Source organism: Paramicrobacterium fandaimingii (assembly GCF_011751745.2).
GTDB classification, from domain to species: domain Bacteria; phylum Actinomycetota; class Actinomycetes; order Actinomycetales; family Microbacteriaceae; genus Paramicrobacterium; species Paramicrobacterium fandaimingii.
In genome coordinates this window covers 853,333-967,088 of record NZ_CP061170.1, presented here as the reverse complement: position 1 = coordinate 967,088, position 113,756 = coordinate 853,333, and the positions used below count along the sequence as shown (strand labels likewise).

The 113,756-nt window shown below is 64.2% G+C and carries 116 protein-coding genes and 2 pseudogenes (2 of these 118 only partly in view); 54 read left to right on the top strand and 64 right to left on the bottom strand.

What is annotated here, in order from left to right:
- The 5 genes in view from HCR84_RS04695 to nagA are tightly spaced (each overlapping or abutting the next) and all read left to right on the top strand, a layout consistent with a single transcriptional unit that may run on beyond the window.
- Window positions 1-629, top strand: partial view of an ROK family protein gene (locus HCR84_RS04695; RefSeq protein ID WP_166984034.1) — the 3' portion only. The gene continues 307 nt to the left of window position 1, outside the view; 629 of the gene's 936 nt are visible here — the last part of the coding sequence; its start codon lies beyond the left edge, outside the window; its stop codon occupies window positions 627-629.
- Window positions 626-1,546, top strand: a complete 921-nt coding sequence (locus HCR84_RS04690; protein WP_166984035.1) for a 1-phosphofructokinase family hexose kinase — start codon at window positions 626-628, stop codon at window positions 1,544-1,546. The genes HCR84_RS04695 and HCR84_RS04690 overlap by 4 nt, the downstream gene beginning before the upstream one ends.
- Complete coding sequence (locus tag HCR84_RS04685) at window positions 1,543-2,394, top strand: class II fructose-bisphosphate aldolase (protein ID WP_166984036.1); 852 nt, start codon at window positions 1,543-1,545, stop codon at window positions 2,392-2,394. Before HCR84_RS04690 ends, HCR84_RS04685 begins: the two co-directional genes overlap by 4 nt.
- Window positions 2,391-3,179 (top strand): DeoR/GlpR family DNA-binding transcription regulator, encoded by a 789-nt coding sequence (locus HCR84_RS04680; RefSeq protein ID WP_166984037.1) that lies wholly within the window; start codon window positions 2,391-2,393, stop codon window positions 3,177-3,179. The genes HCR84_RS04685 and HCR84_RS04680 overlap by 4 nt, the downstream gene beginning before the upstream one ends.
- Window positions 3,176-4,339 (top strand): N-acetylglucosamine-6-phosphate deacetylase, encoded by a 1,164-nt coding sequence (gene nagA, locus HCR84_RS04675; protein WP_166984038.1) that lies wholly within the window; start codon window positions 3,176-3,178, stop codon window positions 4,337-4,339. The genes HCR84_RS04680 and nagA overlap by 4 nt, the downstream gene beginning before the upstream one ends.
- Before the next feature lie 291 nt (window positions 4,340-4,630).
- Here nagA and mnhG read toward each other — a convergent pair whose 3' ends face one another.
- Genes mnhG through HCR84_RS04645 form a run of 6 tightly spaced genes read right to left on the bottom strand, consistent with a single transcriptional unit; the run spans window position 4,631 to window position 10,799 of the window.
- Window positions 4,631-4,999 (bottom strand): monovalent cation/H(+) antiporter subunit G, encoded by a 369-nt coding sequence (gene mnhG / locus HCR84_RS04670; protein ID WP_166984039.1) that lies wholly within the window; start codon window positions 4,997-4,999, stop codon window positions 4,631-4,633.
- Entirely contained in the window at window positions 4,996-5,259 is a 264-nt protein-coding gene (locus HCR84_RS04665) for an MrpF/PhaF family protein (RefSeq protein WP_166984162.1), read from the bottom strand. The genes mnhG and HCR84_RS04665 overlap by 4 nt, the downstream gene beginning before the upstream one ends.
- A 5-nt stretch (window positions 5,260-5,264) precedes the next feature.
- A complete protein-coding gene (locus tag HCR84_RS04660) occupies window positions 5,265-5,867 on the bottom strand; it encodes a Na+/H+ antiporter subunit E (RefSeq protein ID WP_166984040.1) in 603 nt (200 codons plus the stop codon).
- The gene (locus tag HCR84_RS04655; RefSeq protein WP_244972567.1) at window positions 5,864-7,429 is read right to left on the bottom strand and encodes a Na+/H+ antiporter subunit D; all 1,566 of its coding nucleotides are present in this window, start codon (window positions 7,427-7,429) and stop codon (window positions 5,864-5,866) included. Before HCR84_RS04655 ends, HCR84_RS04660 begins: the two co-directional genes overlap by 4 nt.
- Window positions 7,426-7,902, bottom strand: a complete 477-nt coding sequence (locus tag HCR84_RS04650) for a sodium:proton antiporter (protein ID WP_166984041.1) — start codon at window positions 7,900-7,902, stop codon at window positions 7,426-7,428. The genes HCR84_RS04655 and HCR84_RS04650 overlap by 4 nt, the downstream gene beginning before the upstream one ends.
- On the bottom strand, window positions 7,899-10,799 hold the full coding sequence (locus HCR84_RS04645; protein ID WP_166984042.1) for a Na+/H+ antiporter subunit A: 2,901 nt from the start codon (window positions 10,797-10,799) through the stop codon (window positions 7,899-7,901). Before HCR84_RS04645 ends, HCR84_RS04650 begins: the two co-directional genes overlap by 4 nt.
- Before the next feature lie 514 nt (window positions 10,800-11,313).
- On the opposite strand from HCR84_RS04645, the gene HCR84_RS04640 reads away from it, so the two are divergent.
- On the top strand, window positions 11,314-13,422 hold the full coding sequence (locus tag HCR84_RS04640; RefSeq protein WP_166984043.1) for a sigma-70 family RNA polymerase sigma factor: 2,109 nt from the start codon (window positions 11,314-11,316) through the stop codon (window positions 13,420-13,422).
- A gap of 76 nt (window positions 13,423-13,498) precedes the next feature.
- Here HCR84_RS04640 and HCR84_RS04635 read toward each other — a convergent pair whose 3' ends face one another.
- Window positions 13,499-14,731, bottom strand: coding sequence for an MFS transporter (locus HCR84_RS04635; protein WP_166984044.1), 1,233 nt, complete (start codon window positions 14,729-14,731; stop codon window positions 13,499-13,501).
- A 225-nt stretch (window positions 14,732-14,956) separates the two neighbouring features.
- On the opposite strand from HCR84_RS04635, the gene HCR84_RS04630 reads away from it, so the two are divergent.
- Entirely contained in the window at window positions 14,957-16,642 is a 1,686-nt protein-coding gene (locus HCR84_RS04630) for a sodium-dependent transporter (protein WP_195706690.1), read from the top strand.
- Window positions 16,639-16,752, top strand: a complete 114-nt coding sequence (locus HCR84_RS04625; protein WP_166984045.1) for a methionine/alanine import family NSS transporter small subunit — start codon at window positions 16,639-16,641, stop codon at window positions 16,750-16,752. Before HCR84_RS04630 ends, HCR84_RS04625 begins: the two co-directional genes overlap by 4 nt.
- A 59-nt stretch (window positions 16,753-16,811) precedes the next feature.
- Here HCR84_RS04625 and HCR84_RS04620 read toward each other — a convergent pair whose 3' ends face one another.
- Window positions 16,812-18,062, bottom strand: coding sequence for an MFS transporter (locus HCR84_RS04620; protein WP_166984046.1), 1,251 nt, complete (start codon window positions 18,060-18,062; stop codon window positions 16,812-16,814).
- A 69-nt stretch (window positions 18,063-18,131) separates the two neighbouring features.
- Here HCR84_RS04620 and HCR84_RS04615 point away from each other — a divergent pair, with 69 nt between their 5' ends.
- The 5 genes from HCR84_RS04615 to HCR84_RS04595 all read left to right on the top strand — a co-directional run bounded on the left by HCR84_RS04615 (window position 18,132) and on the right by HCR84_RS04595 (window position 21,387).
- On the top strand, window positions 18,132-18,506 hold the full coding sequence (locus HCR84_RS04615) for a MerR family transcriptional regulator (RefSeq protein WP_166984047.1): 375 nt from the start codon (window positions 18,132-18,134) through the stop codon (window positions 18,504-18,506).
- A gap of 78 nt (window positions 18,507-18,584) precedes the next feature.
- A complete protein-coding gene (purU, locus tag HCR84_RS04610) occupies window positions 18,585-19,445 on the top strand; it encodes a formyltetrahydrofolate deformylase (RefSeq protein ID WP_166984165.1) in 861 nt (286 codons plus the stop codon).
- A gap of 14 nt (window positions 19,446-19,459) precedes the next feature.
- On the top strand, window positions 19,460-20,626 hold the full coding sequence (locus HCR84_RS04605) for a MalY/PatB family protein (protein WP_244972566.1): 1,167 nt from the start codon (window positions 19,460-19,462) through the stop codon (window positions 20,624-20,626).
- A 102-nt stretch (window positions 20,627-20,728) separates the two neighbouring features.
- Window positions 20,729-20,959 carry a CopG family transcriptional regulator gene (locus HCR84_RS04600; RefSeq protein WP_166984049.1) on the top strand — a complete coding sequence of 77 codons (231 nt, stop codon included), beginning with the start codon at window positions 20,729-20,731 and terminating at the stop codon, window positions 20,957-20,959.
- Window positions 20,956-21,387 (top strand): TA system VapC family ribonuclease toxin, encoded by a 432-nt coding sequence (locus HCR84_RS04595; RefSeq protein ID WP_166984050.1) that lies wholly within the window; start codon window positions 20,956-20,958, stop codon window positions 21,385-21,387. The genes HCR84_RS04600 and HCR84_RS04595 overlap by 4 nt, the downstream gene beginning before the upstream one ends.
- Window positions 21,388-21,462: 75 nt before the next feature.
- Here HCR84_RS04595 and HCR84_RS17860 read toward each other — a convergent pair.
- A pseudogene (locus HCR84_RS17860) lies at window positions 21,463-21,513 on the bottom strand (hypothetical protein); the annotation flags it as partial.
- 195 nt (window positions 21,514-21,708) lie between these two features.
- Here HCR84_RS17860 and HCR84_RS04585 point away from each other — a divergent pair.
- Both HCR84_RS04585 and HCR84_RS04580 read left to right on the top strand, forming a co-directional pair.
- Window positions 21,709-21,954, top strand: a complete 246-nt coding sequence (locus HCR84_RS04585) for a hypothetical protein (RefSeq protein ID WP_166984051.1) — start codon at window positions 21,709-21,711, stop codon at window positions 21,952-21,954.
- Window positions 21,951-22,373 carry a TA system VapC family ribonuclease toxin gene (locus HCR84_RS04580; protein ID WP_166984052.1) on the top strand — a complete coding sequence of 141 codons (423 nt, stop codon included), beginning with the start codon at window positions 21,951-21,953 and terminating at the stop codon, window positions 22,371-22,373. Before HCR84_RS04585 ends, HCR84_RS04580 begins: the two co-directional genes overlap by 4 nt.
- On the opposite strand, the gene rhuM is transcribed toward HCR84_RS04580, so the two are convergent.
- The 3 genes from rhuM to HCR84_RS04565 all read right to left on the bottom strand — a co-directional run bounded on the left by rhuM (window position 22,366) and on the right by HCR84_RS04565 (window position 23,840).
- A complete protein-coding gene (gene rhuM, locus HCR84_RS04575; RefSeq protein WP_166984053.1) occupies window positions 22,366-22,818 on the bottom strand; it encodes a RhuM family protein in 453 nt (150 codons plus the stop codon). The genes HCR84_RS04580 and rhuM overlap by 8 nt on opposite strands.
- A 39-nt stretch (window positions 22,819-22,857) precedes the next feature.
- Window positions 22,858-23,004, bottom strand: coding sequence for a hypothetical protein (locus HCR84_RS04570; protein WP_166984054.1), 147 nt, complete (start codon window positions 23,002-23,004; stop codon window positions 22,858-22,860).
- 143 nt (window positions 23,005-23,147) lie between these two features.
- On the bottom strand, window positions 23,148-23,840 hold the full coding sequence (locus HCR84_RS04565; protein WP_166984055.1) for a winged helix-turn-helix transcriptional regulator: 693 nt from the start codon (window positions 23,838-23,840) through the stop codon (window positions 23,148-23,150).
- A gap of 96 nt (window positions 23,841-23,936) precedes the next feature.
- On the opposite strand from HCR84_RS04565, the gene HCR84_RS04560 reads away from it, so the two are divergent.
- Complete coding sequence (locus tag HCR84_RS04560; RefSeq protein WP_166984056.1) at window positions 23,937-24,581, top strand: maleylpyruvate isomerase family mycothiol-dependent enzyme; 645 nt, start codon at window positions 23,937-23,939, stop codon at window positions 24,579-24,581.
- A 16-nt stretch (window positions 24,582-24,597) separates the two neighbouring features.
- Window positions 24,598-25,233: a maleylpyruvate isomerase family mycothiol-dependent enzyme gene (locus HCR84_RS04555; protein ID WP_166984057.1), complete on the top strand. Its 636-nt coding sequence runs from the start codon at window positions 24,598-24,600 to the stop codon at window positions 25,231-25,233.
- Here HCR84_RS04555 and HCR84_RS04550 read toward each other — a convergent pair.
- Window positions 25,230-25,805 carry a TetR family transcriptional regulator gene (locus HCR84_RS04550; RefSeq protein WP_166984058.1) on the bottom strand — a complete coding sequence of 192 codons (576 nt, stop codon included), beginning with the start codon at window positions 25,803-25,805 and terminating at the stop codon, window positions 25,230-25,232. The two genes, HCR84_RS04555 and HCR84_RS04550, sit on opposite strands and share 4 nt — an antisense overlap.
- Before the next feature lie 125 nt (window positions 25,806-25,930).
- Between HCR84_RS04550 and HCR84_RS04545 the strand changes: the two genes are divergently transcribed.
- The 9 genes from HCR84_RS04545 (at window position 25,931) to tatA (ending at window position 35,253) form a co-directional block, all read left to right on the top strand.
- Window positions 25,931-26,965: a saccharopine dehydrogenase NADP-binding domain-containing protein gene (locus HCR84_RS04545; protein WP_166984059.1), complete on the top strand. Its 1,035-nt coding sequence runs from the start codon at window positions 25,931-25,933 to the stop codon at window positions 26,963-26,965.
- A gap of 26 nt (window positions 26,966-26,991) precedes the next feature.
- Entirely contained in the window at window positions 26,992-30,072 is a 3,081-nt protein-coding gene (locus HCR84_RS04540; protein WP_166984060.1) for an adenosylhomocysteinase, read from the top strand.
- Window positions 30,073-30,077: 5 nt separating this feature from the next.
- Window positions 30,078-30,500: a cupin domain-containing protein gene (locus HCR84_RS04535; protein WP_218043614.1), complete on the top strand. Its 423-nt coding sequence runs from the start codon at window positions 30,078-30,080 to the stop codon at window positions 30,498-30,500.
- Window positions 30,501-30,605: 105 nt separating this feature from the next.
- Window positions 30,606-31,451 (top strand): ABC transporter substrate-binding protein, encoded by an 846-nt coding sequence (locus HCR84_RS04530; RefSeq protein ID WP_244972564.1) that lies wholly within the window; start codon window positions 30,606-30,608, stop codon window positions 31,449-31,451.
- 17 nt (window positions 31,452-31,468) lie between these two features.
- Window positions 31,469-32,353, top strand: a complete 885-nt coding sequence (locus HCR84_RS04525) for an amino acid ABC transporter permease (RefSeq protein WP_166984063.1) — start codon at window positions 31,469-31,471, stop codon at window positions 32,351-32,353.
- Window positions 32,350-33,114, top strand: a complete 765-nt coding sequence (locus HCR84_RS04520; protein ID WP_166984064.1) for an amino acid ABC transporter ATP-binding protein — start codon at window positions 32,350-32,352, stop codon at window positions 33,112-33,114. The genes HCR84_RS04525 and HCR84_RS04520 overlap by 4 nt, the downstream gene beginning before the upstream one ends.
- A gap of 42 nt (window positions 33,115-33,156) precedes the next feature.
- A complete protein-coding gene (locus tag HCR84_RS04515; RefSeq protein ID WP_166984065.1) occupies window positions 33,157-33,519 on the top strand; it encodes a YrdB family protein in 363 nt (120 codons plus the stop codon).
- Window positions 33,512-34,867, top strand: a complete 1,356-nt coding sequence (locus tag HCR84_RS04510) for an FAD-binding oxidoreductase (protein WP_166984066.1) — start codon at window positions 33,512-33,514, stop codon at window positions 34,865-34,867. Before HCR84_RS04515 ends, HCR84_RS04510 begins: the two co-directional genes overlap by 8 nt.
- Window positions 34,868-34,986: 119 nt before the next feature.
- Window positions 34,987-35,253: a twin-arginine translocase TatA/TatE family subunit gene (gene tatA, locus HCR84_RS04505; RefSeq protein ID WP_166984067.1), complete on the top strand. Its 267-nt coding sequence runs from the start codon at window positions 34,987-34,989 to the stop codon at window positions 35,251-35,253.
- Between the two features lie 200 nt (window positions 35,254-35,453).
- Here tatA and HCR84_RS04500 read toward each other — a convergent pair whose 3' ends face one another.
- Entirely contained in the window at window positions 35,454-36,233 is a 780-nt protein-coding gene (locus tag HCR84_RS04500) for a glucosamine-6-phosphate deaminase (protein WP_166984068.1), read from the bottom strand.
- 102 nt (window positions 36,234-36,335) lie between these two features.
- Window positions 36,336-37,805, bottom strand: coding sequence for a beta-N-acetylhexosaminidase (gene nagZ / locus HCR84_RS04495; RefSeq protein ID WP_166984069.1), 1,470 nt, complete (start codon window positions 37,803-37,805; stop codon window positions 36,336-36,338).
- Between the two features lie 77 nt (window positions 37,806-37,882).
- Here nagZ and HCR84_RS04490 point away from each other — a divergent pair, with 77 nt between their 5' ends.
- From HCR84_RS04490 to HCR84_RS04480, 3 genes are read left to right on the top strand one after another with little or no spacing between them, the layout of a single operon-like run.
- Entirely contained in the window at window positions 37,883-38,305 is a 423-nt protein-coding gene (locus HCR84_RS04490) for a hypothetical protein (RefSeq protein ID WP_166984070.1), read from the top strand.
- A 42-nt stretch (window positions 38,306-38,347) separates the two neighbouring features.
- Window positions 38,348-38,800, top strand: a complete 453-nt coding sequence (locus HCR84_RS04485) for a GNAT family N-acetyltransferase (RefSeq protein ID WP_166984071.1) — start codon at window positions 38,348-38,350, stop codon at window positions 38,798-38,800.
- Window positions 38,801-38,812: 12 nt separating this feature from the next.
- Window positions 38,813-39,106 (top strand): MGMT family protein, encoded by a 294-nt coding sequence (locus tag HCR84_RS04480; RefSeq protein ID WP_166984072.1) that lies wholly within the window; start codon window positions 38,813-38,815, stop codon window positions 39,104-39,106.
- An 8-nt stretch (window positions 39,107-39,114) separates the two neighbouring features.
- Here HCR84_RS04480 and HCR84_RS04475 read toward each other — a convergent pair whose 3' ends face one another.
- The 10 genes from HCR84_RS04475 to sucC all read right to left on the bottom strand — a co-directional run bounded on the left by HCR84_RS04475 (window position 39,115) and on the right by sucC (window position 53,727).
- The gene (locus tag HCR84_RS04475) at window positions 39,115-41,691 is read right to left on the bottom strand and encodes a polysaccharide lyase family 8 super-sandwich domain-containing protein (RefSeq protein WP_166984073.1); all 2,577 of its coding nucleotides are present in this window, start codon (window positions 41,689-41,691) and stop codon (window positions 39,115-39,117) included.
- Between the two features lie 95 nt (window positions 41,692-41,786).
- Window positions 41,787-42,845, bottom strand: coding sequence for a tellurite resistance/C4-dicarboxylate transporter family protein (locus tag HCR84_RS04470; RefSeq protein ID WP_244972563.1), 1,059 nt, complete (start codon window positions 42,843-42,845; stop codon window positions 41,787-41,789).
- A gap of 25 nt (window positions 42,846-42,870) precedes the next feature.
- Window positions 42,871-44,688 carry an ABC transporter ATP-binding protein gene (locus tag HCR84_RS04465; RefSeq protein ID WP_166984074.1) on the bottom strand — a complete coding sequence of 606 codons (1,818 nt, stop codon included), beginning with the start codon at window positions 44,686-44,688 and terminating at the stop codon, window positions 42,871-42,873.
- Window positions 44,685-46,505 (bottom strand): ABC transporter ATP-binding protein, encoded by a 1,821-nt coding sequence (locus tag HCR84_RS04460; protein WP_166984075.1) that lies wholly within the window; start codon window positions 46,503-46,505, stop codon window positions 44,685-44,687. The genes HCR84_RS04465 and HCR84_RS04460 overlap by 4 nt, the downstream gene beginning before the upstream one ends.
- Window positions 46,506-46,814: 309 nt before the next feature.
- On the bottom strand, window positions 46,815-48,020 hold the full coding sequence (locus HCR84_RS04455) for a dimethylarginine dimethylaminohydrolase family protein (RefSeq protein WP_166984076.1): 1,206 nt from the start codon (window positions 48,018-48,020) through the stop codon (window positions 46,815-46,817).
- Between the two features lie 74 nt (window positions 48,021-48,094).
- Entirely contained in the window at window positions 48,095-49,687 is a 1,593-nt protein-coding gene (gene purH / locus HCR84_RS04450) for a bifunctional phosphoribosylaminoimidazolecarboxamide formyltransferase/IMP cyclohydrolase (RefSeq protein WP_166984077.1), read from the bottom strand.
- Window positions 49,688-49,708: 21 nt separating this feature from the next.
- A complete protein-coding gene (gene purN / locus HCR84_RS04445; RefSeq protein WP_166984078.1) occupies window positions 49,709-50,290 on the bottom strand; it encodes a phosphoribosylglycinamide formyltransferase in 582 nt (193 codons plus the stop codon).
- A 9-nt stretch (window positions 50,291-50,299) separates the two neighbouring features.
- A complete protein-coding gene (locus tag HCR84_RS04440) occupies window positions 50,300-51,562 on the bottom strand; it encodes a cell division protein PerM (RefSeq protein WP_166984079.1) in 1,263 nt (420 codons plus the stop codon).
- A gap of 82 nt (window positions 51,563-51,644) precedes the next feature.
- The gene (gene sucD, locus HCR84_RS04435; RefSeq protein WP_166984080.1) at window positions 51,645-52,532 is read right to left on the bottom strand and encodes a succinate--CoA ligase subunit alpha; all 888 of its coding nucleotides are present in this window, start codon (window positions 52,530-52,532) and stop codon (window positions 51,645-51,647) included.
- A 28-nt stretch (window positions 52,533-52,560) separates the two neighbouring features.
- Window positions 52,561-53,727, bottom strand: coding sequence for an ADP-forming succinate--CoA ligase subunit beta (sucC, locus tag HCR84_RS04430; protein ID WP_166984081.1), 1,167 nt, complete (start codon window positions 53,725-53,727; stop codon window positions 52,561-52,563).
- A gap of 166 nt (window positions 53,728-53,893) precedes the next feature.
- On the opposite strand from sucC, the gene HCR84_RS04425 reads away from it, so the two are divergent.
- Window positions 53,894-54,685, top strand: a complete 792-nt coding sequence (locus HCR84_RS04425; protein ID WP_166984082.1) for an oxygenase MpaB family protein — start codon at window positions 53,894-53,896, stop codon at window positions 54,683-54,685.
- On the opposite strand, the gene HCR84_RS04420 is transcribed toward HCR84_RS04425, so the two are convergent.
- On the bottom strand, window positions 54,686-55,576 hold the full coding sequence (locus tag HCR84_RS04420; RefSeq protein ID WP_208322116.1) for a cyclase family protein: 891 nt from the start codon (window positions 55,574-55,576) through the stop codon (window positions 54,686-54,688).
- A gap of 70 nt (window positions 55,577-55,646) precedes the next feature.
- Between HCR84_RS04420 and HCR84_RS04415 the strand changes: the two genes are divergently transcribed.
- Window positions 55,647-56,096, top strand: coding sequence for a MarR family winged helix-turn-helix transcriptional regulator (locus HCR84_RS04415; protein WP_166984083.1), 450 nt, complete (start codon window positions 55,647-55,649; stop codon window positions 56,094-56,096).
- 319 nt (window positions 56,097-56,415) lie between these two features.
- Here HCR84_RS04415 and HCR84_RS04410 read toward each other — a convergent pair.
- Window positions 56,416-56,997, bottom strand: a pseudogene (locus HCR84_RS04410) (recombinase family protein).
- A gap of 367 nt (window positions 56,998-57,364) precedes the next feature.
- Between HCR84_RS04410 and HCR84_RS04405 the strand changes: the two are divergent.
- Complete coding sequence (locus tag HCR84_RS04405) at window positions 57,365-57,832, top strand: GNAT family N-acetyltransferase (protein ID WP_166984084.1); 468 nt, start codon at window positions 57,365-57,367, stop codon at window positions 57,830-57,832.
- 198 nt (window positions 57,833-58,030) lie between these two features.
- On the opposite strand, the gene HCR84_RS04400 is transcribed toward HCR84_RS04405, so the two are convergent.
- The 7 genes from HCR84_RS04400 to HCR84_RS04370 form a co-directional block, all read right to left on the bottom strand.
- Window positions 58,031-58,540, bottom strand: a complete 510-nt coding sequence (locus HCR84_RS04400) for a hypothetical protein (RefSeq protein ID WP_166984085.1) — start codon at window positions 58,538-58,540, stop codon at window positions 58,031-58,033.
- Between the two features lie 131 nt (window positions 58,541-58,671).
- Window positions 58,672-59,181, bottom strand: coding sequence for a GrpB family protein (locus HCR84_RS04395; protein WP_166984086.1), 510 nt, complete (start codon window positions 59,179-59,181; stop codon window positions 58,672-58,674).
- A gap of 89 nt (window positions 59,182-59,270) precedes the next feature.
- Window positions 59,271-59,867, bottom strand: coding sequence for a hypothetical protein (locus tag HCR84_RS04390; protein ID WP_166984087.1), 597 nt, complete (start codon window positions 59,865-59,867; stop codon window positions 59,271-59,273).
- 359 nt (window positions 59,868-60,226) lie between these two features.
- Window positions 60,227-60,700, bottom strand: coding sequence for a GNAT family N-acetyltransferase (locus HCR84_RS04385; protein ID WP_166984088.1), 474 nt, complete (start codon window positions 60,698-60,700; stop codon window positions 60,227-60,229).
- 447 nt (window positions 60,701-61,147) lie between these two features.
- On the bottom strand, window positions 61,148-61,465 hold the full coding sequence (locus tag HCR84_RS04380) for a DMT family transporter (RefSeq protein WP_166984089.1): 318 nt from the start codon (window positions 61,463-61,465) through the stop codon (window positions 61,148-61,150).
- A complete protein-coding gene (locus HCR84_RS04375) occupies window positions 61,465-61,818 on the bottom strand; it encodes a DMT family transporter (protein WP_166984090.1) in 354 nt (117 codons plus the stop codon). The genes HCR84_RS04380 and HCR84_RS04375 overlap by 1 nt, the downstream gene beginning before the upstream one ends.
- Window positions 61,815-62,342 carry a TetR/AcrR family transcriptional regulator gene (locus HCR84_RS04370; RefSeq protein ID WP_166984091.1) on the bottom strand — a complete coding sequence of 176 codons (528 nt, stop codon included), beginning with the start codon at window positions 62,340-62,342 and terminating at the stop codon, window positions 61,815-61,817. Before HCR84_RS04370 ends, HCR84_RS04375 begins: the two co-directional genes overlap by 4 nt.
- 401 nt (window positions 62,343-62,743) lie before the next feature.
- Between HCR84_RS04370 and HCR84_RS04365 the strand changes: the two genes are divergently transcribed.
- Together HCR84_RS04365 and HCR84_RS04360 are read left to right on the top strand one after the other, a co-directional pair.
- A complete protein-coding gene (locus tag HCR84_RS04365) occupies window positions 62,744-62,995 on the top strand; it encodes a type II toxin-antitoxin system Phd/YefM family antitoxin (RefSeq protein WP_166984092.1) in 252 nt (83 codons plus the stop codon).
- Entirely contained in the window at window positions 62,992-63,252 is a 261-nt protein-coding gene (locus HCR84_RS04360) for a Txe/YoeB family addiction module toxin (RefSeq protein WP_166984093.1), read from the top strand. Before HCR84_RS04365 ends, HCR84_RS04360 begins: the two co-directional genes overlap by 4 nt.
- A 212-nt stretch (window positions 63,253-63,464) precedes the next feature.
- Here HCR84_RS04360 and HCR84_RS04355 read toward each other — a convergent pair whose 3' ends face one another.
- Window positions 63,465-63,767 (bottom strand): hypothetical protein, encoded by a 303-nt coding sequence (locus HCR84_RS04355; RefSeq protein ID WP_166984094.1) that lies wholly within the window; start codon window positions 63,765-63,767, stop codon window positions 63,465-63,467.
- Window positions 63,768-63,950: 183 nt separating this feature from the next.
- On the opposite strand from HCR84_RS04355, the gene HCR84_RS04350 reads away from it, so the two are divergent.
- The 3 genes from HCR84_RS04350 (at window position 63,951) to HCR84_RS04340 (ending at window position 65,606) form a co-directional block, all read left to right on the top strand.
- Complete coding sequence (locus tag HCR84_RS04350) at window positions 63,951-64,880, top strand: CPBP family intramembrane glutamic endopeptidase (protein WP_166984095.1); 930 nt, start codon at window positions 63,951-63,953, stop codon at window positions 64,878-64,880.
- 239 nt (window positions 64,881-65,119) lie between these two features.
- A complete protein-coding gene (relB, locus tag HCR84_RS04345) occupies window positions 65,120-65,350 on the top strand; it encodes a type II toxin-antitoxin system RelB family antitoxin (protein ID WP_166984096.1) in 231 nt (76 codons plus the stop codon).
- A complete protein-coding gene (locus HCR84_RS04340) occupies window positions 65,334-65,606 on the top strand; it encodes a type II toxin-antitoxin system RelE family toxin (protein ID WP_166984097.1) in 273 nt (90 codons plus the stop codon). The genes relB and HCR84_RS04340 overlap by 17 nt, the downstream gene beginning before the upstream one ends.
- 428 nt (window positions 65,607-66,034) lie before the next feature.
- Here HCR84_RS04340 and HCR84_RS04335 read toward each other — a convergent pair whose 3' ends face one another.
- Genes HCR84_RS04335 through HCR84_RS04325 form a run of 3 tightly spaced genes read right to left on the bottom strand, consistent with a single transcriptional unit; the run spans window position 66,035 to window position 70,511 of the window.
- Window positions 66,035-67,093, bottom strand: a complete 1,059-nt coding sequence (locus tag HCR84_RS04335) for an FUSC family protein (RefSeq protein ID WP_166984098.1) — start codon at window positions 67,091-67,093, stop codon at window positions 66,035-66,037.
- Window position 67,094: 1 nt separating this feature from the next.
- Entirely contained in the window at window positions 67,095-69,494 is a 2,400-nt protein-coding gene (locus HCR84_RS04330) for an ATP-dependent helicase (RefSeq protein ID WP_166984099.1), read from the bottom strand.
- A gap of 12 nt (window positions 69,495-69,506) precedes the next feature.
- Window positions 69,507-70,511, bottom strand: a complete 1,005-nt coding sequence (locus HCR84_RS04325) for a glycerophosphodiester phosphodiesterase family protein (protein ID WP_166984100.1) — start codon at window positions 70,509-70,511, stop codon at window positions 69,507-69,509.
- A gap of 136 nt (window positions 70,512-70,647) precedes the next feature.
- Between HCR84_RS04325 and HCR84_RS04320 the strand changes: the two genes are divergently transcribed.
- The 4 genes from HCR84_RS04320 (at window position 70,648) to hrpB (ending at window position 74,843) form a co-directional block, all read left to right on the top strand.
- Window positions 70,648-71,451, top strand: coding sequence for a Bax inhibitor-1/YccA family protein (locus HCR84_RS04320; protein WP_166984101.1), 804 nt, complete (start codon window positions 70,648-70,650; stop codon window positions 71,449-71,451).
- 133 nt (window positions 71,452-71,584) lie between these two features.
- Window positions 71,585-71,830, top strand: coding sequence for a FitA-like ribbon-helix-helix domain-containing protein (locus HCR84_RS04315; RefSeq protein ID WP_166984102.1), 246 nt, complete (start codon window positions 71,585-71,587; stop codon window positions 71,828-71,830).
- A complete protein-coding gene (locus HCR84_RS04310; protein ID WP_166984103.1) occupies window positions 71,827-72,246 on the top strand; it encodes a type II toxin-antitoxin system VapC family toxin in 420 nt (139 codons plus the stop codon). Before HCR84_RS04315 ends, HCR84_RS04310 begins: the two co-directional genes overlap by 4 nt.
- A gap of 11 nt (window positions 72,247-72,257) precedes the next feature.
- Window positions 72,258-74,843 (top strand): ATP-dependent helicase HrpB, encoded by a 2,586-nt coding sequence (gene hrpB / locus HCR84_RS04305; RefSeq protein ID WP_166984104.1) that lies wholly within the window; start codon window positions 72,258-72,260, stop codon window positions 74,841-74,843.
- An 80-nt stretch (window positions 74,844-74,923) separates the two neighbouring features.
- Here the strand turns inward: hrpB and HCR84_RS04300 are convergent, their stop codons facing one another.
- Window positions 74,924-75,565 carry an FBP domain-containing protein gene (locus HCR84_RS04300; protein ID WP_166984105.1) on the bottom strand — a complete coding sequence of 214 codons (642 nt, stop codon included), beginning with the start codon at window positions 75,563-75,565 and terminating at the stop codon, window positions 74,924-74,926.
- A 197-nt stretch (window positions 75,566-75,762) separates the two neighbouring features.
- On the opposite strand from HCR84_RS04300, the gene HCR84_RS04295 reads away from it, so the two are divergent.
- Window positions 75,763-76,161 carry a hypothetical protein gene (locus tag HCR84_RS04295; protein WP_166984106.1) on the top strand — a complete coding sequence of 133 codons (399 nt, stop codon included), beginning with the start codon at window positions 75,763-75,765 and terminating at the stop codon, window positions 76,159-76,161.
- A gap of 41 nt (window positions 76,162-76,202) precedes the next feature.
- Here the strand turns inward: HCR84_RS04295 and guaA are convergent, their stop codons facing one another.
- The 8 genes from guaA to HCR84_RS04255 form a co-directional block, all read right to left on the bottom strand.
- A complete protein-coding gene (guaA, locus tag HCR84_RS04290) occupies window positions 76,203-77,786 on the bottom strand; it encodes a glutamine-hydrolyzing GMP synthase (RefSeq protein WP_166984168.1) in 1,584 nt (527 codons plus the stop codon).
- On the bottom strand, window positions 77,782-78,237 hold the full coding sequence (locus HCR84_RS04285) for a DUF3817 domain-containing protein (protein ID WP_166984107.1): 456 nt from the start codon (window positions 78,235-78,237) through the stop codon (window positions 77,782-77,784). Before HCR84_RS04285 ends, guaA begins: the two co-directional genes overlap by 5 nt.
- 4 nt (window positions 78,238-78,241) lie before the next feature.
- Window positions 78,242-79,069 carry an SURF1 family cytochrome oxidase biogenesis protein gene (locus HCR84_RS04280; protein ID WP_166984108.1) on the bottom strand — a complete coding sequence of 276 codons (828 nt, stop codon included), beginning with the start codon at window positions 79,067-79,069 and terminating at the stop codon, window positions 78,242-78,244.
- Window positions 79,070-79,114: 45 nt separating this feature from the next.
- Window positions 79,115-80,110 carry an NAD-dependent epimerase/dehydratase family protein gene (locus HCR84_RS04275; RefSeq protein WP_166984169.1) on the bottom strand — a complete coding sequence of 332 codons (996 nt, stop codon included), beginning with the start codon at window positions 80,108-80,110 and terminating at the stop codon, window positions 79,115-79,117.
- Entirely contained in the window at window positions 80,107-82,761 is a 2,655-nt protein-coding gene (locus HCR84_RS04270; RefSeq protein WP_244972562.1) for an alpha/beta fold hydrolase, read from the bottom strand. The genes HCR84_RS04275 and HCR84_RS04270 overlap by 4 nt, the downstream gene beginning before the upstream one ends.
- Window positions 82,758-83,780 (bottom strand): 3-oxoacyl-ACP synthase III, encoded by a 1,023-nt coding sequence (locus HCR84_RS04265; protein ID WP_166984109.1) that lies wholly within the window; start codon window positions 83,778-83,780, stop codon window positions 82,758-82,760. Before HCR84_RS04265 ends, HCR84_RS04270 begins: the two co-directional genes overlap by 4 nt.
- 145 nt (window positions 83,781-83,925) lie before the next feature.
- Window positions 83,926-85,653 (bottom strand): glycerol-3-phosphate dehydrogenase/oxidase, encoded by a 1,728-nt coding sequence (locus HCR84_RS04260; RefSeq protein WP_166984110.1) that lies wholly within the window; start codon window positions 85,651-85,653, stop codon window positions 83,926-83,928.
- A gap of 53 nt (window positions 85,654-85,706) precedes the next feature.
- Window positions 85,707-86,831, bottom strand: coding sequence for a GuaB3 family IMP dehydrogenase-related protein (locus HCR84_RS04255; RefSeq protein WP_166984111.1), 1,125 nt, complete (start codon window positions 86,829-86,831; stop codon window positions 85,707-85,709).
- A gap of 205 nt (window positions 86,832-87,036) precedes the next feature.
- Between HCR84_RS04255 and HCR84_RS04250 the strand changes: the two genes are divergently transcribed.
- The 8 genes from HCR84_RS04250 (at window position 87,037) to HCR84_RS04215 (ending at window position 94,212) form a co-directional block, all read left to right on the top strand.
- Entirely contained in the window at window positions 87,037-88,254 is a 1,218-nt protein-coding gene (locus HCR84_RS04250) for an ROK family transcriptional regulator (RefSeq protein ID WP_166984112.1), read from the top strand.
- 99 nt (window positions 88,255-88,353) lie between these two features.
- A complete protein-coding gene (locus tag HCR84_RS04245; RefSeq protein WP_166984113.1) occupies window positions 88,354-89,274 on the top strand; it encodes a BadF/BadG/BcrA/BcrD ATPase family protein in 921 nt (306 codons plus the stop codon).
- Between the two features lie 60 nt (window positions 89,275-89,334).
- The gene (locus HCR84_RS04240; protein ID WP_166984114.1) at window positions 89,335-90,642 is read left to right on the top strand and encodes an extracellular solute-binding protein; all 1,308 of its coding nucleotides are present in this window, start codon (window positions 89,335-89,337) and stop codon (window positions 90,640-90,642) included.
- Between the two features lie 8 nt (window positions 90,643-90,650).
- On the top strand, window positions 90,651-91,577 hold the full coding sequence (locus tag HCR84_RS04235) for a carbohydrate ABC transporter permease (RefSeq protein ID WP_166984115.1): 927 nt from the start codon (window positions 90,651-90,653) through the stop codon (window positions 91,575-91,577).
- Window positions 91,574-92,422 (top strand): carbohydrate ABC transporter permease, encoded by an 849-nt coding sequence (locus tag HCR84_RS04230; protein ID WP_166984116.1) that lies wholly within the window; start codon window positions 91,574-91,576, stop codon window positions 92,420-92,422. Before HCR84_RS04235 ends, HCR84_RS04230 begins: the two co-directional genes overlap by 4 nt.
- A 48-nt stretch (window positions 92,423-92,470) precedes the next feature.
- A complete protein-coding gene (locus HCR84_RS04225) occupies window positions 92,471-93,499 on the top strand; it encodes an SIS domain-containing protein (protein ID WP_166984117.1) in 1,029 nt (342 codons plus the stop codon).
- Window positions 93,500-93,547: 48 nt separating this feature from the next.
- The gene (locus HCR84_RS04220) at window positions 93,548-93,802 is read left to right on the top strand and encodes a type II toxin-antitoxin system Phd/YefM family antitoxin (protein ID WP_166984118.1); all 255 of its coding nucleotides are present in this window, start codon (window positions 93,548-93,550) and stop codon (window positions 93,800-93,802) included.
- Window positions 93,799-94,212, top strand: coding sequence for a type II toxin-antitoxin system VapC family toxin (locus HCR84_RS04215; protein ID WP_235940781.1), 414 nt, complete (start codon window positions 93,799-93,801; stop codon window positions 94,210-94,212). Before HCR84_RS04220 ends, HCR84_RS04215 begins: the two co-directional genes overlap by 4 nt.
- Window positions 94,213-94,224: 12 nt before the next feature.
- Here HCR84_RS04215 and guaB read toward each other — a convergent pair whose 3' ends face one another.
- From guaB to groES, 4 genes are all read right to left on the bottom strand, one after another.
- On the bottom strand, window positions 94,225-95,727 hold the full coding sequence (guaB, locus tag HCR84_RS04210; protein WP_166984119.1) for an IMP dehydrogenase: 1,503 nt from the start codon (window positions 95,725-95,727) through the stop codon (window positions 94,225-94,227).
- A gap of 115 nt (window positions 95,728-95,842) precedes the next feature.
- Window positions 95,843-96,766, bottom strand: a complete 924-nt coding sequence (gene rarD, locus HCR84_RS04205; RefSeq protein ID WP_166984120.1) for an EamA family transporter RarD — start codon at window positions 96,764-96,766, stop codon at window positions 95,843-95,845.
- Window positions 96,763-97,398, bottom strand: coding sequence for an HAD family hydrolase (locus HCR84_RS04200; protein ID WP_166984121.1), 636 nt, complete (start codon window positions 97,396-97,398; stop codon window positions 96,763-96,765). Before HCR84_RS04200 ends, rarD begins: the two co-directional genes overlap by 4 nt.
- Window positions 97,399-97,475: 77 nt before the next feature.
- A complete protein-coding gene (groES, locus tag HCR84_RS04195; RefSeq protein ID WP_268920956.1) occupies window positions 97,476-97,790 on the bottom strand; it encodes a co-chaperone GroES in 315 nt (104 codons plus the stop codon).
- Window positions 97,791-97,931: 141 nt separating this feature from the next.
- Here groES and HCR84_RS04190 point away from each other — a divergent pair, with 141 nt between their 5' ends.
- A complete protein-coding gene (locus HCR84_RS04190; RefSeq protein WP_166984123.1) occupies window positions 97,932-99,119 on the top strand; it encodes a THUMP-like domain-containing protein in 1,188 nt (395 codons plus the stop codon).
- A gap of 4 nt (window positions 99,120-99,123) precedes the next feature.
- On the opposite strand, the gene HCR84_RS17605 is transcribed toward HCR84_RS04190, so the two are convergent.
- From HCR84_RS17605 to glsA, 11 genes are read right to left on the bottom strand one after another with little or no spacing between them, the layout of a single operon-like run.
- Complete coding sequence (locus tag HCR84_RS17605; protein ID WP_166984124.1) at window positions 99,124-99,597, bottom strand: DUF4190 domain-containing protein; 474 nt, start codon at window positions 99,595-99,597, stop codon at window positions 99,124-99,126.
- Window positions 99,598-99,625: 28 nt separating this feature from the next.
- Complete coding sequence (locus HCR84_RS04180) at window positions 99,626-100,396, bottom strand: DUF4190 domain-containing protein (protein ID WP_166984125.1); 771 nt, start codon at window positions 100,394-100,396, stop codon at window positions 99,626-99,628.
- A gap of 33 nt (window positions 100,397-100,429) precedes the next feature.
- Entirely contained in the window at window positions 100,430-101,488 is a 1,059-nt protein-coding gene (gene tsaD, locus HCR84_RS04175; RefSeq protein WP_166984126.1) for a tRNA (adenosine(37)-N6)-threonylcarbamoyltransferase complex transferase subunit TsaD, read from the bottom strand.
- A complete protein-coding gene (gene rimI, locus HCR84_RS04170) occupies window positions 101,485-101,949 on the bottom strand; it encodes a ribosomal protein S18-alanine N-acetyltransferase (RefSeq protein WP_338040129.1) in 465 nt (154 codons plus the stop codon). Before rimI ends, tsaD begins: the two co-directional genes overlap by 4 nt.
- Entirely contained in the window at window positions 101,946-102,563 is a 618-nt protein-coding gene (gene tsaB, locus HCR84_RS04165) for a tRNA (adenosine(37)-N6)-threonylcarbamoyltransferase complex dimerization subunit type 1 TsaB (protein ID WP_166984127.1), read from the bottom strand. Before tsaB ends, rimI begins: the two co-directional genes overlap by 4 nt.
- A gap of 9 nt (window positions 102,564-102,572) precedes the next feature.
- Window positions 102,573-103,136 carry a tRNA (adenosine(37)-N6)-threonylcarbamoyltransferase complex ATPase subunit type 1 TsaE gene (tsaE, locus tag HCR84_RS04160; protein ID WP_166984128.1) on the bottom strand — a complete coding sequence of 188 codons (564 nt, stop codon included), beginning with the start codon at window positions 103,134-103,136 and terminating at the stop codon, window positions 102,573-102,575.
- Window positions 103,133-104,251 carry an alanine racemase gene (gene alr, locus HCR84_RS04155; protein ID WP_166984129.1) on the bottom strand — a complete coding sequence of 373 codons (1,119 nt, stop codon included), beginning with the start codon at window positions 104,249-104,251 and terminating at the stop codon, window positions 103,133-103,135. Before alr ends, tsaE begins: the two co-directional genes overlap by 4 nt.
- Window positions 104,248-104,634 (bottom strand): holo-ACP synthase, encoded by a 387-nt coding sequence (locus HCR84_RS04150; protein WP_166984130.1) that lies wholly within the window; start codon window positions 104,632-104,634, stop codon window positions 104,248-104,250. The genes alr and HCR84_RS04150 overlap by 4 nt, the downstream gene beginning before the upstream one ends.
- 25 nt (window positions 104,635-104,659) lie before the next feature.
- On the bottom strand, window positions 104,660-106,510 hold the full coding sequence (gene glmS, locus HCR84_RS04145) for a glutamine--fructose-6-phosphate transaminase (isomerizing) (RefSeq protein ID WP_166984131.1): 1,851 nt from the start codon (window positions 106,508-106,510) through the stop codon (window positions 104,660-104,662).
- 53 nt (window positions 106,511-106,563) lie between these two features.
- The gene (locus tag HCR84_RS04140; protein WP_166984132.1) at window positions 106,564-108,192 is read right to left on the bottom strand and encodes an MFS transporter; all 1,629 of its coding nucleotides are present in this window, start codon (window positions 108,190-108,192) and stop codon (window positions 106,564-106,566) included.
- Window positions 108,182-109,192: a glutaminase A gene (gene glsA / locus HCR84_RS04135; protein WP_166984133.1), complete on the bottom strand. Its 1,011-nt coding sequence runs from the start codon at window positions 109,190-109,192 to the stop codon at window positions 108,182-108,184. Before glsA ends, HCR84_RS04140 begins: the two co-directional genes overlap by 11 nt.
- A gap of 157 nt (window positions 109,193-109,349) precedes the next feature.
- Between glsA and coaA the strand changes: the two genes are divergently transcribed.
- From coaA to HCR84_RS04120, 3 genes are all read left to right on the top strand, one after another.
- Complete coding sequence (coaA, locus tag HCR84_RS04130) at window positions 109,350-110,306, top strand: type I pantothenate kinase (protein ID WP_166984134.1); 957 nt, start codon at window positions 109,350-109,352, stop codon at window positions 110,304-110,306.
- 47 nt (window positions 110,307-110,353) lie between these two features.
- On the top strand, window positions 110,354-110,689 hold the full coding sequence (locus HCR84_RS04125) for a TIGR02611 family protein (protein WP_166984135.1): 336 nt from the start codon (window positions 110,354-110,356) through the stop codon (window positions 110,687-110,689).
- Window positions 110,690-110,761: 72 nt separating this feature from the next.
- Entirely contained in the window at window positions 110,762-112,246 is a 1,485-nt protein-coding gene (locus HCR84_RS04120) for an alanine/glycine:cation symporter family protein (protein WP_166984136.1), read from the top strand.
- A gap of 91 nt (window positions 112,247-112,337) precedes the next feature.
- Here HCR84_RS04120 and glmM read toward each other — a convergent pair whose 3' ends face one another.
- Together glmM and rpsI are read right to left on the bottom strand one after the other, a co-directional pair.
- Entirely contained in the window at window positions 112,338-113,702 is a 1,365-nt protein-coding gene (glmM, locus tag HCR84_RS04115; RefSeq protein WP_166984137.1) for a phosphoglucosamine mutase, read from the bottom strand.
- 21 nt (window positions 113,703-113,723) lie between these two features.
- Window positions 113,724-113,756: the 3' portion of a 30S ribosomal protein S9 gene (gene rpsI / locus HCR84_RS04110; RefSeq protein ID WP_166984138.1), read on the bottom strand. 453 nt of this gene lie beyond the right edge of the window; the window shows 33 of its 486 coding nt (coding positions 454-486); the start codon falls outside the window, past its right edge; its stop codon occupies window positions 113,724-113,726.

Below are 113,756 nucleotides of genomic sequence, written 5' to 3'. Positions count from 1 at the left end.
GAGAACTCACCGAGCAGGCATTCGGTCTTCCCTCCTCGTTCACGCACGACGTTCGCGCCGCGGGCGAAGCCGAGTACCGCCTCGGGCCCGCCTCCAAATACCGCAACGCGCTCGTCGTCACCATCGGAACGGGAATTGCTGCCGCCATCTTCATCGACGGCAAGCCCTACGGGGGCGAAGGCTACGCAGGCGAGCTCGGCCACTCGGTGATTGCGCCGGGCGGCGAGCCGTGCGCGTGCGGGGGTCGAGGCTGCCTCGAGGCGATCGCGTCGGCCGCGGCGATCACCCGCCGATACAACAGGCTCACCTCCGCTCCCGTTCCCGGAGCGCGCGAGGTTCTCGAGCGCGCACGTGCGGGCGATGCGGATGCCGAGGCAATCTGGATCACGGCGCTCGACGCGCTGGGGCTCGGCCTGTCGCACGCGACGGCGCTGCTCGCCCCCGAGGTGATCGTGCTCGGAGGAGGGCTTGCGCAGGCCGGCGATGCGCTGTTCGACCCCGTGCGCGAACGGCTCTACTCGCACCTCACGTTCCACCGCCGGCCCGAGCTGATGCACGCAAGCATCGGGCAGAACGCCGGCCTCGTCGGAGCCGCACTGCGCGCCAGGGCAGTTCTGGAGGCACAATGATCATCACCGTCACGCCCAACCCCGCGCTCGATTCGACGATCACGCTCGATCGACTGACGCCCGGGGCGACCCACCGCGTCGCCCCCGCCGAGCTTCGTGCGGGCGGCAAGGGCGTAAACGTTGCGCGTGTGCTGTGCGAGCAGAATGAGGATGCCGTCGCCATCGCTCCGGTGAGCGCGACGGAGGCCGCGTTCAGTGCCGACCTGCACGACGTGCCGCACTCGCTTGTCGGCACGCCGTGGCCGCTGCGCCGCTCAACGGCGATCGTCGAGACGGCAAGCGGCGTGACGACAATCCTGAATGAGTCGGGCAATCCGCAGCCGCTCACCGTATGGACGGAGCTGCACGACGTCGTCACGTCGCGGCTTCCCCGCGCACGATGCCTCGTGGTCTCGGGAAGCTGCCCTCCCGAGACTCCCGAGTCGCTGACCGCAGAACTCATCGCCGAAGCACGCAATGCCGGTGTCGCGACGATCGCCGATGCGACGGGTGCGCAGCTCATCGGTGCGGCGCGTGCGGGCGCACAGCTGCTGAAGCCCAATCGCGACGAACTGCGCGACACGACGGGCGAGACCGACCCCGTCGCAGGTGCTCGAGCCCTGCAGAGCCTCGGAGCCGGAACCATCGTCGTCTCACTCGGTGAAGAGGGCATGCTCGCGGTGCCACGCGGCGACGCGCCCCTTCGCCACGCGCGCCTCGACCGCGTTCTGCGGGGCAATCCGACGGGAGCGGGAGACGCCGCCGTGGCCTCTCTTGCCGCGCACGTCGCCGCTGGTGAGTTCGACGTCGACACGCTTCTGCGACGCGCCGTCGCCTGGTCGGCTGCGGCCGTGCTCATGCCGCTTGCTGGCAGCATCCATCACTCTCATTCCGATCTTGCCCGTGACGTGACGATCAGCACCCTGGAGACATCATGACCCTCACCTGGACGCGCAGCATCATCGACGACGCCGTGCATTCGCGCACCGGCGTTGCCGCCTTCAACGTGATCCACCTCGAGACGGCCGAGGGGCTCGTCGCCGCAGCCGAACGTTCGACGTTGCCCGTCATTCTGCAGATCTCGCAGAACTGCGTCGCGTATCACGGCGCACTTGCTCCGATCGCGCGCGCGTGCCTGGCTCTCGCCGAGCAGTCGAGCGCGAGCGTCGCGTTGCACCTCGACCACGCCGAGAGCGAAGAGCTCACGCGCGAGGCCGTCGATCTGGGATTCGGCTCGGTGATGTACGACGGCGCCACGCTGCCCTATGGCGAGAACGTCGCGGCAACCGCGCGCACCGTGCAATACGCGCATGCCGCTGGAGTATTTGTGGAGGCCGAACTCGGCGAGGTCGGCGGAAAAGACGGCGCGCACGCCCCGGGCGTTCGCACAGACCCGGGCGAGGCACTGAGCTTCGTCACCGAGACCGGCGTCGACGCCCTCGCTGTCGCCGTCGGCTCCTCGCACGCGATGACCGAGCGGGTCGCCGCTCTCGACCTCGACCTCATCACCCGACTGCACGCAGCCCTCGACGTGCCCCTCGTTCTGCACGGGTCGTCTGGGGTCGCCGACGACGTGCTCACGCTCGCCGTGCGCGCTGGAATGACGAAGATCAACGTATCGACGCACCTCAATGGCGTGTTCACGGGGGCGGTGCGCGCGTTTCTCACCGCCAATCCCTCGGTCGTCGACTCGCGCAAGTACCTCGCACCGGCTCGCGACGCGTTGTCGGCTGAGGCGGAGCGACTGCAGCGGCTCTTCGCGTTCACCCCGGAGACGACCTCGTGAATCGCTCCGACCGCCTCATGGCCGTGCTCGACCTGCTTGCCGAGAATGGCCAGATCGAGGTTGACGACGTCGTTGAGGCCCTCGAGGTCTCCCCCGCAACGGTGCGCCGCGATCTCGACACGCTCGCCGAGCAGAACCTGCTCACGCGCACGCGCGGCGGCGCGGTCGGCCACTCGGTCTCGTACGATCTTCCTCTTCGGTACAAGCGCGGGCAGCGCGCCGATGAGAAGGCGGCGATCGCGCGCGTCGCAAGCGAGCTCGTGACGCCCGGCTCCGTCGTCGGGCTGTGCGGCGGAACAACGTCGACCGCGGTCGCGAGCGAGCTTGCCGCACGCGGCGATCTGCACGATCCTCAGGGCGACGCCGGCCTCACCGTCGTCACCAATGCCATAAACATCGCCTCTCAGCTTGCGCTCCGCCCGCACATCAAGGTCGTCGTCTCGGGCGGCGTCGTCCACGCGCGCTCCTACGAGCTCACCGGCCCCTACGCCGATGAGATGCTCAGCAAGCTCAGCATCGACATGGCGTTCATCGGCGTCAACGGCATCGACGTCGAGCAGGGCGCGACGGTGCACGACGAAGGCGAGGCCCGCGTCAACCAGCTGATGGCCGAGCGTGCGAAACACGCGGTCATCGTGGCAGACTCGCAGAAGATCGGCCGTCGTGCATTTGCGTCGGTCGCGCCGCTTGACGCTTTCGACATGCTCATCACCGATGCCGGAGCAGACAGCGACACCATCGCCGCCTTCACAGAACGCGGAATCGACGTGAGGATCGCCGAATGACCGTCATCATTCACTCAGCCCGCCTGGTCACAGACGGCACGATCACCGCTGACGCTTGGGTGCAGATGACGGATGCTGTCGTGACAGCGACCGGAACCGGTGATTCCTGGCGCGACAGCGATGCCGCTCACAGCGCTCAGCTCGTCAACGCCGCAGGCGACTGGCTGACGCCGGGCTTCATCGACATCCATGGGCACGGCGGAGGCGCCGCAGCCTACGACGACGGCGTCGACGCGATCGCAACGGCGGTTGCGGTGCACCGGGCGCACGGGACGACGCGGTCTGTGCTGTCTCTCGTGACAGCATCCGTCGCCGATCTTGCACAGCGGGCACGCATGATCGCGGAGCTGACGGCATCCGACCCGCTCATTCTGGGCTCCCACCTCGAAGGCCCGTTTCTCGACGTCGCGCGAAAGGGGGCGCACACGGCAGAGCTGCTGATCGCCCCGACCCCCGCCGACATCGACACGCTGATCGCGGCCGCCGACGGGACGCTGCGGCAGATCACTCTCGCGCCAGAGCTCGACGGAGGGCTCGACGCCGTACGCGCGTTCGTCGATGCCGGAGTGCGCGTCGCGGTCGGGCACACATCTGCGAACGACGACGAAACCCGCGCCGCGTTCGACGCGGGGGCAACGCTGCTCACGCACGCGTTCAACGCGATGAACGGCATACACCACCGCGCGCCTGGCCCCGTTATCGCTGCGCTCGGCCGCGACGACGTCACCCTCGAGGTGATCAACGACGGCACGCACGTGCACCCCGATGTCGTGCGGATGCTGTGTGGCGAAGCCCCGGGGCGGGTCGCACTGATCACCGACGCAATGGCTGCGGCCGGCGCCGCCGACGGCGCGTACACGCTGGGCGGGCTCGATGTCACGGTGCGCGATGGCGTCGCCCGGCTCGACGACGGCAGTGCAACGGGCGGCTCGATCGCTGGGTCGACGCTGCTGCTCGACGAGGCGCTGCGTCGCGCAGTCACCGATGTGCGGCTGCCGATGGAGCAGGCGGTGGATGCCGTCACGGGCGCACCTGCGCGTGCGCTCGGCCTCGAGAATACGCTCGGCAGTCTGCGCCCTGGGTTCTCGGCAGATGCCGTGCTGCTCGGCGCCGAGCTCGATGTGCGCGGGGTGTGGGCCGCGGGGGCGCGGCTGCGCTGACAGCATCCTGGGTCTTCGGCGTTCCTAGCGTGCTGCGCTTCTCCTCGCCAGTCCTGTCCCCGACAGCCTCGCGCGCCGGTCGCGTTCACGCATTCGGAGTCTTGGACGTTGCGACGGTGTGTCGCGACGCAACACGCAGCCCGCGAGTGAAGATCTCCGAATACGTGAACACGCGCGTTCATAATTCGGAGATCCGGCCGACGGCATGAGCACCAACCCCGGAATCACGCGGGTCGCTGCCGACCGAACTCGCACATCTCCGACGCAGGTGCACACAGTCAACGTGAAGCGCTACTCTTCGGTCTCTTGGCTGCGCTCCGCCTGCTCGATACGCGTCGCGAGGTCGTCGCGGATCAGCGATTCGGTGTGCACGCTGCCCGCACGGTAGCCCGCTCTGCCGACCATGTGCGCAGAGATCGGCGCGGTGATCCCCTGAAAGAAGATGATCGCGATCGCGAGAGTGATCGTCACGACGGCGGGCGTGTTGAGGGCGATGTCGGCCATCATCACGATGAGACCGAGAATCTGCGGCTTGGTCGCGGCGTGCAGCCTCGACAGCACGTCGGGCATGCGCAGCAGACCAACGCCCGCCGCGAGGCACATCACCGCGGCGATGAGCACGAGAACGATCGTGATCCAATCGCGAACATCACCGGTCATGTGTCATCCCTCCGCCCCATAAATCTCGCGACGCTCACCGAGCCGACGAAGGCGAATGCCGCGAGCACCAGCAGAAGCGGAAGAGACGTCGTGTGGTGGTTGATCGCCATCTCGGCACCGAGGCCGCACATCACGGTGACGAGCAGCACGTCACTCGCGACGACGCGGTCGAGCAGCGTCGGGCCCGTGATCAGCCGGTAGAGCGCTGCCAGCGCGCCGAGCGTGAACAGCACGACGGCGATGCCGATGAGAACATTCATGATCGTCACGTGGCATCACCGCCTCGATCGATGGTGACGGATGCCGCGGACCCGGCACGCACCCGCGTGACGTCGGCCTTCGTGCCCAACGCAAGGGCGATGCGCTTCTCTGTGCGAATGACCTCGTCTTCGAAGGCAGCGACCGCTGCATCCGTGCGCACATTGATGACGTGCACATAGAGGACGGAGTCTTCGCGGTCGACATCGAGCACGATCGACCCGGGAACAATCGATATCGACTCGGCCGTCCACGTCATGATCAGGTCGGAGCGCGTGCGCAGCGGAATCGCCACGATGGCGTTCGACGGCACGTATCGCGGCTTCAGCACAAGCCACGCGATGTCGATCGACGCGTGCGCAATGTCGTAGAGCAGACGGGCGAAGAAGATGACCGTGTACCAAGGATTCACTCGAATGCTCATGTCGACGGCGGGCAGATAGAATACGATCGACACGGCGAGAGAGAGAATGACTCCGGTGATGAGCGAGAGCCAGGTGAACTGACCCCACAGCAGCATCCAGATCACCACGAGGCCGACAGAGAGAACGACGAGTCCGCCGGCAGACGAACTCTCTTCCGGGGGCTTGACTTCTGGTGCGTCGCTCATCGCTCCCCCTCCCCGAAGACGGCGCTCACATAGTTGTCTGGGTTGCTGAGATTCTCTGCTGCCCTGTCTGTGTAGCCGAACAGCGGTCCGGCCAGCAGGGTGAGCGCGACAGTCACCGCCACGAGTCCGGTTGTCGCTCCGAGCATGAGCTTCGAAATGCTCTTCGTCATGACCGAGCCCGAGTCGTCTGGGCTCTCGCGCAGCGATGCGAGCAGAGGCGACGAATAGCCGGTCACCTCGTTGCGGCTGCGCCAGAAGCCCATATTCCACACCCGCACGAGGGCGTACAGCGTGAGCAGCGACGTCGCGGCTCCCGCGCCGATGAGCACGTAGATGAGCCAATCCGCCTGTTCAAGACCGGCCTGAAACAGGCTCACCTTGCCGAGGAAGCCCGAGAATGGAGGGATGCCGCCGAGGTTCATGGCGCCGATGAAGAACAGAACCGCCACCATGGGCGACGCCTTCAGCACTCCTCCGAGCCGCGAGATCGACGTCGATCCGCCCACGCGTTCCACGAGCCCCGCCGCCAGAAACAGCGTCGTCTGCACGGCGATGTGGTGCACGATGTAGTAGATCGTCGCCGAGAGCGCGTGCACCCCGCCGATCGCGATGCCGAAGATCATGTAGCCGATGTGGCTCACGAGCGTGAATGACAGGAGCCTCTTGATGTCGGCCTGCGCGAGCGCACCGAGAATGCCGATGAGCAGCGTGAAGAACGCCACGACCATGAGCGGAACGCGCAGCGGAACATCGACGAACAGCACATTGTCTGTGCGGATGATCGCGTAGACGCCCACCTTCGTCAGCAGGCCGGCAAACACCGCAGTGACGGGGGCGGGAGCCGTCGGGTATGAATCGGGAAGCCAGAACGACAGCGGAAACACTGCTGCCTTGATGCAGAACGCCATGAGCAGCGCGACGCAGAGGATCGTCTGGATGTCCATGGGCAGGTCACGGATGCGCTCGGAGATGAGAGCGATGGTCACCGTGCCCGTTGCGCCGTAGATGAGCGCGATCGCGGCGAGGAAGATGATCGACGAGACGAGGCTCACGACGATGTACGTCACGCCGGCCCGGATGCGGGAACCCGTGCCGCCGAGGGTGAGAAGCACGTAGCTTGCCGAGAGCAGCATCTCGAATGCCACGTAGAGGTTGAAGAGGTCACCGGCGACGAAGGCGTCGAACACTCCAGCCGCGAGCACGAGGTATGTGGGGTGGAAGATCGAGATCGGGGTCTCTTCATCGTTCTGGTCGGCGATGCCCTGGCCGATCGAGAAGATGAGAACGCCGAGAAGCATGAGCGCCGAGATCAGCAGCATGATCGCCGAGAGTCGGTCGGCGACGAGCACGATTCCCCACGGAGCATCCCACCCGCCGACCTGCACGACGGCAGTGCCGTTCGTATCGACGTCGAACATGAGCGCGAGGCTCAGCACGGTGACGAGCACGAGACTTGCCGTGCTCACGATCACCTGGAGTCGTGAGCGTCGGCCAAGCGCAAGGGTGACCGCCGCTCCAAGCAGCGGAATGGCCACGACGAGCGGCAGAAGCGAGGCGATCATCGGTCCTCCCTCGTCGTGTCGTTTTCGTCGGCGACGTGCTCATCGCTGGCGTCGAGAATGTCTTGGATCGCCTGGTCGTCAACATCGACAGCGTCGAATGCGGAGTCTGTGCTCTCTTCGGTGTCTGTGGCGTGCTCATCGGGCACGGTGTCGCCGCGATCCCCGAGTCGGGCAAGCCACCACGAGCGGTAGATGAGCGCGAGCAGAAACGCGGTGATGCCGAAGTTGATGACGATGGCCGTGAGCATGAGCACCTGCGGCAGCGGGTCGACCATGGGAGCATCCGCTGTTGACCCGTCAACGATGGGCGCCGATCCGCTGGGACCGCTCATGATGAAGATGAGGATGTTCGTGGCGTTTCCCACGAGCAGAAAGCCGATCAGCACGCGCGTCAGGCTGCGCTCGAGCATCACGTAGACGCCCGCCGCATACATCACCGCCATGACGATGACGAGGGTGAGGGATGCTGTCATGCCGCACCTCCTCGTGTGCCGACGGTGACCTCGGCGTCGTCGAGCTGGCGATCGACCTCGCCGCCGAGGCTGCGCAGAATATCGAGAATGAGCCCGACGACGACAAGGTAGACGCCGATGTCGAAGATCGTGGATGTTCCGATGGACAGATGGCCGAGCACCGCGATGTCTGTCTCGAGGTAGGCGGAGGTGAGCGCGTCAGCGCCGAAGAAGAGCGAGCCGACAGCCGATCCGACGGCAAGCAGAATGCCGGCGCCGAGAATCTTTCCCGCGTCGACGGTTACCGCTTCGGCAAGCTCAAAGCGGCCTCCGGCAAGGTAGCGCGCGATGAGCGCGAGTCCGGCCAGCAGGCCTCCGGCGAAGCCACCGCCCGGCTCATTGTGCCCCACGAAAAGAAGATAGATCGACACGATGATGGCGGGGTGGAACAGCAGTCGAACCACAACCTCGAGCAGAATCGACCGGTGGTGAAGCGACAGCGTTCGGCCGGCGAAGATCCAGGTGTGCCGAGTTTCCGTGTCGCCGTGCGCGGGGGCGAGCGGGTCGTGAACGACGTTGCGGCGCCGCGACGATCGGCGCATGGCACGAGCTCCTTCGAGTCTCGGCATCGCCCCCATGCGCCCAGAGACGAAGAGCAGACTCGCGATTCCGGTAGCCACGACGACGAGCACAGAGATCTCGCCCATGGTGTCCCACGCGCGAATGTCGACGAGCATCACATTCACGATGTTGCGTCCGTGCCCCTCGTTCACGGCGAGGTCGGGCAGCTGCTCAGAAATGCTCTCTGCCTGGCGCGCTGCGAGCGCGACGACGCCGACGATCCCCATCGTCAGGCCGACGAGCCCTCCGACCAGCATGCGGCGCTTCTTCTGCTCTGGCTTGTTGTGCTGGGCGATCTTCACCGGAAGACGCCGGAGCACGAGCACGAAGATCACGATCGTCGCCATCTCGACGAGCCCCTGCGTGATCGCAAGGTCGGGCGCCCCGTGCAGTGCGAACAAGGCGACGAGTCCGTACCCGGTGATGCCGACGAGCAGCACGGCCGTCATGCGCTTCTCGACGACGGCCGCCATGATCGCAGCGATCACCATGACGAGCCCGATGACTGGCTGCGCGGGGTAATCGAAGAGGCGGATGCCGTCTGGCCAGGTTCTGTTCACAGACAGCGTGTAGACGATGCCGGCGACGAACACCACGAGAATCGTCGTCAGGTACTGCGAGAGCCCTCCGCGCTGGGCGAAGATCGTGCTGCGCGCCGCGAGCCGGTCGACGAAGCTGACGATCGACCAATACCCGCGCGACGCCTCGATCCAGTCGGGAACCGTGTCTTGCAGGCGTGCGACGAGCGTGCGCCAGGAGAACAGCACGAGGCCGAGGGCAAGCACGCCCGCCGAGATCGCGAGCGCAGCCTCAAACCCGTGCCAGAGCGCGAGGCTCGCGTGCCCGTCGTCTGAGAAGCTCTCGGCGTAGACGCCGAGCGGAGCCCCCAGCACGCCGGGAACGACCCCGAGCGCAACCGTGCCGATGGTGAGCACGATCGGCGAGACGAGCAGCCCGGACCCCTCCGCGCGCAGCGGCGTCGGCTCGCACTTCTCACGGCGGGCGAATGCGCCCCAGAAGAATCTGGCCGTGTAGGCGACGGTGAGAACAGAGCCGACGGCCGTTCCGATGAGGGCAACCCAGCCCCAGGTGCTTCCGGCGAGGCCGGCGTCGATGAACGACGTGAAGACGGCTTCCTTTGCGACGAACCCGAAGAGCGGTGGCACTCCCGCCATCGACAGGCAGGCGATCGCCGAGATGATCATGAGCACGGGTGCTCGCCGGCCGATTCCCGACAGCTTGCGCCAATCTCGCGTTCCCGCGCGGTGGTCGATGATGCCGACAACGAGAAACAGCGTCGCTTTGTAGAGCGCGTGTGCGAGCAGAAGCACGACGGCGGCGAGCCCGGCGTCGTGCGTTCCGAATCCGGCGATCACGATCAGAAACCCGAGTTGGCTGACCGTGCCGTAGGCGAGCACCAGCTTGAGGTCATACTGACGCAGAGATCTCCACGCCCCAACGAGCATGGCGGCCAGTCCCAGAACAACGAGCGTCGGCATCCACCCCGGCGAGTCGGCGTAGCCTGGCGCGAATCGGGCAACGAGGTAGATGCCCGCCTTCACCATCGCAGCGGCGTGCAGGTAGGCGCTCACGGGCGTCGGTGCCGCCATTGCGGCGGGCAGCCAGAAGTGGAAGGGAACGATAGCCGATTTCGACAGCGCGCCAATCAGAATCAAGATGACGGCTGTCGCAACGGCTGCGCCTTCTGGTGGATGAGCCACCATCGCGGCAATCGACGTGGTTCCCGACGCGACCACCATCATCACCACGCCGATGAGCATGATGAGCCCGCCGAACGTCGTGACCAGAAGCGCCTGCAGCGCAGCACCGCGGGACTCCTTGCGCCCCGTGTAGTGACCGATCAGCAGGTACGACAGGATGCTGGTGATCTCCCAGAACATGAACATCACGACGATGTCGTCGGTGATCACGAGTCCGTACATCGTTCCGGCAAAGGCAAGCATGATGCCGGCAAACCGCCCGAGGCCCGGCTCATCTGCCCGAAAATAGTGCGCGCAATAGAGCAGCACGAGAGCTCCGACGCCGGTGACGACGAGCGAAAGCAGCCAGGCGAGAGCGTCGACGCGGAACGACAGTTCGATGCCGAGCGAGGGAATCCACGGGTACGACTCGAGGGCCTCCTCGCCGGCAACGATCATCGGCGTCTGCGTCAGAGTCACGACGAACGCTGCAAGGGGAACCAGCGCGATGACGAAGAACACGCGGGTGGAGAGCCAGCGGGTGAGTTTTGGCGTGACAATTGACAGCACCAAGAATGCAGTCAAGAGCACAGCCATGCGCGTCTCCGAATTGTCGGGGGCGATTTCTCCTTATTCTATAGAGTTCGCTCCGACCGCTCCTGTGAGAAACGACGCCAATCGCGAAGATTCCCACCATGGAATATCTTCACGGCCCGCGGGGTTGGGCCGACACCACACGCAGTGCGACGGAGCGCGGTCACCCCCATTTGGTACCGCGCCCCGCCGCATCCGACCTCGCTGGCGTGCTCCCGAAGTCGGACCCCGGTGAGGTTCAGGTTACCCACCAGGTATCCGTTGTGCTCGCTGGGCGAGACACCCGGGCCACCGCTAGGGACGATGGCGTCCACTGCCGCTGCTCCGAAGAGCCGCTGCACTGTCCTTCACCTGAGAGATGACGAAGAGCGGGAATTATGACGCGACTTTCCCAATTCTTTTTGTGGCTTTTCTCACCGCGGTCGTCGAGAATGGCCGACGGCGTCATAAATTGGCGTCGACAACGTCTCTTAACTGCCAGCCATTATTCGCAACCGATCCTGGAGTAACCGATCCCATGCCTCGCGCCACGCAAAGCGACGCGTCTGACGCGACTCTGCTTACGCGCACACGCGATGGAGATGAGTCGGCATATGCGGAGCTGTGGTTTCGGCATTCGGCTGCGGCACTGACGGTTGCCCGATCGATCACCTCGAGCCTCGACCATGACGACCTCGTGCAAGAGGCGTTCGTTCGCGTCTTCACGGCGGTGCGCAAGGGCGGCGGGCCGAAAGGCGCGTTTCGCCCCTACCTCTTCACGACGCTGCGCAATACGGCAGCGGAGTGGGGTCGCAAGAAACGTGAGACATCGCTGGACACCCTTGAGGCGTTTGAGGATCCGTCGACGAGCGAAGCGGCGACCGAGGCGGCACTCGACCGGGGACTGACGGCGACGGCGTACCGCAGCCTGCCGACCCGGTGGCAGGAAGTGCTCTGGTACTCCGAGGTCGAGCAGATGACGCCAGCCGAGATCGGCCCCTTGCTCGGCATGAAGGCGAACGGCGTCGCCGCTCTGACCTATCGGGCGCGCGAAGGACTGCGTCAGGCGTGGATTCAGGCGCACATCAACTCAGCTGCCGAGGGCTCTGAGTGCCGGTGGACCCTCGAACGCATGGGCTCCTACGCGCGCTCCGCGTTGGGAAAGCGCGACGCTGTGCGGTTCGACAACCATCTCGACGAGTGTGCCAAGTGCACAATCGTCGTCGCCGAGGCGAAGGCCGTCGGCTCGCGCATCGCTCTTGTGCTTCTGCCTCTGACAATCGGCGCGACGGGGGCCAGCGCTTATCTGGCCTGGCTGCAGTCAGGGCAGACCGCGGCGGTCATGGCGATGCCGGCCGGCGTTGCCGCGGGTGTCGGTGCTCCGGCAGCGGTCGGCGCCGGAGCTGCTGCGGGGAGCGGCAGCGCGGGTGGCGGGAGCGGCAGCGCCGGCCCGGGGGCGGGCTCCTCGGCATCCGGGCTCTCTGGAGGGGCTATCGCTGTGGGCGGCACCGTTATCGCCGGTGTGCTGGCAGCGGCGGTTGCTGCGGCCGTCATCTTCATTCCGGCTCTCTTGCCCGGCAACGAGTCAAACCCGACGTCGCCGCCTCAGGCAGCATCCCAGCCGCCGGCGATCGATGACCCAGACGAGGATGCCGCACCGAACGACGATGCGACAGAGGATGCACCGCCCTCGGAGGGCCCTCCGGCGGAGGATTACTCTCCGGTCGTTCCTCCCGCGGATGACCCACCCGCGGAGGAACCGCCTGCGGAGGAACCGCCGGCCGACGATCCGCCCGCGGATGAGCCCCCCGCGGACGATCCCCCCGCAGGCGACTCGGACGAGAGCGGTCCGCCGAACGATGTCGACAACGAGACGATCGTGCCGGATGCTCCGCCCGCGGCGCCGACCGATATCTGGGTCGAGCCGAGCGATGGCACGTCAGATCCGGTGATCTCGGGGAAGGCGGAGCCGGGAAGCACGATCACCGCCACCGCTGAGCCTGCGGGAACGGCGTCGACGGCGTCGGCAGGGGCGGCAACACCGTCGCTGAGCTCGGCATCGACGTCACTCGCTTCCCCGAGCGCAATTCCGGCGAGTCTCGTCTCCCCCGCTGCTGCAGCCGAACCGAGTTCATTCCCCGGGTCGTTCACAACGGAGGCCGATGGTGACGGAAAGTGGACGCTGACCATGGACGGCTTGGAGCCAGGTGACTACACGGTCACGGTCACGGCGACCCTCAATGGCCGCACCTCGGCTCCGTCAGATCCCGTGAGGGTGACGCAAGCTGAGTCCGACGGCGAACCGCTGCCTCCGATTAGCGACATAAGCTTCACCGTCGGCTGGGCCGAAGATGAAGAGTGCGAATTCGACGACAGCCTGCTGAGGGCGTGCCTGGAGATTAGTTCCATGAAAGTCGAGGGTCCCGTTGACACGACCCTCACAGTTGCAATCGGCGGTTATGAATTCACCGGTCTGGTCGACGCTGAAGGCCAAGTCACATTTGGTGAAGAGGGACTGTTCGTTCCCGTGAGCATCGAGAATTGGAACAAGACGACGCTCACTGTCAGTTACGGTGTCCCGGATGGCGACACCAGCATCACTGTCAAGCTGACCCGTTGGCTGCACGGGCCACCAGAAGCGTCCTGACGGTCTGATGTTCGTCGGTCAAAGATGGTGGGTATGGCACCGCTTAGGCACCAATTGTGACCGATGAGATATGGGGTCAGCTTGAGCGATCACGGCGGCGGCCGCGCAGCACCACCGCCAGCACAATGACGAGGCCCACCAGCGTGAGCGCCACGTTGACCAGCGGCAGCGCCTGCACCCCGAGCCACGGCAGCAGCATCGCACCGAGGAACGCTCCCCCGCTGATGCCCACGTTGAACGCCGTCGTGTAGATCGCGCTCGCAGCGTCGCGAAAACGCTCGCTCGCCGTCTGCAGCATCCGCGTCTGAAGCAGCGGAGGCACCATGCCGAATGACAGGCCCCACAGGGCGAGCGCCACCATCGAGCCCCAGAATCCCCCGATGGTGAAGGCAAGGGCAAGAACGGATGCCGCGACGACGGCGAGCCCGATCACGAGGCCGAGCCGCGTGCGACGTGCGAAGACGGTGCCGGTGAGCACGAGGCCGATCGCGCCGGCGCCGCCGTACACGAAGAGCGCGATGCTGATGAACGACGACGGCACACCGACCGGTCCGATGAGGAACGGCGTGACGTAGGTGTAAAACGCGTAGTTGCCGATCATGATGATGGCAACGGTGATGCAGATCACGAGCACCGGCATCACGGTGGAATCGCGGCGACGTGGCGCGCCAGCATCCTGTTTCGACTGCACGTCGCGCGACACGGGCGCAAGCCAGATCAGCACGGCGAACGCGCCGAGGATCAGGCCGATGGAAATGGCGACGAATGCCCAGCGCCAGCCGACAGCCTGCCCGAGCGCGGTCGAGAGAGGGACGCCGAGAACCAGGGCGAGAGTGCCGCCCGCGAGCGTCAGCGACACCGCGCGGCTGAGGTTCTCGCGCGAGACGAGGCGTGCCGCATACGCCGGAACGAGCGACCAGAAGAGGCCGTGCGCGAGTCCGCCCACGATGCGGGCGACGATGACGAGCGCGTAGGTGGGAGCAAGACCCGTTGCCAAGTTGGCGAGTCCGAGCACGACGAGCACGGCGACGATGAGCGACTTGCGCGGCAGACGAACGGTGAGTGCGGTCAGCGGTGCGCTCGTGATGACGACGGTGAAGGCGAAGATCGAGACGAGCAGACCGATCTGCGCCTCGGTGACGCTCAGCGCCGAGCTCATCTCGGGCAGGAGACCCGTCGGCGTGACTTCGCTGGTGATCGCGAGGAAGACGCCGGCGGAGAGCAAGATGAGCCCGAGCCACGGGAACGGCCGGTGATCGGTGTGGATGCTCGCGGAGCGCGGAGCAATGGGAATCGGAGAGGTGGTCATCGGAAGAATCCAACAACGGCGTTCACTCGGGGATGCTTGTGCCCCTGAGTTCGACTTCGCGCCGATGTGCGCGCCCAGGGCTCGACGGGAAACGTGAACCGTCAAATATTCTACGACACGGGCCGATCGCCGACAATTTTCGGCATTCGAACGTCGAATGCTGTGATTTCGCCGAGAATCACGGCATTATGGTGACACTGCATCACTCGAACAACGAGGTGGAAAGTGAAAGCTCAATCTTCAGGCCTGGGTCTGCGGACCCGAGAGACCTTCTCAGGCCGCAATGCCTTCATCTTCGCGGCGATCGGATCCGCCGTCGGTTTGGGCAATATCTGGCGGTTCCCGTACGTCGCGTATGACAACGGCGGTGGCGCGTTCATCGTGCCCTACCTGATCGCGCTCGTCACGGCGGGAATCCCGCTGCTGTTTCTCGACTACGCGATCGGGCACAAGTTCCGTGGCTCCCCGCCAATGGCGTTCCGCAGACTTCACAAGAAAGCGGAGATGTTCGGCTGGTGGCAGGTGGCCATCTGCTTCGTCATCGCCGTGTACTACGCCGTGATCATCGCGTGGGCGGCCTGCTACACCTGGTTCTCGGTCACGAAAGCGTGGGGAGACGACCCGGCCGGCTTCCTCATGGGCGAGTTTCTGCACGTGTCCGATGAGGTGAACGTGCAGTTCTCCTTCGTGCCCGGCGTGCTGATTCCTCTCGTGCTCGTCTGGGTCGCGGCGATCGCCATTCTCGCGTTCGGGGTTCAGAAGGGCATCGCCCGATCGGCGATGATCTTCATTCCGCTGCTGTTCGTGATGTTCATCATTCTCGTCGTGCAGTCGCTCTTCCTTCCTGGCGCTCTCACCGGACTTGAGGCGCTGTTCACTCCGGACTGGAGTCGGATGGCCGACAGCGGCGTCTGGATTGCCGCATACGGACAGATCTTCTTCTCTCTCTCCGTCGCGTTCGGCATCATGCTGACCTACTCGTCGTATCTCAAGAAGAAGACCGACCTCACCGGCAGCGGTTTCGTCGTCGGCTTCACAAACAGCGGGTTCGAGATTCTTGCGGGCATTGGCGTCTTCGCCGCGCTCGGTTTCATCGCCGTTCAGAATGGCCAGGCTGTCGATGAAGTGGCAACATCCGGAATCGGACTTGCATTCATCGGGTTCCCCGCGATCATCTCGCAGGCTCCTGCTGGTGCTCTTCTCGGCGTACTGTTCTTCGCGTCGCTGGTTTTCGCCGGCTTCACGTCGATGGTCAGCATCCTCGAAGTCGTGATCTCGTCTGTCAAAGACAAGCTCGGGCTTTCACGTGTGGGCGCGACGCTCGGCGTCGGCATTCCGATGGCGATCATTTCGATTCTGCTGTTCCCCACGACGACGGGGCTCAACCTTCTCGATGTCACTGATGCGTTCGTCAACAGCTTCGGCATCGTCGCCGTCGCCCTTGTCGTGGTGATCTTCCTCACGGCGGGGTTCACCGCGCTGCCAAAGCTGCGGGATCACCTCAACAAGACATCGTCTGTGAAGATGGGGCGCACGTGGATGATGTTCGTCGGTGGCATCACGCCGATCATCCTCGGCTACATTCTGATCGACTCGCTTCAGACCCGCATTGCCGAAGGCTACGGCGACATGCCCACGTGGTTCGTCGGTGTCTTCGGTTGGGGAATGGCCATCGCGCTCATCGTGGTCGCCTATCTGCTGTCGAAGCTGCCCTGGTCGTCGAAGTCGGCACTGCACGATCCCGATATCGATGGCGAACCCGTTGATCCGCCAATTCTCGACCCTGAGATCGATGCGGCCGAGATGGCACGACACGACACTGAGACGGGCGAGTTCGCCGCTGCCAATGCACACGAAGAGACCGAGCCGACGATGAAGAGATCGCCTCGCAGACGAAAGGACAAGTCATGAACGCTTCAGCAATCATCATGATGTGCGTCGCGATTCTGACGGTGTGGGGCGGCATGGTCGTCTCGATCGTTCACCTGATGCGGCATCCGGAGGAAAAAGACGACGAGTGAGTTCTCAGCAAAGCGGGCGCTGCGTGGCATGAGCTGCGCAGCGCCCGCTCGCGTTTCGGTCACGCCCGTGAGCGTACGCGCGCGGCCAGCTTTTGCGCGAGAAGAATGAGAACAACGGATGCTGCCGATGTCACCGCCGCGACACCGGCATTCGTCGTCGCTCCCGCTGAGCTCTCGATCACTCCCCCGAGCCAAGACCCTGCGGCGATACCTCCGTTGAACGAGACGACAAGGGCCGCGCTTGCGGTAGCGCGCAGCCGCGGCGATGCGGTGCGCATCACGGCGGTCTGCACGAGAGGCGACATCGCTCCCATGGCAACGCCCCACACGAAAACACCGGCAACCACAAGCCACGGAACACTGGGCGCGAGGGCCAGTGCCGCCACGGCAAACGCCATTCCCGCGAACGTGGCGGGAAGCGCGATCGTCGGCCATCGGTCGACAGTCAGGCCGCTCACAATGATGCCGAGGAAGCCTGCGGCGCCAAAGAGCGCAAGCATCGGTCCGGTCCACGCCCCATCGAAGTCCGCCGCGTTGGCCAGGTACGGCGTGATGTACGAGAAGAGCGCGAAGTGCCCGAACGCGAAGATCAGCGCGGCGGCGAGCAGGGCGACGACCGGAGCACGCGTCGCGTCTCTCGCCACGCGTACTTTGACCCCCTGCGTGTCACGTGCGGGGGCGGATGCTTCGGGAACCACGCGCGGCAGAAACCTCACGACCACCAGCGCGAGTGCAGCGACAATCACAGCGACGCCGACGAATGCGGTACGCCAATCTCCGGCGAGGGCGAGAGCTGCGCCGAGCGGAAGCCCAAGCGCGAGAGCGACAGTGACGCCGCCTGTGACAATAGCGAGTCCGCGCCCGAGGTGTCGGGGGTCAAGGATCGCCGTGGCGTACACGATCACGACTGACCACAACAGACCGTGCGCGGCAGCCGTGACAATGCGAGAGAGCAGGGCGATCTCATATGTCGGCGCGATGGCCGTGACGGCGCTTCCGACGGCGAACACAGCGAGCGACCCGGCGACCACGAGACGTCTGTCAACGTTGCGCGTGAGGCGCGCAAGCGGAATGCTGGCCACGATCACCGTGAGTGCCCAGGCCGAGAGAAGCAAACCGATCTGAAGATTGTCGGCGCCGAGAGATGCGGCCATCTGCGGCATGATGGCTGCGGGCAACGATTCGGCCGTCACCGTGACGGCGAGCACGAGCGACAGAATGCCGGTCGCGGCGAAGGGGAAACCCCCGGTTGATGAGGACGGTCTCGCGACAGGTAACTCGGCTGTTTTCGCGGCTGTTGTTTCTGACATGCCCCGAGCGTAAACTCTGACACTAATGTCAATGTCAAGCATGGAGACTCAATCAGAAATGGAGGCACTGTGAAAATCGGCGAGCTCTCCGAGCGCACCGGTATCCCCACCCGCATGCTGCGCTATTACGAGCAGCAAGAACTCATCACCCCGGTGCGTTCAGAGAACGGCTACCGCTCGTACTCCGAAGACGACGTCGGCCGCGCACGTCAGATTCGCGGCCTCGTACAGTCAGGTCTCACAACGCGATTAGCGAAGGTGGTGCTCGAGACACAGGCAGCGTGCGTATCGGATGCCCGCGTCAGCTGTTCCGCCGAGCTTGCCCAGCTGCTTGCCGACGAGCTCAGTGCCCTCGAGTGCCGAATCTCCTCACTGTCGAAGAGTCGCGACACCGTGCGCGAGTTCCTCACGCGTGCGGAGCGCGACGATCTGGTGGAGACGTGACAGTTCGCTGATCAGTCGCTCACCCATTCCACGAGCGCGACTGGTTAGTCTTGTGAGGTGACAAATGCCTCTGGTTCGCTGACCGACGATTCGCCCAACCACTGGGTTCTCACATTCGTGTGCGCCGACAAGCCCGGCATCGTGCACGACGTCAGCGGCGCGATCGTCGCAGCCCACGGCAACATCACCGAGAGCCAGCAGTTCGCGAGCGTCGACACCGATCGCTTCTTCATGCGGCTTCAGGTGCAGTCGTCGGCCTCGCGCGACGACTTCGAGGCGGCGCTTGAGCCTGTTGCCGAGAAGTTCGGCATGACGTGGAACCTCGACAACGTGGGGCGCCCTGTGCGCACCCTCATTCTCGCCACGAAGGCGGGCCACTGCGTCAACGATCTGCTGTTTCGCCAGAGGGCCGATCAGCTGCCCATCGAGATTCCGCTCATTCTCGCGAACCACCCCAACCTGGGCTCCCTCGCCGAGTTCTACGGCGTGCCGTTCGAATCGCTGCCCATCGTCGACACAGCGTCGAAGGCGGCGTTCGAGAAGCGAGTACTGGATGCTGTCGATGAGCTCGACATCGAGCTCATCGTTCTCGCGCGCTACATGCAGATCATCTCGCCCGAGCTGTGCGCCGCTCTCGAAGGTCGCGCCATCAACATCCACCATTCGTTCCTGCCCGGCTTCAAAGGCGCCAATCCGTACAAGCAGGCGCATGCGCGGGGCGTGAAGCTCATCGGAGCAACGGCGCACTTCGTGACGAGCGATCTCGACGAGGGGCCGATCATCGAACAGAACGTCGTGCGCGTCGACCATGCGCAGTCGCCGCAGCAGCTCGTCGCGATCGGACAAGACGAAGAGAGCCGCACACTCACGCAGGCCGTGAAATGGTTCGCCGAGAAACGCGTGCTCCTCGACGGCGCACGCACCATCATTTTCAAGTAGTACCGGAGGCCGCTGTGACATTCGCCGAACGCATCGATGCACTGACCATCAACGATCTGCGGGCATCGGGCGCAACCAAGTGGGTCGCTCCCGGCATCGACATCGGCGCGTTCATCGCCGAAATGGACTTCGGGGTGGCCGCGCCCATCCAGTCGGCGCTGCGCGACTCGGTCGACGCTCAGGTCTTCGGCTACCTCCCGGCGTCGATGCTGCGCGACGTGCAGCAGGCGACCGCCGCCACTCTCGCGTCCCGCGGCTACCCGGTCTCGCCTGACCACGTGATTGCCGTTCCCGACGTGCTGCGCGCTCTCGAGCTGACGCTCACGCGACTCACGAGTTCCGGCGGCAAAGTGATCGTGCCGACGCCGTCATACATGCCCTTCCTCTTCGTTCCGCCGCGCATCGGCCGCGACGTCATCGAGGTGCCCATGATCGACGACGCCGGCACCTGGCGCTTCGACATCGATGCGCTGCGGACCGCGTTCGCCGCCGGCGGCGAGATTCTTCTGCTCTGCCAGCCGTTCAATCCGCTCGGCCGGGTCTTCACCGCCGATGAGCTGGCGGCGGTGAGCGCCGTCGTCGATGAGGTGGGCGGGCACGTCTTCGCCGACGAGATCTGGGCACCGCTCACGCTTCCGGGCGCCAAGCACGTGTCGTATGCAACGGTGACGGATGCTGCAGCGCAGCACACGGTCACGGCAACGTCCGCTGCAAAGGGGTGGAACCTCCCCGGTCTCAAGTGCGCGCAGCTCATTGTGGCTGGCGACGAAGATCGGGAGCGCTTCGACGACGCAGACTGGATCTCACACGGCGCCTCCACGATGGGCGCGGCAGCGACGATCGCGGCCTACACCGAGGGCGAACCGTGGCTCACCGATGTTGTTGACTACCTCGACGGCAACCGTGCCGAATTGCTCGATCTCGTTTCCGAGCATCTGCCCGGCGTCACCATGAGCCACCCGGAGGGAACGTATGTCGGGTGGCTCGACTTCACGGCTCTCGGCATCGAGAACCCCGGCGCGTTCTTCGCTGAGAATGCCGGTGTCGGCGTCACAGACGGCCGCGGCTGCGGTGCAGCCGGGGTGGGCAGTGCCCGCTTTATCTTCGCGACCCCGCGCCCCATCATGCGCGACGCGATCACGCGCATGGGTCAGGCCCTGCGTAACCACGACCTCGCCTAACGGCATCTGACTGCCCGCTTCGCATCCGGGCACTCGCCGCGCTTGAGGAGCTCACTTACGATCCGTAACCATATAACCATATCCGCGGGTATGCTTAGCAATATGAAGACGACGATGAACCTGCCCGATGCGCTCATGACAGAGCTCAAGAAGCGTGCTTCCGAAGAGCACCGCACCGTTACCAGCATCGTCGAAGAATCGCTGCGGCGGCACCTCGAGACGGATCGTTCGCCACAGCATCGCTGCGCGCTTCCCACCTGGAATAGTGGCGGATACCGAGTCGACATCGATGACAAGGATGCCGTGTGGGATGTCTTGGATGACGTTCGATGATCTTGCCCGACGTTAACGTTCTCATCTACGCGTTCGACGAGGAGTCACCTCGCCACAGCGAATACGCACAATGGCTCGAGCGCGCCGTGAACGACCCCGAAGATATTGCGCTCTTCGACCCGGTGCTTTCAGGATTCGTGAGAATCGTCACTCACCCGCGCGTCTTCACGCACCCCGCACCGACACCTGTCGCGCTGTCATTTGTGACGGCTCTCGTGAATTCTCATTCCGCCCGCTGGCTTCGCAGCTCGCCAGAGATGTGGAACGCCTTGAGCTCCTTCGTCGATGACGATGACAAGATCAAGGGAAACATGGTTCCCGATGCGTTGATCGCGGCCGCTGCCGTCGTGCATGGCGCCAAGATCGCCACGGCGGATCGCGGGTTCTCGCGCTTTCCCGGGGTGATCTCCTTCGACCCTGCACGGTAGTCGCCCCGCGGTTCGGAGTCCAGCGACCCCGATCGGAGCCGCCCACATGATCATCATCATGAGCTTGAAGACAACAGCCTGAATTTGATGGATGCCGTTGAGGACGGGTTCTCCCGCTTTGCCCATGGACCGCAGCGCGAAGCTTGGCGCTCTCGGCGACGAAGCTCAGCGACCGCCACGATCTGTCTCGTGTCACTACGCGGCGCCGTCTCGAATACCTTGTCGAGATGAAGCAGGCGGCCACGCCACCTCGCCGCGGAATGCCGGGCCGTCCAGAATACGAGTACCGCTGGCTCTCGTCGCTAATGCTAATATGTTTTTATGCGCACAACGGTTGATCTCCCCGATGATCTGCTTCGCGCTCTCAAGGTGAGAGCGGCACAGCGAGGCGAGACGCTCAAGGTTGTGCTGACGCGCGCGATCTCCCGCGAAATCGCTGGCAGCACGAACACACATACGCGAGTGACTCTGCCGCTTGTCGCCGCGGGGGCGACACCAACGGTGAACGTCACATCGGACGATATCGCAGCGGCCCTGGCATCTGACGACGAACAGTACGCCAAGTGAAACTTCTGGATGTCGGCGTGTGGCTCGCGGCCGCCTGGGGCCGCCATATCGCACATCCAACCGTGCAGTCGTGGTTTGATCAGCAGGACTCCGAACTCGTCTTCTGTCGAGTCACCGAGATGGGCTTTCTCCGATTGCTGTCGAATCCGAGCATCATGCGCGAGGACACCCTTACGCGAGCCGACAGCTGGTCAGTCCTCGATCGCCTTCGCGCTGACGAACGAGTGATACACCTCGAGGAACCTACGAACCTCGAATCTGTATGGCGGACCCTTTCCGCCCGGGGCGACACAAGCCACAAGCTGTGGACGGACGACTACCTGGCCGCATTCGCTCAGGCTCGCGGCCTCTCAGTTGTGACCCTTGACCGCGCATTTGCCGGGCGCCATCAGTCCCTCGAGGTCGAGCTGCTCAGTTGACAGCAGCGCTCACCCGCACAGCCCCGTGCACATAGGTTTCGGATGCTACGCGGTTTCGAGCATCTTGATAATCAGCGCCACCATCAGCTCTCGTGACGACCTGCCCCAGCTCGACGTACCGGCGCAAGACGTCGGTGGCCCAACGACGAAAATGAACACCCTCTGATGACTTAACCCGATAGCCGACTGAAAGAACGGCATCGAGATTGTAGTGCTCGGTTTCGTAGGACTTGCCGTCTGAAGCAGGTGTCGCAAATTTTGCGACACCTGACATCTTCGATAGCTCCTCGTTCCGCGCGTTTGCGATGTGTTTACCAATGGTCTTCACGTCGCGTCCAAATAGGGCTGCCATCTGCTGGCGGGTCAGCCAGACAGTATCGTCGCCTGCGCGCACTTCAAGAATAATTTCGCCTGACGCTGATTCGTACAGTTCAATCGCGTTCATAGCATCATTCTTCCTTGGACCGCTGACAATGCCCGAAGCTCATCGAGACGTATACTCCAGCGGCATGCCAATCTGAGTTGTTTCAAGCCCGATCTCGTCTGTGACAGGCTCGCTGAACGGCACAAGCATCGACAACACGTCGTCGGCAATAAGCGAGGATGCTGCCGCCGAGACGGAAGCCGACACGGCGACCGAGCCGAAGTCCGACGAGGCAGAGCCCGAAGAAGCGGCAGAACCGGCCCAAGCTGTGACTCCTCACATCCCACCAGTTCGACGATTCTGCGAATCTGCAGTTGCGCGACGTTGTGCGGCGATGACGCTGTAGCGCATCAGGCGTCTTCAGCACGCCCGTTCAGATTGGTCGCCCTCACGAGGGCGTCGACGGCGAATGCGCTATCGACGACACTGATGCTCGGCACGTCGCGAAAGTTTGCCCCTCCCAGGATGCAGGCCTTCCAACCGGCCGTCGTGGCGTACACGTCCGCGTCGGCCGGGCCCGGAGTGGGCGCCTTCTCGACAGTTGCGCCGTGTTGAGTGACCTCTGCCGAGTACGCGACAGGTTCGGCTTCGTCGACCCGCGAGTCAGACAAATACAGGTTGACCCGCACCGGCGAAGCGAGAGTCGCGTCGCCTCGGGCGTGCGCGCGCATCGCGAGAACCAGAGTGTCGGGGCTCATGTCGGCATCCCAGGGAAGCGTCGGCGACGCGACGGCCCACATCGACAGCGCCGTATTGACCGACTCCAGCTGATGCCCCCAGTCAGTGAGCTCGTAGACATCGACTTTGGCTGGCGCTGGCAGCGCGTGACGTGTCAGGATTCCGCGCGCCTCGAGGTCACGCAGACGACGCGAGAGCACGGCCGGACTGATCCCGAGAATGTCGTTCTGAAGCTCGATGAACCTCTTGGGCCCGAGAAGAAGCTCGCGCACCACGATCAATGTCCATCGTTCACCGATGAGATCAAGCGCGTGAGCAGCCGCGCACCCGTCGTTATACGAACTATAGGAACGCCTCCCACCCATAGACCCCATCGTACTCCCTTTTACTACTTGACTCGTAGCTCATACTACTCTTACTATAGCCCTGACTACTAAATGAGAAGCGAAAGGATGCTCGCGATGGCGCTCTCCACATCTGAGGTATGGACGCTCGTGCATACCGAACGCCAGCGCCTGATCGCCGATCTCGCACCGCTCTCACTCGCAGAGTGGGAGACTCCGTCGCTGTGCCGAGGCTGGAGCGTCCATGATGTGCTCGCCCATCTGGTCGATACGGCGACAACAGGGAAGCGCGCATTTGTCTGGAGCATGGTGCGCGCACGGGGCGACTTCGACCGCGCAAACGACAACGGCGTGAGTCGCTTCAAACGCGACGACCCGCAGCAGACCTTGGCAGCCTTCCGCCAGGCAGAGCACCTGCAAAAAACACCACCGGCACACCGCGCAACGCGGCTCGTCGAAGCAATCGTTCATGGGGAAGACATTCGCCGCCCACTCGGGATTCCGGGCGAATACCCCAGCGTCGGGGTGCATGAGGCGCTCGCCTATCAACTTCGCACACCGGCATCGTTCGGCGGGGGTCGGGAGATCGCGGAAGGATGCCGCCTGGTCGACGCCGCTACCGGCGACGCGTGGGGCGATGGCCCCGATGTGACGGGCGAAGCCGTCGATCTCCTCCTCGCTGCGTCGGGCCGCGCGATCGACCCCGAGCTTCTGACCGGGCCGGGCGCCCACCTGTTGGTCGAACGAGCTCTCCGCCGGTGAGTATCGTGAGGACGACGTGACGCGAACCGCAGACGAGTACTGGGAGCTCATCCACGCCGAGCGCGCCCGTGTTGCACTCATGCTTGACGGCCTGACCGCCCAGCAATGGCACGCCGACTCACTGTGCGGCGAGTGGACGGTGCAGCAGGTCGTCGCCCACCTCACCGCTGCCGCGAATACCGGACGGTGGGCGTGGCTGCGCAGCATCCTTTTCGCTGGTTTCAACCCCGACAGGCACAATGCCCGCCGCCTCGCCGAGCACCTCGGCCGCACTGTGGACGAGACCCGTGAGAACTTTCGTCGCTCGGTGACACTCACCATCGCGCCGACGCGAGACTACCCCGCGTGGCTCGGCGAGGTCATCGTGCACGGTCAAGACATCGCGCGTCCGCTCGGCATCACTTTCACACCCGACCCTGACGCGGTGCGCGAGGTTGCGACGTACTTCGCGGCCAAAGACTTTGCGGTCAACAGCCATCGGATGGTCAAGGGGCTCACGTTGGAGGCCAGCGACACCGACTTCGCTGCGGGCAGCGGGCCACTCGTGCGGGGACCGCTGCTGAGCCTGGTGATGGTCATGGCCGGCCGCAGTGAATTTCTCACGGATGTTGACGACGACGGTGTCGCGGAGCTTCGGCGCCGGATCGGCTAGACGGCGATGTCGGAGATCAGGGCAGAGCGCAGAGTCTCGAGCGTGTCGGCGATGATGTCTGCAAGCGGGGTGTCGTCGTCGCGGCCGAGCCATTCCTGCACCGAGACATAGAGCAGTGTGACGCCGGTCTCGGCGAGCAGCGCCGCCTGCCGGGCGGGCACGCCGCGCGCAATCAGCGCCTCACGCGCGACCGCCCCTACCGTTTCGCGCTTCTGCAGATCGCGCTCGCGTAGCCCCGCGTCGGAGTTCACGATCTCCCGACGCAGCCGCACCTCGTCGCGCCGACCCTCGAAACGCTGCTCGGCGAATATGCGCAGAGTGCTCATGATGAGCTCAAGCGGTTCGGTGTCGGGCAGGGAATCAGCGAGCACCTGCGCGGTCTCCGCTCGCACCTCTTCGCTGCCGAAGACCACCTCGCGCTTGTCGGCGAAGTACCGGTGAAAGGTTCGCGTGCTCAATCCTGCGCGCGCTGTGATCTCGGGCACCGTCGTCGCCGCGAATCCGCGCTCGGCGAAGAGCTCGAACGCCGCCTTCTCCAGCCTCCGATGCGCGCCGGGTTCCCATCTGCTCACGGTTCCAGCCTAGCCGATGACACGTCATGTCATCACGGTGTAGGGTGATGACATGGCGTGTCATCACGATGCGCTCAACGAGAAGCACACAGACGTGAAGCGCATAGACGAGATGGGAACAGCGCATGAGCAACGACGTATGGATACTCGGTGGCACAGGCCGCAGCGCACAGAAAATCGCCGCCGAGTTGCGGCAACGCCACATTGAACCGGTGCTGGTCGGTCGCAATGCCGAGCGGCTCGCTGCGGCAGCGGGCGAGAGCGGCAGAACTGTCGTCTCGGCGTCGATCGACGAGATCGTCGACGAGGTGCGGCGGCAGCGTCCGCAGATCGTGATCAACACCATCGCTCCGTTTGCCGACACTGCGGCTGCGCTGATCGCGACCGGCGTTCACTACATTGACATCGCCAACGACAGAGCCGCCTTCTCTTCGCTATTTGAGCGAGACGCCGAGCTCGCGTCTGCGGGGCAGACCGCGGTGACGGGGGCCGGGTTCGGCGTCACGGCATCCGAAAGCATCCTCGTCAAACTGCTCGAAGGCCGCCCCGCACCCACTCGCGTTCGCGTCGATATGGTTCCCTCGATGGAGACCGAAGCAGGGAAGGTCGGGGAATCGCTCGCCGCTTCACTGATCGGCGGTCTCGCTTACCGCGATCGAGCCGCCGGGCGACTGGGAAGCCGCAGGATGCGACTCACCCTTCCGGATGGCACAGACGTTCTGACCGCGAGCATGCCCCTTGGCGATGGTTCGGCTGCGGCGCGCACCAGCGGAGCACCGGTTGTGATCGGCGCATCGAGCATGGCCCCGACCGGAGCGTTTCGATTCGTGATGCCCGTAGCGACGGCGCTCTTGTCGATTCGACCCCTCGCCGCATTCGCCCAACGGTTACTCGCGCGGATGTCGGTGCCCGCCGCCCCGCGACCCCGAGAATATTCGTGGGGTCACGCCCATGTGGAGTGGTCGGACGGCACGGTTCGTGACGGGTGGCTGCGGGTCGACGACGCGTCAACGTTCACCGGAATTGTGCCAGCCGAGATCGCGCGCCGCCTGCTCGATGGGGCGGGGCGGGGCGGCGCGTTCACGCCAGCAGCGCTTTTCGGGTCGTCGCTGGCAGAGGCCTGCGGTGCGCAGTATGTGCCGGGCTTCGTTGCAGCGTAGCGACTGCCACACAATACAATGAGCGAGTGCCGCTCCCCGACGATTCTGCCCCCTCGCCCTCAGCCGAGCACCGGGAACAGGCAGCATCGATTCTCGCGGCGTTCAACCGCATCACGAACCGTCTGGTCGCCGGCACGCGGTTTGCCATTATCGGAAATCAGGATGCCGCGGCGTCGCTGCGGGCGATCGTGCAGGGCATGGGCGGCCACATCGTCGCCATCGACGAGTGCGATGTGCTCATTCTTCTCGATGTGCTGACCGATGCTGAGAGGGCTACGGTGCGCGTATGGCTCGACGACGCGACGGCGACACACGACGACACGGCTTCGCACGCGCCGATCATCGTCGATGACGCGGCTGTGCTGAGCAGCGCATCGGGGCTCGCAGCGCATGTCGCGGCAAGCGATCGGGTGCTTCCGCATGGACTGCGTGCCGCACTCGCCCCGCGGGGCGAGGTTGTCATCATCGATACCGATATTCTTCGCGCTCCGGCCTGGAGCTCCACGCCCGTTCACGAGAATTTTCTTGCCGACCGCGGATCGATTCGCATCGATTGGGCGGCGGGAGCGATGCCGGTCACGCGCGCCCTGGCGTCGCGCCTCGCGGGAAGCGGCGCCGTGCGCGGAGTGCGCATCGGGATCGTGCTGGTGCTCGAGCCCAAGACCGCTGTGCTCGCGATCGAATTGGCTCGCGCAGGCGCCGACGTGCGCGTGTTCGCACCCGCGAACGAGGTGGACCCCGAAGCTGCGGCAGCGCTGCGCGCACGCGGCATCGTCGTGCTGGGCTCCCCCGATGCGACGGCCGACGAAGACGACGAGCAGGCACAGGATCTGGTGCGCTGGCACCCGCAGCTGCTGATCGACGACGGCGCACACCTGATTCGCCTCGTGCACGAGCATCCGGATGCCATTGCTCACCTACGCGGCGCCGCGGAAGAAACAACGAGCGGCGTGCGCCCGCTCCGCGACATGGATCACGCCGGCGAGTTGGCCGTTCCCGTAATCCCCGTCAACGACGCCCGCGTGAAGACGTTGTTCGACAACAGGTATGGCACAGGGCAGACCTGCGTCTTCGCCATCGTCGACCTGCTCGACGAAGCGCGGTCGGACGGCATTAGCGAGTGCGACCCGCTCACCGCGGCGTGGCTCGTGCTCGGGTACGGCCCCGTCGGCGAAGGCGTCTGTCGCCATGCACGAGCGCTGGGTGCCCGGGTGATTGTCACAGAGATCGATCCCGTGCGGGCGCTCGCGGCTGAAGTCGATGGATTCGAGGTGCTGCCGGCAGCGGAGGGCGTGTGCCGTGCGGACATCGTGGTGTCAGCATCCGGTGTGCGCGGCACCATCGATGAACAGCTCATCAGCACCGCGGCACAGCAGACAGTCTTCGCCGTCGCGGGCGGGACAGATGGCGAGCTCGACGCACCGAACGCGATGTGGAACGAGCATGGCCCGCAGGTCAGCGACCTCACTCTCGGAGACCACCATGTGATCGTGCTCGCGCACGGGCACGGCGTGAACTACACAGCATCCGGCGGAAACCCCATCGAGATCATGGACCTGTCGTTCGCCGCCCAGCTCGCTGCCCTCGAGCAGCTTCTCGCGGCTGGTGTGCTCACGGACTCCCCAGCACTTGCTCCCGGCTTGCACCACCTCGCACCGGAGCGCGAGAACGAGATCGCGCTGCTCGCACTCGGCGCGCGGCATGGCGCCGCAGCATCCACGAGCTCTGATGCCCCGCCGTCGGTCGCGCCGTCCGCTCCCGAGCGCAGCCGCTATTCGCACGATGTGCTCAGCGCGCCGAGCATTCCACCGAAAAAGCCCGCACACGCGACGGTCACGGTGTACAGCGCACCGCTGGTGATCCCGGTCACGGCACCGCGCATTCGCGACGGAGCGATCGCGGTGCGCGGTGATCGCATTCTGCACGTCGGCGAGCGCCCCTGGGTGCTGCAATCTCTGCAGGATGCCGGCATCGACTTTGCCGAAGAGCACTGGGATGGCGTGATCACGCCTGGGCTCGTCAACGCGCACACGCACCTTCAGTACACGCGCATGGCCGATGTGGCGACTCGGCACTATGACGGATTCGACGACTGGGCAGCGGCGTTCGACGCGGTTTACGACCGCAACGGCGCAGCCCATGACTGGAGCGCTGCCGCCGCCGAGGGTGCACGGCTCGCCGTCGCCACGGGTACGACGGCCCTCGCCGACGTCGTCACAGATCGCGATGCGGTCTCGGCGCTGCACGACGCGGGACTGCACGGCATTGCGTATTGGGAAGTCATGGGCTGGAGCAACGCCGACTGGCGGGCTCACGGCCGCGATGCAGCGATCGCCGACCTCGACAGCATGCCGGCAACCCCCGGCGTCGGCGTTTCACCGCACGCTCCGTATTCGCTCGAGGTGCAGCCGCTTCTCGACATCCCCGACGTCGTGCGCAACCGCGGCATGCGGCTGCACATCCACCTGGCCGAGGCGCACTTCGAAAACGAGAACGTCGAAAGTGACGATGCCTGGGTGGGATTGAACGCCGAGAGCTTCCGGGCACTGCGCAGCCGCGGCGTTGGAGTGAGCTCAACGCAGTTCGTCGACCAGCTCGGCGTGCTCGGGCCCGACTGTCACATCGCCCACGGCATCTACATGACGGGGCGCGATCGCTCACTGCTGCGCGCACGCGGAACGGCAGTCGCGCTCTGCCCACGCTCGAACGAGGTGATCGGGCTCGACGCACCGCCGGTCGCCGCCTACCTGCGCGAGGGAAACCTCATCGGGGTCGGCACCGACTCGCTGTCGTCATCGCCGAGCCTCGACCCCCTCGCAGACGTCGCGCAGCTGCACAGAATCGCACGCGACCAGGGGTATGCAGAGAGCGATCTGCACCAACGGCTGTTCCACGCCGTCACGCTCGGCGGTGCCCACGCGCTCGGGCTCGGCACCGGAACGCAGCGCGTCGGGCAGCTTGCCGTCGGTGCCCTCGCCGACCTGGCGTTCTTCGACGTCGCCGACACCACGCCGCGCGAGGCTCTCAGCGAACTCGTCGAGGCCGGAGCGGGCACCTGCAGGCGAACGATCGTGGCGGGCGAGACCGTCTACGGCAGAGAGGAATGATCAGCATGACCTTCGACGCCATCCGCGAGCTGAACCTTGAACAGCATCCCGAAGGCGGCTGGTACCGTCGCACATTCACGGCCGCCGATGCACTCGCGACACCTGGAGGCGATCGGCCCGCAGCGACGCTCATCTATTTCTGGCTGCCCGCAGGAGAGCATTCGCGCTGGCATGTTGTCGCATCAGACGAAGTCTGGATGTGGCATGGGCCGGGCGCACTGCGATTGGAGCTCGGGGGCACGGGCGACAACCCAAGCGAGACCGGTGAGACTGCGCTGCTCGGCTCCCCCGGCAAAGAGAATGCGCGCCAGCAGTTCATCGTTCCCGCCGGATGCTGGCAGCGCACGATCCCGGGCGACGACGATGTGCTCGTCAGCTGCCTTGTGACGCCCGGTTTCGACTTTGCAGACTGGCGTCTTGCCGACTGACAGAGCAACAATTCGTCATGCCCGCGCACCGGGATGCCGAACGACGATATTGTTACTCAGTGGCGCCGTTTCCCTGTGCGCGCCCAGCATCTGAAGAGGACCCCCGTGAAAACTCGTTTCGTTCTGCGATCACTTGCCATTGCCAGCGCCGCAGCGACAATGATCGCGCTGTCCGCGTGCTCGGCGTCGACCCCTCAGGATGCCGCCGACGGCAGCGACTCCGGCCTGGAGACCGTGACGCAGGGGAAGTTCACGATCGCGACAGGCGAGCCTGCCTACTCGCCCTGGGTCGAGAACGACGACCCGGAGTCGGGTGAAGGATTCGAAGCGGCTGTCGCCTACGCCGTCGCTGATGAGCTGGGCTTCGATACGTCGGATGTCGTCTGGATTCGCACTCCGTTCGACACGGTGATCGCGCCCGGGCCCAAGGACTTCGACATCAACATTCAGCAGTTCTCGGCAAACGACGACCGCGAAAAGGCCGTCGACTTCTCATCTCCCTATTACGAGACGACGCAGGGCGTCGTGAGCCTGGAGGGGAGCTCTGCCGCTGAGGCGACGTCGCTCGCCGACCTCGCCGATGTGAAGGTCGGCGTCGCCGCCGGTTCGACATCGATCGCGGCGGTGAAAGAGGCGATCGGCACGGATCCCGCCATTTTCAACAGCAACGAAGATACGGTTCAGGCACTCATCGCCGGCAACATCGACGCACTCGTCACCGACCTTCCCACGGCGTTCTACAATGCAAACGCTGTGCTCGACGACGGCGTTCTGGTTGGGCAATTCGAGAGCTCAGAAGGCGGCGACGAACTCGCACTGCTGCTCGAGAACGACTCGCCCCTCACCGATGCGGTGACGGAAGCCGTCGATGCACTCCGCGACGACGGCACACTCGACGAACTCGCCGAGAAGTGGCTCGCTGACAACGCCGGCGCCACAGTCCTGTCTTAGGAGCATCCCAACACCTCGTGACAAACGACGCAGATACCAGTACGTCTACGGGCCCTGCGCGGCCTGAACCCAGCCGCGTCGAGCGTGAACGCCGATCCTATCGACGTAAGCAGACGCTCCGGTCGCTGGTCATCAGCGTGGCGAGCACGATCGTCTTCGCCGTCGTGGTGTGGATTGTGCTCGTCAACAGTCCCGGCTGGGACGACGTGCGCCGTTCGTTCTTCGACGTCGAGACCGCAATGGCCTCCTTTCCCAGCATCCTCGTCGGCCTCTGGCTCAACATTCAGGTGCTCTTCTTCGCCGCCATTCTCGTGGGAATCTTCGGCTCCCTTCTCGCCATCGCACGAACGCTTCGCGGCGCTGTCTTTGCGCCGATCCGCCTCGGCGCCGCGATCTACACCGACTTCTTTCGCGGCATCCCGCTTCTGCTTGTTCTCTATCTCGTCGGCTTCGGCATTCCCGCTCTCGGGTTCACCGATCGCCTGCCCATGCAGGTGTGGGGAACCGTCGCTCTGACGCTGACGTATTCGTCGTACGTCGCCGAAGTGCTGCGCGCGGGAATCGAAGCCGTTCACCCATCACAGCGGATGGCGGCGCGGTCGCTCGGGCTCGGGTATTCGAAGACCCTGCGGCTCGTCGTTCTTCCCCAAGCGGTGCGCAAGGTGACACCGGCTCTCATGAACGATTTCGTCTCGATGCAGAAGGACGTCGGCCTGATTTCCGTGCTCGGCGCCGTCGACGCGATCCGAGCCGCGCAGATCGAAGTCGCGAGCATCTACAACTTCACGCCATACGTTGTTGCGGGCATCCTCTTCGTGCTGCTGTCGTGGCCGATGATCCGGCTCACCGACTGGTACACGGCGCGAGCGCAACGCCGCGAGCAGGTGGGAGGACAGGTATGAGCGAGCGACCCGCCACGCCAGAGCCTGTGCTTCGCGTCACCGGTGTGCAGAAGTGGTTCGACGATACTGCCGTGCTGCAGGGCATCGACATCGATGTCGCCGAACACGACGTTGTTGCTTTGATCGGCGCGAGCGGATCAGGAAAGTCAACGCTGCTGAAGACCATCAACCTTCTTGAGCGCGTCGATGACGGCCAGATCTTCTTGCAGGGCGATGACATCACCGATCCCCGCGTGAACGCCGATCGCGTGCGCGCACGCATCGGCGTCGTCTTTCAGCACTACAACCTCTTTCCCCACCTCTCTGTTCTGCACAACATCACGTTGGCGAGCCGCAACGTCTTCGGCATCGGAAAGACCGAGGCGGAGTCACGCGCACGAGAGCTGCTGCGGCGCATCGGCCTGGAAGAGAAGGCTGCCGAGTACCCCGACCGGCTCTCGGGAGGGCAGCAGCAGCGCGTCGCGATCGCGCGCGCCATCGCGACAGAGCCCGAACTGCTGCTTCTCGACGAGATCACGAGCGCCCTCGATCCTCAGCTGGTCGGCGAAGTGCTCGATCTCGTCGGTGAGCTGAAACAGGCGGGGAGCACGATGGTCATGGCGACGCACGAGATGTCATTCGCCCGCAGGGTCGCCGACCGCGTCATTTTCCTCTCGCAGGGCCGCATCATTGAGGCCGGTACGCCGGAGCAACTCTTCGACCATCCACAGCAGGCCGAGACGCAAGCGTTCCTGTCGCGCGTTGGGCGCCCCGGCGCTTGACGCCGCGCCGACCGGCGCCATGAGGCATCGTAGACTTGATGTGTGACTTCAACATCTGAACCCGTTCGCGTCAGCGTCATCGACATCGTGCGGTTCGTTCTCGAGATCTTCGCATTCGTCTCCCTTGGCCTCTGGGGCTTCATCTGCTTCGCTCTGCCCTGGAATGTCGTCGTGGGCATCGGCGCACCCGTGATCGCCATCGTGCTCTGGGCACTGTTCCGCTCCCCCAAGGCGGTGTTCCAGATGGATGTCTTCGGCAAAGCCATCGTCGAGATCGCCGTGATGGGCACCGCGGTCTTCGCATGGTGGGACATGGGGCAGCCCATCGTCGCGGTAATCTTCGCCGTTGTCGCTGTCACAAGCGGCGTCATGAGCGGGCGCAGGGAGATCGGCAACCATGACTGATGTGGCGGCCCAGCTCGCCGAGGCGCTGGGCGATGCGGTATCGACGGATGCCGCGCAGCTCGACGCAATGCGCTTGGACAAGTCGGGCCATAGCTCGGCCGCCGCACCGCTCGCCGTCGTCACCGCCCGCACCATCGCTGACGTACAGACGACGATGCGCATCGCGACGCAGACGCGCACGCCCGTCGTGACGCGCGGCGCTGGCACAGGGCTCGCGGGAGGAGCCATCGCCAGCTCAGGCGAGATCGTGCTCTCGACCCTCGCGATGGACCGAGTGCTCGAGATCAACGAGTCCGATCTGCTCGCCGTTGTCGAACCCGGCATCCTGAATGGCCGGTTCAACGAGATTCTCGGCGAACAGGGTCTGTGGTTCGCGCCTGATCCGGCGTCGAAGGCGATCTCGACGGTCGGCGGAAACATCGCGACGAACGCGGGCGGACTGCTGTGCGCCAAGTACGGTGTGACGCGCGATGCTGTTCTTGGCCTGAAGGTGGTGCTGCCGGACGGCCGGCTGCTCACCCTTGGCCATCGCAGCGTCAAGGGCGTTACGGGCCTCGACCTCACGGCACTGATGGTCGGGTCGGAAGGGCTGCTCGGAGTCATCGTCGAGGCGACGGTGCGCATTCGCCGGGAGGTGGCCGGAACGTTGGCAGCCATCGCCTCGTTCTATCCCGGGGTTCGGGATGCCGCCGCAGCATCCGCCGCGATCACCGCAGCGGGTCTGCAGCCCGCCGTGATGGAGCTCATCGACCCGTCTGTGCTGCGCGCGATCGACGCATTCGTCGGCAGCTCGCTCGCGCAGCGGGGCAACGCGCATCTCGCTGTGCAGTTCGACGGCCCCGGCGCGGCAGAAGATGCCCACAGAGCACTCGAGATCATCACAGGTCGCGGCGGCGATGCCGACATGACAACCGACCGCGACGAGGCAGAGAAGCTGCTCGCCATCCGTCGTGCCGCACACCCGTCGCTCGAGGCGCTGGGAACGACGCTCATTGAAGACGTCTCGGTTCCGCGCACGGCGCTGCCCGACATGTTCGATGCGATCGCCGCGATCGAGAAGAAGTTCGGCATCACGATCCCCACGCTCGCTCATGCGGGAGACGGCAATCTTCACCCCAACTTCATCTTTGACGGGCCGGACGTTCCCGATCAGGTATGGGCGGCGGCAGACGAGTTGTTTCTGGCAGCGCTGAAGCTCGGCGGCACGCTCACGGGCGAGCACGGCATCGGCATTCTCAAGAAGCGGTGGCTTGGCGACGAGCTTGGCGAGGATCAGCTCGACCTGCAGCGGCAGATCAAGCAGGTGTTCGACCCTCTGGGCATCCTGAACCCCGGCAAGGTGTTCTGACGCTCAGGTTCTGCGCGCGGCCCTGATTCTCGACCCGACCCCGATTCTCAGCAAGAACCGAGCGCAGCGCTTATGCTGGAGAGACTTAAGTCTTTGAGCGTTTCGACGTGGAGGTCCGCATGCTCGCCAATCTCACCGGATGGCACTTCGTCATCATTCTGTTCATCGTGCTGCTGCTGTTCGGGGCTCCCAAGCTGCCGGGCCTTGCCAAGAGCGTCGGCGAGTCGATGAAGATCTTCAAGAAGGAAGTTCGCGAGGTCTCCAGCGATAGCGATGCAACCAGCACCGCTGCACCGGCGGACGCCACACCGGCACCCGCTTCAGCCACGGCCGCTGGTCCGGCTCCGGCCGCGGAAGCCACAGCGCCACGCAACGACACCGCCTAGCGCCGAGCATCCCACACGTCTGTACCTGTGTGCGCCCGCGCCCTGCGCATCCGTACCCGGGGTCCGCGCCGCAGACGTCTCAGCCGCGCACAATCGCGTGCCATTCTTTGCTCCTTCAGCGACGAAATTTCAGCAAAAAGTGGCACGCGATTGTGCGCGCTTGAGTGGCACGCGAGTGCGCGCGTCAGGGACTCAGAGGCTCAAAGGCCCTGCCAGGAGGGCTTGTTCGCGTATGCATGCCGATAGTAGTCGGCGTTTTTCAGCTCCGCCGCCGCGGCCTCGTCGACGATGACCGTCGCCCGCACGTGAAGCTGCAGTGACGAACCCGGCAGGGATGCCGTGATGGGGCCCTCCACAGCACCGGCGACGGCACGCGCCTTGCCCGCCCCGAACGCGAGCAGAACGATGTGCCGTGCACGCTGAATCGTGCCGAGCCCCTGCGTGATGCAGTGCATGGGTACGTCGTCTTCTGAGTCGAAGAAGCGGGCGTTATCGCGCCGCGTCTGCTCGGTGAGCGTCTTCACGCGCGTGTGCGACGCGAACGATGACCCGGGCTCATTGAAGCCCACGTGCCCGTCTGTGCCGATGCCGAGAATCTGCAGGTCGATGCCACCAGCCTCCGCGATGGCCGCCTCATAGTCAACGCCCGCGTGCTGAATCGACTCAAGCGCTCCGTTGGGAACGTGCACGAATTCGGGGTTGAGACCGAGCGGCTCCACGACATCACGTGTGATCACCGAGCGGTAACTCTCGGGGTGGGATGCCGGCAGCCCGACGTACTCGTCGAGCGCAAAGCCGGAGACCTTCGACAGGTCCATCTCGTCGCGCCTGCCAGCGAGCGCCCGATACACCGGCAGCGGGGTCGACCCGGTCGCAAGGCCGAGCACGGCGTTCGGCTTATCCGCGACAAGCGAGATGATCTCGTCTGCGACGAGGGAACCCGCTTCTTCTGCGGACGGGACGATGATGACTTCAGCCATTGATGTTTTCCTTCTGAGTTTCAGCGGGCGGGCGTTGAGCACGGGCTCTGCGGGCTGCCGCCTCCGAGCGTAGCGGGTTCTGGTGAATTCCGGTGCCCGCCGTCAGGCGTCCGGGCCGAAGATGTGCCGAATGAGGGCGGCCCCCATCAGCCGCGAGGCGCCGAATGTTGCAACGTCTGCATAGGCGCGATCGTCCGAGGGCCAGCCCATGTCGATGGTCAGCACCTGCCGTCCAGCGGCCCGAAGAGCGTCGATCACGGCGATCGCGGCCGGATGCCTGTGGTTGCCCTTGCCGACGACGATGATCGTTCCGGGGCTCGCGTCGGCGTCAAGCGTACGTGCAACAGTGGTGGGGTCGTCGTGCGCCAGATCCATGCGCGTCACCGGGGTTCGCCGCCACGGGTCGTCGAGGCTGAACGGGCCCCACGGCGCCGAGCCGACGTCAATGTTCGCCACGGCATCGAGGCGCAGCACGGCGGCGGGCGTTCGCGCCTCGTCGAGCTCGGGCGCTCCAACCGACGTCGAGATCGCCCGCACGGCCTCGGCAATCGCGGCATCGTCGAACGTCTCCGGCGATGCTGCCGTGTCAGAGACCCCTGTGCGCGACGCGAACATGCGTACGCGGGCCGCCGCCTGTTCGACACGGGATGCCGCGAGCCGCTCACCCGCGACAGCATCCGCGATCGCCCGCTCGATGTCACGCAGTTGCTCATCGGTGTTCGCCGTGCCGATGCAGAGCAGGTCGACGCCCGCGGCGAGCGCTCGCACCGCCGCCTCGGGAATGCCGATCTCGGCGCTGGCCCCCGCCATGTCGAGGGCGTCGCTGACGATGAGCCCATCGAAGCCGAGCTGCTGCCGCAGCAGACCCTCGATCACGACACGAGACATCGTCGCGGGGTGGAGGGGGTCGATCTGCGGGAGCATGATGTGGCTCGTCATGATCGACGCGACGCCCGCCTCGATGGCGGCGACGAAGGGCACGAGCTCGCGCGCCAGCAAGGTCTCTCGATCGATGTCGAGAACAGGAAGGGCAACATGCGAGTCGGCGTCGACGTCTCCGTGTCCCGGGAAGTGCTTTGCGCAGGCGGCCACGCCGGCGCCCTGCAGCCCCGTGATCCAGGCCGCGCCGTGCCGGGCGACGAGCTGCTCGTCAGCGCCGAAGCTGCGCACCCCGATCGCCGGATTGAGGGGGTTTGAATTGACGTCGATGCTCGGCGCGAAATCAAGGGTGCACCCGGATGCGCGCAGCTCGGCGGCAACGGCTGCCGCGACGCGTGCCGTGACGGCTGTGTCGTCAAGCCGCCCCAACACGGCGTTGCCCGGGTACGGCGAGCCCGTGGCGTAGTGCAGCCGCGTCACGTCTCCGCCCTCTTCGTCGATCGCGACGATCGCGAGCGGGTTCGCCTCGCGAACCTGATCGGTGAGGCGACGCAGCTGGGCGGCATCCTCAATATTCGGGCCAAAGATGCAGACGCCACCGAGTCCGGCGCGAAGCCGCCTGGCCAGCCAGTCGGGCAGCGTTGTGCCCTCAAAACCGGGAAGCAGCGTTGCGGAGGCAGGCGGCACTGTCATGCCTCCATCCTGTCATCGTCTCTCTGTCGACACCGACAGGCGAAAATCGGCTACCGTCGAGAACGATAGGGGGACACATGACGTCACGCTTCGCTCCGCTTGCTCTCGCGCTCATCGTCGGCGGCGTGCTCTCCGGGTGCGCTCCTGCTCAGTCGAAGAGCGAGGCGTGCGATCTCTTCAGCAGCGCCGACCTCGCACTTGTCGAGGCGATCACGAATTCGAGTGGCTCTCTCATTGACGACCCCGCAACCGCGCGCGACGACCTCGACGCCGCCGTGACGACGTTCGAGAAAGACGTCTCGACCATCTCGCATGGAGACGTCAAAAAGGCAGTCGATGCTATGACGGCAGCGCTGAAGGACTTTAACGGCGAATTCGCGAATGCTGCGAAGGCAACGGAGGAGAACCCCGAATCCGTTGACAACTCCATGCTGAGCAAGAGCCTGTCTGCCGCGGAGCAGGCCGAGGCCAACGTGGCTCAGGTGTGCAATTCGGCGTAGCCCCTCTTCCGGTCGAGGGCCTGATGCGGCTAGCCTGGGAGCATGGGTGAGATGCGAGTAGTGGAATTGTCGGCATCGACGATTGTGGCGGTCAACGCCTTGTCGTTGCGTCCGGGCCAAGAGCAGTTTGTGGCACCGGTGTCGTACTCGGTTGCCGCTGCCGTCACGAACCCCGCCACCACCTGGCAGCGCGTCGTTCTCGATGGGGACGACGTCGTTGGCTTCGTTCAGGGCAACTTCGATCACGAGGGCATGGACGAGTATTTTCAGAGCGTTCTGTGGCGCATCAACGTCGACGCCGAGGCCCAGCGACAGGGCGTTGGAAAGTTCGCTGTCGACGCGCTTGCCGCTGAGGCGCGCGAACGCGGCTTCCAGCACATCAACGTCATGTACGAGCCAGGCGAAGGTGGTCCCGAGCAGTTCTTCCTCGCCGTCGGTTTCAGCCCCGTCGACGAGACCGAGTATGGCGAGGTCGTCGGCCAGCTCACCATATAGTCGGCGCCAAGCGTGAACGAAGACTTCGTCGAGGCAGTGCTCTCTGTCGTCGAGTCCATTCCGCCGGGCAAGGTGATGAGCTATGGGCAGGTTGCCGCGCAGTTCGGATCTCGCTCGGCTCGAGGTGTCGGCTGGGTGATGGCGCGCTACGGCAGCGAGGTTCCCTGGTGGCGAGTCGTGCAGGCATCCGGAAAGCCGCCGCAGTGCCACGACGAATCGGCACGTCTGCACTATGACGACGAGGGAACTCCCCTGCGCCCGACCGGCACGGGGTACACGCTGACGCGCTCAGCGTTCATGAGCTGAACCGCCGATCAGACGATTCCCCGGCCGCGGATGGTTACCGAGATCGTTGCCCCATACGCCTCATGTGTTGAGATGTCCAGACGGGTGCGTCCACGCTCGACGTGCGCTGTGACGTTGGGATGCGACTCGTCGAGGATTGCGCGTCTGCCGGGAACCGTGACGCTGACGATGTCGCGCGCAAACGTCGGGTCGGAGACGGCGATGACTGTTCGCCCCTTCGGCGCGTCCTGCGCGATGACACAGGCGCGGCCGTCAACGGCGAGTGCTCCGATGTCGTGCTCGCCCTCGGCAAACGTCGTGGCGGCAAGCAGGCCGAGACCCGAGTGGCGCACAGCGTGCACGTCGTCGGTGTGCTGCACGACTTCTGGACCCTCGTAGCTGGCGAGGGAACCGGCTTCGGCGCCGGGAACAATCGCATATGCCAGCGACCCGGCGTCCGCTTCCGCCGCCCGGGTATGTGAGACGTCGAACACCGTCTTCGACACAAGCGTTTCTGTGTTTGATGTGCGAATGAAGCGGCGACTCTGTTCAACCTCTTTCAGCCGCACGTCGATTGTGCTGTCTGTGTAGAAAACGTACCCAAGCGAGGTGCCGCGCGTCGCGTTCGCGTAGCGCAACCAGGAAAGCCCGTTCACGTTCTCTGCACCGGTCACGGGCGCTCCGTCTCGCGTCTCCCCCACAACACTCACGTCATCGCCGGGGCTGCTGATTCGGCTGTCGATCGTCGTCACCGTGTCTCGTTCGTGCTCGTCAGAGATCCCGGACACGAGCACGACGATCTCGTTATCGAGCATGAACCATGACTTCGACGACCGCGCGTTCGCGTAGACGACGAAGTCCTCGGGCAATTCCCCCGCCTGCTTTGCTGTGTAAGCGGCGTCGTCTGACTGCTGCATGCCCGCGACAGCGTAGCTGCCCAGTGTCGCGCCCCCGGAGAAGTCGTTGGTGCCGAGCGGAAAGTAGACATAGGTGTTCTGCTTCACCGAGGACGATGTGAAACCGGCATCCTCATTGTCATAGAACGGCTTACCGTAGAGCTCCGGAATCGACTTGCGCTCCTCGACAGGGGCCGTGGTGCCAGCGAGCCGCATGGGATCGACGACGGTGACGTAGTCGACGCCGTATGCCTGCGTCTGATCGTCGTCGGCAAGATACAGGTAGTGACTACCCTCACCCTGAAACCAGGGCCGCAGGTTCTCACCGCTCATGTACTCGTACTTGCTCACGCGCTTCGAACTCCGTGCAAGAGCGAAGGTGAACTCGGGGCGGTGATGCACGTGCCGATCCATGGCGTTGTATGCGAACGTCGCTGCGTCGGGGACGAGATTCTTGCCGACGATCGTGTCATCAGAAACCGTTGTCGTGTAGCGAACGATGTTTGCGGGCTCGGCGAATGACGACGCCGTGATGCTCATGTGCGACAGTCCGTGCAGGTAGACGATGTACGCCGAGAGTTCTGCCGCCGAGTCTGCCGTTGCGTGCCGCGAGAGGGCGACAATCGACTCCGCGACCTTCGACGCATTTGTGTAGCCAGTCGTCGTGCGCGACACGGCACGCCCCTTGATCATCTCCATCATCCAGCCCTCGACAATGACGGGTGAGAAGCTCGTTGCCAGCCACTCGTTGATGCGCGACTCGAGGTCTGGCTCCGTTGTGTACTCGGTTCCGTCGAGCAGCGAAAGCGTCGTCGTGACGCGCTCGAGCAGGCCGATGCCGTAGCTTCCGGTGTAGGCGACGGATGCGTGCTGAATGAACGAGCCGTCAGGGTAGAAGCCGTCGGTGACGCCGTGCTGAAGGTTGTAGGGATCGACGATCTCGTACACCGTGAGCTGATCCGCTATCGCCTTCGTCACCCGGGCGTCATCGCCGGTGATCGCTCCCTGCACGATGCGGTTGGTCGTGATGTCGGCAAGATTCGCCCCCGTGTGGAATCGCGAGTCAAGATCAACATCGCCGTCAATTCCATTGCGAAGGTATAGATCCATCGCCTCGATGTACTGCCCTGGCATCTCCGCGTCGACCTCGGCAATGTCGCCATGCAGCAAAGCGAGCGTTCGCCCGACGTGCGTCGGAATACCGATCTCCCAGTTGTACCAATTGCCGTAGTAGCCAGCATCCTGATCACTGAAGTAGTTGTCATAGAGCCACCGCAGCCCGGTAATCACCTTCTGCGTCGCGTCGGCGCTGCCGCTGAGATCTGTCGGAACATCGGCGCCTGCCGGTATGGGCATCGTGATTGCCACAGCGATGTCGAGGAGCTTCTCATATGTCGACTCGAGGTTGCCGTCGTCGCCGCCGAGGGCGAGCCCCGTGAACAGCTCCGTCGTCGGGGTCGCCACGAGTGAGCCCAGGTTCTTCGTCGCGGTGTCGTACATCGCCGTGAGCTTCGGCTGCACCGATGCCGCCGCGTTGGTTTTCGTTGTTCCGGCCAGACCAGCGACGATGTTGTCGAGAAGCGCCGACGTCGCTTCTGCCCCAGACGCCGATGGGTGTGCTGCGAAGGCGATCTGTGGTTTGTAGAACGCCGAGGCAAGAGCTGCGGCTCCCGCCGCGGTCAGAACGGTTCGACGGCTCAGACTGCGCATGCGTACTCCCTTGTTCGCCCTGGCACTCAGATGCGTCACCCCTGTTTGGGGGACGCTTCCGCCAGAGTACCCGAAAGGACGGAAAGCGCATACCCTCAGCGTGCAGGCTGAGTCTTTCGTGCAGAAGAGACGAGGGTCACGAGCATCCACACGAGAACGACGGCCCAGACCGCGAGTGCAACCCAGAGAAAGCGACCGCCGATCCAACCCACGATGGGCAGGTCGTCAGCGTCGCCGAGATAGATGCCCCCAACGGCATACATGCCGAGCGGAAAGACCATGCTCCAGAGTGCCGCCTCGTATCGCAGCGGAACCTTCTTGATCGCGTGCCGCCATACCCCGATGCCGAAGAGCGCGGGAATCAGCCACGTCGCGAACGCCCAGAATACGACGGCGGCCGCGGCGACGGGAGCACGCACAACGCTCACCATGGCGGTGTCCGACATCTCGACGATGCGCGAGCCAGCGAGCACGGTGATTGCCGCTGCGCCCATCGTCACCCAGTAGGGCGGGCCCAGCTCGGCGGCGGGAATGCCTCTCGTCAGCAGGCGGATCACCACGGCGCACCCGATGACTCCGTAGAGGATCAGTCCAATCCCCCAGGAGAGCACGGCGATGATCGAGAGCGCGTCGCTGATGCCTTCCGGCATCTTCGGCTCAAGCGATGCGGCGAGCACAGCAATCGACTGACTGGCCACCGACCAGATGAACCAGGTGCCGTTGAGGCCCGAAAGTATGTCGGCACCCTGGTGCCGCCCGATCACGAGCCCTGGAATGACATAGCCGAGAACGATCCACGCCGCGAAGCTCACCCCGAGCAGAACGAGAGGCAGAATCACGGTGCCGCCCCCGGCTGCAATCCGGGACCCGAGCACGTTCGTTCCCGCCACGAACGTGAAGAACGCGAAGCCGTTGTGCGCCGCCGAGAAGTCGTCGACGACACGCCTCGGGTAGCGGATGCCACGCCAGAGCGTGAGTACCAGCAGAATCACGAATGCCACCACGGCGATGACGAGGAGCACCATCGAGAGCACGTCAACGCCCTCGAGGTGGAGTCCGAGCGAGATGATGCCCGTTGCCATCACCAGCGCGAAGTAGCCGGGCGGAAGATTCTGCACGGCGACGGCGACACGAGGTTCAGCTGGCGACTCCACATAGCCAGCGTAGCGGCACCCGCACCTACACGAGCGAGTCCCGCCACGCGGCGTGGAGCTGAGCGAACCTCCCTGTTCCAGCGATCAGCGCAGCTGGCGTTCCGTCTTCCACGATGCGCCCGTGCTCCATGACGAGCACGCGGTCGGCGATGGCCACCGTCGACAGTCTGTGCGCGATGATCACAGCAGTGCGATCGGCGAGCAGAGTCTGCAGAGCCTCCTGCACGAGCCGCTCGCTCGGAATATCGAGCGATGCCGTCGCCTCGTCGAGAATCAGCACGGCGGGGTCGGCGAGAAATGCTCGCGCAAACGAGATGAGCTGTCGCTGCCCAGCCGAGACGCGGCCACCGCGCTTGTTCACGTCGGTGTCGTATCCATCTGGAAGATCGTCGATGAACTGGTGCGCACCGACGGCGTACGCCGCAGCGACGATCTCCTCGCGCGTAGCATCGGGACGCCCAAGCGCGATGTTGTCTGCGACCGTTCCCGAAAAGAGGTACGCCTCCTGGGTCACCATCACGATCGCTCGACGCAGGTCTTTCGGATGCAGCTGACGCAGGTCGACGCCGTCGAGCAGCACAGAGCCCTTCGTCGGATCGTAGAACCGCGAGATGAGCTTGGCGAGAGTCGATTTTCCCGCGCCAGTCGATCCGACGAGAGCGATCGTCTGCCCCGCTGGAATGTCGAGGGCAAAGCTCGGCAGCACCGTTGTTCTCTCGTTGTACGCGAAGGTGACGTCGTCGAAGGTGACCTGCCCCTTCGCCTGCCAGAGGTCAATGGGCGACGTCGGGTCGGGAACACTCGGCTGCTCTTCGAGCACTCCCGAGATCTTTTCAAGTGCAGCGGCCGCCGACTGGTAAGCGTTGTAGAACATCGCCATCTCTTCCATCGGATCGAAGAACCGTCGCACGTAGAGCACGGCGGCAAGCAGCGCCCCAATCTCCATGTGCCCGTCGACGACGCGGTACCCGCCGACAAGCAGCACGGCTGCAACAGCGAGGTTGCCGATCATGATGATTCCGGGCTCGTAGATTCCGAAGAGCTGGATGGTGCGGGCGTTGATGTCACGGTAGTCCTCAACGAGCCGGCCAAACTCCTTCTCGTTGCGCTTCTCCTTGCGGAACGCCTTCACGGCGCGAATTCCGGTCATCGACTCGACGAAGTGCACGATCACGCGGGCAGAGAGCACCCGAGACTTTCGGAACATCACCTGCGAGCGCTTCTGGAACCACCGCGTCAAGAAGTACAGCGGCACGACAGAGCAGACGACGACGAGGCCGCTCGTCCAGTCGAGCAGAAACAGAGCGCCGAAGATGAACCCCATGTAGAGGATTCCGTTCACCAGCTGGCTGATTCCCTCGTCGAGCAGCTGCTTGATGGCATCCAAGTCACTCGTCTGACGCGAAATGATGCGCCCAGACGTGTACGACTCGTGAAACTCGAGGCTGAGCTTCTGCGTGTGCTGAAACACCCGCATGCGCAGGTCGAGAAGCACGGCCTGGCTTACACGCGCGCTCGCAACGACGTAGCTCGCCATAAAGGTCGCAGCGGCGAGCGCCGTCACGAGATACACGACGCCGACGCCGAGAGTCGGCAGCCAGTTCGCGCGGTCGATCACGGCGGGCAGCGCCGTGTCGATTCCAAATGCGATGAGCGCGGGACCAGCGACACTGGATGCTGTCGAGATGATCACCAGCGTCATCGCGCCGATCACGCGCCCACGCAGCGGCTTCAGCAGCGATCCCAGCAGTCGCATCGATCGCTGGCGAATCTGCTTGCTCTCTTCCTTTGTGAGGTCTCCGCGCTCCTCGCCGGACACGCCTCGCACGGTAGCCGTGCTCATTGTGCAACCTCCTCGCGTTCGCGCCTCTCTTCGTCTTCGAGCGACGAGATCACGAATCGGTAGTGCTCGTTTCGCGCGAGCAGCTCTGTATGTGTGCCGACATCGGCGATGCGGCCGTCTTGCAGCAGGGCGACGCGGTCAGCAAGCGCCACCGTCGACGGGCGGTGCGCGACGATGAGCGCCGTCGTCGAGGCGAGCACGCGGCGCAGCGCCGCCTCGACAAGCGCCTCCGTGTCGACGTCGAGCGCCGAGAGCGGATCGTCGAGCACAAGCACAGACGGCGCCGCCGCGACGGCACGCGCGAGCGCAAGTCGCTGCCGCTGGCCGCCCGAGAGGCTCAGTCCCTCTTCGCCGACGGTCGTATCGACGCCGTTCGGCAGGTCGTGAACGAATTGGGCTTGGGCAATGCCGATCGCCTCGTCGAGGATCTGCTGCGCCTCATCACTGTCGAGATCAAGGTGCTCTCTCCCCAGAAGCACGTTCTCGCGAACGGATGCCGAGAACAGCGTCGCGTCTTCGAACGCCATGGCGATGTGCCGACGCAGCTCCCCTCTCGTGAGGTCGCGCACGTCGACCCCGTCGAGAAGCACGGCGCCTCCCGTGAGGTCGTAAATGCGGGTCGTGAGCGAGGTGAGCGTCGTCTTTCCGCTTCCTGTCAACCCGACGAGCGCCATCGTCTCGCCCGGCTCGATCGTGAGGTTCACACCGTCGATGAGATCGGGGTAGCGGTCTGGCGAATCGGCGAAGCGATAATGCACGTCGGCAAATTCGAGACGTCCGTGCGGGTTCTCGATCGTCTTCGGATGCTCGGGGTCGGTGATCGTGTTCACCTCGTCGAGCACTTCGAAGACTCGGTCGACAGCTGTGCGCGTGTCAAACGTCATCGAGAGCAGAAAGCCGATCGATTCGATCGGAAAGCGCAGCACCGTCGCGGTGGCGAAGAACGCGAACAGCTCACCCACGTTGATCTGCCCGAGCGACGCAAGCCAGATGCCCGCGACGAGGCACAGCCCGAACCCGATGTCGGGAAGCAGAATCAGCCAGTACCAGATGCCGGCGATCGCCTTCGCCTTCTCGATCTCGACACCGCGAAGATTCTCGGCTTGAACGGTGAACCCGTCAAGCGCGTGCTTGCCTCGGCCAAATGCCTTGAGAACGCGGATGCCGTGCACGGCCTCTTCCACGTTGGTGGCGAGGTCGCCCGCCTGGTCTTGGCTGCGCCTGGCGATCGTCGAGTAGCGCTTCTCGAACGTGTAGCCGTAGATCCAGACCGGGATGGCGCAGACGAGAAAGATCAGGCCGAGCAGCCAGTGCCACGAGAAGAGCAGCGCAGAGCCGATGATGATCGTCAGCACGTTCACAACGAGCAGCACCGTGCCGAACGAGAGCCACCGGCGAATCAGGCTGAGGTCCTGCATCATGCGCGACAGCAGCTGCCCAGACGGCCACCGGTCGTGGAAGGCGACGGGGAGATCTTGCAGCTGGCGGTAGATCTCGTTGCGCATCTTCGCCTCGACGGTCGTGCCCGGCAGCAGCACAAACCAGCGGCGAAGCGCGATCATGGCCGCCTCGACGATGCCGAGTGCGAGAATCACGCCGACGGCGGGCCAGATCTCAGCGGGATCTCTCTGCGCGAGTGCTCCGTTGACGAGCTTCTCAAGCACCATCGGAATGACGAGTGCAACGATGGAACCGAGCAGAGCCGCAACCATCCCGAGTGAAATTCGTGGCAGCGCATGCTTGACGAACGGATAGATGCGCCAGATTGCCTGAACTGTAGTGAGGTTGGATTTTCGCGTGGCTTCAGTGCCGGACATAGTGTGCGTCTCGCTTGAGGTTGTTTCGGCGGTCAGACGACGAGCGTCAGGGCGCGTTCGTTGTCGGAAGACAGGCCGGAGGGTGCCGACCGGGGTTCAGGTTGCGGGGAGGGGTCTGCGCTACATGGCGCTGACGAGGCCGGATTCTCCGACGACCGCGCGTGTGCGGAAGCGACGACCGCCCGGCAACCCGGAAATGGCATTCGGCATATCGTCCTCCCTGCGTACTCGTGGATCGCGCTGCATGACCGTTCTCTCAGTACGCAGCCTTACAGAATAAGCGAGTTCTGCTCGCCAGCGCAAGAGGAGTCAGCGAACTCGAACAGAAAGGCAGGTGACGGAGCCACCGAGCTTCTCGAACTCAGAGATGTCGACGGTCACAACCGCGTAGCCGAGGTCATCGAGCAGCTCGGCCGTGAGCGGCGCGGATTCTGAGACAAGCACCGTATCGTCGTTGAGCACGACCACCGAACCTCCAGCGGGCTCCGGGGCCGCAATGAACCCGGGAAACAGGCTGAGGGTATCGATGGACGACGGGTCGCCGATGAATGTTCCGTCGGGAAGCGCGGTGATCGCCGCCTTGAGGTGGTGCACCTTACTCATGGGCGCTGCGACAATCGAGTAGCCATACGGCGCGACGATGCTGCGCAGCTGGCGAATCGCCTCCGCGTTCGTGCGCTCGGTGCGTCCGACGTACAGGGTGTCGCCCACCAGCAGCGCATCACCGCCTTCGAACGTGCCCGGATCCATGATGCGTTCGACAGTGAAGCCGAGATCGTGGACGGTGTCTTCGATTCCCTCGAGCTCGCGGCGTCGAGTTTCGTCGACGGGGCGGGTGATGATCGCGAGATCGTCGAGCAGCACGACGCCGTCTTGCACGAAGACGGAGTCGGGAAGCTCGCTAGCGAAAGCCACCTCCTGCGTCGTCCAGCCGTTGTCTTCGAACGCTGCCGTGTAGGCATCCCACTGCTTGTCTGCGAGATCCGAATCGAAGTCGGACTCGGTGTCGTCGTCATCGTCGGTCAGAGCGGTGGCGGGGAGCCGCACAAGAGCAATGCGGCGCTCCGCAGCTCTCGGAGCCTCGCGGTAGCCGACTGTCGCGGCGTACACGGCGCGGCCGACCGTCGGCACGCCGATGAACACGGTGAGCGCGTAAAGCGCGTTTGTGCTGGTCAACGTCGCCACGATCATGCCGAAGATCTCGCCGGTCATGGCTGTGCCCTGCTGCACGGTCGTCAGCAGCACGCCGACGACGGGCCCGACGATGCCGATGACGATGCCTGCGGGAAGAGCCCACTTCCACGTGGTCAGCGCGCCAAGCATCCCGGCGATGAAGAGTAGCAAAAATGTGAAGAGGCTCGCGAGAATGAAGTATGAGCTCGCCGGGCCGATGATCGTCGGCTGCATCTGGTTGACGAGAAAGAATGCTGTTACGGCGGCAACGTGGGCCATCAGTGCGACGAGTACGGCAGATGCAAGCGACGCGATGACGCGACGGGCCCAAGTAACAGTCATGACAAAGAGCCTACGGGATGCCAGGGGCCGGGCACTCCACGTGCCCGGCCCCTATCGGTTGATTCACACGGGGATCAATGGAAGAAGTGGCGCTCTCCGCTGAAGTACATGGTGACGCCGGCAGCCTTCGCCGCAGCGATCACCTCGTCGTCGCGCACCGATCCTCCCGGCTGCACAACGGCTTTCACGCCGCCCTTCAGCAGAATCTCCAGGCCGTCGGCAAAAGGGAAGAAGGCATCGGATGCCGCGACAGAGCCCGTCGCGCGATCGCCCGCGCGCTTCACCGCGAGTTCGCACGAGTCGACGCGGTTCACCTGCCCCATGCCGACGCCGACTGCCGCACCCGACTTGGCAAGGAGGATGGCGTTCGACTTGACGCTGCGGCACGCCTTCCAGGCGAACGCGAGGTCGGCAAGCGTTGCTTCGTCAGACGGCTCTCCCGACACGAGCTTCCACTCGGCCGTCACGTTCGCCTCGGGGTCAAACCTGTCAGACTCCTGCACGAGCAGACCGCCCGAGATCTGCTTTGCCTCGAGTGGCTCGAGGGCGAAGCCGTCGGGAAGCTGCAGAATGCGCAGGTTCTTCTTCGTCTGAAGCAGCTCGAGGGCATCGTCATCGAAGCCCGGGGCGACGATCACCTCAGTGAAGATCTCTTTCACTGCCTCGGCCATTCCGAGCGACACGGGGCGGTTCGCCGCGATGACTCCCCCGTACGCCGAGACGGGGTCGGTGTCGTGCGCTCGACGGTGCGCCGACGCGATCGGGTCGCTTGCCTTGGGCTTTGCAATGGCGATCCCGCAGGGGTTCGCGTGTTTGACAACGGCGACAGCGGGCTCGGCGAAGTCATAGGCCGCGCGCACCGCGGCATCCGCGTCTGTGAAGTTGTTGAAGCTCATCTCTTTGCCGTGCAGCTGCGTCGACTGCGCGATGCCCTGGCCACCTGCGCGCAGATAGAGCGCCGCCTCCTGGTGCGCGTTCTCGCCGTAGCGCAGAACGTGTGACAGCTCGCCCTGAATGGTCAGCGACGATCCGAAGCCTTCAGCAGCATCCGTGAACCAGCCAGCGACCGCCGTGTCGTACGCGGCAGTGTGCGAGAAGGCCTGAGCGGCCAATGCGCGGCGCTGAGCAAGTGTTGTGCCGCCAGCGGCGACGGCGCCGATGATCTCCTCGTATGAGGCGGGCGAGACGACGACGGCGACATTGGGATGGTTCTTCGCTGCTGCGCGCACCATCGACGGGCCGCCGATGTCGATCTGCTCGACAACATCGTTGGCCTCGGCTCCCGCCGCGACGGTCTCGACAAACGGATACAGATTGACGACGACGAGCTCAAAGGGCTCGATGTCGAAGTCGGCGAGCTGCTGCTCGTGCGATTCGAGGCGCAGGTCGGCGAGAAGCCCCGCGTGAACGGTGGGGTGCAGCGTCTTCACGCGCCCGTCGAGCATCTCGGGCGACCCCGTCATGGTGGCGACGTCCGTCACCGGGTAGCCCGCGTCGCGGATCGTCTGCGCTGTTGAACCCGTCGACACGATTTCAATGCCCGCGTTCGCGAGCGCGCGTGCCAGGTCGACAAGCCCAGTTTTGTCGCTCACCGAGATGAGAGCTCGCTTGATGCGAACGATGTCGCGTTCGCGGTACAGGGTCTTATCGTGGCTGGGTCCGCTCATTGCTGCTCCTTCGATTGGGGTTTAGACCGTGCGCAGGTCGAGACCGTTCGCGATATCGAGCACGGTCTGCACGAGCAGGCGGCGCTCAACGGGCTTGATGCGCTCGTGCAGGGAATGCTCCGTGTCGTCAGGAGTGACCGGAACGCGCTCCTGCACGATGATCGAGCCCGTGTCGACGCCGTTGTCGACAACGATGATGGATGCCCCGGACTCCGTCGCGCCCGCGGCGATCGCATCGCGCACGGCGTGAGCTCCGGGAAAGTCGGGCAGGTAGGCCGGGTGAGTGTTGATGAGATTCGGCGAAAGGGCACGCACGACGGATGCCGGCAGGAGCCTCATGAGCCCGGAAAGCACGACCACATCGGCATCCCACACCTGAATCTGCTCGAGCAGCGCCGTGCCCCATGCGTCACGGCTGTCGAACGACGTGTACGGAACCGTGAAGGTCGGCACTCCATACTCTTCGGCGTGCGCGAGTCCCGCGGCATCCCGATCCGCGCCCACCGCAACAATTCGTGCGGGGAACTCGGCGTCCGATGCCGCGTCGAGGAGGGCGCGGAGGTTGGAGCCCCCGCCGGAGATCAGCACGACGAGTGAGAGCACTCGTTTATCTTACCCGCCGCGAGACTGCATGCCTCGCGCAGCCGATCGCGCAGAAGAGGCCACCTTCTCTGAGCTGCCCGAGGCCATTCCCACGAGGGCGCCGACAGCGACGAGCACCGCGCACATCGCCCCCGCGAGCAGCGGCTCGGGCCCGACGCTCTCGAATCGCGCAGGCCCGGCGGCGCCGGCCGACCACCACGCGAGCACCGTCATCTCTGCACCGGCGACGACGCCGATCACAACGGCGCTCAGTGCCAGATACGTCACCTTCGATCGGATGCCGATGGCGGCAATCACCTGGTCGCGCGCCGAGAGCGCCGCGATGAAGCCGGCGATCAGCGGCACGGCGAGCCCGAGAAACCCGAAGGCAAGATCGTTGCTCGGAAGGCTTCCCAGCAGCGGAATGCTCGGAACAGGGCCCGTGATGGTGCCCGAGGGCGACACGATTGACCCCTCGCCGAGCGTGAAGCCCGGGCCGACGAGCCAGGATGCCGTCCAGACGACGATGTTGGGCATGAACGCGATCTGGGCAATCGTGACGGCGATGCCGCCGACCACACCCACCTGGGCCGCTTCGTAGAGGGAGACGACAGAGCTGAATCCAATCGCGATGCTCACCGTGACGACGAGTCCCGCGCCGACGATGAGCAGGGCGACGGCCCCCGTCGCCGAACGGAGGGCTGCCTTGATGATGCCCGCGATGTGCGACGGCATCCGATCACTCAGGTCTTCGATGCGCTGAAGCACCGGGTCATCAGTGTCTCTGACGGCCAGCTCGATGCCGACGCCGACGACGAGCCCGAGGCCCCAGACGAGGGCGGGGATGACAAACGCCTGCCACGGAGAGGGCGAGGCGATTGCGTTGATCGCCGTGATGCCGACGATGCCGGCAAACACGACGAAAACGGCAAACGACGTGATGATTGCGGGAAGCCACGCACCGCTGCGCACCGAACGACGCCCGGTGCGCACGCCCATGAGCACGGTGAACAGCGCGAACGCGAGCGGCGCGAACGAGACGATGAACGGTTCGGCTGCGGCGCGGATGCCCACGATCTGCAACGTGGCGTCATTCAGCGTGACCGTGAGATCGACGCCATTGCCCAGCAGCCAGATGTCGGCGGCAGCTCGCCAGAACACGAACCAGTCGACGCTGAAGTCGTATTGGATCGCCCACAGGAGTGTAAGCGGAACGAGCGGAAGAAACACTCCGATGGCCACGACGATGAACGCTTCGAGAGCGGCGAGAAGGGAGGCAGTGAGGCGGTTCATCCGGTGGCCAAGCCTACCCTGGGCTCCCCGAGAAACACGTCAGGCCCCGCCGATTCACGGCGGGGCCTGACGCAACGTCGACTCAGAGGTTCGCGATGATCTCGCGCATGAGCTCGGCGGTCTCACTCGGCGTCTTGCCGACCTTGACCCCCGCTGCCTCGAGCGCTTCCTTCTTTGCCTGGGCAGTTCCAGCGGAACCCGAGACGATGGCGCCCGCGTGGCCCATCGTCTTACCCTCGGGGGCGGTGAAGCCGGCGACGTAGCCGACAACCGGCTTCGTCACGTTCGCCTTGATGTACTCGGCCGCGCGCTCCTCGGCATCGCCGCCGATCTCGCCGATCATCACCATTGCCTTGGTCTCGGGGTCGGCCTCGAACGCCGCGAGTGCGTCGATGTGCGTCGTGCCGATGACCGGGTCGCCTCCGATGCCGATGGCTGTGGAGAAGCCGATCTCACGCAGCTCGTACATCATCTGGTAGGTCAGGGTTCCCGATTTCGACACGAGGCCGATCGGACCCTTGCCCGTGATGTTTGCCGGGGTGATGCCGACAAGCGACTCTTCCGGCGTGATGATGCCGGGGCAGTTCGGACCGATGATGCGGGTCTTGTTGCCCTTCTCCTGCGCGTACGCCCAGAACTCGGCGGAGTCGCCGACAGGGACACCCTCGGTGATGATCACAAGCAGCGGGATTTCGGCGTCGATTGCCTCGATGACGGCATCCTTTGTGAATGCCGGGGGCACAAACGCGATCGACACGTCTGCGCCGGTCTTCTCGATTGCCTCGTCGACGGTGCCGAAGACGGGAAGTTCGACGTCGCCGTGCTTGACGGTGGTGCCAGCCTTGCGGGCGTTCACTCCGCCGACGACGTTGGTACCGGCCTTCAGCATGAGTGCTGTGTGCTTCGTGCCTTCACCGCCCGTGATGCCCTGGACGATGACGGTGGAATCCTTATTGAGGAAGATTGACATATCAGTTGTTCCTAAAGCTCTGTGGGTCTCAGCGGGCGTTGGCGAGTTCGGCGGCCTTGTCGGCGCCCTCGTCCATCGTCGCGGCAAGCGTGACAAGCGGGTGGTCGGCTTCGGCGAGGATGCGTCGGCCCTCGTCGACCTTGTTGCCGTCGAGTCGCACGACGAGCGGCTTGTTCGCGCTGTCTCCGAGCTCGGCGAGCGCTCCAACGATGCCCTTTGCGACGGCATCGCACGCGGTGATACCGCCGAACACGTTCACGAAGACCGACTTGACCTGCTCGTCGCCGAGAATGACGTCGAGTCCAGCAGCCATGACCTCGGCCGACGCGCCGCCGCCGATGTCGAGGAAGTTGGCGGGCTTCACGGTGCCGTGGTTCTCGCCGGCGTAGGCGACAACGTCGAGCGTCGACATGACGAGTCCTGCACCATTTCCGATGACACCAACCTCGCCGTTGAGCTTCACATAGTTGAGGTCCTGAGCCTTCGCCTTCGCCTCAAGAGGGTCAGCCGCTGTCTTGTCTTCGAGGTCGGCGTGGTCCGGGTGACGGAAGCCGGCGTTCTCATCGATGGAGACCTTGCCGTCGAGAGCGATGATGTCGCCCTCTTCCGTGAGAACGAGCGGGTTGACCTCGACGAGCGTCGCGTCTTCTCCCGTGTACACGTCGTAGAGCTTCACGAAGACAGGAGCGACCTTCTCGACGAGCTCCGCGGAGAATCCCGCTGCGACGGCGATCTCGCGGGCCTTCGCCTCGTCGATGCCGGTGCCCGGGGTGACCTCGATGCGAGCGAGAGCCTCAGGCTTCTCTACAGCGAGCTGCTCGATCTCCATGCCGCCCTCAACGCTGCACAGCGAGAGGTAGGAGCGATTTGCACGGTCGAGCAGAACCGAGAAGTAGAACTCCTCGGCGATGCGGGCGCCCCCGGCCACCATGACGCGCTTCACGACGTGGCCCTTAATGTCGAGGCCGAGAATCGCGCGTGCTGCCTCTTCGGCCTCGTCCGGGTTCTTGGCGACCTTCACGCCACCGGCCTTGCCTCGACCACCGATCTTCACCTGGGCCTTTACAACGACGACACCGCCGAGTTTCTCTGCTGCTGCGCGCACCTCCTCGGGGGTGTCCGCGATGATTCCCGGAAGAACCGGGACCTCATGCTTTTCAAACAGGTCTCGTGCCTGGTACTCGTAAAGATCCACGTAGGTTCCTAACCGCTTTCAGGGGGCGTTGCGTTGTATTGTCCGAAATTCGCGACATGCTCAGCATTCTCGACGCCGAGAGAAAATCGCCACCCCTACTTTACTCTGGGTCATCCCCGGTGCCGGGCGGCCTTTCGCCAGACGGAACAGCGCGTACGCTGAAGCGATGCGGCAGGTGCGTGAGCTGAGAGATGTTGCGGCGGAGGCCGTGCTCATCGTCGGCGGCGGATCGGCCATTCTTTTGCAGATCGCCGATGAACGCGTCGGCCTGGGAGTGGCGCACCACAGCGACTTCGCATCGCGCCCTCTCGACCGTCTGCACGCGACGCTCACGTATGTCTATGTTCAGGCGTACGGAACCGCTGCCGAGCGGCGTTATGTCGCCCGCAAGGTCGGCGTGGCACATCAGCCCGTCAGGTCGGATGCCGCGGGGCAGCGCCCCGCTTATTCGGCGAGCGATCCCGACCTGCAGCTCTGGGTCGCCGCCACCCTGTACCGCACGGCGATCGGTCTGCACGAGCGCGTGTACGGGCCTCTCCCCGACAAGACAACGGAGCATATCTATCGCGAATATGCCGTGCTCGGCGCGGCACTGGGAATGCCAAAGAGTCTCTGGCCGACCGATCGCGCCGCCTTCGACGACTACTGGAGCCGGGCGCTCTCCGCCCTGCGGGTGACGCCCGAGGCACGCCGTGTCGCCCGAGACCTTCTGCACCCGCGCATTGCTCCCCTCTGGCTGAAGGCGGCAATGCCCCTCGCACGCCTCGTCACCGCAGGCCTGCTCGACGACACGCTCCGCGATGCCTACGGCCTCCCCTGGTCATCGTCGAGACAGCGTCGCTTCACCGCATTCATGACAATCACGCGGATGCTGTGGCCGAGGCTGCCCCGAGGCATCCGCCACCGACCGGCCATACGCTATCTTCGCCGTGTGCGTGCCGAGATGACGTCGCATTGATCAGAAGATCGCGAGGGGGTTGACCGGCACTCCGGTGGCACCACGCAATCTGAGCGGAGCGAGAGTGAGCAGAAACGTCCACCGACCCAAGCCGTCACAGACTGTCGACAGTTCGTCGACGTCAGCCAGGTCGACAAGGGGCATTCCGAGCCGGGCGAGGCCGACCTGGTGAAGCGGCATTGGAAGCTGACGGTCAACGGGCGGATGAGCGTCGCCGATGTCACCTGCGTAGACGGCCACGTCACGCTCGTGCATCCACGCGATGGCATCGAGCGTCATACCGGGCATCGGCTCCCCCATGTCGCGCGTCGCCGACCAGCCGCCCCGAACCACGAGCGCGTCACCGGGCTCCACGTGAACGCCAATTCGTCGCTCCGCAGCATCGAAGTCTGCGCCGGTGACCGGATGCGCTGATGGCAGCCTGCTCCCCGGGCTCAGGTCAAGCAGAACGCCGCGAGTGACCACACCATCAGCGAACGCGGCGGTCGAACCGTGACGAACGCCGCCGGCGTCAACCGCATCGGCCAGTGGGCGCCCCGGGTAGATCTCTCCGTCGACGGGCACATGCACGACAGCATCCAGATGCGTAAGACCAGCGTGATGCGGTGACATGATCAGAACCTCAGCCATCGCCATCGGCGGCGCGCCGGTGTACAGCATTGCCTGCAGCACGGGTGGTGACGAGGGCGTGGGCGGGGCGAACGGGCCGCCCATCATCGATGCCGGGTCAACGGGCATTGCCAGTGACACCGACGTGCCGACCCTGGCCTCGGCAACGGCCCGAGCCCGCACGTCGTCCGTGATCAGGTTCAGAGTTCCGATTTCGTCATCGATGCCCCAGCGCCCCCAGTTACTCGGAAGCATTTCGGTTGAGTGGTCGTCGAGTTCCATTTTGTCTCCTCGATTGTCAACGTTATTGACAATCGTAGATATCATTGTTGTACACCACAAGGAGGTCTCCATGGGGAATGCACGCGACGGCGAACAAAGTACGGCCGAGCTCCTCCGTGACGCCTTTCGTTGGTTCGCCGACGGCGTTGAGGTGCGAAGCGCCGAAGACGGCGAGCCAGAGCTGAGCCCCGGGGCAACCATGATGATGTCCTATCTCGGCGATGCTCCGCTGAGCCCCAGCGTCCTTGCGCGGAGAATGCGTGTCAGTCGCCAGAGAGTCCACGTCGTCGTGCGCGAACTCGTGAGCACCGGAATGGCACTGCTCGAACAGAATCCGCTGTCTGGGCGTGAAAAGCTCATCCATGTGACGTCCCAAGGGCAACTCAGGCGCCGGCGTGTCATTGATGCACTGCGGTCTCGTGACCGCCGTGCGGCTCGAGAGCTTGGCGACTCTGAGCTCGCGCAGCTACGCGACCTTCTCATACGCCTCAACGCCGTATCGCCGTCAGACACGGTGTGACGTCGCATCGCGCACGGTCTCGAGCGCGACATGCGCGTCGCGGCCGTGATATCAGCACGCAACTGCGTCAACGTGCGCGGTTCGCCCGGGGTTCCCCCTTGCGCCGCTGCGCGCCTTCGCTGTGATCGCCGCATCGAACTCTGCGCGGACCTCTATCTGTCGATGTCCGAAGTCGTCGGCACGGCGCGACCTGGGATTCATGTCCGGTGTTGGGGACTACGAGCAAACGGCTGTCCGTACTCATGTGCATGATCGGTGTCTTGCGTGGCGCTCGACGCTAGCTGGCGATTCTGTGAACGCCGGTTCCGCAATTCGTGCGCTAATCGGTGAGTGCTCGTGACCGTCGGTAGAAGGTTGCGCAGGACATTCCGATGCCGCGTGCGACCTGTGCTACTGACTGGCCGCTCTGTACGAGGTGGGGGCATTGCGGATCTGGCTGTTGGTGATTCGCCGTCGGCGTCCGCCGAGATCCTTGCCAGCGATGCGTCGTTTGCTGATCGAGTCAACGATGCGCTCACGCTTGATTTGGTGTTCCATCTGCGCGAGTGCTGCCGTGACAGTGAACAGCATCGAGCCCGTCGGCGTGGACGTATCGACGTTGCCGCCTCCAAAGTTCAGCACGCGCAATCCTGCACCTCGAGCGCGGAGCTCGTCTGCGAAGGCGAGCATGTTCTCTGTCGATCGGCCCAACCGATCCAGTGTCGTGATGACGAGGGGTGTCGCCGGTTTCGACTGCTTCGATCGCACGATCGAACTGGGGGCGAGATGCACGGGCACCGGAAACTCCGTGATCGGTGTACAGATCATCTCGGCGGACGCCCGCAACCAGAAGGTCCGCTTCTTGGCGATCCGTCGACTGCTCACTGGTAGACACTCGTGCGCAGCCGATCAACTTTGCCATTTCAGGGATCTCCAGGTGCCTCGCACCTAAGCGCGAATACCCGTATCTAATCAATCACTTATGAGACATAGTTATGAGAATCGCCGAGCCTGGGAAAATCGCGAAGAAAAAAGTTGGTACTCAACCCCTCATGAGACGTCTCGTATACCTAGGGTTATGAGACACATTTCGCGCCATCGGGTCGCGGCGTCCAATGCCGGAAGGCTGGACCTTTTCCAGCATCTTGCGATCGAATGCCAGCAATGCGCCTGGCAGTTCACGTCCAGGAGGAGGCCCCGCGACTTCTGCCGAAACGATCGTTATCTGGAGCACCTTGTTCGATCAGTGAGCGTTCGTCGAGGCGGCGCTTGGTGGGTAGGCTTCGCTCATGTCGGTTCGAAGAGCAGCAGAGGCAGACGTCGATCGGTTGAGTGCCCTCAGCATCGGTATTCAACGGTTGCACGCGGAAGGAAGACCCGACCTTTTCAGAGCACCTGATCACGAGGCACTGCACACGTTCCTCGCCGAGCAGCTGGCTAACGGAGCGATCGTCCTCATCGCGGACCTCGACGGCACGGCCGCTGGCTACCTGCTCGCAGAGATCAATGCGCGACCTGCGAATCCATTCCGTCACGCGTCCAAGAGCCTGTACGTCCACCACATCGCGGTTGACCCCGCCATGCAGCGGCGCGGCATCGGCAAGCAGCTAATGGACGCTGCGGTCACTGTCGGGCGCGCGAAGAACGTTGATGCCGTGAGGCTCGATTCATGGTCCTTTAACCACGACGCACACACGTTCTTCGAGGCAGAAGGTTTCACGCCGCTCAACGTGGTCTTCGAGCGACGACCTCTCTGAATGCCCCTACCAGGGCACAGCCCGACAGATGATGCTGAGAGATCAACTGACTGTCTCGTAACCTCTGTGTCTCATAACGCATGGGTTTTGAGACAGGTAGGTTACGAGACACCGGGCGGTAGGCGTGCGCTGGCAGACTGATCGCACGATCTCTTCGTGCGAGCGAGATCGCAGGAATGTTGCCTATGCGCGTAGGGCCTAGCCCATCAACATCGGTTCCGTGTCGAGTTCCACTGATCCGAAGGGGAAAGGGTAGAAGAAAGTCCCTGTTCCGTCCCAGTCAGTGATTGGGATCATCGCGAACCAGATCTGGCTGATCGCGACGGATACGACGGCCAGGATCGCGATGGCGGCAGCGGCCCGATCTAGATATCGGATGGCTGAGGGAACGTCTGCCGCGCGGCGGAGCACCATGGTAAGCGCTCCGAAAGCGACTGCGGCGATTGCGATAAAGACCAACGCGCTGGGTTGAAGCGTGAGGTTTATACACATCGGCGCGGTATCAGTAGCGTTCCCGGCGGCGTCGATGAAACTGCCGTCAGCCTCGACACCACCTGGACAGTACCCCTTGCTGCCTGTCATGAACATTGAGTAGCCGACAGCTGCGACTAGACCGACCACGAGTAGACGCCGAACGCGAGCGACGATCTCAGCTCCAGGCAGAGAGGACGCCTTCAGCGATATTTCCGACCTTGAGGTTTGAGACACGATGACCCTCCTTGTGCGTTGAACACGACACTATCGACCGCGTCAGCGGGGATCTACCCGAGACGGCGCTCAGTCATAGAGATCCCAGACTCCGGGGTCTCTCATCCCATGGGTTTCGAGACGTTCAGCTCTCAGCAGGTTCGGTCGAACGAGTCGTTCGCGAGGATTTCGGACACGACAGATGATTTCGCTCTGGTGTACTCGCCCCATCCATCCGCCAACGCTGCCGCCTCCCGTTCGACGGCGAGGTATTTCTCCCGGCTCTCCTCATTCGTCAGCAGGATGTCGCGGAAGCGCAGCCGCTTGTTCCACTCCTCACCTTGAAACTCGAAGATGTGGATGACGAACAACCGAGCGGAGCGATCCGGATAGCTGAGCCATGCGTGGTCGGCTCGTTTTCCCTCAAGGTCGAACCCGAGCCGCGCTAGCTCGCGACCAGCAAGCATAATCTCATCCGCAACCATGCCGACCGCTAGATCGACGACCGGCTTCGCCGGTAGCCCTGGAACAGACGTGGATCCAATGTGCTCGATCTTGGCGTTAGGTAGGTGCTCTAAGATTTCGACCGCCATCTCAGCGGCCTTTCGCGCCCACGCTTCGTGCTCACTGGCAACGAGAGTTACGCGCTCGTCGGATGCCATCCGACGAGTTTCGCAGAAATCAACTGACTGTCTCGTAACCTCGGTGTCTCCTAACGCATGAGTTACGAGACGTCGAGGTTACGAGACGCTCAGATGAACGTGCTCAACGCGCGCCGGTAGCTGTCACTGTTCTCACGTGTTGCAGCGGTGGTGAGAAGCGAGTTCTCGCCGACTCTGCGGATGAACTCACCCGAACAAGGAATGGTCACGATCTTCGTCAGGCCGGCACGCCACGCCGGGATCAGTGCCGGCAGATCACGCCGCTCGGGTTGGTTCTCGAGTTGCGTCGGCATCGCCGCCAAGTGAGCATCCATTCCGCGTTGTGACCAGATGCTGTACGAGTCGTCGAACGCGCTGTCTCCGAAGTTGTCGCGCCAGTTGCGTCCGACTATCCGGTGGAGATGGTTGGCGCGTTCAGTTGAACCGTCCGCGGTGTTCTGAAGCTCCTCGAACAGTCCTGGGTCACTGTCCTGACCCACGTGCGCCACGGCGGCTTGCCAGATGCCGGGCCACGCGGCCTCCCACTCGTCGCGAGTTTCGGCGCTGACCGCAGAATCCTGAACGGTCACGGGCGTGTCCAATAGCAACGGAGGAAGGTTTTCACTTTGAGGCCGCAACTCATACGCCTCCCGGACCCAGAGCAACTCCAGAAGGGTGTGAGGTCGATCCTCAACGGTGATCGACATGTCGTGCGGCCACGGGTTGCCCGGTATTGGTGCGCTGGATCTCATAGTCCCACTCTCAGTTCCACTCATCCTTGCCGTCTCGCGTGCTCGAAGCAACGATCTGCAAATCTGATCTGGCGCTGAAGACGGTGCACCTGTCTCGTAACCTCGGTGTCTCCTAACGCATGGGATAGGAGACAGTCAGCACGGCACGGACCACGTCCGTGAGTCACCTCGTATCCCTAGGGATATGCGACAGTCGTCGTGTCGAATAGGAGGCACCCGCACGGTACATTCACCGGGCAGAGTAAACGGCCATCGTGGCGGCGGCGGGAATGGCGTAACCGCCCGCATCACGCTGGGAGAGATAGCCCGACCGGCTATGGGGCGGACTCTTCGAGCAGGCGAGACATACCGCGAACGCCTGGCCGAGCGGATTCCGCGATGGTCACGAATCCGGCGCGCTCGTAAGTCCGGATCGCAGGCTCGTTTCCGACGATGACATTCAAGGTCAGTTCAGACGCGCCAAGTCTGCGTGCCTGTTGAATCGCGTTGTCTACCAGAACGTGAGCGAGCCCGCGCCCGCGCATCTGAGGTGCAAGGATGATGCGGCCGATGCGTGCTGTTCCGCTCTGCAATGAGAAGTCGAAGTGGCCAACCGGGGTGTTGGTCTCGTCGTCAACCAGCATCCATGCGGTGAATCCGTTACGCCCTTCCATTTCCGCGAGTTGTGATTCGGTTAGAGGCCAGTGCAGTCGCGGCCCTGTGAAGAGGTACAACGCGTCGGCATCGGGTACCCAGCCGACAACGAGCCGCCGGTCGTCGGTCGTGCGCGGGAGAACTCGGAACATCATGACCTCATTCTCTACACCGAATCCAATCGTCAGCCCGCGTAGGAGCGATGCGGAGATGTGTCTCGTAACTTCGGTGTCTCCCAACCCATTGGATACGAGACACCTCTCTGCGACTCGGATGGTGTTCACGCTCAAGCGGCGACAGTGAGACGTCTCACATCGCTAGGGTTATGAGACACATTTCGCGCTATCGAGTCGCGGCATCCAATGCCGGGATGCTGGACCTTCTCCAGTATCTTTCGTTCAAATGCCAGCAATGCGTCTGGCAGTTCACGTCCAGGGGGTGGCCTCACGACTTCCGCCGAAAACGGTGGCGGTCTCAACCGGTCAACGCACCACCGGGCACTTCAAGCGTAGAACGAGAGCGGATCTGGGAGCGCTCAGCAGGTGGTGCGTGCTTGATTGCAGGGGAGCTCCGAGGGCAGTCCGAAGACTCGGGGTCCTGCATTAGTGGGCGCCGCCGGCTTCGATGAGCAGCACGCCGCCGACGATGAGGATGATGCCTATGCCCATCAGGAGCGTGAATGGCTCTTTGAAGGCGAACTTCGCGATGATCGCGGTGAGGGCGACGCCGGCTGCTGCCCAGATGCCGTAGGCGATGCCGAGTGGGATACCGTTCGCGAGGGTGAGGGTGAGCATCGCGAATGCGACGAGGTAGCCGACGGCGACGCTGGCGTACCAGCGCTTGTTGTCGACTGCGAGGCGGAGGGAGACCGTGCCTGCGACCTCGAAGAGGATCGCGGCGATGAGGAAGATGTATGCCATCACGCGACCTCGGCCTTCTTGATCACTGCTTGTGCGCCGAGCTCGACGCAGAGCACGCCGGCGATGATGACGACGATGCCGATGCCCATGAGGAGGGTGATGGGCTCGTCGAAGACGATGAGCGATCCGATCGCGGTGAGCGCGACGCCGCTGGCGCCCCAGATGCCGTAGGCGACGCCGAGCGACATGCCCATGCGCAGCACGAGGCCGAGCAGTGCGAATGCGGTCAGGTAGCCGACCGCAACGACGATGTAGAACACGGGGCTCTCGAGTGCGGCCTTGAGCGATAGCGCCGCCGTGACCTCGGACGCGATGGCGCCTGCGAGGAGCAGCCACCTCTTCGTGTGCTTCATGCTGCTGTTCCTTCGGTGACGAGGCGGTGTGCGATTGCGATGACGGCGTCTCGCTCGTCGTCGCGGAGGGTCGGGATGGCCAGGGAGTCGTTGAACCATGCGCCGTCGGCGATGAGGCGGGCGGCGCGGAGCGCTGCGCGCTGGGTGGCGGTTCCCGTGATGTCGAGACCGAACCACGGATGCAGTCGTTCGGTCCACTGCTGCGAGAGCTGGTCGCGGATGCGCACGTCGACCATGAATGCGAAGTCGCTGAGGTCGAAGTCGCCGGCGAGCGCATAGTCGACGTAAGCGCGCAGTCGCTCGACCGCGCCGTCCGCGTCGTGTGCGTGTGCTGTGAGGCCCGCCTCCCAACGGTCGATGACGCGACCCACCACGGACGCCGTCAGGATCTCCTTGGTGGCGAAGTGGTGCACGACGCCCGGCTTCGTCAACCCCGCCTCGCGCGCAACGGCGTCGAATGTGAGGGCCTCGCCGCGGCCAAGCACTGCGACGGCGTGATCGAGGATCTCGGCGGAGGAGGACATGCCACCAAGCTACCTACCATATGTATGGTAGGTCAACTTCACCTGGAGTTGGATTGGCCGACCTCTTGCCGTCGTTGGCGCTGCGTCTGGCTTCGCTTGGAAGTGATGCGCACGACTCTCGACCGCCTCGGTCGGTCGACGCAGAACATGCTCGCCTTTGCGGACGAGCAATGATGTCTCCCACGGCATGAGACCCCGCGAGCAGCCGACAAACACGCTTACGAATGGTGTCTCGTAACCTCGGTGTCGTAACCCATGAAATATGAGACGTTCCGCAGCGCGATGATCGATAGCCGGGCTGGGTGAGGATCAACATGCCACGGATAACCGTCAATCTGCCCGCGGAGAGCTTCCCACGGTCAAGTGGTACACTATTCTGTACCACTCACCAAGGAGTCATCATGCCCGCAATCACAGCAACTGAAGCACGCAAGAGCCTGTTCGGACTCATCCAGCGCGTCAACGATGACCACACTGCGGTCGAGGTTGTTTCCAAGCACGGCAACGCAGTTATCCTCTCGAAAGACGACTACGACGCAATCACCGAGACCGCTTACTTGCTGCGCAACTCCGCAAACGCTGAGCGTCTACTCGACGCGATCGAGCGCGCTCGACGCGGCGAGTTTGAACAGCACGATCTTCTCGAAGCATGAGCCGCGCGCTCGCGTTCGACAAGAACGGTTGGGAAGACTACGTCTATTGGCAAACCCAAGACCGCAAGACACTCAAACGGATCAACACGCTCATCGCAGACGTGCTCCGCGACCCATTCACCGGGATCGGAAAACCGGAACCACTCAAGCACATCCTCAGCGGCGCCTGGTCGCGGCGCATCGACGAAACGAACCGACTCGTCTACTACGTCACCGACGACCACATTGTGATCCTCCAAGCACGCGATCACTATTGAGGGTCACGATAAACTGCCCTCTTCCGCCGGCCGCCCGCAACTCGCTCCGATCCGCTTGGCCCTCGTTGTAGAAACCCTCAATCGATCCGCTTTATAGAGAGGTCAAGCTGTCTCAAAACCTGAGTGTCTCGTAGCCCATGCGTTCCGAGACACCCCTCTGCGACTCGGATCATGTTCACGCTCAAGCGGCGGCGGTGAGACGTCTCACATCGCTATGGTTTCGAGACAGTTCGTGGCATCAGGCGCGGCACCCTGCCGGAAGCCTGGAAGTTCTCCAGCGTCTTGAGACCCAATGCCAGCAATATGAGCGCGACGAAGACGACAGGAATCTGCCACAACAGGTGGAGGATGTGCAGCGTTGGTCGGGTAAACCCCAGCGCCCTCCATCCAGTACCTGCTCGACGCAGGCCCCAATGGATCACAACCAGCAGCAGAGCCGCATGCACGGGAAGTGTCACCCCCAGCACTACAAGACCGATTTCCCTAGCTCCGGGTACCAAAATAATGACAAGCACCGCTATCCCAAGTGTCAGCACTGTGGCCACAACAGCCGAAAAGAGTGAGGACCAAACTCTGGCGTAAGTTAAGCGGCGAATGAAGATTCGTGGAACTGGATGCGGGCAAAGTAACCACAGAGGGTGGACTAATCGTCATACGCCCATCCTTACGCATCAAAACCCAGCGCATTGAGTGACGTCATGGCAACGGTCGGGGATTTTTACTGGGATAGCATTCAGCACATGGAATCTTCCCCAACGAATGGAGACCGTGAGACCGCGAACAAGTCCGGCCTGATCGCCCGGTATCCCGTTGCAAGTTTCTTCATCCTCGCGCTCGCAATTTCATGGATCGCGTGGAGTCCGTGGTGGCTCGGGCAGGATGGTCTCGGATTGCTCCCGATACCTGGCTCCCTTCAGGTGATAGCACTGGTGAACCCACTTGGCATCTTCGGCCCGGCCGCTGCCGCCCTCATCGTCATCCGAGCCACCGATGGCCATGCCGGAGTCCGTCGCTTCTGGGGACACGTAACTAGTCTTCGACTTGGTCCGCTCTGGTGGAGTGCGGCCCTGTTAGGTGTCCCCGCAATTCTGTTAGTCGGGGTAATACTCCTGCCCGGCACGCTAGGTTCCTTCACGACCGATGGACTGACCGAAGTCCTGATGATCTACCCTGTGCAACTCCTCGGCATCGTCTTCCTCGGCGGCGGCTTGGAGGAAATCGGGTGGCGCGGGTTCGCCCAGCCTAAGCTTCAAAAGAAAACTTCACCGCTGGTGGCAGCACTGCTGATCGGTATCGTCTGGGCCGCATGGCATGCGCCCCTGTTCCTGACTCAAACGTGGGATACACCCCGCAGCACTATTGCGCAGGTTCTGCTGTACGTGGTCGTTGTCATGGGGCTTTCAGTGATCATGGCGTGGGTGCGCAACGGCAGCGGTAGCACCCTTGCTGCGGTCCTGGCCCATTCATCGGTCAATGGATCTCTCGGCGTTTTGGTAGTCGCGTTCCCCGGATCGCTCGTCGAAACTACGAATTGGTGGGGACTTGGCATCATCCTGGCCGCTGCAGTGGTTGCTATGCTGACAAAGGGTCGCCTCGGTGAACGTGAAGTCACCGTGAACGCCCAGTAATAATGGCGCGGCATGCGTAGTCCACGGTGCCCGGTAAGGGTTCCGCTTGCGGGCGCCGAACATCGGCGTTGAGCGCTGGAATCAGACCGCATTCCCGAAGAAGTGTCTCGCAACCTCGGCGTCTCCTAACGCATGGAATGTGAGACATCACTTGTCCAGCGGTTTCGCAACGGAGTGCTCTGTGCAGCTGAGGTGTGAGATACTTGAATACATCAAATACAAGTATTCATGCGGAGGTTATGATGCCGACAACGGTTCGCCTTAAGGACGATATTGAGGCGCGGATCAAGCGACTGGCTGTGCAGACGGGTAGGCCGCAGAGCTTCTACATCAACCAGATGATCGAGCGGGAGATTGACCGGGTTGAGTGGGAGTACTCGATCTTGAGCGACGTCGAGGCTCACCGCGCGGGTCAGCTCGAAACCGTCTCCAATGATGAGCTGAAGGCTGAGCTTGGCCTGGACGATTGAGTACGCACCACGCGTCGTAAAAGCGTTCAAGAAAGATCTCGATCGTGAAATTGTGCGGCGCTTGATCTCGAAGCTCGAAGAGGCTGCCGGGCTGGATGATCCGACCGCGACGGCGAAGCCGATGCGCGGCACTCTCAGGGGGCTGTGGTCGTACAGGATCGTTGGTGGCTACCGAGTGATTGCCGATGTTCAGGCTGACCGGCTTGTGATCTTCGCCGTTGAAGCCGGAGCCAGAAGAGACGTGTACGAGGACTAAAAGAAACAGCCGTCACGGGGCAGGAATCGCACCTCTCCCGTGCCCTGCTCCACCTCTGAAATTCACCTAGTCTTGGGCGGTTCTGAGGGCAGTGCCTACTTCTCGAGGAAGCATCTGCGAGTGGCCCGGGCGTCTCGTAACCTCACCTGTCGCATAACCCATGCGATATGAGACACCGTCAGTGCCCTAGGGATCGAGGTGCGCACACAAGTGTTGAGGACTTCGGACAACATCGAACGTTGACACTATCGGCACCTCCCACACCCGATGAGTAGCCGCGCGGCTATCGTGCGCTTTCCCTCGATCTTCGTGGTCGCGGTCTCTCGGCACGCGATCCGGGTTTGACAATTGCCTCTGTCGCATCGTCGGTCGTCGGTCGTCGGTCGTCGGTCGTCGGTCGTCGAGACAGTTTGGCGCACGGTAGCCGACTATGGCGTCGCTGGCTCAGGGCCGACGCGAACAAGCCGCGCCAGCAGCACCATCGACATTCCGACCATCGCCCCCAGAGCCGTCTCGACAGCACGGTCGATGAGAATGTCGGAAACAGAGGTCGCCGGACTCGACAGGTGCACCATCAGAAGTGCGAGCGGCGTGATGAAGACCAGTGCCGTGCCGTAATGACGGCCGACGAAGATCTCCGCACCGAACTGGCACACGACAACGATGACGATCAACAGCCAGACCGGCGGATGCCCCCACAGCACCAGCGCCGTCACGACCACGCCCGCAATCGTGCCGAACGTGCGGTGCAGCGTGCGCGAAATGGAGTGCGCAGCTCGCACCGGCGGCACGACAGCAACGAGGCTCACAACCGCCCAGTACGAGTGCCCTAGCTCCAGGAGCTCGGCTACTCCCCCGGCAATGATGGCACCGACGGCGAGCTGCCCGATGTTGAGCCACACAGCCGGGTCGCGCCATGCTTGCGGGCGCAGCACTGCTCGCCGAGGCAGCGGCTTCAGAAGCTTGAAACTCGCCGTGACACGATCCACATCACGCCCGAGCCGCAGCAGCCACCCCGACATGGTCACCACGAGCGCAAAGCTCGCCGAGGCGACGGCGATCAGCACGGAGAGGCCGGCCTCGCCCTCGCGCACCGGAATCAGCGCGCACACGAGAAACGCGAACGTGAAGAACACCGGCGTCGGCGGATGCAGCGACAGCGTGCGGCACAGCAGCACGCCGGCAGCGAGCACAACGACGAGCCCACCGACGAGAAGGCCCGTGTTCGGCCCCGTCGTCGAGATGAGCACGCCACACGCGATCAACGCAACGAGCATCGCTCCAGCCGAGCCCGCCGTGCGCAGTCGCGTTCGGTACACCTCGCTGCGGCCGTACAACGACGTGAACGCCCCGAACGACGCATAGAGCGCCAGGTCGAGTCGGCCAAACAGCGCAAGCGTGATCAACGGAACGGCGACAGAGATTCCCGCCCGCGTGGCCACCTCGACGTCGAGCGCGTGCAGCGAATACACCAGCCGCTTCGGCATGTTAGAGCTTCTCGATAGGAGCGATCTTGATCAGGAGCTTCTTTGCGCCCGCGTTGTCGAATTGCACGTGCGCCACGCGCTTCGTTCCCTCACCCGTCACGTTCTGAACACGCCCCTCACCGAAATCAGAGTGACGGATGCGGTCGCCCGCCGCGAGCTCGAGATCACCGTTGTCGCGCACCGTGTTCGTTACCTTGTTGGGCCACTCCTTCTTCTCTGCGCGTGGCAGAGCCTGCGCATCCGTTCCCCGTCTCTGCGACCAGCGGTTGGCATTGAGCGCCCGCGACTGGGTGCCGCCGCGCGAATTGACGGAGCCGGGCGATTGCCGCCACTCGATGAGTTCAGCCGGAATCTCCTGCAGATACCGGCTCGGCATCGCCACGGCGGTCTCGCCGTACTGAGCACGGGTCATGGCGAGCGAGAGAAACAGCCTCTTGCGGGCACGCGTGATGCCAACGTAGAACAGCCGACGCTCCTCGGAGGGACCGCCCGGCTCATTTGCCGACATGCGATGCGGCAGCAGATCTTCTTCGATTCCCGTGAGAAACACGCTGTCGTATTCGAGGCCCTTCGCCGTGTGCAGCGTCATGAGCGAGACGGTTCCACTCGCGTCGTCGAGGTCGTCGGCAGCGGCGACGAGCGACACCTCTGTGAGAAAGTCGAGAAGCGTTCCGTCTGGGTTGTTGCGCTCGAATTCTTTCGTGACGGCAACGAGCTCGTCGATGTTCTCTGCGCGCGCTTCGTCTTGCGGGTCGCGGCTCATGCGCAGCGAGTCGATCAGGCCGCTCTTCTGCATGAGCGTCGTGAGCACCTCGCTCACCTTGCCCTTCTCGGCGAGCGCCGCAGCCTCGTCGAGCACGGCAGACAGGTCGCTGATGGCGCGCGTCACCTTCGGCCCGAAACCCAGAGTGGATGCTTCGCGCAGAGCCTCGCGCAGTGACGTCTCGGCGTTCTCGGCAAAGCTGGCGAGCTGCGTGATTGTCGCCGGGCCGAGGCCGCGCTTCGGTGTGTTGATGATGCGGCGAACGGCGAGCTCGTCTGCGGGGTTCATCACGGCGGTGAGATAGGCGAACGCGTCTTTGATCTCGGCGCGCTCATAGAACTTGGTGCCGCCCATGATTTTGTAGGGAAGCGCCGAGCGCACGAAGATCTCTTCCAGTGCGCGCGTCTGCGCATTTGTGCGGTAGAAGACGGCGACATCGCCGTACGCGACGCCATCCGAGTGAAGCCGCTCGATCTCATCGGCGACGAACTGCGCCTCATCGTGCCCGGAGTACCCGGTGAAGCCGATGATCTTGTCGCCGTCGCCGATGTCTGTCCAGAGCTTTTTGTCTTTGCGATCGAAGTTGTTCGAGATCACCGAGTTCGCCGCCGAGAGGATGTTCTGCGTCGACCGGTAGTTCTGCTCGAGCAGAATCACCTTTGCCCCGGTGAAGTCGCGCTCGAACTCGACGATGTTGCGAATGTCGGCCCCGCGGAACGCATAGATCGACTGGTCGGAGTCGCCCACAACGGTGAGCGACGCCCCCTCGAGCGTTCCCGGCAGAAAGCCGTCGCCCTCTGGCTCGCGCGTGAACTCGCGAATAAGTGAGTACTGCGCATGGTTCGTGTCTTGGTACTCGTCGACGAGAACGTGCCGAAACTTTTTGCGGTACAGCGACGCCACCTGCGGAAACGCGCGAAACAGGTACACGGTCTGCGCGATGAGGTCATCGAAGTCGAACGCGCTCGCCCGCTGAAGCTCGCGCTGATAGTCGCGGAAGATCTCGACGAAGGCGACTTCGTTGGGGTCAGACATATTCGCATTGCGCGCGTAGGCATCGGCATCCGCCAGCTCATTCTTGAGCTTGGAGATCTTTGCCGAGGCATTTGCCGGGGTGAACCCGAACATGTCGGCGTCGTGGCGCTTGATGATGCGCTTGAGCAGCACGCGCGAGTCTGACGAGTCGTAGATTGTGAAGTTCTTGCTGAAGCCGACGTTTTCGGCCTCGCGCCGCAGAATGCGCACGCACGCCGAGTGGAATGTCGAGATCCACATGCCCTCTGTGCGACCGCCGAGCAGATCTTCGACGCGCTCACGCATCTCGGCCGCTGCCTTGTTTGTGAACGTGATGGCAAGAATCTGGCTTGGCCACGCCTCGCGATTTTCGATGAGGCTCGCGATGCGGTGCGTCAGCACGCGGGTCTTGCCCGACCCCGCCCCCGCGACGATGAGCAGCGCCTTGCCTCGGTACTCAACGGCTTCGCGCTGCTGGGGATTGAGACCATCGAGAAGATGATCGGATGCGCTCGCACCGCCACTCGGAATGGCTGCGGTCGGCCAGTCGACGATCACCGGGGTCGTGGAGTCGCCCGCGCCCGGATTGCTGCCGTGTGCGTCAGAAGTCGTGGAACTCGTCATGTTCCGTCAATTCTAGGCTGTGCGGCTGACAGCCCGCGCCTGCACGGCGAGGTCGGTGTGATCGGCGAACACACCGTCGACGCCTGTGGAGAGAATCTCGCCGAACTCGCGCTGCCAGTCGCCGAACGCGCAGGGCTCGTCGCCGAACCGGTGCCGCTTGTCGAGAAACGCGTTCTCGGGGCGCAGCGTCCAGGTGTACACCGTGAGCTCGCGCCGATGCGCGCGCGCCACGAGGTCGCCGACGCTGCGTCCGAGGGGCGTCCACGGCAGCAGGTATCCCTTGTCGACGCTGATGCCGTCGACAACCGCCGCCAGCTCCTCGAGCCCGGCATCGGTGAGGTCGTCCGCGTACGTCGCGGCCGCTGTGCCATCGCGCGCCACCCGGTCGGCTGGGGCGCCCGACTTTTCGATGAGGTAGACGAAGCGCGCATCGATGCCGCGCCCCTTCAGCCGTTCGAGCACGCTGATCTCGAAGCACTCGATCACGAGACCCGTCTTCGCCGCCCACTCCGTGCCCCGAAGCTCGCCCTCCAGAAGGTCGTCAAGCGGCAGACCGATCGATTCGAAGTACGTGGCGTGCTTGATCTCGACGACGATGCCGACGCGACACACAGACGCGTCGTTGTGCTCGCGCAGCAGCTCGAGCAGGTCTGCGAGACGCAGCATCCGCTCTGTCCCGTCGTACTCGGCGCTGCCCGGTCGCAGCTCGGCGATCCGCTCGCGCACCCGCAGCGTCTCCAGCTCGCTCCAGTCGAAATCTTCGGTGAACCAGCCGGTGATCTCCGAGCCGTCAATAGTCTTCGTCGTGCGCCGGTCGGCGAATTCCGGATGCTGCGCCACATCGGTCGTCGCGCCGATCTCGTTCTCGTGGCGCACAACGAGCACGCCGTCTTGCGTTGCAACGACGTCGGGCTCAACGGCGTCTGCCCCGAGCTCGAGGGCGAGCCGGTAGCTCGCGGCCGAGTGTTCGGGGCGGTAGCCGGGGGCGCCGCGGTGTGCGATGACACGTGGGATCATGCGTCAAGGCTAGGGCGCACACATCGCGCGCTCCAAAGAAACTGAGGATTCGCCCGGCACTCTGCGGGAACATAGACGCATCCGATAGCGTTGTACGCAGTATTCCACCCCGATACGAGAGTAGGGATCACGCCTCATGGCCATGAACAACCCGGCATTCCGCAACGCCGGCTTCCAGCGCGGCGGAACGGCCGCAGCGCAGAAGGCGCAGCAGTCGAACATGACAGCTGAGCAGCTGCAGCAGATGTATGAGCAGCCCTCCGCGACGGCAGTCCAGACCGACCGCATGACTGTCGAAGACACGCTGGGCAAATCGATCATCGCGTTCGGCATCCTGCTGGTTGGCGCAGCGATCGGCTGGTTCATTCCGGCTCTGGCGATTCCGGCGGCCATCGCCGGCTTCGTTCTCGCCCTCGTCAACATCTTCAAGAAGGAGCCGTCCGCCCCGCTCGTGCTCGCCTATTCGGGTGTTCAGGGGCTGTTCGTCGGTGGAATCTCCGGCATTTTCGAGGTTATGTACCCCGGGATCGTGAGCCAGGCCCTCCTCGGCACCGTCGTTGTCTTCGGCGTCACATTTGCCCTCTTCGCGAGCGGCAAGGTTCGTGCCTCCAAGCGGGCGACAAAGGTATTCATGATCGCGATGATCGGCTACGCCGCCTTCTCGCTGATCAACCTTGGTCTGATGATCTTCGGTGTGAACGACGACCCGTGGGGTATGCGCGGTGCTGAGATCATGGGCATCCCGCTCGGCCTGATTCTCGGCGTGCTCGTCGTGATCATGGCCGCGTACTCGCTCGTGCTCGACTTCGACTTCATCAAGCGCGGCTCAGAGAACGGGCTGCCCCGCAAGTTCGCCTGGACCGGCGTCTTCGGCATCGTCATGACTGTCGTGTGGCTCTACCTCGAGATTCTGCGCATGATCGCAATCGCCCGCGATTAGCCAGCACATCTGAGATACCAAAAAGTGTCGCTGATTCCTCTGGAGTCAGCGACATTTTTTGGCATCTCACCTGAGGCTCCGCATGGATGACAGCAGCGAGTGCTAGCATTGATGGCAGACGGAGGAATTTCTCATGGCTGCGATCAGCGTGCGTGATCTCGATGATGACGTCAAAGCAAAGCTTCGAGCTCGGGCGGCCGCCAACGGCCGTTCTATGGAGGCGGAGATTCGCCTCATTCTGAGCGATTCTGTGAGCGATGCAGCGCAGCCGGTCGGCCTCCTTGATTTCCTCTTGGAGGGCGCTCAGCGCATTGGCGGAGTCAACCTGACGCTCCCTCCACGGTCAGATAGGCCGCGTTCGCCGGATTTCTCAGAGTGATCGTCGTCGATTCGAACATCGTGTCTGAGGTGATGCGGCCATGGCCCGCGCCTCAGCTCGTCGCCTGGATACGCTCTCATTCTCCCGAGGAACTCGTCACGACAGCAGTTACGGTGGCAGAAATCAGGTATGGGATTGCGCGACTTCCCGAGGGGCTGCGACGAACTCAACTCACGGCACTGGCCGAGCAAGCACAGCAGTTGTTCGGAGAGTTCGTCCTGCCGTTCGACACGGCGGCGGCACGCGCATACCCACAGATCGTGAGTTCTCGAGATGCGGAGGGACGACCGATCAGCGGGTTCGACGCGCAGATAGCCGCAATCTGCGTGAGCCGTGGATTCACTCTCGCGACGCGGAACGTCAGCGATTTTGAGAGTCTCGGTCTCACCATCATCGATCCCTGGTCGACGACGTAGACAATGAAGCGATGACCGCGCACCGCCACCGCTTCGACCTTGACCGCATCGGTGCAGGGCTCGTCGTCTCGCAGGCAGCGGACGAGCTCGCAAACGCCTGCGCATCGGGGGCGGTCGTCGTCACGGCCCCGCCGGGAACAGGCAAGACAACCGTCGTGCCACCCCTCCTGGCCAATCTGCAGCGCGGCACGGGACGCGTCATCGTCACTCAGCCTCGGCGCGTCGCCGTTCGCGCCGCCGCCCGGCGTATCGCCGAGCTTGACGGCTCCCCGCTCGGCGGCCCCGTGGGCTTCACCGTACGCGGCGACCGGCGTGTTTCTGACTCCACCCGCATCGAGTTCGTCACCCCCGGTGTTCTCCTGCGGCGGTTGCTCAGCGATCCCGGCCTCGAGGGCGTCGACGCCGTCATCCTCGACGAAGTGCACGAGCGCTCCCTCGACGGCGATCTGCTGCTCGGCATCCTGACCGAAGTGCGCTCCCTGCGCGACGATCTGACGCTCGTCGCGATGTCAGCCACCCTCGACGCCGCGGCCGTCGCCGACCTCATCGGAGCCCGCGTCGTCGACGCTCCCTCGACACTCCACCCGCTGACCGTTGACTACCGACCCCCGAGCGGCCCGCGCCTCGGCACCCGCGGAGTGACGAGGGAGTTTCTCGATCACCTCGCCGATACCGCCCTCAACGCGCAGCGCACGGACGGCTGCGACGCGCTCGTCTTCGTACCGACCGCGCGCGATGTCGACGAACTCGTGACGCGGCTGCGCTCACGCTCTCAGGCGTCGTCCGTCGACGTGCTTCCGCTGCACGGACGCTTGGGCCCACGGGATCAAGATCGCGCAACGTCGGGCCGGCAGCATCCCGCAGACTCGCCTCGCATCGTCGTGAGCACCTCGCTTGCCGAGAGCTCACTCACGGTTCCCGGAGTCAGGTTGGTTGTGGACGCCGGGCTGTCGCGCGAGCCTCGTCGCGATCAGGCCCGAGGCATGTCGGGCCTCGTCACCGTCAGCTGCTCGCGCGCGAGTGCCCATCAGCGAGCGGGCCGTGCGGCGCGGCAGGGCCCCGGTCGGGTTGTGCGCGCCTACAGCGAAGCTGATTTCGCCGCGTTTCGTCCGGACGTGGACCCCGAGATCACGGCGACAGATCTCACCGACGCCGCCCTCGTGCTCGCCGCGTGGGGAACACCAGAGGGACGTGGGCTTCCGCTGCTCACCGCCCCGCCCGCGGAATCGCTCCGGCAGGCTGTCGCGACCCTCGAGGCACTCGACCTGATCGACGACAACGGTCGGCCAACGGCGCTCGGAGCGCGCATCGCCTCGCTGCCTCTCGGAGCCCGCGAGGCCCGCGCGCTGCTTGTCGCCACCGGCCGGATCGTCGATGAGAAGACAGCGCTTCCGCGGGTCGATCCCCGCAACGCCGCCGAGGTCATCGCCGCGCTCTCCGGTGACGCGCGTGAGCCCGGCGCCGACCTCGATGCACTCCTGCGCTCGCTGCGACGCGGCGAGAACCGCGGCACGGCGCGGTGGCGCACCGACGTCGAACGGCTCACGCGAATCGTCGAGAGGATGCCGGCACCGCGCGGTTCCGACGCGCCACCGGTCAACGTGGGGCCGCAGAGCGCCACGGGCGTCATCGCCGCGCTGTCGCGACCAGAATGGATCGCCCGCCGCGCCGATTCGGAATCCCGCAGCTACCTCCTCGCCAGCGGCACGCGCGCTGCCCTTCCCGAGGGGTCACCGCTCATCGGGAGCGAGTGGATCGCCGTGTGCGGCGTGCAGCGCGCCGAAGGCCGTGCCGCCGATGGAACCGGTGCTGTGGTGCGACTCGCTGCGGCACTGCACGACGAGGATGCCCTTCGCACCGGCCAGGTCACAGAGTCTCGGCAGACCAGCGTCGAGAATGGGCGCCCCCGCGTCCGACTCGAACGCCGGGTCGGTGCGATTCTCGTGTCGTCGACGCCCTCGGCGCTGCGTCCAGGCGAGACCACGGCGGCACTCGCCGCGCATCTCAGGGCCGCGGGCCCCGGCATCCTGCCCTGGTCTGACGCCGCGACAGCGCTGCGTCGCCGCCTCGCGCTCGTGCACCGACAACTCGGCGCCCCGTGGCCCGATGTCACCGACGCGGCGCTCCTCGAGCGTCTCGACGACTGGCTCGGCCCCGACCTGAGCGCCGCACCACGCGGTTCGGCCTCTCTGGCCAATATCGATGTCGCCTCGGCGCTGCGACGCCTGCTGCCCTGGCCGGAGGCCGGGCGTCTCGACGCGCTCGTACCCGAGCGACTCGAGGTTCCCTCCGGCTCGCGTGTGCGCATCGACTACCCAGCGGATCCCTCCTCGCGACCGATCGTCGCCGTGAAGCTGCAAGAGGTCTTCGGCCTTGCCGAGACCCCTCGCCTTGTCGAGGGCAGCGTCGCCGTGCAGTTCCATCTGCTCTCGCCAGCCCGCCGCCCCCTCGCCGTGACAGACGACCTTGCGTCGTTCTGGAACGGCGCGTATCAGGATGTTCGCCGAGAAATGCGCGGCCGGTATCCGAAGCATCCCTGGCCGGAAGATCCGTGGTCGGCGCCCGCGACAGCGCGCACGCGGAGCCGCACGAAGTGACACGCCGAAAAGTGTCGCTCATCCCATCGGGGTACGAGACACTTTTTGGCATCTCATTTGAAACGGGATTGTTCGCGGAGCTACGCGGTCTTGAGGATGTCGGCGGTGAACCCGTGCACGCGTTCGAGCAGCCGCTGCGACCTGGTCTCGACGAGATCGGGCTGAAGCGGCTGCGATGGCGTAATGCGAATCAGCATGGGGCACGCGAGATCCTCACAGATGTAGGTGCCGATCGTGTTGCCGTTCAGCCCAGCCTCCCCTGCCCGCGGCGCGCTGAACATGCGCACCTGCGTCGCGGGCTGCGATGATCGGCAGAATGAGCACATTGCGGCGATGCCGCGTGTGAGACCTCCGGATGCCGCACGCACGACGACGCCGACAGGCCGGTCACCCGCCCAGTGCACGATGTAGCCGAGCCGAGCAGCTTGTGGATCACGCCAGCCCAAGAACTCGCGCTCGTGCCAGATCGTCTCGTGCAGCCCGGGGAGCGGCAGCCGATCGAGCTGCTCGGGCGTTGCATTCACAAATGACGAGCGGATGTCGTCTGCGGTCAACGGCCTCATTCCAGCATCCTGCCTCTGGACGGGCAACAGTTCAAGTGTGCAGTACTCGGGCCCGTCAACCGCAACATAATCTCCCACCATTTCTCCCGGCTGCTCGACGTCACGAAAAGTGCCGAGGATCGCAGAGTCAACGCCAGCTTCTGGCACCCCGACAGACACTGGCAGGGATCCGCACTCGACGAGCCACAGCCAGCGAGTCCGAGCAGCGCTCCAGAAGCCATAAGAAGCCCCGCTGTGCGTGTTCGCCATCGAACTGCCATGTCCTGACTCTCGCAATAGCGGTCGCTTGGCTCACTGCCGGTAGGATCCATCTCAGCCGAGCCAAAACTCGGGTAGCTCGAACGATCGGGAGCACGGTGCACAGCAACGACATGATCATGCTCGCACTCGAGTTTGCGACGTGGATCGCCTTCGGCATCTGCGCGCTTCTCGCCGTGGCAGCGCTTGTCGTTCGCCTGACGAGCGGCCAGTGGGAGCGCACACAGGCCTACGTCATCGACGACGGAGACCGCACGTTCGTGCGGTGGTTTCACGATGCCGGAACCAGCGCGGGCGAAGCCCAGCTCAGCCGCGCGCAGGTTGCCCACCTCGACGGTCGCCTCGAAACCGAGCTGTACTACCGGGTGAACCGCCCAGGCACGATCCGCTTCCATCAACCACGCTCACACGCGCGCGCCCTCGGCTTCTGCGCTCTCGGGTTTCTGGTGGTCGGCATCGCAACAACCGTCGCCCAGCTCTTTCTGATGGGCGTGTAACCCGGCGCCAGCCCGTCCTCCAGACCGGCGGGCTCAGAGAGTCACTCCCACTCGATGGTGCCCGGCGGCTTCGAGGTGATGTCAACGACGACGCGGTTCACTTCTTCGACCTCGTTCGTTATGCGGTTCGAGATGCGCGCAAGCACGTCGTAGGGAACGCGCGTCCAGTCCGCGGTCATCGCATCTTCGCTCGATACAGGGCGCAGCACGATCGGGTGCCCGTAGGTGCGGCCATCGCCTTGCACCCCGACGGAGCGCACGTCGGCGAGAAGCACGACGGGGCACTGCCAGATCTCGCTGTCGAGACCCGCTGCCGTGAGCTCGGCGCGCACGATGGCATCTGAGCGGCGGAGCACATCGAGACGCTCGGCCGTCACCTCGCCGATGATCCGGATGCCAAGTCCTGGCCCGGGGAACGGCTGACGCCCAACGATGGCGTCGGGAATGCCGAGCTCGCGCCCGATTGCCCGCACCTCGTCTTTGAACAGCGCGCGAAGCGGCTCAATGAGCTCGAAGTCGAGGTCGTCAGGCAGCCCGCCGACATTGTGGTGGCTTTTGATATTTGCGGTTCCCGTGCCGCCACCAGACTCGACGACGTCGGGGTAGAGCGTGCCCTGCACGAGATACTTGATCGGCGCGCCGCCGATGGCCTTCGCCTCTTCGACGAGGTCGCGCTGCACCTTCTCGAAGGTGCGAATGAACTCGCGGCCGATGATCTTGCGCTTCTGCTCGGGGTCGGAGACGGCCTCGAGGTGGCCGATGAACGTGTCTGCGGCATCGACGGTGACCAGGCGCACGCCCGTCGATTCGACGTAGTCCTTCTCCACCTGCTCGCGCTCGCCCTGCCGCAGCAGACCGTGGTCGACGAACACGGCGGTGAGCTGATCGCCGATCGCCTCGTGCACAAGCGCTGTCGAGACAGCCGAGTCGACGCCGCCCGAGAGCGCGGAGATGACGCGGGCATCGCCCACCTCGGCACGGATGCGCTCGACCTGCTCGGCAATCACGTTTCCCGAGTTCCAGTCTGCGGGAATGCCAGCGGCCGTGTGCAAGAAGTTCTCGAGAACGTTCTGACCGAACGCCGAGTGCTTCACCTCGGGGTGCCACTGCACGCCATACAGGCAGCGGTCGTCGTTGCCGAACGCCGCAACCGGAGTGGATGCCGTCGTGGCGAGCACGTGAAAGCCCTCCGGCGCCTGAGCCACCGAATCGCCGTGACTCATCCAGACGGTCTGCTCAGCAGGCTGTCCGCTCAGAAGTATGCCGCCATCGCCCGTGAGCGACGCAGCCGTCGATCCATACTCGCGCTTGCCCGTGTGCGCGACATCGCCGCCGAGGGCGCGCGCCATCACCTGAAATCCGTAGCAGATGCCGAGGGTCGGGATGCCGAGATCGAAGACCTCGCTGTCGAAGCCGGGAGCTCCTTCGGCATAGACGCTCGACGGCCCGCCCGAGAGAATCATGCCGACGGGCTGCTTGGCGCTCACCTCAGCGGCAGTGATTGTGTGGGGAACGATCTCTGAGTACACGCCGGCCTCGCGCACGCGACGCGCGATCAGCTGCGCGTACTGTGCTCCGAAATCGACGACGAGAACCGGCCGCTGGGCCGTGGTCTGCTCGCTAATTGGTTGCCTCCTGTGTTTCGGCATCACGGGTCTGATCATCACGGGCACTGCGCTCTGCGAGGTACGCTCTCACGCGCTTCGCCATTCTCGCCTCGACGATGAATGACAGAAACGGCACGACGCCGCCCAGCGCGATCAGAACAAACGTCATCAGCGGCCAGCGCATGAGGCTCCACAGCCTGAAGTCGGCAAACAGATACACGACGTAGAACCAGCCGTGCACGACGAGAACACCGATCGAGAGATTGATGGCCGCAACGCTGCCGCTCGGAACAAAAGCGAGAAAACCGTAGGCGCCGCCGAGCTCGAGCTCAAGGCCGAACGCGTATTTCATCAGCATCTCGATGCACAGTGCGAGCAGCAGCACACCCGTGATGATCGAGGCGACCTGATACAGCTTGAGGGCACCCGGAATTTTGGGCAGATCGGATGCTTTTGGTTCAAGTGCCATATGTCTAGTTTACTTTCTCGCTCGACGCGCCGTTTGCCGCTTCCGCCAGTTCGCGCTCTTCGATGTCGCGTTCCCAGGCGTCCTTCACAATGCGGAACCAGAGGAACACGGCGAACGCGGCGAAAACCACCCATTCGATGGCGTAGAAGATGTTCAGCCAGTTGATCTCCACCTCTTGCTCTGGCGGAGGCGAGTGGATGGCCGTCAACCCCTCGGGGGCCGTATCTGCGACAACGTAGGTTTCGTAGACGTCGACGCCGTCCATCTCCTGCCACTCGTTGACGAACCACGCGGGCGCCATCGTCGAGATCTCGTGTGGGGCATCTTCGTCGAGCTCAGGAAACTGCGCCGAGAGCACACGACCGGTGACGGATACCCATGAGCGCTGCTGGGCGTTCAGTCGCTCGGCGACAGCATCCGCCTTCTGCCGTGATGCCGCCCAGCCAAGGCCGACGGCGAGCGCATCACCCTGCTTTGTGACGAGATGCCCCGAAACCCAGTAGCCGGTCTCCCCGTCGTTCACCCTGTTTGTGACGACAAGGTAGTCGCCCGGAACGAACTCACCCTCGACGTTCACGATCTGCCCGACACGCTCGGTGCGCAGCAGGCTGCCTGTGTCGACGATCTCGGTGAGAGGCTTCACCGTCTCGGTCGGCGCCGTCTGCTGCGTTGGGGCCGCGCGGTACGCACGCTCGAGCTGCCATTTGCCGAGAGCGGCGAAGGCCGCGGCGATCGCGAGTGCCAAAACAAGCAGCGCGATCCAGCGCGGCATGATCATTGTGCGAAACAGCGTGCGGGGCTGATCCGGATCGCGACGGGAAATGGCGCTCACTCTTTCGGCAGGCTCAGATGCTCCCCTGCGGGAACACCTTCGACTTTAGCTGTTCGACGCTGTGGGCACGCTGAGCCGACTGTCGTGCTCGCCGAGGCGACGCAGGCCCTCGTCGATGCTCACCTGCGGGGCCCACTCAAGGTCTCTCTGCGTCTCGCGCTGGTCAAACCAATGCGAGGTCGAGAGCTGCTCGGCGAGAAACCTCGTCATCGGGGGTTCGTCTCGCCCGGGCCGGATGCTCCACAGTCGCTCGACGAGGCTGCCTGCCACCGTGGCAATGCCCGCCGGAATGCTGAAGCGCGCGGCGGCAACGCCCGCCGCTGCGCAGATGCCGGCCATCAGCTCGGCGACAGGGCGCGGTTCGCCGTTCGTGATCACGTAGCGGCGGCCGCCGAGGTGCTCTGCCCGCTCGAACGCGGCGACGATGCCGCTCGCTGCATTGTCGATGTAGGTGCTGTCAATGAGCGCGGTTCCGTCGTTGAGAAGCGGAAGCGTCCCGCGGCGCGCGCGGTCGACGATGCGCTCGACAAGCTGCGTGTCCCCCGGGCCCCACACCAGATGAGGGCGCACGGCGACGACACTCAGGTCTGCGCTGTTTCGTGCGAGTGCCAGCAGCTCGCCCTGTGCCTTCGTCCGCGCGTAGTCGCCACGTGCATTCTCGGGGTCAGCAGGTTCGGCGCCGACGCCGGCAAGCGACGAGCCGGTGTGGGCGACTGACGGCGACGACACCTGCACGATGCGTTGCACGCCGGTGCGCTCGGCCGCGTCGAGAAGCGTTCGCGTGCCGTCGACATTGACGCGGCGAAAGTCACCGCGCTCTCCCGCGAGCGACACTTTGGCTGCCAGATGCACAACGCCGTCAACTCCGGCGAGTGCGGCAGAGACGAGGTCGCTGTCGGTGATCGATCCGCGCACGTCGCGCACGCCCTCGATGCCAGACGGGCTGCGCTGCAGCGTGCGCACATCGTGCCCTGCGTCGCGCAGCTGTGTTGCGACGGTGCGCCCGAGCAGCCCGCTCGCGCCGGTGACGACGACGATCATGGTGCGACCAGCCGATTGCCAGCCAGCATCCGTTCGGCCCACGCCGACAAGCGCGACCGATCGATCTTCGAATTGTGCCGAATGTCGGTGGGAAGCCGCTGCACCTCGAGAACGGCGACGAGCGGCAGCGTCGTGCTCGCCCGCACCCGCGCGGCGAGGTCGAGCCCGACGAATCGGGGAGCCCGTGTTCCCCGCATCGTCTCAATGACGGCGACGGCCTGGCGCAGCCCATCGGGGCCGATGCCCACGACGGCGGCCCGGCGCACCTCGGCGATGCGTTCGAGGTCCTGCTCGGGCCCGACGGGCGCGACAGGCCCGTCGCCCGTGACGATCGTGTGCTGCACACGACCCTCGACCCACAGCCGCCCCTCCGCATCGAGATGGCCGATGTCGCCTGTGCGGTGCCAGCGGCCTGCAGGCGGTACATCCCGGGTCGCGCGACGGTCTGTCAGCCACAGCCTGTCGTAGCGCTGCTTGAGATGCGGCGCTGAGATGAGAATCTCGCCGAGCACGCCCGGGGCGGCGGATGCTTCTCCTGTCGCGTCTCCGGCGGAATCAAGACAGCTGATGAGCACGCGGTTGTCGCCGAGCGGCGTGCCGACGCAGACGCCGCGGTCGTCGGCATCGCGAACGACTCGAATTCCGTCGAGCGTGACGTCTGTGACGAGCAGACACTCCGTCATGCCGTACGGCGTATGCGGTGTCGCATTCGGCATGAGCTCGGCGGCCGAGGCGAGCAGCCGCTCGCTGATCGGCGCGCCCGTCGAGAGGAAGGTGCGCACCGTCTCGAGTGCCGCGCGGTCGTCTGGCGTGAGAGCGCCCGCCGTCGCGACGACATTGAGAATGGATGCCGGTGAGAGAAACACGATGCGGGCATTCGATGCGCGCACGGCTGCCGCGACGGCCACCGCGGTGAGCGTGCGCGGAGAGCTGATGTCCATGTCGGGCGTCACCGAGCGCGTTCCCAGGGCCGGGCCGAGTAGCGCAAACGGGGCGAAGCCCGTGACGAGCCCGGTTTCGGGCGTCACGTCGAAGTGCGCGGCAACCACATCGCGCATTGCCGACAGCTGGGCGTGCGTGTAGACAACTCCCTTTGCCGGCCCCGTCGATCCCGAGGTGAACAGCACAGCGGCGACGTCGTTCGCCGTCGGCTCGTCGGGGAGCCGCTCGACGTTGCCCGCCTCGAACAGGTCGCTCAGCGTATGCGTCACGCCGAACGCCGAGGCAGAGAGGCGCGGCAGCGTCGCCGTCGAGATGCGCTGCCCCGGCCAGCCGAAAACACGCGCGGCGCTGAGTGCGCGAGCATCCCCGATCACGACGTCGGGGCGTGCCCCGCGAATCGCACGGCTGAGCCCGCGCACGCCGAGCCCGGCGTCGGCCACAACGACGACGGCGCCGATGCGCAGACAGGCGTAGATCGCCGCGGTGAGGGTCGGCCCCGGCTGAACGAGCAGCGAGACCCGGGAGCCCGAACGCACGCCGATGCGATGAAGTCCGGATGCCAGTTGGCGCACCCGCGTCGAGAGCTGCCTCCAGCTCACACGGAGCGGCTCGCCGCTCGTCGTCATATCGGTGACGGCGAGACTCGAGTCGTCGCTGTGCTCATCGAGTCGGCTCCACAGCGGAGTGAAGTCGGGGTGTGCAGCGACAGCATCCTGACTCGCCGCCTCTGCGGGTTCTGCGGGTTCTGCGTCGATGCTCTCGGCCAGCCAGTCGAGAATCGCGGGCCCGTAGTCAACGTCTTCGGCGAGAAGATGCCCTGCCTCTTCGAAACGGTGCACGCGCGCGTGCGGCATGCGCTCGATGAGGTCGCCGAGGTAGCGGTCGCTGAAAATCGGATCGCGCGGGCCCCACAGCAGCAGCGCGGGAACGTCGAGCCGTGTCACCTGGTCGGCGATGGCGTCGAGAGTCGCCCGGCTTTCGTGATGGGCCGTAGCGGGAATGTCTTCGACGAACCCCTCGATTCCCTGGCGACGAGCTGTCTGCCTGTATGGCGCCCTGTAGGCTGCGGCAACGTCTGGCGACAGAGGTGGGTGCGCGAGCGACAGCGTCACGTCGAGAAAGGTGCTCGTCTTCGACGTTGCCGTCGCCACGACGCCCCGAGCACCCGCAAGGCGCAGCGGCGCTGGAATGGGCACATCCTCTGGTTGGTGCACCGCCGTGTTCAGCAGGGAAACACCGGCAAGCTCGGCGCGGTGTCGGCATGCCCAGCCGAGAGAGATGACGCCGCCCCAGTCGTGCCCGAGCGTGACGATCGGCCCAGTGAGACCCAGCTCGGCAGTGAATGCCGAGAGATCATCGACGCGCTGAGCAAGCGTTCGATGCAGCCCCGTCCGCTCGGAGAAGCCCATCTCAAGCTGGTCAACGGCGACGACCCGCCACGGACGGTCATCGTCGGTCTGCGACACGAGCGCTCTCCACAGATACGACCACGTGGGATTGCCGTGAACGGCAAGGATGGTGCCCGCGGGGGTCGCGTCGTGTTCTGCCAACTCCGCAGAATTGTCGAGGTAGTGCCAGGTGCGCGAGCTGCCCTCGTCGATGCCCACGCCGGGCACCGTCACAAGGTGGCTGTATGCGGGATCGAGCCCGGGCAGGTCCGCCGGCGGCGTCGATGCCGCCAGCACGGTGAGCGAGTCTCGAGAACTCACCACGCCAATTCCATCATCGCGGTGTTCAGACCGGAGCCGACACCCATGAGCAGAACACGGTCACCCTTCTTAAGGCGCTCCTTCTCTTCGGCAAGCGTGATCGGAATCGATGCGGGTCCGACGTTTCCCAGCCACGGGAAAGTGATGGGAACCCGGCGCCTATCGAGCTTCGCAGCTTTGACGATGGCACTCGTGTGCACCTCGGAGACCTGGTGGGTGATGTAGCGATCCATCGCACCCCAGTTCCACTCCTTCGATGCTTCCTTCCACGCCGAAACCACCAGGTCGAGGCCGCCCTTCAGCAAGGCCTTCGCATCGGTGAACATGCCGTCTGTGCTGCCGACGCACAGCTCGTGAAATTGCGTTGCCGCGCGCGTCACGCCGCCGAGAATGCGGTGACCCTCCGGGTGTCCGTCGACGGGTCCGATGACGGCGGCCGCCGCACCCGAGCCGAGCGTCAGCGACGCGAACTCGCTCATGAAGCCGTCTCGTCCGACGTCGTCGCGCAGCAGACGAGTCACCGTGTTGTCCTGAATCTCATCGGCATCCTCGCCGTTCACGATGAGCGCGTAGCGAATCTGACCGGCGTCGATCATGCCCGCCGCAAGGCTTGTGCCGTTGACGAACCCGAGGCACGCGTTCGCCAGGTCGAAGTTGATTGCCGAACTCGGCAGGCCGAGCCCATGGTGAAGGCGCACGGCGACAGACGGCTCGAGGTGCTTTCGGGTAACCGACGTGTTCACGATGAGCCCGATATCGGATGCCGAGATGCCGGCTTCGTCGAGCGCTCTGCGACCCGCGGCCACCGTTGCATCGTCGGAGTTCTCGCCCTCGGCCCAGTTGCGGCGCTCCGTCACTCCGGCGACGCGTTCGAGAAGGCTCCCCGGAAGCCGGAGCCGCTTGAGCGACGCATCGAGGCGCAGCTCGATGTCTGCAGACGTCGTCACCCGAGAGGGCAGGGTGCTCGCAACCGAAAGCAGAGCCGCATTGCTAAATCGCGTTGTCGCATTGCCAGCCACATATCCTCCGGACTCGCGGGCTTGTTCCGCAAACACCCCAGTTTATCCGTGCGCCCACTGAGCGTGCCCTGTGCCCTGTGTGATGCACAGGGCGACGACACGGGACACACAGGTCCCGCCGAGCCGCTCAGGCTCGCGAGATCGCTCAGGCCTGCGAGATATCTGGCGCCTCCAAGCGAACGCGCTCGGCGGATTCATCGTCGGGCTGCTCTTGCGACGCTCGCTCGGCGGCGACGCGCTGCAGGTAATACGTCACCTCAGACTCCTTCTTCGCGGCATCCCAGCCGAGTGCCTCTCCCATGAGCGCGGCAACGACAGGGGCGGCCGAGACGCCGCGGTCCCACGCCTCGATCGAGATGCGCGTGCGCCGGGCGAGCACGTCTTCAATGTGCAGCGCGCCCTCGCTGGTTGCCGCATACACGACCTCGGCCTTGATGTAGTCGTCTGCGCCGGGAAGCGGCTCCTGCAACTCAGGATTGTCGCGCACGAGGTCGAGGATGTCGTCGGCGAGCACACCGTAGCGGTTGAGAAGGTGCTCGACCCGCACCTTGTGCACGTCGAACTTGCGCGCGATCTTTCCGCGCTTGTTCCACGCGGCCTGGTAGCCCTCGGCACCGAGAAGCGAGATGTTGTCTGTCGCCGACTCGGGAATCTTTCCATCGAGCGCGTCGACTGCCGCGTCGATCGCGTCCTTCGCCATAATGCGGTACGTCGTCCATTTGCCGCCGGCAACCACGACGAGGCCGGGAACGGAATGCGCGACGATGTGCTCGCGCGACAGCTTCGACGTCTCGTCGCTCTCGCCCGCGAGAAGCGGCCGCAGCCCCGCGTAGACGCCCTCGACGTCATCGCGCGTGAGCGGCACGGCGAGCACGCTGTTGACGTGCTCAAGCAGATAGTCGATGTCCGCGGCCGTCGCGGCGGGGTGAGCCTTGTCGAGGTACCAGTCGGTATCTGTCGTGCCGATCAGCCAATGCCTGCCCCACGGAATGACGAAGAGAACGCTCTTCTCTGTGCGCAGGATCATGCCCATTGTCGACTGGAAGCGGTCGCGGGGAACAACGAGGTGAATGCCCTTCGAGGCGCGCACCTTGAACTGGCCCCGCTCCCCCACCATCGACTGCGTCTCGTCTGTCCAGACGCCCGTCGCGTTGACGACCTGCTTCGCCTTCACGTCGAAATAGGTGTCGGTCTCGAGGTCGTGCGCCTTCACGCCGACGACGCGCTGTCCGACCTTGAGAAAGCCTTCGACGCGCACGCGGCTTGCCACGTGGGCCCCGTACGCCGACGCTGTGCGAGCAAGCGTTGCGACGTAGCGCGCGTCATCGACCTGCGCGTCGTAATACGTGAGTCCACCGACGAACGCATTGCTGCGCAGCGACGGAATCGACTTCTGCATCTGCCGCTTCGTCAGGTGCCTGTGGTGCGGAACGCCCGGGGGACGCAGTCCCGTGTAGCTGAAGATGTCGTACAGCATCATGCCGGCGCCGATGTAGATGCGCTCCCAGACGGGCTTGGTCAGCGGGTAGAGAAAGCGCACGGGCTTCACGAGGTGCGGAGCAATCCGCTGAAGAAGCAGCCCGCGTTCGATGAGCGCCTCACGCACCAGACCGAAGTCAAGCTGTTCCAAATACCGGATGCCGCCGTGAACGAGCTTCGACGACCGGCTCGACGTTCCGCTCGACCAGTCGCGTGCCTCGAGCAGTCCCGTGGAAAGACCGCGTGTAGCGGCATCCATGGCACTTCCGGTGCCCACGATTCCGCCGCCGATCACGAGAACGTCGAGTTCCTTCGAGCTCATCTCCTCGATCGCGTCGATTCGCTCCTGTGGACCCAGTTTCTTCGACCGCGCGACGGTCTTCTTGGCGCTCATTCAGAACCTCCATCAACGTGAGCCTGTCGAATGCTCACGCCCTTGGTTCGACGCTAACGCAGTCGGTACGGCGCGACAACTACTTCGACCCTCTGAAACTCTTTGAGGTCGCTGTATCCGGTCGTCGCCATCGAGCGCTTGAGCGCCCCGAGCAGGTTCGCCGTGCCGTCTGGTGTCGTCGCCGGGCCGTAGATGATCTCCTCGAGAGTGCCCGTTGTTCCCACCTCGACGCGATTGCCTCGCGGCAGCTTCGCGTGGTGAGCTTCCGCACCCCAGTGAAAGCCTCCGCCGGGGGCGTCGCTCGCGCGAGCAAACGTCGTTCCGAGCATCACGGCGTCTGCACCGCAGGCGATCGCCTTGACGATGTCGCCCGACGTTCCGAGCCCGCCGTCGGCGATCACGTGAACGTAGCGCCCGCCCGACTCGTCGAGGTAGTCGCGGCGCGCTCCAGCGACGTCGGCGACAGCAGTCGCCATGGGGGCATGGATGCCGAGGGTGTTGCGCGTCGTCGATGCTGCACCGCCGCCGAAGCCGACGAGCACACCGGCGGCACCCGTGCGCATCAGGTGGAGCGCCGCGGTGTACGTTGCTGCTCCCCCGACGATCACGGGAACGTCGAGTTCGTAGATGAACTTCTTGAGGTTGAGCGGCTCCTGGTTCTGCGAGACATGCTCGGCAGAGACCGTCGTTCCGCGAATGACGAAGAGGTCGACGCCGGCGTCGACAACCGTCTGGTAGAACTCCTGCGTGCGCTGCGGCGAGAGCGAGCCGGCGACGGTGACGCCCGCCGCGCGAATCTCCTCGAGCCGCGCGGTGATCAGCTCTGCTTTGATCGGCTCGGAGTAGAGTTCCTGCATCCGGGCGACGACCGTCTCGGCTGGCAGGCTGCGAATCTCCTCGAGGATCGGCTCGGGGTTCTCGTAGCGCGTCCAGAGTCCTTCAAGATCGAGCACGCCGAGCCCACCGAGCTGGCCCATCATGATCGCCGTGCGCGGAGAGACGACGGAGTCCATCGGCGCGGCGATGAAGGGCGTATCGAACGTGTAGGCGTCGATCGTCCACGTCGTCGAGACATCTTCGGGGTCGCGTGTTCGCCGGGAGGGCACGATCGCAACGTCGTCGAACGAGAAGGTGGTGCGTGCCCGCTTGGCGCGGCCGATTTCTGTTTCTTGACTCACGGCTTCCACCCTATCGCGCTGCGCGAATCCCACATCGCGGTCCCGGAGCACTCACGTAGGGCACAGCGCCGGGCTGAGGCTGCTCACACCGAGGAGCTTGCACTCATCCGGCCCGTCCCCACGAAAGCGAGTGCTGCGGAGATACCATGCTGAGTGCGCAGGCTCTTATCCGCGCGACATCGACACGGAGAATGCGGGAGGGTGAATGCGAGCAACGACACACAAGTCGTCGACGGCGACGAGCAACACGGTCTCACGAGTCAACCGCACAGCCATCGTCGAGGCTCTCCGCGAAGAGGGGCCCCTCTCGCGCCAGCAGATTGGCGTATTCACCGGCCTCAGCCCTGCTACGGTCAATCGTCTCACCGCGAACCTGATCGACGAAGGCCTTGTCGCGCGTCAGGGCCAGATTCCGTCGACAGGCGGCCGCCCCTCGGTGCTGCTGAGCTACACCGGCGGCACACAGCTTGTCGCCTGCATTCAGGTGCGCGCTGACCGTGCACGTGGCGCGCTGATCGATTTCGACTCTCATTTTGTGCACCGCGCCGACGCGGTGTTCGACGACCTCCCGCCAGCCGATTCACACACGACCGTTGAGACTGATGTGCGCCTTTCTCGCACGCTCGAGCTCCTCGACGATCTCTTGGAAACCGCACGGGAACTCGGCACCCCGTGCGTCAGTGTCGGAGTGTCTGTGCCGGGCGTCGTGACGCAGCCCGATGGCCGGGTCGCCCACCTGCCCGAATTGGGCTGGCCAGAATTCCCGCTCAAAGAGCTCTTTTCTGCGCGAACAGAGCTGCCCATTGTGATCGAGAACGACGCAAACGCACTCGCTCTCGGGGAGATGCATCACGGGGTCGGCCGAGGAATCGGCAGTCTCGTCGCGGTCCACCTCGAAAACGGGCTCGGTGCCGGCATCATCAGCAATGGGCGAATTCATCATGGGTTTCGCTTCGAAGCGGGCGAGATCGGCTACCTCCTCATGGAGCCGTCGTCACTTGAAAAGTCGTATTCGGTGTTGGGCGATCTTGAGGATCGCGTCGGCTCCGTCGCGTTGACGCGAAAGGCTCGATCTCGAGGTCTCGATGTGCCCGAGGGGCACCTGCTCATGGCAGACGAGATATTCACCCGAGCCGCTCAGGGCGAAGCCGTCGCCGACGACATGGCATCGGAGATCCTCGACATGGTGGCCATGGCCGTCGGAGCGATGTCGATCATTCTCGACCCCGAGGTGATTGTGCTGGGCAGCGGGCTCGCCGCGCACATGGAGATGGTGATCCCCGCGATTGAGGAGCGTCTCGCCGGTCGCATCATTCACGTGCCGCACATGGAGCCGGCAACCTTCGTCGAAGACGGCGTGCTGGTGGGAATCGCCGAGCTCGCCGCTCTCGACGTGCGCGGATTCACGTACGTCGCCGGCTGACGTCACGCGACCTGTTGACAGTCACCCCTTCACGGCTCTATATTCAGTGTGACTTCTTTTCGATGTGATCAATAAGAAGTCGGACGCGAGGAGGCGTTGGTGACCGTCGGCATTGATATCGGGGGAACAAAGACCCACATCGCGCTCCGTGACGCCCATGGATCTGTGCGCGAGAATGTGATCCCCAGTGACAGCTGGCGGCGCGGCGGCCTCTTCGGCGATCCCGAAAATGCCGCGCGCTTGACCGACGCCATCCGCGAGCTCAGCACGGGCGAGGAGAGCGGAGCGCTGGTGATCGGCGCCCATGGATGCGACACCCCGGAGCACTGCGAGCGCTTGTCGCGACAGATGCAGAGCGCGTATGGGCGCAGCGTCACCGTCGTCAATGACGCGCAGCTGCTTGTGCCGGCCGCTGGCCACGCGGCTGGTCTGGCCGTGATCGTCGGAACGGGATCCATCGTCGTCGGCTCCTCCCCCGGGGACCCGATGATCGTCGCCGGGGGTCACGGGTGGTTGTTTGGTGACCCGGGAAGCGCGCCCGGCATTGTGCGGGAGTCGGTGAAACTGCTTCTCCAGCGCCGCGACCAGGTGGCAGGCGACGACGAGCTCGGTCGGCGGTTGACAGAGTTCTTTGACGTCGACGATGTGACAGGCCTCATCTATGCTCTCTCCGTCGCCCCAGAAATCGGACTCTGGGGTTCGGCTGCGCCGGTGGTGTTCGAAGCGGCAGATCACGGATCTGCCGCTGCCATTGACATCATCGACGCCGCAGCTCGCGAGTTGGCCGACGACGTGCTCAACGTCTTTCGTCGCGGCGCGGTCGGAACGGCGATCGTCTGCGCCGGCGGAGTCGTGACGAACCAGCCACGCCTCTTCAGCGCCCTCACGAAGCACATCGCCGACGTCAGCCCCGATTCATCGGTCGAGCTCCTTCGCGCACCGCCTGTCACCGGTGCGCTCGCCCTCGCCGACGCCGCAGACGCCGCGGCACAGCGACAGGGTCGGGCTTCACCCGCTTAACCCGGCGAATCGCCCCATCCCCATTCACGTAAGAACTTCAACGAGGAAGTAGAGGAAACCATGAGAAACCCACAGAAAAGCGTGAGGCGCGCAACGGTAACGCTCGCCGTAGCGGCCGCCGCGGCTCTCGCCCTCAGCGCATGCAGCGTCACGGGAGCGCCGTCGTCAGAGGGAGGGGCAGGTGAGGCAGACTCCGGAACGATCAACGCGCTGTTCATGAAGCAGGCGGGCTATACCGAAGACGACGTGAAAGACATGATCGCCGACTTCAACGAAGAGTATCCGGACATCACCGTCAATCCCACGTTCGTTGCCTACGAAGCACTGCACGACAAGATCGTGACGGCTGCGCCCTCGGGCACCTACGACGTCGTGCTGATGGACGTCATCTGGCCCGCAGAGTTCGCAGAGAAGGGCATTGTCACCGACGTCACCGATCGCTTCGATGAAAAGTGGAAGGACGAGATGCTCGGCGGGGCACTGATCACCGCAGAGTACAAGGACAAGTTCTACGGTGTGCCCTGGTATCCCTCGACGAAGCTGTTCTATTACAACAACGACATGGTCGAGCAGGCCGGGTATTCCGAGTCCGACCTCGAGACGTGGGACGGAGTTCTCGAGGTTGCCCAAGCGATGAAAGACCAGGGAATCGTTGAATACCCGCTTGCCTGGAGCTGGGCTCAGGCCGAAGCACTCATCTGCGACTACGCTCAGCTGCTCGGCGCCTTCGGAGGCGAGTTCACGAATGACGACGGTGAGCTTGTCATCAACGAGGGCCCCGGAGTGGAGGCCCTGACGTGGATGAAGAAGACCATCGACGATGGTCTGACCAACCCCAATTCGACAACGTTCCTCGAGGACGACGTCAACAAGACAATGGCATCGGGGCAGGCCGCGTTCTCGCTCAACTGGGAATCGACGTTCCGTGACCTCAATGACGAGTCGATCTCCCAAGTCGTCGGCCAGGTCGGTGTGTCTGCAACGCCGAAAGGACCAGAGGGCGTTCGTCCGGGCGTAAACGGTGCAATGGCACTCGGGATCGCATCGAAGTCGGAGAACAAGGATGCCGCCTGGAACTTCATCTCGTTCATCAGCAGCCAGAGCGAACAAGAGAAGTTCGTCACGAGCACTCTGCCGAGCTGGAAAGCGTCTTATGACGACTCCGAGATCACCGAGACAAACCCCGAGGTGTTCGCTGCTGCGAAGGTCGGCTACGACGACGGCATCCTTCGCCCGCAGGTGCCGAACTACAGCGAGGTCTCGCAGATCATTCAGGTAGAGCTTCAGAATGCGCTGCTCGGCAAGAAGTCGCCGCAGCAGGCAATGGATGATGCCGTCTCGGCCGCAAACGACGTACTGAACGGCTGAGCTGCAGAATGACAAAGCTCGCCACAACGGCGCCTCCGCGACGGCGGACGGGCACGGAGAGCCAGAGGCGATTGGCCTTCTGGCTCCTCCTCCCGGCCGCAGTCGCGGTATTCGGCATCATCGTCTACCCGATCATCCGCACGCTGATCATCTCGTTCTTCGAGGTGGAGTCTGCACTGGCCGTGGAGACGCCGTTCATCGGCATCGACAATTATCTGGAGGCGCTGTCGAGTACCGGGTTCTGGGCTGCAATCGGTCGCACCCTGTACTTCACGATCGTTTCAACGGCATTGGAACTGGTGCTCGGCATGATGCTCGCGCTGCTGCTCAATGCACGTCTGCGCGCGCGATGGCTGTTCCGCGCTATCGTCGTGTTGCCCTGGGCGGTCCCTACGATCGTCAACGCGGCAATGTGGAAGGGAATCTTCAACGCCCAGTACGGATCACTTAACGCCGCTCTCACGCAACTCGGCCTCACCGACGAATACATCGCCTGGCTGGGCGACCCGACGCTCGCCCTCAACATGGTCATTCTGGCCGATGCGTGGAAGACGACGCCGCTCGTCGCCTTCTTTCTGCTCGCAGGATTGACGGCAATCAACCCCGAGATCTACGAGAGTGCCAAGATCGACCGCGCATCATGGCTGCGCATCTTCCGCTCGATCACGCTGCCGATGTTGGTGCCCTCGATTTCCATCGTGCTCGTGCTGCGCACTGTCGAGGCGTTCAAAGCCTTCGACATCATCTACGCCATGACCCGGGGCGGGCCTGCCAACGGCACACAGACGATCGCCTACTACACGTACGTACGCGCCTTTTCAGACCAGAACTTCGGAATGGGCTCCGCGCTCTCGTACATCATCGTCATCGTCATTTTGATTCTGACGACCATCTACCTCAGAATGTTGCGCCGATCGGAGATGAGTCTGCTGTGAGACACCAACGACGCAACACGATCCTGCTGCACATCGCCGCGGTCATCGTGTCTGTGCTGATCCTTCTGCCGTTCGCATGGATGGTCGAGGCCAGCTTCGCTCCGCAGAGCGACTTGATCAGCCGCCCGATGCGCTGGATACCCTCCGCGATTGACCTGAGCCGCTACATCGAGATCTTCCAGGGTGGCGAAGGCAGCGTCGGCTCGACCTTCCGCGCCGCCATGGTGAACTCCACAATCGTCGCTGTCTCCGTCGTCGCCATCGCCATGGTGGTCGGAGTGCTCGGAGCCTACGCTTTCGCGCGGCTCAGATTTCCCTTCCGCAAGGCCACGCTCATGGTCTTTCTCGCCACGTACATGCTTCCGCAGATCGCGCTGCTGATTCCTCTGTATTTCATCTTGAACTCGTTGGGGCTGCTCAACACGCTCATTGGCCTGATCCTCGTCGACTCATCGTTGGTGATCCCCTTCACGCTTTGGATTCTCAGCAATTACTTCATGACCATTCCCGATGAGCTGGAGGAAGCTGCGCGCATCGATGGAACGTCGCGGGTTGGCGCGCTCTTCCGCATCATCCTGCCGAGCGCCAAACCCGGAATTTTCGCGGCGATGATGTTCGCTTTCCTGCTCGCATGGGACGAGTTCATGTACGCCCTCATCTTCACGTCTTCGGATGCCGCCAAGACGCTGCCTGTCGCCATCTCGGAGTTCGCGGGACGCTACACGACAGATTTCGGGCTCGTCGCCGCCGGCGGCATCCTTGCGGCGATTCCACCCATCGTGATCGCCATCATCTTCCAGCGCTATGTCGTCAGCGGAATGGGCGTCGGCGCTGTCAAGGGATAACAGGCGCCAGTTCAGCAGGCAGACAACCGTCACGATGAAAAGAGAATCATGAAACGAATTGACTACGACACCGCTGTACGCGACCAGCCGAGCGCTCTCGAGCGGGCGCATCGCAGCATCGCCCACGCCCTCGCCGAGTCTGCGATCGAGCCGTGGCGGGCGGGCGACACCGTCGCTGTCGTTGCGATGGGGGCATCCACACACTCGGCCCATGCACTCGTGTTCGCTCTTCTCGGCTCTGGTGTTCGCGCATTTTCACTCACGGCGTCTGACGCTTCCCTCTGTGCACCAGACACCCAGCCGGCAGACCACTACGTCATTGTCTCGGAGTCCGGTCGCAGCCCGGAGCCCATCGAAGCCGCTCGCAGGTTCACTCCTGGCCGACGAATCGGCATCACCAACGTTGCCGACAGCCCGCTCGCCGCAGAGGTCGACGTCGTGCTCCCTCTCGGTGACGTCGACGATTCCGGCGTCTACACCGTCGGCTACACGGCGACGCTTCTCGCATACGCGATGCTGTGCGAGCACGTCATCGGGATGCCCGTTGGCGACACAGCTGCCATACCCGCCCGTGTCGCGTCTGCACTTTCGGCGTTCGATGGCGGATCGCAGATCGTTGCAGAGCGACTGAGCGCAGCGCGCACTGTGGACTTTGTGGGGCGTGGAACGTCGTTGGCTGCCGCGTCGGAGGGCGCGCTGATGTTTCGCGAAGCGCTCGCCCTACCGACTGCGGCGTTCGATACGTATCAATATCTGCACGGGCCGATGGAGCCGCTCCGAGAACACAGCGCACTCGTCGTCTTCGGCGATGAGCGTGAACTCTCGCTCGTCGATTCCGTTCTCGATTCCGGCGTGCAGGTGTGTCTAGTCACCCAGAGGCCGCTCGCGGACCTCGCACGACCCAACCATGAAAACCTCGTCGTGATCTCGATCGCCGCCGACGTAGCGGGCTTCGAGCGATCGATTCACGAGGCCCTCGTTCCCCAGCTCATCGTCGGCCATGCCGCCGCTCGCATGGGTCGTCGTCCAGGAGAATTCACGTATCGGCAGCCAGACACGAAGATCCCGATCTCGTAAGCGCATCCGCGTCAGCCATTGTGCTACGCATGGTGCTACACTTGTCGCGTGACAACAATCAGTCATCGCGAACTTCGAAACAATTCCGCCGACGTCCTCCGACGCGTTGCCGCGGGAGAGGCGATGGAGGTAACGAACCGGGGCGTGGTCGTCGCCCACCTGTCTCCGACGGCGACTCCGGTGTTGCCATTCCCTGTGTCGCGTCCAGCTCGTCGACAAGGAGGCTGGTCGGCGCTCCCGAAAGTATCGCTCGATCGTTCCGTGAGCGAGATTATCGATGATGAGCGCGAGGAACGGTGGTGACCAGCACGAACGCTATGCCGACGGCCTCCCCCGTCGTATATCTCGACACCTCGGCAGCGGTTAAGCTCCTCAGCGATGAGCGGGAGTCAGAAGCCCTGCGCCATTACCTGGACGGCGGCCCGACCGTCGTCTCCAGTGATCTCCTCGAGACCGAGTTGCGCCGAATCGGCGTGCGCCATCACCTCGACCAGGTGCTGATCACCGCCGTTCTCGACGGCATGTCGCTGACCCCACTGACGCGAGACCAGTCCCGCGAAGCGGGTCTGTTTCCTCAGGTCGGTCTGCGCAGCCTCGATGCGCTGCATCTTGCCTGTGCACTGGGTATCGAGGCCTCGGCGATACTCACGTACGACATCAGGCTCGCCGATGCGGCCCGCGCACACGGGCTAGAGGTCATCGCGCCACAGTGATGCCGTTTCCTACTACCGGCGGTAGTTGGGCGCCTCAACCACGATCTGCACGTCGTGGGGGTGGGATTCCTTGAGCCCAGCCGAGGTGATGCGCACAAACTTGCCGCGCTTCTTGAGCTCGGGGATCGTGCGGGCACCGACGTAGAACATCGACTGCCGCAGGCCGCCGATCAGCTGATAGGAGACGGCCGAGAGGGGTCCGCGGTACGGCACCTGCCCCTCGATGCCCTCGGGAATCAGCTTGTCGTCGCTGGGAACATCTGCCTGAAAGTAGCGGTCCTTCGAGTACGAGGTCTTCTTTCCGCGCGTCTGCAGAGCGCCGAGCGACCCCATGCCGCGATAGGTCTTGAATTGTTTTCCGTTCACGAACACGAGCTCCCCGGGTGACTCGTCGCAGCCCGCGAGCAGCGAGCCGAGCATGACGGTTTCGGCACCGGCGACGATCGCCTTCGCGATGTCGCCCGAGTATTGCAGCCCGCCGTCGGCGATGATCGGAACATCGAGGTCGCGAACAGCCTTCCACGCTTCGTAGACGGCAGAGACCTGCGGCACACCCACTCCCGCGACGACGCGTGTGGTGCAGATGGAGCCGGGCCCGACGCCGACCTTGACGGCATCCGCCCCCGCTTCGGCGATGGCACGCGCGCCGTCACCCGTTGCGACGTTGCCGCCGATCACGTCGACGTTCTCAAAGCTCGCGTCAGACTTGATGCGCCGGATGATCTCGAGCACGCCCTCCGAATCGCCGTTCGCCGTGTCGACGACGAGCAGGTCGACGCCCGCGTCGCGGAGCGCAGACGCGCGCTCCCACGCATCGCCGAAGAAGCCGATGGCCGCACCAACACGCAGGCGACCGCTGTCGTCTTTCGTCGAGAGCGGATACTTCTCGCTCTTGTCAAAGTCTTTCACCGTGATGAGGCCCTTGAGCAACCCGTCGCCGTCAACGAGCGGGAGCTTTTCGATGCGGTGCTTGGCAAGCAGCTCAATCGCCTGTTCCGGGCTCGTGCCGACGGGAGCCGTGATGAGCTTCTCGCTGGTCATGACGGCAGAGACGGGGGTCGACGCTTTCTTGTCGTCGTCGACGAAGCGCATGTCGCGGTTCGTGATGATTCCCTTGAGCACTCCAGAATCGTCAACAACGGGAAGCCCCGAGACGCGGAACTGGCCGCACAGCTCGTCAACGTCGGCCACCGTCGCGTCTGCGGTTGTCGTCACAGGGTTGGTGATCATTCCCGACTCGCTGCGCTTGACGAGGTCGACCATTTCGGCCTGGTCGGCAATCGAGAGATTACGGTGCAGGATGCCGATGCCGCCCTCGCGCGCCATGGCGATGGCCATGCGCGCCTCCGTCACGGTGTCCATTGCGCTGGACAGCAGAGGCGTTGCAACGGAGATGCGCTTGGTGAGGCGAGACGAGGTGTCTGCCTCGCTCGGAATGACGTTCGTGTGCGCGGGCAGAAGCAGCACGTCATCGTAGGTGAGACCGATGTAGCCGAACGGATCCGAGGTGTCCATAGCGTCCCTTCGCGAGGCGAATTGAGTGTTGCGAGAATGGCCCGGCGGAACGGAGCTGGTCGACACCGGTAATCCATGGTAACCACCGCGAGCAGCGCTTTATGCCGCCAAACGCTCAGGTGAGGTTGAGAGTGCGGCGCCTGAGGCTGCGCGCGTGCCCGACCATATCGATCGTGAGCAGCACAAGCGCCGCCCAAACCAGAAAGAAGCCGATCCAGCGCTCGGTCGGCATGGGCTCGCTCAAGATGAACACGCCGACCAAAAACTGCATGAGCGGCGTGACGTATTGAAAAAGGCCCATGTACACAAGCGGAAGGCGGCGGGCCGCAGACGCGAAGAGCAGCAGCGGAACGGCGGTGACGACGCCCGACGCGATGAGCAGCGTCGTGTTACCTGCCCCGGCCGTGCCGAAGACGATTCCTGTCGTCGCCGCAACTCCGACGAGAACAAGCGCCGCAACGGGGGCGAGCAGCAGGGTCTCGAGCGTCAGCCCCGTTATCGCTCCGACGTTGCCGCCGACGCGATTCTTCATGAAGCCGTAGAGCCCAAACGAGAACGCCAGAGTCAGCGCGATGATCGGGAATGTGCCGTACCCGATCCAGAGCACGATGACGGCGATCAGGCTGACGCCGACCGCGGCCCATTGCATCGGGCGCAGACGCTCGCGCAGAAAGATGACGCCGAAGAGCACGGTGACGATCGGGTTGATGAAGTAGCCGAGCGAGGCCTCGATCACGTGCCCCGTCACCGCGGCGATGACGTAGGTCTGCCAGTTGATGAAGATGAACACCGCGGCGAGCGACATGAACAGCATCGTGCGCTTCGAACGGAACAGCGCGAAGAAGCCGCGCCAATCGCGAAGAACGCTCAGCAGAATGCCGCAGAAGACAAGCGAGAACAGAATGCGCATCGACACAATCTCGAAGGGGCCGGCCGGCTCGAGAATGACGAAGTAGAGCGGGAGCGCGCCCCACAGAAGGTACGCGGAGGCGGCAAACAGAAAACCGGAACGCGACCCAGCGCGTGCACCGTCGATCACGAGGTGACGGCGGAGGCAAGCGATGCGCGCAGCGCCGCGGCATCCGTGAATTGCCGAGCCCACCAGCCGAACGTCGATGCCGCCTCGATGTTGTCGGCTCGATCGTCGGTGAAATGAACGGATTCCGCCGACACAGTCTGCCCCAGCGTCCGCTCAATCTGCGCGTGCGCCAACGGGTAGCTGCCGGGCTCGGGCTTCGAGATGCCCAGTTCGTACGAGTTGATCACGTGGCGAAACCGGTCGATGATGCCGTGCGTTGTGAGCTCGTTCAGTGTGCAGTCGGTTCCATTTGTAAACGCGAAAACCGGATGCTCGCGGGCGAGCTCGTCGATGAGTTCCATGGTCTCTGGAATCAGCTGGCCGATATCGGTCGACCACTCGGCGACGATCGACCGGGCAGCGTTTGCATCTCGGGAACGGGCAGCGAAGCGCTCTGACAACTCGCCCACCCACTCGGCCCGCGTCATGCGACCTTCCACGACATCGCGTCCAAACGGCTCGGCGAACGCCTGCTCCTCGATGGTGCCGACGGTCAGGCCAAGTTCGGCGTCAAGCCGCGCAGCCATGCGCTCCGGCTGGAACGAACGGATGACCCCGTCGATATCGAAGACGAATACCTGTGACGCAGTCATGCATCGAGTGTACGTTGCGGCGCAGACACAGAGGCCCGGGTGATGATCACCCGGGCCTCTGTGTCGTTGAGCGTCGCTTAGCGAACGACGACCGCGAGCACGTCGCGGGCCGAAAGCACGAGGTACTCGTCAGCGCCGAACTTCACCTCAGTGCCGCCGTACTTGGAGTACAGAACGCGGTCGCCGACGGTGACGTCGACAGGAACGCGGTTGCCGTTGTCGTCGATGCGGCCGGGGCCGACAGCCACGACTTCACCCTCCTGCGGCTTCTCCTTGGCGGTGTCAGGAATAACCAGACCAGACGCGGTGGTCTGCTCTGCCTCGACCTGCTGAATGACGATGCGATCCTCGAGCGGCTTGATGGAGACCGACACGGTTGACCTCTTTCTCATAAGAAGACGTGAGTTAGCACCCTCACTATCCGAGTGCTAATTGCAAGTTTACGGATGCGTTGGCACTCGTGCAACGTGAGTGCCAACTTCGGTCTCGGTTTCGCTGAGGGCGAGATCGCCTGTGGTTGATATGTTGGCCAGATGGAACGCGCCGATCTGGTCTCTCTGCTCACGCCAGACGGCATGGCACTGCTCGACGAACTCGCCGAACACGATTCGGCCGGAGATGTTGTCAAGGCGGTCTCGCGCCTGCGCAAGGCCGGCCACGACCCTGCTGTGGTTGCCGCCGCTCTCACCCAGTCCCGACTCAGGGCTCACGGCCGCGCCAAATTCGGCGAGTTCGCCGACCGGATGCTGTTCACACAGGCCGGGCTCGAGCAGGCAACGCGCATTCGGGCCGCCGCCATGCACGCCGGGCGCTATCTCGCGGGCGACCTGACGCGGGTGGCGGATCTCGGCTGCGGCATTGGCGGTGACGCCATGGCGATGGCCGCGATGCAGATCTCGGTGACCGCCGTGGATGCCGACGAGGTGACTGCCGCCATTGCCACGCACAACCTCGCACCTTTTGACTCGGCTCATGTTGTTCATGGGCGCGCTGAAGATACCGATCTCAGCGGCGTCGACGCCGTGTTCTTCGACCCGGCGCGGCGAACCTCAGGCCACTCCGAGACGACACGACTCACCGATCCGACCGACTACTCCCCCGCGCTCGAGACCGTCTTCGATATCGCTCGCCGGTACCCGACGGGCGTTAAGCTGGGCCCCAGCTTTGACCGCAACCTGATACCCGACGATGTTGAAGCACAGTGGGTCAGCGTCGACGGAAGCGTCGTTGAGCTCATGCTGTGGTCTGGCGCTCTTGCACGCGACGGAATCACGCGCGCTGCTCTCGTGCTGAGCGACGAGGGCTCTCCAGAGATGACCGCAGCCGAAGACAGCCCAGACGAACCGGTTCGCAAGCTCGGTGCGTTTCTCTACGAGCCCGATGGCGCCGTGATTCGCGCTCGCCTGATCGGCGATCTCGCGCGCGAGCTGGAAGCGGCACCGATCAGCGACGGCATCGCCTACCTCTCGGGCGACACCCAGAGTTCGACTCCGTTCGCCACCTGCTTCAGGGTCGTCGAACAGCTTCCGCTCGACGAGAAGGTGCTGCGCCGCTGGGTGAAGGGGAACGCCATCGGCACGCTCGAGATCAAGAAGCGTGGCGTCGATATCGACCCCGCCGCGTTCCGCAAACGGCTGAACCCCCGAGGCTCACGTTCGGCGACGCTCATTCTCACGCGAGTCGGGGGCCGGCACACCGCGCTTGTCGCAGAGCGCGTCTGACGGATCAGGCGTAGGCGGCGCCCGACATCCCCACCGCGCCCAGAAGGACGACGAAGAAGATGATGTAGATCACGACGACGACGACGATGATCGCCGTAAAGACGTAGCCGACGATCAGACCTGTCAGCGCGAGACCGTCGCCCTGTTCGCCTGTCTCGCGAATCTGCTTGCGAGCAATGTGACCGCAGATGATGCCGGCGATCGGAATGAAGAACGCTGAGATGATCGCAACGATCGCCAGCACGTTCGTGCCTGGCTGCGGTGGGTAGGCGGCGTATGGCTGCTGCCCATATGGCTGCTGCCCGTACGGCTGCTGTCCGTAGCCGGGAACAGGTGTCGGCTGCTGCCCGTACGGCTGCTGGCCAAGAGGCTGCTGACCATAGGCAGGCGCCGGGGCCTGCTGACCGTACGTCGGCTGCTGGTTCTGTTCGTATGCGGGCTGCTGGTTTTCGTGGCCCTGCTGCGATGGATCGCTCATAGTTTGTGTGTTTCTCCCCTCAGGGCCATCATCTCATGACGAAGTAAATGATGCTGTACGCGAACCAGCCGAGCGAGAACAGCGTGCCGGCGAAGCCCGTGATGATCGCCCACAGCGCGAATGAACGGTCGTCGTCTGGCTTCGACCGCGCTCTGAAGCCCAGGATGATTCCGACGATGGCCAGAGGAAGTGTCCACCCGAAGAACACTCCGCCGACGACACCGAGGATGCCGAAGATGAGGCCGATCAGCCCCGTGCGGCTCTTCTGCGGCTTCGGAGTCCCGACGGGCTGTGCCGCGGGCATTGCTCCGCCCGGGCCGACGAGCGGCGGCTGCGCGGGGCGACCCTGCTGCGGGGCAGGCTGAGAATACGGCGGAGAGAACGGCTGCGGATGCTGTTGAGTCTGCGGCTGCTGCGGCGCGGGCCTGTATTGCCCCGGCTGCTGCGGCGCGGGCTGGTAGTTCCCGGGACGCTGGGGAGCCTGCGGGTTCTGCACCGGTTGATTCTGTGTTGGTGGTGCGTACTGTGCGGGAGGCTGGTTCTGCGGCTGTTGCGGCGGCGCCGGCTGCGGCGGCGCCGGCTGCTGAGGGGCCTGCTGCTGCGCTGGGAGCGCTCCGGCCGGCCGCGCCCACGGTGCCGGATTCTGCTGCGGCGCCTGCGGTGCCTGTTGCGGCTGCTGAGCTTGTGCGTCCTGCTGCGGCTTCGGAGCGGTCTCGTCAGTGTTCTTCTCGGGCGTCGCGCCCGGAAGCGGCGGACGCGGCGGCGTAGCCGGGGCAGCAGGATCGTTGGGCTCTGTCATCGGGCGTCTCCTCGCAGTTGCAGCGGTGTTGTCTCACGCTACCTGAATATCGGTGACCGGAAGTGTTGAATCGGCTCCAAACTCGAGCGTTGACGGCGCATACCCGGCCATGATGCGCTGCGCGGCCAATGCGGCGATCATCGCGCCGTTGTCGGTGCAGAGAGAGAGCGGCGGAATGCGCAACGCGACGCCCGCTTCGACTGCACGCTGCGCGGCGAGCTCCCGGATTCGGGCGTTCGCCACAACGCCGCCTCCCAGCAGCAGCCTCGGCACCTCATGGTCGCGGCAGGCGTTCATGGCCTTCGTCAGAAGAACATCGGCGACGGCTTCGCGAAACGACGCGGCGACGTCCGCTGTGGGGACAGGCTCGCCAGCATCCTGTCTCTGCTCAACCCACCGCGCAACAGCCGTTTTGAGTCCGGAGAACGAAAAATCATAACGATGCTTCTGCATGTCTTTCGGGCGACTGAGTCCGCGCGGGAAGCGAATTGCCGTTGGGTCGCCCTCTGCCGCTGCCTTGTCGATCTGCGGCCCGCCCGGGTACGGCAGGCCGAGAATGCGCGCAACTTTGTCGAACGCCTCGCCCGCTGCGTCGTCGATCGTCTCGCCCAGCAGCTCGACGTCGGAGGTGAGATCGCGCACGAGCAGAAGCGACGTGTGCCCGCCAGAGACAAGAAGCGCAACCGTGGGGTAGTCGAACGGCTCCCCGCGGTCGTCGAGAATGTCGGCACCGACGTGACCCACCAGGTGATTGACGGCGTAGATCGGCTTGTCGAGAGCGAGCGCAAGGGCCTTTGCCGCGCCGACGCCCACCATGAGGGCGCCCGCGAGACCCGGCCCGCTCGTCACAGCGACGGCATCAATATCGGCGACGTCGATCTGGGCTTCGGAAACGGCAGCTTTCAGCGCAGGGCCGAGAGCCTCGAGATGAGCGCGAGCCGCAACCTCGGGCACAACGCCGCCGTAGCGCGCATGCTGCTCCATTGACGACGAGATGGTGTTTGACAGCAGCGTCGAGCCCCGCACAATGCCGATGCCGGTCTCATCGCAGCTCGATTCGATGCCGAGAACGAGGGGGTTGTCGCGGTTCATGCTGCTCCTGTTTCGCCTGGACGATCGAGCTTCATCACGAGGGCGTCAATGCCGCCGCGATAGTAGCGGCGGCGCACTCCGAGCTCGGTGAAGCCCAGCGAACGGTAGAGCTGCTGCGCCCCCGGGTTGTCGGCGCGAACCTCGAGAAACACAGCTTTGACCTGGGCGGATGCCGCATGGGCGATGAGCCGGCGCATGAGCTCACGCCCAAGGCCGGCGCGCCGATGGTCGGTTGCGACGGCGATCGTCTGAATGTCGGCATCCGTGCTGCCGCTTGGCGCAAGAATCCCCGCGTACCCCGCAAGCTGCTCGCCGTCGAACGCCGCGAGGTACCTGGTGTGCTCGCTCTCGATCTCGCGCAGCATGTTCTCGCTCGACCAGTCGTCTGGCGCGAACGACAGCCGCTCGAGCGCCATGATCGCGTCGAGATCACTCGGTGTTGCTTCGCGAAGCTCGATCACGACGTCACCCGTTTGCCCGGCGAGGGCGACACATCGGGTGAGCGCAGGTACAGCGGCTCATCGGCGGCGAAGGGCCGCCCCGCCGACCACGTGAGCTCGGCGACCATGCCGAGATGGCCGGCCGACACCCTGTCGCTGTCGAGCCGCGTCGCCGCACCAACGACGATGTCGTCTGGCTTTGCGAGCACAGGGCCCTCGACACGCACGGGTAGCCCAGCGGCATCCATTCCCGAATAGCGGGTGCAGTAGATCTCCCGTCTGCGAGCATCGGTGACGACGAGCAGTTCGCCCTCACCGACGGCGACGTACCACTCACGAGCAATGGCGTCGTGGCTCACCACCGGCACGACGGGCTTCGCCGCGCCGAACGCGAAGGCGCGAGCTGCGGCGATTCCGATGCGCAGCCCCGTGAACGGCCCGGGCCCCATGCCCGCGACGACGCCAGAGAGCTCCGCCGGGGCGATGCCCGATTCGACGAGCACGTCGCGGATGAGTGAGCCGACGACCTCGGCGTGACGGCGCGTGTCGTGATGGCTGCGCTCGGCGATGATGCCGCGGTCATGATCAACGACGGCGGCGGAGGTTCCGAGAGACGAATCGATGGCGAGGAGCACGCGACAAGCCTATTCCGCCACGCGGGCGATGCGGACGACGCGCGGTTCGTCGGCGTCGGCATCGGCATCGGCATCGGCAGAAGTGAGATGCCACGTTCTGTCGCCGTCCGACGTCGAATCAGCGACAGTTTTCGGCGTGTCACTTTCGACGACGTCCGTAAGAGCGGCCGCGGTGGCGCCGGTCGGCCGTTCGATCTCGATCTCGAGCCACGACGGGGCGATTCCGGCCAGCATGCCGCGCCCCCACTCCACGACGACGACACTGCGCTCGAAGTCGATGTCGAGGTCGTCGAGCTCGCGAGCATCGCTCAGCCGATAGGCGTCGACGTGCACGAGCGGCGCACCCCCGGCGAGATTCGGGTGCGTGCGGGCAAGCACGAACGTCGGGCTCGTAATCGGGCCCCGCACACCAAGACCCTCGCCGATTCCGCGGGTGAGCGTGGTCTTGCCTGCGCCAAGTGGCCCGGTGAGCACAAGCAGATCGCCTGCGTGCAGCATCCTGCCCACCTCGAGACCCAGCTCGTGCATGTCGTCAGGGGTCTCGCACACGATCGTCGACGGTACCTCGATCATGCGGACCTATAGCTGCGCGCGACGCGGGCGCCGATGCCCGTGACGATGTCGTAATTGATCGTGGATGCTGCGTGCGCCCAGTCATCCGCGCTCGGAACGCCGCGCGAGGCATCGCCGAACAGCACGACGTCATCGCCAACGGCAACCGGGGTGTCGCCGACGTCGACGACGAATTGATCCATCGCCACACGACCCACGTTGCGATGAATGCGCCCGCCGATCGCGACTGTTGCAGCATTCGACGCCTGGCGGGGAATGCCATCGCCGTAGCCGAGCGGAACGAGGGCGAGAGTGGTCGGCGCAGCCGTGCGGTGCGTGAAGCCGTAGGAGATTCCCGACCCGACCGGCACCTGGCGTACGGCCGCGACCTGCGTGCGCAGCGTCATGGCCGGGCGAAGGCCGAGCTGCTCGCTCGTCTCGTCGTCGAACGGCGTGAGCCCATAGAGGCCGATGCCGAGACGAACCATGTCGAAGCGCGACTCCGGAATGCGCAGCGCAGCCGCCGTTGCCGCGGCGTGGAGCAGCTCGGGACGCAGGCCTGCTGCGCGCGCGTCGTCGACAAGGCGCGTGAACACCGAGATCTGCGCTCGATCGTCGTCTGGGCTTGTGTTGGATACGTGCGTCATGAGGCCGCGCACGCGAATCACGCGTTCGGCTTCGAGTTCAGCGGCGCGCGCGAACATGGCGCCGCATTGCTCGGGGGCGACGCCGTTGCGACTGAGCCCGGTGTCGAGCTTGATCTGCACAGAGATATCGGATGCCGCAGCGAACCGCGCGGCATCGGCGACGGCGTTCAGCTGGGCCACGCTCGACACCGCCACCTCGATGTTCTGGGCGATAGCCGCCGAGAAGTCTGCATCGGGTCCATGAAGCCAGCACAGAATCGGCGCAACGATGCCGGCACGGCGAAGGGCGAGCGCTTCCTCAATGTCGGCGGTACCGAGCATGTCGGCGCCCGCGTCGGCAAGCGCCAGGGCCACGGGAACGGCACCGTGTCCGTACGCATCCGCCTTCACGACGGCAAGCACGTTCTTCGCCTGCGTCGATGCCCGCAGCGAGCGCAGGTTGTCGGCGACCGCTGCGAGATCTACCTCGGCTTCACGCCATGCGCTCACTGTCGACCTCCCTGCGTCTCCGTCTGATTCGTGTCTTTCTCTGCGACGACAAAGGCGATTGCGGCTCCCCCGTCGTGACTCATTGTGACGTGCAGCGCGGTGATGCCGCGGGAGGCAACGGCCTCCGCCGTCGTTCCCGACAACGTGAAGAACGGTCCGCCATCGTCGGTCTTGTCGACGATGATGTCGAGCCAGCGCACACCATCGGAGCCGCCGAGCGCCTTGATGAGCGCCTCTTTCGCCGCGTAGCGCCCCGCGAGAGAGCGCAGCGGCAGCATCCGTTCGCTCTCAGCGAACAGCCTTTCGCGGAGGCGAGGCGTCCGATCAACGGCTCGCTCAAAACGCGCGAGGTCGACGAGGTCAACGCCGATTCCGACGATCATCGGAGACCACCTGGTGCGCGCATGGCTACTCGACGGTCACGCTCTTGGCGAGGTTGCGCGGCTGATCGACGTCGAGGCCCTTCGCCGACGCCAGCTCCATCGCGAAGATCTGCGTCGGAATGACGGTGAGCAGCGGCTCGAACAGCGGTGCAGCGAGCGGAACGCGCACGACAGTGTCTGCGTAGGGTAGAACGGCGACATCACCCTCTTCGGCGATCGCGATCACGCGGGCACCGCGCGCGCGGATCTCCTGAATGTTTGACACGACCTTCGAGTGCATCGTCTGCGAACCGCGCGGGCTCGGAACGACGACGAACACCGGCTGACCCGGCTCGATGAGCGCAATCGGTCCGTGCTTGAGCTCACCAGCGGCAAACCCTTCAGCGTGAATGTAGGCGAGCTCCTTGAGCTTGAGCGCGCCCTCGAGCGAAATCGGGTAGCCGACGTTGCGGCCGAGAAAGAGAACGGAGCGTGTGTCGCTCATCCAGTGGGCGAGCTGCGCCACCTCGTCGTGCTGGGCGAGCACCTCGGCGATCTTTGCCGGGATCGCCTGAAGCTCGGCGGTGTTCTCAGCGATCTGCTCGCTTGTCAGGCTGCCGCGCACGCCAGCGATGTGCAGTCCGAGCAGGTAGAGAGCGGTGATCTGCGCGACGAACGCCTTTGTCGAGGCGACGGCGACTTCCGGCCCGGCGTGCGTGTACACGACCGCGTCTGATTCGCGGGGAATCGTCGCTCCCTGGGTGTTGCAGATCGAGAGCGTCTTCGCACCGCGCTCTGCCGCGTACTTCACGGCCATGAGCGTGTCCATCGTCTCGCCCGACTGACTGATCGAGACGACGAGAGTGCTGGCATCGACGACGGGGTCGCTGTAGCGGAACTCGTGGCTGAGGGCGACCTCGACCGGAAGCCGCGTCCACGCCTCGATCGCGTACTTGCCGACCATGCCGGCGTACGACGCGGTTCCGCACGCGACGATCACGACACGAGAGACGTCGCGGAAGAGCTCGTCGAGCCCCTCCAGCTCGGGAACGTGAACGAGCCCGTCGTCGCCGATGCGGGCGCGGATCGTGTTGGCGACAGCATCCGGCTGCTCACTGATTTCTTTCGCCATGAAGCTCGACCAGCCGCCCTTTTCGGCGGCCGCGGCGTCCCACTGCACTTCGAACGGCGTCGACTGCACGGGGTTGCCGACGAAGTCGGTGACCTCGACGCTGTCGGGCGTGATGGCGACCATTTCACCCTCGCCGACGGCAAGCGCGAAGCGGGTGTACTCGACGAACGCGGCGACGTCGGATCCGAGAAAGTTCTCCCCCTGACCAAGCCCGATCACGAGCGGCGAGTTCTGGCGGGCGCCGACGACGAGTCCCGGCTCGTCTTCGTGAACGGCAAGCAGCGTGAAGGCGCCATCGAGCTGGCCGACGACGCGCTGGAATGCCTGGCGCAGGTCACCGGTCTCGGCATACTCGCGGCCGAGCAACAACGCTGCTGCTTCGGTGTCTGTCTCGCTCGAGAAGGTGAAGCCCTGGCCCTCGAGCTCGTCGCGAATCGCCGCGAAGTTCTCGATGATGCCGTTGTGGATGACGGCGAGTTTGCCATCGGCGCTCAGGTGCGGGTGTGCGTTGTCGTCTGTGGGCCCGCCGTGTGTCGCCCAACGGGTGTGGCCGATGCCTGTACTGCTCGACGGAATCGCGGTTTCAGCGACGTCATCGGCGAGCACTGCGAGCTTGCCTGCGCGCTTGCGCGTCGTCAGGTTCCCTTCAGCGCCGATGACGGCGACGCCGGCGGAGTCATATCCGCGGTACTCAAGCCTCTTGAGCCCGTTCATCAAGACGTCGATGCTGTCACGGTTGCCGACGTATCCCACGATTCCACACATGGTGACAAGTTTATGGGCAGAAAGCTGAATGCGCGGCGCGACGCGGTTCGGCGCTACCGAGATTTGGCTCCATCCGGAGAGGGAATCTCGCCTGGCCGGTACGTGGGCAGTCGCGTGGCCGGGACGATCGCGATCGAACTGATTCCGCCCAGAATCAGCAGCCCGAGCTTCAGAGCGCGCAGCCGGGCATCGGCGTTGATCTCGACGGCGCGGTCCACCTCCTCTGCTGTGGCGTCAGTCGCGTCGAGCACCTCACGCAGCTGGTCGTTGCTGACGAAGTTGACGTCGTCAAGATCCACCTGATCCACGAGGTTGCGCGGCAGCTCAACGTTATTCGTCACGGCCTGCCCGATATTGATACCGAGAATCGTCACAAGCATGGCTCCCGCAAGCGCTGTGCCCACAGCGGACGCAAGGTTCTGAGTCGTACCGCGCACAGATCCCACATCACCCGCGGCCTCCTTGGGAGAGGCAGTGACCAGCACGTTGAACACGAGAGTCACCAACGCCCCCTGCCCAATTCCGAAGACGACCAGACCAGCGATCGTGGGAATGGTTTCCCAATTGTTCGTCACGACGACCGCGAGCCAGACGAGAGCGATCGTGGTCAGCGAGAACGAGAAGACGCCGATGGCGCGCGGGCTGTATTTCTTGTAGAACCGCACTACGAGGGTGGCGACAATAAACACGGTGAGGTTGAACGGCAGCATCGCCAGAGACGTGTCGAGTGGAGTGCGGCCCTGAACGATCTGGATGTACAGGGGAACCGTGAAGTTCAATGCTGCTTCGAGGGCGACGACAATGAACATCGCGTAGACGGCCGCGCGCTCTTTTCCTGAGCCGAGAACGGCGAGGCTCACGAGCGGTGCCTTGCCGATCCGTGAACGGCGCCGTGTCCAGAGAAAGAAGCACTGCCCCAAAATGAGCCCAAGCACGACCATCACTATGGCCGGGGAGAGCCCGAGCACCGCAACCGGTGCGGTCGGTCGGGCGGTGAGCACGCCCCACGCGTTCAGATTGTTGAATCCCACGGTCAGCAGAATGACGGCGGCACCGATGAACACGGCCCCGACTGCATCGATCTGCACGGCCTTATTGCCCCGATCGCTGCGCAACCGGAAGCTGAAGAGAAACACAGCGACGGCGAGCGCGAGAACGATGATGAAGACCGGGCGCCATCCGACGAACGTTCCGAGGGCACCACCGATCATGAACGCGCTCACACCGGAGATCGCCCGAGCCGACCCGAGTGAACCGATCGCCGTTGCTTGCTGCGTCCCTGTGTAGTTCTCGGCGATGAGCGCCACGAGAGCAGGAACGATGATCGCGGCGGATGCTCCGGCGAGCGCCTGCCCTGTGATCGCCCAGCCGACGCTCGGAGACACGAGCATCATGACTGACGAACAGGCGAAGATCACAACGACGATGCGAAAAATGAGCACCCACCCGATGCGCTGCCCCAGCTTCGCTCCGACCATGACGAGGGCCGCGACAGCGACCCCATAGGTCACGATCGTTGAGCTGACGACTGTCGGCGGCACTCCGAAGTCTTCGACCATGCCTCCGAGCGAGACAGGCAGCACGGCGACGTTGAACGACATGAGCACCTGAGCGAGAAACAGGCCGACGAGCGGCGCCCAGGACGCCTTCACGTCGGTTGCGTACTTCTGGTCAGACGTCATGCCGATCTCCCTCGCTGTCGGATGCAAAGATGTTCAAGCCGAGCGACCGTGAGAGAAAGGCCGTCGCCTTCTGCCCGCGCACGCTGTTTCCCGCCGAGTCGAGCCGGGGGGAGAATGTTCCGAGTGCGCCTTTCCCCGGCGCGACGGTCACGATGCCGCCCGAGACGCCAGATTTTCCCGGAAGGCCGATCTCGAACATCCACTCCCCCGAGCGCTCATAGAGACCGCTCGTCGCCAGCACCGCGAGCGTGTCGCGGCACACGATGGGCGAGATGACGCGCTGCTTCGTCACGGGGTTCACTCCGCCGTCGGCAAGCGTTGCTCCCATGATCGCCAGATCGCGCGCGCTCACGCGCAGAGAGCATTGCCGCGTGTAAATGTCGACGATCCCAGACGAGTCTCCGGCAATGCGGCCATAGCTCTTCAGCAGCTTGGCAATCGCCTCGTTGCGCGTGTTTGTCTCTGCTTCGGATCGGTACACCTCACCGTCCATGGAGAGCTGTCGACCGGCGAACGCCGAGAGCCCCGTGCGGATGTTCTCCCACTTCTCGGCAAGCGTGGCACCCGGCATGAGCGCCGTTGTCGCGATGGCGCCCGCGTTCACCATGGGGTTCATCGGGTGCCCGTCGTTCAGCTCGACGGCGATCACCGAGTTGAAGGCGAGACCCGTGTTATTCACACCGACGAGTCGTCCGACCTCGGTGTGCCCGAATTCCTGACAGACAAGGGCGTAGACGAACGCCTTCGAGATCGATTGGATGGTGAATTCGACCTCTGCATCCCCCGCCACGTGGGTGCTCCCCTCGACATCGGCGATGCAGACGCCAAATTGGGAAGGGTCGGCAGCGGCGAGCTCGGGAATGTAGTCGGCAACCAGCCCCTGTTCATCGGTGACGTTACGCTCGTACGCTTCGAGGACGCGTTCGTCGATGCGTTCCCAGCTCGGCAGGTCACCCGTCGAGACGCGCTGATCGACTCCGTGTGTATTCGTGTCAAGCACGACCGATCCCCTCTGACAACCGTCACGGTCCGTCGAAACTGGCGTCGATTCGGACACTAGCATCGTTGCGCCGAGCTGAATAGGTGTGACTCGCAACAAACGGTCGTCGCCGGCCGCACGACGAATCGTCGACTCAACCTGCGTAAAATGTGGTCTCATGTCGCCCAGTCGCACAGCCACCGGTTCCACTCCCGTGCACACAACGCCCTTCGTCGAGATCGACCGTGCACGCTGGGCGAGTCTCGCACCGAACAAGCAGAACCCTCTGACGGATGCTGAGATCGTTCAGCTTCGCGGGCTCGGGGACCGCATGGACATCGCCGAAGTCGCCGAAGTGTATCTGCCGCTCAGTCGTTTGCTCAGCCTGTACGTAGCGAACGCGAAGAAGCTCCACGATTCAACGCAGTCGTTTCTCGGGGAATCCTCGGCCCGCACGCCGTTTGTCATCGGCGTTGCCGGTTCCGTTGCCGCGGGCAAGTCAACGGTCTCCCGTCTGCTGCGCGAGCTCATGTCCCGCTGGCCCGACACCCCGCGTGTCGAGCTGATTACGACGGACGGCTTTCTCTACCCCAACGAGGAGCTCGAACGCCGCGGCATCATGCACCGCAAGGGCTTTCCCGAAGCATACGACCGTCGTGCGCTGCTACGGTTCATCACCGAAGTGAAGTCCGGCGCCGACGAGGTGCGCGCACCGTTCTATTCACACATGCAGTACAACATCGTCCCCGACGCGAGCATCGTGGTGCGGCGCCCAGACGTTCTCATCGTCGAGGGCCTCAATGTGCTGCAGCCGGCGCTTGCCGGGCACCTGACGATTGCCGATCTCTTCGACTTCAGCATCTACGTCGACGCGCGCACAGAGGACATCGCGCACTGGTTCGAAGAGCGCTTCATGGCGCTTCAGCGCGGAGCCTTCAGCAACCCCAACTCGTATTTCAACGTCTTCGCCGAGCTGAGCGAGCAAGAAGCGCGGGACAAGGCACGCTACTTCTGGACGGAAGTCAACGAACCCAACCTCCGAGAGAACATTCGCCCCACGCGCGCCCGCGCCAAGCTCGTTCTGCGCAAAGAGCGTGACCACACGGTGAGCAAGGTTCTGCTGCGCAAGATCTGACCTGCGTGTACGGCGCATTCCCAGCATCCGCGCCTATTCTGGCGGGCATGACGTTCGAGACAGCGATCTCCCGCGACATCGTCAGCGCAGAGAGTCCCGACCGCCCGATTCGGCGGATGCTGCGCCGCATTCGCGTATGGCTGGAACAGCATCCTCGTCTTCGTCATGCCTACCGCGTCGCTGTCGGCACCCTCGGCACAGTCATCGCCCTACTCGGGCTCGTTCTCGTGCCGCTTCCCGGCCCTGGCTGGCTCATCGTCTTTCTCGGCCTCGCCATTCTCGGCACCGAATTCCGGTGGGCCAGGCGCCTCTCCGGGTGGCTGAAGCGGATGCTGTCGCGGTTCTGGGCGTGGCAGAAGTCACGTCGCGCGGCACGCGCATAAAACTCTTCCGGCGAGCTCTCATTGCCCCATAGGATGGTGCCCATCGTGCAGTGACGCACAGACGGGAGAACCATGGACTTGACCTGGCTTGAGGACGCATTGGGCAACATCAGCTCAGTCGTCTGGGGACCGTACGTCCTCATTCCTCTGCTCATCGGAACCGGCATCTATCTGACCTTTCGGCTCGGTGGACTGCAGTTCATCAAGCTCGGCGCAGCGTTGCGCCTCGGCATCCTGAAACGCAAAGATGCCGGAAGCGAAGGTGACATTTCGCAGTTCCAGGCGCTGACGACGGCGCTTGCCGCAACGGTCGGCACGGGCAACATCGTCGGCGTGGCAACGGCCATCGCGATCGGCGGACCCGGTGCGCTCTTCTGGATGTGGATCACCGGTCTCGTCGGCATGGCCACCAAGTACACCGAAGCTTTTCTTGGCGTGAGGTTCAGAGGGACGGATGCCGCAGGCGAGAAGTCCGGCGGCCCCCAGTACTACCTGGAGCGCGGAATCAAGGGCCCGTTCGGCAAAGTTCTCGGACTCATGTTCGCGATCTTTGCGACGATCGCCTGCTTCGGCATCGGCAACATGACGCAGGGCAATTCGATCGCCTCCAACGTGCAGGCAAGCTTCAACGTGCCAACCTGGGTGACCGGCGTCACCCTCACGGTCTTGGCGCTGCTCGTGCTCGTCGGCGGAATCAAGGTGATCGGCCGCGTCACTGCCGGCTTCGTCCCGGTGATGATCATTTTCTACGTTGCCGCCGCACTCTACATTCTGATCGCGAACATCGGCGCGCTGCCCTCCGCACTCGCCGAGATCTTCAGCCAGGCGTTCACAGGCACGAGCGCCGTTGGTGGGTTTGCCGGGTCCGCGATCATCATCGTCATTCAGTTCGGTGTCGCCCGTGGTCTGTTCTCGAACGAGTCGGGCCTCGGCTCGGCGCCCATGGCCGCCGCCGCCGCTCAGACGAGCCACCCGGTGCGTCAAGGGCTGGTATCGATGACGCAGACCTTCATCGACACCATCATCGTCGTGACGATGACCGGTCTCGTGATCGTCACGACGGGCGCGTGGAAGGCTGTCGACCCGGAAACGGGCGAGCAGATCTCCGCGGCGCTCATGACGGGCGAGGCCTTCACGAACGGGCTCCCCGGCGAATGGGGTCACTGGGTCGTGACGATCGCCCTCGTGATGTTCGCCTTCTCGACGATCCTCGGCTGGTCGTACTACGGTGAGCGCAATATCGAGCGGCTCTTCGGCAGACGCGCCGTCATGCCGTTCCGAATCCTCTTCTCGCTCATCGTGTACATCGGCTGCACCGTCCAGCTCGGCGTCGTCTGGGCGTTCTCCGACGTCATGAACGGGCTCATGGCGCTGCCCAACCTGGTTGGGCTCCTCGTGCTCTCGGGCCTCGTCGCCCGCGAGACGAAGCATTATCTCAAGCACGACCCGAAGCTCGAAGCGTCGAAGGAGGAGATCGAGGAGTTCATGGCCGGGCGCGAGGGTTGGGACGATTGGAAGGCCGGCGACGTCGTCGGTTCCAGCCGCCGAGGTCTCTGATGTGAACTCGCTCTGAGCTGAAGCTGCTCAGGCGACGAGCGAGTGGGCTTGCATCCGGTTGGATGCAAGCCCACTCGCGTTGCGGCTGCGGTCAGACGATGCTGAGGTGCGTTCGCACAACACCGGCCAGCTGGTCGGCAATTCGACCGGCCGTGTCGTGGTCGGCGGCTTCCACCATCACGCGCACAAGCTGCTCGGTTCCGCTGGGGCGCAGAAGCACTCGCCCGGTCTCGCCGAGCAGACCTTCGGCCTCCGCAACGGCGAGCATCACATTCTCGTCTGAGTGGGCACGTGTCTTGTCAACATCTTTCACGTTGATCATCACCTGCGGGTACACGGTCATCACCGATGAGAGCTCCGCGAGCGACTTGCCTGTGCGTGCCATCTCGCTCACAAGGTGAAGACCGGTGAGGATGCCGTCGCCCGTCGTCGCGAATTCGCTCATGATCACGTGGCCGGACTGCTCACCGCCGAGGGCGTAGCCCTTGTCGTTCATCGCCTCGAGGACGTAGCGGTCGCCCACCTTCGTCTGAAGCATGGAGATGCCGTTCTCCTCCATCGCGCGGCGCAGACCGAGGTTGCTCATCACCGTGGCGACAAGTGTGTCGTGGGCGAGCTTGCCCCGCTCCTTCATCGACACGGCGAGGATCGCCATAATGACGTCGCCGTCGATGATCGTGCCGTTCGCGTCGACAGCAAGGCAGCGATCGGCGTCGCCGTCGTGGGCGATTCCCACGTCGGCGCCGAGCTCGACGACGGTGCGAGCCAGGCTGTCGATGTGCGTCGACCCGACGCCATCGTTGATGTTGATGCCGTCCGGGTCGTTTCCGACCACGGACACCCGGGCACCGGCATCCGAGAATACCTGCGGTGAGACACCTGCCGCTGCGCCGTTCGCGCAGTCGATCACGACATGCACGCCGTCAAGCGAATGGGGAAGACTGCCGAGCAGGTGAATAACGTAACGGTCTTCAGCGTCGGCAAACCGTTGAATGCGACCGACGTCGGCACCGGTCGGCATGAGCTGCTCGGTCTCGAGGTGTTCTTCGATGCGCTCCTCGACAATGTCGGGCAGCTTCGTTCCGCCGTGCGCGAAGATCTTGATGCCGTTATCTGGCGCAGGATTATGGGATGCCGAAATCATCACACCGAAATCGGCATCGATGTCTTGCACGAGGAAAGCAGCGGCGGGCGTTGTAATCACGCCGGCGTCGAGCACGTCGACGCCGCTTGATGCCAGACCAGCCGAGACGGCTGCGGCGAGAAACTCGCCGGAGACGCGCGGATCGCGGGCGACGACGGCAACAGGACGCTTGCCCTCTTCACGCCTGACCTCAGCACTTCGGCCTTGCCCAAGCACCACTGCGGTAGCTTGGGCAAGGCCGAGAGCGAGGTCGGCTGTAAGAACACCGTTCGCGAGTCCGCGAACGCCGTCAGTTCCAAACAGACGAGCCATGGAGAGTCGAACCCTCCGTGGTTAGCGCTTCGAGAACTGAGGAGCCTTGCGGGC

Coding starts and splice junctions, on each gene's coding strand:
- HCR84_RS04405 (WP_166984084.1), top strand. CDS start 57,365: ATGTCGGTTCGAAGAGCAGCAGAGGCAGACGTCGATCGGTTGAGTGCC.
- HCR84_RS04465 (WP_166984074.1), bottom strand. CDS start 44,688: ATGAGCACGGCTACCGTGCGAGGCGTGTCCGGCGAGGAGCGCGGAGAC.
- HCR84_RS04520 (WP_166984064.1), top strand. CDS start 32,350: ATGAGCGAGCGACCCGCCACGCCAGAGCCTGTGCTTCGCGTCACCGGT.
- HCR84_RS04425 (WP_166984082.1), top strand. CDS start 53,894: ATGCGGCAGGTGCGTGAGCTGAGAGATGTTGCGGCGGAGGCCGTGCTC.
- tsaD (WP_166984126.1), bottom strand. CDS start 101,488: ATGAACCGCGACAACCCCCTCGTTCTCGGCATCGAATCGAGCTGCGAT.
- HCR84_RS04380 (WP_166984089.1), bottom strand. CDS start 61,465: ATGGCATACATCTTCCTCATCGCCGCGATCCTCTTCGAGGTCGCAGGC.
- HCR84_RS04510 (WP_166984066.1), top strand. CDS start 33,512: ATGACTGATGTGGCGGCCCAGCTCGCCGAGGCGCTGGGCGATGCGGTA.
- hrpB (WP_166984104.1), top strand. CDS start 72,258: ATGACCGCGCACCGCCACCGCTTCGACCTTGACCGCATCGGTGCAGGG.
- HCR84_RS04225 (WP_166984117.1), top strand. CDS start 92,471: ATGAAACGAATTGACTACGACACCGCTGTACGCGACCAGCCGAGCGCT.
- HCR84_RS04395 (WP_166984086.1), bottom strand. CDS start 59,181: ATGGCATCCGACGAGCGCGTAACTCTCGTTGCCAGTGAGCACGAAGCG.
- HCR84_RS04595 (WP_166984050.1), top strand. CDS start 20,956: ATGATCTTGCCCGACGTTAACGTTCTCATCTACGCGTTCGACGAGGAG.
- HCR84_RS04645 (WP_166984042.1), bottom strand. CDS start 10,799: ATGGCTGTGCTCTTGACTGCATTCTTGGTGCTGTCAATTGTCACGCCA.
- HCR84_RS04650 (WP_166984041.1), bottom strand. CDS start 7,902: ATGACAGCATCCCTCACCCTCGTCATCGTCATGGCGGTGATGTATGCG.
- HCR84_RS04385 (WP_166984088.1), bottom strand. CDS start 60,700: ATGATGTTCCGAGTTCTCCCGCGCACGACCGACGACCGGCGGCTCGTT.
- HCR84_RS04440 (WP_166984079.1), bottom strand. CDS start 51,562: ATGAACCGCCTCACTGCCTCCCTTCTCGCCGCTCTCGAAGCGTTCATC.
- HCR84_RS04275 (WP_166984169.1), bottom strand. CDS start 80,110: ATGATCGTCGTCGTCACCGGCGCGAGCGGGCTGCTCGGGCGCACCGTC.
- HCR84_RS04140 (WP_166984132.1), bottom strand. CDS start 108,192: ATGACGTCTGACCAGAAGTACGCAACCGACGTGAAGGCGTCCTGGGCG.
- HCR84_RS04330 (WP_166984099.1), bottom strand. CDS start 69,494: ATGACGAGTTCCACGACTTCTGACGCACACGGCAGCAATCCGGGCGCG.
- tsaE (WP_166984128.1), bottom strand. CDS start 103,136: ATGATCGAGGTACCGTCGACGATCGTGTGCGAGACCCCTGACGACATG.
- HCR84_RS04620 (WP_166984046.1), bottom strand. CDS start 18,062: ATGTCAGAAACAACAGCCGCGAAAACAGCCGAGTTACCTGTCGCGAGA.
- HCR84_RS04335 (WP_166984098.1), bottom strand. CDS start 67,093: ATGCCGAAGCGGCTGGTGTATTCGCTGCACGCGCTCGACGTCGAGGTG.
- coaA (WP_166984134.1), top strand. CDS start 109,350: ATGTCGCCCAGTCGCACAGCCACCGGTTCCACTCCCGTGCACACAACG.
- glmM (WP_166984137.1), bottom strand. CDS start 113,702: ATGGCTCGTCTGTTTGGAACTGACGGCGTTCGCGGACTCGCGAACGGT.
- HCR84_RS04320 (WP_166984101.1), top strand. CDS start 70,648: ATGGCCATGAACAACCCGGCATTCCGCAACGCCGGCTTCCAGCGCGGC.
- HCR84_RS04260 (WP_166984110.1), bottom strand. CDS start 85,653: ATGAGCGCCAAGAAGACCGTCGCGCGGTCGAAGAAACTGGGTCCACAG.
- HCR84_RS04325 (WP_166984100.1), bottom strand. CDS start 70,511: ATGATCCCACGTGTCATCGCACACCGCGGCGCCCCCGGCTACCGCCCC.
- HCR84_RS04235 (WP_166984115.1), top strand. CDS start 90,651: ATGACAAAGCTCGCCACAACGGCGCCTCCGCGACGGCGGACGGGCACG.
- HCR84_RS04240 (WP_166984114.1), top strand. CDS start 89,335: ATGAGAAACCCACAGAAAAGCGTGAGGCGCGCAACGGTAACGCTCGCC.
- HCR84_RS04460 (WP_166984075.1), bottom strand. CDS start 46,505: ATGTCCGGCACTGAAGCCACGCGAAAATCCAACCTCACTACAGTTCAG.
- HCR84_RS04200 (WP_166984121.1), bottom strand. CDS start 97,398: ATGACTGCGTCACAGGTATTCGTCTTCGATATCGACGGGGTCATCCGT.
- guaB (WP_166984119.1), bottom strand. CDS start 95,727: ATGGACACCTCGGATCCGTTCGGCTACATCGGTCTCACCTACGATGAC.
- HCR84_RS04285 (WP_166984107.1), bottom strand. CDS start 78,237: ATGGCACTTGAACCAAAAGCATCCGATCTGCCCAAAATTCCGGGTGCC.
- HCR84_RS04665 (WP_166984162.1), bottom strand. CDS start 5,259: ATGAATGTTCTCATCGGCATCGCCGTCGTGCTGTTCACGCTCGGCGCG.
- HCR84_RS04365 (WP_166984092.1), top strand. CDS start 62,744: ATGCCCGCAATCACAGCAACTGAAGCACGCAAGAGCCTGTTCGGACTC.
- sucD (WP_166984080.1), bottom strand. CDS start 52,532: ATGTCAATCTTCCTCAATAAGGATTCCACCGTCATCGTCCAGGGCATC.
- HCR84_RS04690 (WP_166984035.1), top strand. CDS start 626: ATGATCATCACCGTCACGCCCAACCCCGCGCTCGATTCGACGATCACG.
- HCR84_RS04315 (WP_166984102.1), top strand. CDS start 71,585: ATGGCTGCGATCAGCGTGCGTGATCTCGATGATGACGTCAAAGCAAAG.
- HCR84_RS04250 (WP_166984112.1), top strand. CDS start 87,037: ATGCGAGCAACGACACACAAGTCGTCGACGGCGACGAGCAACACGGTC.
- HCR84_RS04370 (WP_166984091.1), bottom strand. CDS start 62,342: ATGTCCTCCTCCGCCGAGATCCTCGATCACGCCGTCGCAGTGCTTGGC.
- HCR84_RS04535 (WP_218043614.1), top strand. CDS start 30,078: ATGACCTTCGACGCCATCCGCGAGCTGAACCTTGAACAGCATCCCGAA.
- HCR84_RS04625 (WP_166984045.1), top strand. CDS start 16,639: ATGAACGCTTCAGCAATCATCATGATGTGCGTCGCGATTCTGACGGTG.
- HCR84_RS04180 (WP_166984125.1), bottom strand. CDS start 100,396: ATGACAGAGCCCAACGATCCTGCTGCCCCGGCTACGCCGCCGCGTCCG.
- rhuM (WP_166984053.1), bottom strand. CDS start 22,818: ATGAACGCGATTGAACTGTACGAATCAGCGTCAGGCGAAATTATTCTT.
- relB (WP_166984096.1), top strand. CDS start 65,120: ATGATGCCGACAACGGTTCGCCTTAAGGACGATATTGAGGCGCGGATC.
- HCR84_RS04390 (WP_166984087.1), bottom strand. CDS start 59,867: ATGTCGATCACCGTTGAGGATCGACCTCACACCCTTCTGGAGTTGCTC.
- HCR84_RS04360 (WP_166984093.1), top strand. CDS start 62,992: ATGAGCCGCGCGCTCGCGTTCGACAAGAACGGTTGGGAAGACTACGTC.
- HCR84_RS17605 (WP_166984124.1), bottom strand. CDS start 99,597: ATGAGCGATCCATCGCAGCAGGGCCACGAAAACCAGCAGCCCGCATAC.
- HCR84_RS04120 (WP_166984136.1), top strand. CDS start 110,762: ATGGACTTGACCTGGCTTGAGGACGCATTGGGCAACATCAGCTCAGTC.
- HCR84_RS04350 (WP_166984095.1), top strand. CDS start 63,951: ATGGCAACGGTCGGGGATTTTTACTGGGATAGCATTCAGCACATGGAA.
- HCR84_RS04415 (WP_166984083.1), top strand. CDS start 55,647: ATGGGGAATGCACGCGACGGCGAACAAAGTACGGCCGAGCTCCTCCGT.
- purH (WP_166984077.1), bottom strand. CDS start 49,687: ATGAGCGGACCCAGCCACGATAAGACCCTGTACCGCGAACGCGACATC.
- HCR84_RS04640 (WP_166984043.1), top strand. CDS start 11,314: ATGCCTCGCGCCACGCAAAGCGACGCGTCTGACGCGACTCTGCTTACG.
- HCR84_RS04190 (WP_166984123.1), top strand. CDS start 97,932: ATGGAACGCGCCGATCTGGTCTCTCTGCTCACGCCAGACGGCATGGCA.
- glmS (WP_166984131.1), bottom strand. CDS start 106,510: ATGTGTGGAATCGTGGGATACGTCGGCAACCGTGACAGCATCGACGTC.
- nagA (WP_166984038.1), top strand. CDS start 3,176: ATGACCGTCATCATTCACTCAGCCCGCCTGGTCACAGACGGCACGATC.
- HCR84_RS04565 (WP_166984055.1), bottom strand. CDS start 23,840: ATGGGTGGGAGGCGTTCCTATAGTTCGTATAACGACGGGTGCGCGGCT.
- groES (WP_268920956.1), bottom strand. CDS start 97,790: ATGAGAAAGAGGTCAACCGTGTCGGTCTCCATCAAGCCGCTCGAGGAT.
- HCR84_RS04475 (WP_166984073.1), bottom strand. CDS start 41,691: ATGCGCAGTCTGAGCCGTCGAACCGTTCTGACCGCGGCGGGAGCCGCA.
- HCR84_RS04420 (WP_208322116.1), bottom strand. CDS start 55,576: ATGGAACTCGACGACCACTCAACCGAAATGCTTCCGAGTAACTGGGGG.
- HCR84_RS04655 (WP_244972567.1), bottom strand. CDS start 7,429: ATGATCGCCTCGCTTCTGCCGCTCGTCGTGGCCATTCCGCTGCTTGGA.
- HCR84_RS04490 (WP_166984070.1), top strand. CDS start 37,883: ATGACGTCACGCTTCGCTCCGCTTGCTCTCGCGCTCATCGTCGGCGGC.
- mnhG (WP_166984039.1), bottom strand. CDS start 4,999: ATGACCGGTGATGTTCGCGATTGGATCACGATCGTTCTCGTGCTCATC.
- HCR84_RS04560 (WP_166984056.1), top strand. CDS start 23,937: ATGGCGCTCTCCACATCTGAGGTATGGACGCTCGTGCATACCGAACGC.
- HCR84_RS04375 (WP_166984090.1), bottom strand. CDS start 61,818: ATGAAGCACACGAAGAGGTGGCTGCTCCTCGCAGGCGCCATCGCGTCC.
- HCR84_RS04125 (WP_166984135.1), top strand. CDS start 110,354: ATGACGTTCGAGACAGCGATCTCCCGCGACATCGTCAGCGCAGAGAGT.
- HCR84_RS04485 (WP_166984071.1), top strand. CDS start 38,348: ATGGGTGAGATGCGAGTAGTGGAATTGTCGGCATCGACGATTGTGGCG.
- HCR84_RS04600 (WP_166984049.1), top strand. CDS start 20,729: ATGAAGACGACGATGAACCTGCCCGATGCGCTCATGACAGAGCTCAAG.
- nagZ (WP_166984069.1), bottom strand. CDS start 37,805: ATGACAGTGCCGCCTGCCTCCGCAACGCTGCTTCCCGGTTTTGAGGGC.
- HCR84_RS04685 (WP_166984036.1), top strand. CDS start 1,543: ATGACCCTCACCTGGACGCGCAGCATCATCGACGACGCCGTGCATTCG.
- HCR84_RS04500 (WP_166984068.1), bottom strand. CDS start 36,233: ATGGCTGAAGTCATCATCGTCCCGTCCGCAGAAGAAGCGGGTTCCCTC.
- tatA (WP_166984067.1), top strand. CDS start 34,987: ATGCTCGCCAATCTCACCGGATGGCACTTCGTCATCATTCTGTTCATC.
- HCR84_RS04545 (WP_166984059.1), top strand. CDS start 25,931: ATGAGCAACGACGTATGGATACTCGGTGGCACAGGCCGCAGCGCACAG.
- HCR84_RS04585 (WP_166984051.1), top strand. CDS start 21,709: ATGCGCACAACGGTTGATCTCCCCGATGATCTGCTTCGCGCTCTCAAG.
- HCR84_RS04455 (WP_166984076.1), bottom strand. CDS start 48,020: ATGACTGTTACTTGGGCCCGTCGCGTCATCGCGTCGCTTGCATCTGCC.
- HCR84_RS04660 (WP_166984040.1), bottom strand. CDS start 5,867: ATGAGCGACGCACCAGAAGTCAAGCCCCCGGAAGAGAGTTCGTCTGCC.
- HCR84_RS04635 (WP_166984044.1), bottom strand. CDS start 14,731: ATGACCACCTCTCCGATTCCCATTGCTCCGCGCTCCGCGAGCATCCAC.
- HCR84_RS04150 (WP_166984130.1), bottom strand. CDS start 104,634: ATGATCGTCGGAATCGGCGTTGACCTCGTCGACCTCGCGCGTTTTGAG.